Origin of the sequence: Chryseobacterium lacus (genome assembly GCF_003336205.1) — a bacterium.
Taxonomy (GTDB): domain Bacteria; phylum Bacteroidota; class Bacteroidia; order Flavobacteriales; family Weeksellaceae; genus Chryseobacterium_A; species Chryseobacterium_A lacus.
The window spans coordinates 1-115,343 of sequence record NZ_QPIE01000007.1 but is presented as its reverse complement, the minus strand read 5'-3'; the positions used below and the strand labels follow the sequence as shown (position 1 = coordinate 115,343).

Below are 115,343 nucleotides of genomic sequence, written 5' to 3'. Positions count from 1 at the left end.
GTATTGCGATTATTTCTGAAGAAAAAGTGATTTCCGATCCCTTATTTACTGACGAAATTAATAGTGTTATTCCAAAGAAATTTCAAAGAGAAAAGAAAGATCATTACATTCAAAAACTTCAGGAAGTCATTGCTTTTATCAAACAAAACCAACTTTCCAAACTCGTTATTTCACGAAGGAAAACAGTGGATTATTCTGTAATTTCTAGTGCTAAAAAACTGGATCTGTCATGTTCATTTCTGCAACTTTGCCAAAATTATCCTAACGCTTTTGTTTATCTTTTTCATCAGAACGGCATTTGTTGGATGGGTGCATTTTCAGAACTTCTGGGAAAATTCAACAAGAAAACTTCGGAATTTGAAACCATGAGCCTGGCCGGAACTTTACCAGTAAATGAAAACTGGACGTCCAAAGAAATTGAGGAACAATGGCCGGTGACAGACTATATCAGTACTATTCTGAAGAAATTTTCGGCAAACGTTCAGCAATCAGGAACGTACGATCACCATTCCGGTAATATTAAACATTTGCGAACGGATTTTAAAATGAAAACCGAGGCTCAATATCTTAATGAAATTATTTCCGAACTTCATCCTACGCCAGCTGTTTGTGGCATTCCAAAAGAGTTTTGTAAGAAAGCCATCTTAGGTTTTGAAGCCGTTCCACGTGAATTGTATTCCGGCTATATCCGCATCGAAACGGAAACGGAAATTCAGTTTTTTGTCAACTTGAGGTGTGCACAGTTTTTCAGAAATGGTGCTATTCTTTACGTTGGAGGTGGCATCACGGCCAAAAGTAATCCGGATGACGAATGGAGAGAAACGGAATTAAAATCGGAAGCTATTCTGAAAAATCTGGTTACTGCTTAACTTTCAATTTGCTCCAGATGTGCAGAATATACGTGCACAAAAGCCCGAATACTGAAGCGACAATAGAGAATATATAGATGGAGTTTTCTTCGCTCATCCAGTTTTCATTATAATTTATAGCGAAAATATTAAACCCTAAGAAGACAATGAAAATAACAAGAAATACTTTATAAATCGTTTGCATAACCGGTCTGTTTTTTTTTAAAAATGAATAGAGTTCTGAAACAGTTGCGCAAAGTTACTGGTAAATAATTTAATAGCGATGGCTAAAAGGATAATTCCGAAAACTTTTTCCACCACTTTCAGGGTTCCCTCTCCTATTTTCTTTTCCAGCCAATTCGACGATTTTAAAACAATATATACCAGAACAGTATTCAGAATGATGCCGACAATAATGTTAATATCATGATACTGAGCTTTTAACGAAAGTGTAGTGGTAAGCGTTCCTGCTCCTGCAATCAGAGGAAAAGCAATAGGAACAATAGACGCTGCTTTGGCTTCCGTATGACGCTGGATCTGAACACCCAAAATCATTTCCAAAGCAATAATGAAGATGACAAATGCACCAGCAATGGCGAAGGAGTTTACATCTACCCCGATGAAATTCAGAATTTTATTTCCCACGAACAGAAAAATTATCATCAAAATTCCCGCTACAACTGATGCTTTTTCTGCTTCAATTTGACCGAACTTCTGTTTCAAACTAACAATAATAGGAATAGAGCCAATAATATCAATCACAGCAAAAAGAACCATAAAACAGGTTAATACTTCTTTCCAGGAAAAATGTTCGAAAATCATATCAATTAATAATTCCGCAAAATTATGAATTATTTTTGATTATTTACTAATCTTAGAATACAATTTAATTAGGGCTTCCATGAGGGCATCCATTCCTTCCTCATCATGTAACGGAGCAAACTTTTCTATCTGAATCTGCTGCTTCAATTTTCTATATTCATCGGCGGTCTGCGGTCCCTGATGCTTTTCCAGAAAAATTTTGAAATCCTGCTCAGAGTTCTGAAAGTACTGATTTCTGACTTCCTGATCCATTTCTTCCACCGTTTGGAAAAAAAGATCATATTCCTGTTCATGATGTAATTTTTTTAAATAATAAAAATAATCGTTGATGTCTGCTTTCAGATTGGATTTTATTTCCTGCTCTTTCTCCTGCACCGTAGTTACCGGAGGAAGTGGTGAAGTATTTTTATTTTTTTTATTTGTTTTTTGAAAATATCGTAACAGAAAAAACAACACGATTACAGTTAAGAAAATGAGTGTATTAAGCAGTACTGTGCTCCATTTAATGGAATTATGTTCCTTCACTTTGAGCACTTCTGTATTCACCACAGGACTTGCTACTGTTTCCAAAACCGTATTGGAATATTCATTCATGCGCTCCAAAGGAGTTCTGGAAGATAAAATTTCACTGTGTGTAAAAACCTCTAATGAAACCATTTGTTTTCCTGCGTCCACATACCTCTGCTTAGAAGGATCAAAAAATGAAAACGGTTCCGCCTGGATATCTAATTTGCCCGTTTTCTTAGGAATGACCACATAACTGGCGATAATTTCCCCTTTTATTCCAGTTTCATTTACGGTGGTATTTTTCGTAATCTTTGGTGGAAAAAAAGTATAATCGGCAGACTTCGAGATTTCCGGTATTTCAAGATTTTCAAAATTTCCAACGCCAGAAATTTTTACATCTACCAAAATTGGCTTCTCTAATTCTGCTTTTCCTTTAGCGTTATGCGAAAGCTGAACCTTGAATTTTCCAACCGCATTTTTGAAATGATCGGGCGCATCTTCCGGAAGTTCCTTCACCCGAAGATTCACTTTGTTGGAAACAATCGTATTTTTTTTGGAAGAGATATTCGCAGAAACTGGGGAAAGTTGCAGTCTTCCGGCTTCTTTAGGATAAATTAAATAAATAGCCAACACTTGTGAAGCCGCATTATCTAAGGAAGGTTCAATATCCGATTTCGCAAAACTTACCGGAAGTATATTGGCGTTGTCATGCTGTGGAAGACGGATATTTCTTACTTTTCTAAAATTATGAATATTCCTGCTAAAAGCTTTCAAAACGGCAACTGTAGGCTGATTTTCATAGACCTCGGCTTCCTTCAATTCCACATTCAGGAAAACATCATTGGCATCATTATCAGCCATTTTTTTTTCTGATGGTGCTACGAAAATATCGAAAGGTTCGGTGTAATATAATTTTTCGTTCACCACAACAGAAGCGGAACCAATTTTGATACGTCCGGGTTTTTTTGGTCTAAGAACAAACTGATAAAATTTATGGTCAACAAAAACTCCGGTTTTCTGATCGATAAAAGTATTTCGGTTCGAGCCGTTGGTTATCACATCAAATTTTGACAAGTCGAACATCTTTAAAGAAGTTTCCTGCACCAGATCTCTTCCGCTGATTTCCAAGGAAATAGTGACAGTAATATCGTCATTTTCAGTGTAATCTTTTTTGGCTGTTTTCACCTCCAGCATTACCTGAGCTTGTCCGGCAGCGAAAAAAATCAGAAATAATATGTAGAAAAATTTCTTCATTTACCAGTCCTTCTCATTGCTTTCGGGAATGGAATAGGAATCTTTGTTCAGAATACGCCGTGCCGTTTCCCTTTCTTTTTCTGCTATTTTTTTCAGTATAGCATCCTCCATACCTTTGGGAAGTGTACCGTCATTGTTTTTTCCATCGGCACTGCTGTTATCACTTTTTCCCTGCCCTTGCTGTCCTTCATTTTGGTTTTTTCCATCGCCTTGTTGTCCTTGGTCCTGCTCATCGCCGTTTTTACCTTCACTTTCATGCTGGTTCTGCTGATTTTGCTTTTCCTTCAATTTTGCGATTTCATAATTCTTTCGGGTTGCCTCGTTGTGAGGTTCCTGTTTCAGGGATTGTTTGTAATATTCTGCGGCTTTTTCAGGCTGATTCAGTTTCATGTAAGTATTTCCAAGATTGTGTAAAGCAGATGCTTTGTCCGACAACGTTTGAGCTATTTGCCCGGCTTTTTCAAATTCAGCTTTGGCTTCTTCGTATTTTTTGCTTTTATACAATGAGTTTCCTAAATTATAATGTGCTGCAAAATCCTTTTCGTCACTTCTGGCCACTTCCATAAATTTAGATGTAGCAGCTTCAAACTTATTGCTCTTAAAAGCTTGATTTCCTTCATACATCAAAATATTATAACGACTTTGAGCAGAGGAAAATCCACCCAGAAAAAAAAGTACAAAAAAGACAAAAATGCCTGTATTCCTCATTGCTGCAAAATTATTTCTTTAAATGTTAATAAAAAAGACAGGATGGCGTTAAAGTTTGGTTAAAAACAGCTTCAAATCCCTGATAATAAGGGGAAAACTTAAACATTGAGATCTCTTTTCGGATTAAGGAAATAGATGAGGAGAAAAAACAGCAGCGAAACCGCCAGAAAATATTGATAATAATGAATAGAATTATGAGACTGAACCAAGCTTTCGGTTGTACTGTTTTTATTGTTCAGGGCATCGTGGATTTGTTGAATCGCCTGTTCCAGATTATTGCCATCTATATACGTTCCGCCTGTGGATCGAGCAGTTTTTTCCAAAGCAACCGTTTGTCTCTGCGAAAGTATTGTTTGTCCGCTTCTGTCAGTTTTATATCCCATCAGTTGTCCGAAAACATACACCGGAACCGGCGCACCTTCATCCGAACCAACTCCAACAGAAATCACGCTCATTCCTTCATTTTTAGCAAGGCGAATGGCGCGATCTTCATTTCCTTCATTGTCTTCGCCATCACTGATCAGAACAACTTTTCGGGAACCTTTGGCAATGTTTTTAAATTTTCTGGCGGTTTCTTCCATCGCTTTCAGAAAATCTGTTCCCTGAATTTTCATAATATTGGTTTCAATACCGGAAATGTAGGTTTCCGCAGCTGAATAATCTGTTGTTAATGGCATAATGGAAGAAGCTTCGCCGGCAAAAACCACAATCCCTACTCTGTCATTAGTCATTTTCTGCATCGTATTAATGATCAGGTTTTTGGCTAATGTCAATCGGTTAGGTTCCACATCTTCTGCATTCATGGAATTGGAAACATCCAAAACAAAAATGACATTGTTCATCTTTTGGGAAGATTTTATTTCTTCTTTTCCGCCCAATAAATCGATAATTGAAAAGATCAGAAAAACGAGGGCAATAAAATACAGCAAAGGAAAAACTCCATAAAACGGTGATTTATCTTCAAAAAGTTCATCCTGAAATCGGGTTTCTGCAAATGTATTTCTTCTGTTTTTCTTCCACTTCCGGTAATTTACAAGAACTACTGCCAGCAGCGGAACAAGCAGTAGCAGAAAAAGATACCAGTAATTACCTAAGCTCCAGTTCATCTTTTTTTAATTAATAAATTTAAACATCCACCAGCGCAACGCCGCATCCAAAAGCAATATACCGAGTGCTATCCAAAGAAAATATCTGAAATATTCCTGATAATCATACAATCGGGAGGTGGCGATATCCGATTTTTCAAGTAAATTAATTTCATTATACACTTCTTCTAGGCTTTCGTTCGAGGTGGCTCTAAAGTATTTTCCTCCAGTTGTTTCTGCAATATCACGTAACGTTGCTTCATCAATATGAACCTGAGTTTCGGTAAAAACTAAATCTCCAAAAATATCCTGATGAGTCGGCATTAATGCGTATCCGTTCGTTCCAATTCCTATTGAATACACCTTGATATCGTTGGATTTAGCGAGTTCAGCAGCGACTTGTGGATCCATCGCATTCTGTATCGTGTTGACGCCATCGGTCATCAAAATAATAATTTTACTTTTCGCTTTGCTGTCTTTCAAATGAGAAACCGCAACCGAAAGCCCTTCTCCTATTGCTGTGCCCTGTTCCAATTCCAGCGTTCTGATGTCGGAAATTTCATCAATAATAACCTGATGATCAGATGTTATCGGAACTTTTGTAAAAGCTTCCCCTGAATAGATGACCAATCCCAGTCTGTCATTTGATCTTTTCGCAATAAAACGGCGGGCAATATCCTGCAGTGCCGTCAGCCGGTCAGGCTCTAAATCCCGGGCAAGCATACTGAGGGAAACGTCTACAGAAAGCATAATATCAATGCCTTTGGTTTCATCACGATCTTCAGATATGGTAAAAGTCCGCGGTCTGGCCATAGCAATAATAAGTGCTGAAAGAATGAAATATTTTGACAACATCAGAAGCGTCATCACAATGCGGATGTTGGTGTTTTCTTGCATTCCACTAACTGAAGGAACAGTGACCGCTTTGGTTTCCTTTTTTTTAAAATCCTTGTACAACAACGGAATAAAAAGCAAAAAAAGCAATAGAAACCAAGGGTTGTGCAGCTCAAAGTTTAAAAATTCAAACATTAATTTTCATCTTTTATACACCGGTTCGTAATTGTTCCAACTCCAGATCTTTGGTAGACCTCTTTACAAAATTCCGAATGGCATTGAAATCCTCTTCCATCATACTGCTTGTGGGGAAAATCTTAGCAAATTTCACCATATCTCCCCGTAGAAATGCCTCTTCAATTACTTTTTCGTTTTCCTTAGAAATCCGGTTTGTATTTCGTAATACTTCAATGAGATCGTCCGTCAGCAAAACATCTGCAGGAATACGGTATTGTGTGGTAATAAAATTCCGTGAAATATCCATTAATTCAACATAGAACGAGCGATAATCCTCATTTTCTATGTATTTTTTCTTTCTTAACAAGTCGAGTTCTTTAAGTGTTTTATTGGTGTTTACAACAGGTGAAGTTTTTACTTTTCTACCATATTTTCTGAACATAATAATAAGAAAAATAATTGCGATCACGGCCAATGCTGCCAGAATATACCATTTGTACATTTCCCAATAATCCAGAATTTGCAGCGGAATCTCTTTATTTTCTCTGATGTCGTTAATTTCATCCTCTTTTGTAGCGGTATTCACGACTTCTACTTCATAAGGAATCGTTTTTTGTATTTCGCCTCCGATGTTGAATTCCAGAACAGGAATAGAGAATGTTCCTTCTTCAAAAATGGCAAACTCAATCACGCGGGTATACTTTCCGTTGGCAATGTTGGTGCTGTCTTTTATTTCTTCGAAATGAAAAGGTAGCAGCTCATTCACCGGTGCTGCATGCACCGTTTTATCCTGAAGTCCGGAAATAACAACCGTATAAGTTCCTATTTCGCCGAGCGCAAGCGTGGTTTTATCCAGATTGGAACCTAAAGTCTGCGAAAAAACAGCAAGGCTGATAAACAAAAAAACGACTGATGATATTTTTTTGAAACTTCTCATTTTTTCCGAAAATACTGATATAAATATTTGGAATAATCTTCGCCGGTAGAGATATTCATCAACGCTGCTGAAGCTGCTTCGAAATCTTCAGTCACTTGTCTTACTTTTTGTTTTTTAGCTTCCGCGAAATCGTAACGCCATCTTTTGTTTGAAGTATTTGCCCAGACCTGTTGTCCCGATTCTGCATCCTGAAATAGTGCATATCCAACATCCGGAATTTCATTGTCTTTTTCATCAGAAACTCGCATTCCTAAAATTTGATGTTTGCGGGCAGCTACTTTCAATGTCCGGAGATCATAATTATCTTCAAAATCAGAAAACAAAAAAACCAGCGATTTCTTTTTGAAAATACCCATCATATATTCCAAAGCGAGATCCGTTTTTGCCGGTGCAGCAATATAATCTGCGGTGAGAATATTGCTGATAATTGCCAGAATGTGCTTTCTTCCTTTCTGTGGAGGAACAACTTTATACACTTTATCCGCAAACAGAATCAGTCCTACTTTATCATTGTTTCCCGCAGCAGAAAACCCAAGACTTGCAGCAATTTCTGCCACAAATTCTCTTTTCAGTTGCGTTTTGGTTCCGTAGTCCATTGAAGCTGAAATATCCACAAGAAGCATCATGGTCAGTTCCCGTTCTTCTTCCATAATCTTTACGAAAGGCTCACGAAAACGCGCTGTTTTATTCCAGTCGATTCGGCGGATTTCGTCACCTGACTGGTACGGGCGAACTTCGGAAAAAGTCATTCCCTGTCCTTTGAAAGCACTGTGGTACTGTCCCATGAGAATAGCTTCCGACCTTCTTCTGCTTCGGATTTCTATCTGCTTTACTTTTTTAACGATGTCTTTTATTTCCATAATTCAAAGTCATCCCTGGAAAATTCTTTCAAAATAATAATGGTTGATTTGTTATGGGGCTTGAATTTTTCCCAGAATTTTATCAACAATATTTTCTGGTGTCATTTCTTCTGCTTCGGCTTCAAAGCTTAAACCAATACGGTGGCGAAGTACATCTTTTGCAATTTCCTTCACATCTTCAGGGATAACGAAAGCTCTGTTTCTCAGGAAAGCCAATGCTCTGGAAGCAATAGCCAGATTGATAGAAGCTCGTGGCGAAGCACCGAAAGCGATATAATTTGTCAGTTCGGAGAGTCCGTATTTTCCGGGATAACGGGTTGCGAAAACCATATCCAGAATGTATTTTTCTATTTTTTCGTCTAAGTAAATTTGATTTATCAGAGACTTGGCTTCCGTGATATAATCGAGGCTTATGACCGGCATAATCTGTGGCTGATGCGATGAAGACATCATTCTCATCACTTTTCTTTCGTCTTCAAAATCCGGATAATCAATTCTGCATTTCAGCATGAAGCGGTCACTTTGCGCTTCGGGCAATTGATAAGTTCCCTCTTGATCGATCGGGTTTTGAGTTGCCAAGACCAGAAACGGTGTAGGAAGCGACAATGTTTCATCGCCAATGGTGACCTGTTTCTCCTGCATCGCCTCGAGCAGTGCCGACTGTACCTTGGAAGGTGCTCTGTTGATTTCGTCTGCCAAAACAAAATTGGCAAAAACCGGCCCCTTTTTAATAGAAAAATCGTTGTCTTTTATATTGTAAATCTGAGTTCCGATCACATCTGCAGGAAGAAGATCGGGTGTAAACTGAATTCTGGAAAACTCACCACGAACAGCTTCTGCAAGAGTTTTTATCGCCAAGGTTTTTGCAAGTCCCGGAACTCCTTCCAATAGAACGTGTCCGTTTCCCAGCAACCCGATCAGCAGGCGGTCGACCATATATTCCTGACCGATAATGGCTTTATTAATTTCTTTTTTAAGTATTGAAAAAGATAAATTGAGTTCTTTTACTTTTTCTGTTAAATTCCGGATATCCTCAGCCTGATGTAATTCTGACATAATTAATTTCGTTATGAAGCGTAAATTTGCGATAAATCCACGCAATGACAAAACATAATCGATGCCAATACAGCGTTAAACTTTTGTTAAATGACTTTGACCAAAAACAAGATGTCATTCAATTGTTTTAAAAATCAACTTATCAACAATTTTCTGTGGATAACGTGTGAATTTTAACATTTGGTTCATGTTTTGCACCGTATTTTTCAGTACATTTGAATACTTTCAATAATGAAAAATACATTTACATATATCACTCAAATTAATTTTAAACTTGAATAAAATTTAAGAGAAGCACCGTCGGCTTCTCTTTTTGTTGTTGTCTAACTAAAAAATGAGATGTTTTTATCTACTGAACCCGCTTCTAAAGAGTGGGTTCTTTTTGTAGCTCCACCAGGAATCGAACCTGGATCTAAAGTTTAGGAAACTTCTATTCTATCCGTTGAACTATGGAGCCGGAGTGCAAATGTAATAAATAAATTTTCCTGTTTCGAGAGCAGAAACAGGAAATATTCATTGATCTGTTTTATAAACTACTGGCTGCTTTTCACGTCAACTACAATGCGTTCTTCTCTATTTGCAAGTTCCCAAGCGGTGGCGAAAACAAGCTGCGTTCTTTTCTTCAGCAATTCATAATCGATTTTATCCGGAGTATCCGTCGGGCGATGATAATCTTCGTGAATGCCATTAAAATAAAACGCTGCGGGAACGTTATTTTTAGCAAAGTTATAATGATCTGATCGGTAATACAACATTTCAGGATCATTAGGATCATCATATTTATAATTCAGTTCAAGATTAACTGTTGCGGCATTAGAAACTTCATTAATTTTCTTCAGAGAAGTAGAAAGTTTGTCTGAACCGATAACGTACACATAATTTTTACCTTTATTTTCGGGATCACTTCTTCCAATCATATCGATGTTCAAGTTGGCCACCGTATTTGCTAAAGGAAAAACCGGATTTTCCACATAATATTTAGAGCCAACCAAGCCTATTTCTTCCGCCGTAACATGAAGGAAAAGAACAGATCTTTTGGGCGCTTTTCCCGCTTTTTTCGCCAACTGAAAAGCTTCTGCAATTTCCATTAAAGCCACAGTGCCACTTCCGTCATCATCTGCACCATTGAAAATTTCTCCGGCTTTATTTTTTCCGACATGATCATAATGTGCGGAAAGAACAATGATTTCATGGGGTTTTTCTGTTCCTTCGATGAAAGCGAGAATGTTTTCACTTTCAGGATATGTTTTCCCACGTCGTGCTCCAAGATATTCTTGAGGTACGGTCTGAAAAAAACTTTCCATCGCTTTGGGATGCGAAACGCCCATTTTTTGGTATTCGGAAACCATGTATTTTCCGGCTCTTTTTTGTCCTTCCGAACCGGTTTCTCTGCCTTCCATTTCATCTGAAGCAATGATGTAAAGATGTTTCTTCAGATCCGTAGAACTAATGCTTTCTATAGATTTTTTAAAAAGAGCGCCTTCATGAGTTAAGTTTATTGTGGTACATGAAGATAGTGCAAACGCTGCCAAAGCCGGAAGAAGGAAAGATTTCATGATTTTCAAATTTCTCTAAAGATAAAAATTTATTTTAATTCTGCTTATTTCCATCCCCGATGAAATTAAGTTTGACATATATTTCATTATTCGAGACTTCTATAAATAATAATGTTTATTTTTAACAAAATTATTATATGATATAAAACTATTGGTTCATGATCCTTGAAAATCTTCAAATTGAAAACGGCCTGAATATTTTTTCAGAAATAGCTGAACTGGCTGCGCAATATGATGCGTTAAATCTCGCACAAGGTTCTCCGGATTCTCCTTTAGATCAGCGTTTGAAAAAATTCCTGATTGATGCAGCCAGTCATGATATGAATCCGTATGCCGCGGCATTTATGTTACCAGTTCTAAAAGAAAGTATCATTCAGTTTAATGCACGCAGAAAATTTCCGCTGAAGCTTCACGAAAGCGAAATCATGGTAGTTCCGGGAGCTACTTACGGGATATATGTCGCTTTTGCATCATTCCTCAAACCCGGAGATGAAGTGATCATCCTGGAACCCTGTTATGATACCTATCGCCATGCGGTAGAAATCAGAAATGCAAAACCTGTTTTTATAGATTTAAAACAGAATAATGAACCGGATTGGGAGAAAATAAAATCATCTGTTAGCAAGAAAACCAAGGCTATTATCATCAATTCTCCGCAAAATCCTACCGGGAAAATATGGTCTGCGGCAGATTGGGATTTGTTATGGGAAATTATAGAAAATACGCAAATTGTGGTGATTTCAGATGAAGTATATGATGTTCTTCATTATGGCAGACAGGAGTTTATCAGTGCGTATCATCATCCGGAAATCCGGCATCGCTGTTTTTGTGTTTTTTCATTTGAGAAAATGTTTCATATTTCGGGTTGGAAGGCGGGTTACGTGATCGCTTCGCCGGAAAATATCAGTGCTTTTTCCAGAATTCACCAATGTCTTACTTTCACCGTAAATGCTCATGCACAATATGCTTTATCGAAATATTTGGATGTATTCGATGCTGAAAAACAAAAATTGCTCTTTCTGGAAAAGAGAAATTTATTCAATAATCTAATGCGGGATTTACCTTTTGAATTAGCAGAACCTTGCGAGGGCGGTTATTTTCAGACCGTCAATTTCTTAAATTATAATTCATATTTATCTGATAAGGAGTTTTCTGAGCTGCTCGTCAGAAAAGCACAAGTAGCCGCTGTTCCGTATTCAGCTTTTTATCATGACAAGAAAAATACAGGAAAACTCAGGTTTTGTTTTGCTAAAAAAGATGAAACGCTTTTTCAGGCTGCAGAGAATTTAAAAAGAATGCTCTGAAAAAAATGCGCCACCAAAAGGCAGCGCATGATTCAATAAATATAAAATTTGTTTTATAGAGAAAGGATTCTCACACCTATTCTTCTGTTCATTGCTTTACATTCGTCTGTATCATTGGCTTCACACAGCGGGTTAGCAGAACCGTAACCTTCCACTTCCATTCTGTCGGCTGCTATTCCCAATTCCATCAGCTGAAGTTTCACCGTTTCGGCACGGAGTTTAGAAAGTTTCATGTTGGTACTTTCATTTCCGGTATTATCTGTATAGCCTCCAATTTTAATTCTCATCGTAGGATAAGCGTTAAGAAGTTGGTAAAGTTGTTGAATCGCCGCTTCAGATTCCGGTTTCAAGTCGCTGCTTTCAGAACTAAAAAAGATATTCTCAACAAGAAACCATTTTTCTCCTGTGAGAAGATCAGGATTTCCCGTATTCAGTTCGCGGCTCAGATAAGCGATTTGGCTCATTTCACCGACAGTCATTACTTCACCGTTAGGAAGTTGAATATTGGTTTGGTTTCCTGTAAAATAAACGAAATCTCCATTTTCGTTCATTGCTCCGGAAGGCGATGCTAAATCCAAAGCAGGTACTGTGGTCAGCGTAGTTTGGGTTCCATGAGCTGTATTTCCCATTGCGGCTAACTGTAATGCTTCCAATTTATTGTTTCTGTTTTCCAAAATGCTGTCCGCATGCATTACCGCTAAAGTAGGTGCAATAACAAGAGAAACGATGGACATCAGCTTAATCAAAATATTCATTGACGGGCCTGAGGTATCCTTGAACGGATCTCCCACAGTATCTCCGGTAACAGAAGCTTTGTGAGGCTCAGAACCTTTGTAAAATACTGTTCCGTTAATATCAACACCTTTTTCGAAAGATTTTTTAGCATTATCCCACGCACCTCCGGCATTATTCTGGAACATTCCCATCAGTACCCCTGAAACTGTTGCACCGGCTAAAAATCCTCCCAGAACTTCGGGACCAAAAATAAATCCTACCAGAATTGGCGAAATCAATGCGATAGCTCCCGGAAGCATCATTTTTCTAATCGAAGCTTCAGTAGAAATCGCCACACATTTCTCGTATTCAGGTTCTGCTTTTCCTTCCAGAATTCCGGGAATTTCTCGAAACTGACGGCGAACTTCTTCCACCATCGCCATTGCAGCTTCACCCACAGCTTTAATAGCCAATGAAGAAAAGATAAACGGAATCATTGCGCCAACGAATAAACCGGCCAATACATCAGCTCTGTAAATATCAATTCCGTCAATACCTGCAATTCCTACAAAAGCTGCAAATAATGCCAATGCTGTTAACGCTGCAGAAGCAATAGCAAAACCTTTTCCTGTTGCTGCAGTAGTATTTCCTACGGCATCTAAAATATCCGTTTTTTCCCGAACTTCTTTCGGCAGTTCACTCATTTCTGCAATTCCACCTGCGTTATCTGCAATTGGCCCGAAAGCGTCAATTGCTAACTGCATCGCAGTAGTGGCCATCATTCCGGCTGCAGCAATTGCTACACCGTATAATCCTGCGCAAAGATAAGATCCGTAAATACCACCAGCCAGAACTAAAATCGGTAAAAGTGTAGATTCCATTCCCACAGACAACCCGCCAATAATGTTAGTTGCATGCCCTGTGGAAGACTGGCGTACAATACTGTTCACAGGCCTTTTGCCCATTGCTGTATAATATTCTGTGATGATACTCATTAAAGTTCCGACTACCAAGCCTACGATAATGGCTCCGAAAACTCCCATTTTGGTAAATTCGTGACCTCTTAAAGTCATGGTTTCAGGCAATAAATAATTGACAAGGAAATAAGAGCCAATAGCTGTGAGCACAATACTTCCCCAATTGCCCATGTTTAAAGCGTTCTGTACAGGAGCGGTATTGAGTTCTGCTGCTTCTCCAATCTTCACAAAAAAAGCACCCACAATGGAAAATAAAATTCCGATTCCGGCGATCATCATCGGCAGAAGTATCGGTGCAAATCCTCCGAAGGCATCCTGAGAAAAAGTTTCTCTTCCCAATACCATGGTCGCCAAAACTGTAGCCACATAAGATCCGAATAAGTCGGCTCCCATTCCGGCAACATCACCCACATTGTCTCCAACGTTATCTGCAATTGTAGCTGGATTTCTAGGATCATCTTCCGGAATTCCGGCTTCTACTTTTCCTACAAGATCCGCTCCTACGTCCGCTGCTTTGGTATAAATACCGCCACCTACTCTGGCAAAAAGTGCGATAGATTCAGCACCTAAAGAAAACCCTGTAAGGATCTCAATAGTGCGTTCCATTTCGATGGTATCTACTCCTGCTCCCGGAGCAAAGATTTCTCTAATAATGATAAACAAGGCTCCTAGCCCTAATACAGCAAGTCCGGCAACGCCCATTCCCATCACCGATCCCCCGGTAAAAGAAACTTTGAGTGCTTTCGAAAGGCTGGTTCTGGCTGCTTCCGCAGTCCGTACATTGGATTGGGTGGCGATTTTCATTCCTATATATCCTGCAGCAGCACTGAAAATAGCTCCCACTACAAAGGACAGACCAATCGACCAATGAGATGCTTCATGAGAAGACCCTAGCAGCGCAAGTAATATGGCCACGATAACCACAAAATACATCAGCACTTTGTATTCAGCCTTCAAAAAAGCCATCGCTCCGTCAGCAATATGCCCACTAATGGTGCGCATTTTCTCATTTCCGGCATCCTGTTTTTTCACCCAGTTGCTTTGTATAAAAGTATACAGCAAAGCAATAACCCCAAATACGGGTATCAAATAGAACAAATCCATCATAGTTTAGAATTTTTAATAATGTTAATAAAGATTAAAGATAATAAAATCTGTTTAACATTTACATTCCCATTGAATTTTTTCCTTATGAAATCTTAAATCCATAAAAAAAGACGAGTAAAATTTACCCGCCTTTGATGTTGAAATCTATTTTTTTTATCCGCCGAATTTGTTGGCGTAATCATTTTGTGACGCAGCGATAACCTCTTTAGCGTGTTCTGCTCCGTACACTTCCTGAATTCTGCATTTGGCAGGTTCATCGGGAAGATTTTTATACGTCAGAAAATAATGCATCAGCCTTTTCACTTCCGCTTGTGGAAGTTCAGAAATATCGCGGAAATGCCCGAAAGCATGATCTCCCTTCATCACGGCTACAATTTTATCGTCCGCTTCGCCTTTGTCAATCATTTTAAAACCACCAATCGGAAGGGCTTCCATCAGCATACCACCCGCATGAATGTTGTGGGAACTCAGCACGCAAATATCCAAAGGATCATGATCGCCCATCGAAACGTCTTCTGCGCCGCTCTGAATGGCGAGATTCATGACTTCATCATGACAGTAAGTTCTAGGAATAAATCCGTAAAGTGCAGGAATAATATTGGAAAATTGTTGTGGGCGATCCACTTTCAGGTAACCGCTGGCTTTATCTACTTCATATTTAATAGTATCGCTGGGTACTATTTCCACAAAAACATTCACCACATCGGGAGCTTCTTCCCCTGCGGAAATTCCATGCCATGGATGCGCTTTAAAATTGGGTATCATTTGTTATAATAAAATTTTGTTATGTTACTAAAAGGACTTCTCTTCTCAGCATATCTATGGTATTACCGATAAAATCTTCGCCGTTCATATAATTCATTAGCAAGATGGTTTTGAATTCCTCCAAACCGGCATCGTCACTCAGGCTTTCATAGGTATCGTGCAGCATTTTGAGCATTGCGTTTTTCGACTGTACAATCTGTGTCCAAGAGTTTTTGGTCATATACAGTTGTTGCGAAGCGTTATAATCAAATTCTTCGGTGATGGCTTTTTCTGTCAGGAAAAGAAATTCATGTTTTTCCAATCCTTTATCAAACCGGCTGACCAGATTTGCGGGCTTCAGTCTTTCCATGAACAAGGTCATTCTCTCGTACGCCTGGCTCTTATTTTCAGCATTTCCTTTAACGGAGAGCATTTTAAGCTCCTGATTTTTCATCTTAATATACTCGAACACAAACCTTCGCAATAACACGATAAACGGAATGGCCAAAAGTACCGCGAAAAAGTACGGGAAAAAAGACGAAGTGAAAAAACTACTGATGCCAGACATGCTATATTTTGAGAGTGCGAATTTACTTAAAATAAGTGAAAGCAATGTTGGGAAGTCTTTACCACTTTATAAATAATTTCTCTTTTGCCATCGCCTAATGACATTTTTTGCCGTTCCTGCTCAGTGAAATTAATTCTGTAATCAATTTTTTCAATTCTAATTTCAGATGTGCTGATTCTTTCAGAAAAATCTGCGCCATACAACCGTTCGAGATCTCTTTCTCCATATTTGTGAAGTTTTTGCAAAGGAGTAATCGCATCAGGATCTTCCAGCGTTTCGTGCATAGTGGGATCCAGCAGTGATAAAATAAATAAATTACCATCCGATTTCAACACGCGAAACAACTCATTCAAAGCTTTTCTTTCATTGGGAATATGCCCTAAAACATGTGAACAAATGATATAATCAAAATAATTATCCGGAAATTGAATATCCGTAATATCCATTTTCAATGTGGCAAAGTTCGGGTTGATGTCCACATCTTTATAATTCGGATTTTTGATTAATTTCTTTTTCAAAATATGTTCCGGTGCAAAATGCAAGATGCGAGATGAACCATTGAAGATTTCGGTTTCATTTTTGAGATAAAGATAGAGAAGCCGGGTGCGTTCCAAAGACCCGCAATTAGGGCAAACAGCATTTTCACGATAGTCCAGTCCATTCCCTTTTCTTAAAAATTTCGAAGAACCTTTTCCGCAACACGGACAGAAATAACGGTTGCCGCGAAGGAATAAGGCTTTTAATTTCATCAGTATGATATGAAATTGAAGCCGTATTTTTTCAGAAAAAACTGTCCGGTATATTTTTCTGATCATCTCCTTATTTTATTTTTGTTTAAAACCGATTTCAACATGAAATATAAATATTCTGATCTGATGATTTCCTCTGCCGAAAAATTTTCATGTTCCATTAAAATACGATGATGATGTCGGGGAAATCCGTCTTCTTTAAGTCCTGAAATACCAAAAGATTTTTCAATTCCGCCTTCCTGATACATCCAGTGGAACAGTTCATTTTTAATTTTATAATCGCCGTAAGGAAAGCAGAAAAACAAATCATCCACGCCCCATTGTTTCAAAAAAGAATTGACGGTTTCTATTTCATTTTTTTGTTCTTCAAAAGTCAATGTATTGAAATTCCTATGGCTTTTTCCATGATTTCCAATCGTGAAACCCGCGTTTTTCAGCGTTATAATTTGTTTTGTGGTGAGATAAGGCTGGTGTTGTTTTAAATATTCTGTAAAATCAAGGTGAATCAGTTTGGCAATTTCATCCGCTTTTTCAGAATTAATTCTATTCAGATAAGAATGAATAGCTCCGGTTTCACATTCAAGATAACCCGAAATGCGCTGTCTATTCTGTGAAGATTTTTTTAATTCATGCTGTAAAAGACTGATTTTATGCGAAATAAACATGGATTTATTGTCAACAAAATCTGTATTAATGAAAAATGTGGCATCCAACTTTTTTTCCTGCAGAATGGGAAATACTACAGAATACATTTCCGCCATGCCATCATCAAAAGAAAGGTGAAAGGATTTCTTTTCCTTTCCCACTTCAGCCATCGAAATATTTTCAAAATGGGAAGTGAAAAAATCCAGATCATCAAGAAATCTATTTTTGCTTCGAAAATATTTTAATTCCGAGAAATGAGGCAAAGGATGATCTGACACGGTATGATAAAAAGGTAAAACCTGTAGCTTTTTTGTCCAACGCCAATAGAAGTCCAAAGGAAAAATTCCGGAAAAAGTTTTAATAATATGATTTAATTTTGAAGGCAACATTTACACTTTTATAATTTTCCTGAACAGTTGTAATTTAGAATTTTCTATTCGATGATAAGGATGAGCTTTTGCGCCAAAACTCTCGTAAAAATCGGCGATTCCGGGAACGGTTGATCCTTCAAAATCCAACATTAAATCCTGATTAGCATGATTCTGAAGAAAGTGGTCAATCAAAAAACTGTTGGCACCGCGGTGTTCCGGCTTTTCATTTCTGGTAGAAAAAAGCAGAATCATCCTCTTTTTGTTGTGAGCAAAGAAAACAGATGAAACTGTTTCTACACCATCTAAAAGCTGATAATAAGTAAATTGTTTTCTGGAAATAATTTCGTTCAACAGATTACTGAACCATGGCTGTTCATAATGTGATGTAAAATAAGGATATTTATTTGACAGTTCCTGAATAAGAAGTGGAAGCTGAAGTTCAGAAGAAATTCTCAGTGATCTTCTTTTCATACTATTTATATCGCTTTTTCTACCCTTGCGATAGCGTTTTCGCAACTGCTCGTAGGAATCATTCAAAGGTAAAAGATGGTTTTTTTTCACCTTTGTGTCAGCAAAATTCAAATCTGCATTTTCTTCATTCAGCTGATAAAAATAAACCGGAAGCTGCCCGAATTTCTTAGAAAACTGTTGGAGTTTATTTTTGTCAAAATTCGGGTGATGAAACACGCCTAATTGCTGGCAATAAATAGGCTGATAAATTATTTTCAGTCCAAATTTTCTAAGATAAGGCAGCGGCATTACCGCTTCGTAATCGTTATAAACCAGACAATCCCATTTTGAATCTGTATGTGCATCTAAATACCAATCTTCTGCATACACCCGATAATTCACGGCATTTTGTAAGCAATTTCTGTATTTTTCGCGGTCAATATCTTGGTGTAAAACTTTTTTTATCATAGCAGCCCTTCATCCGCAAAACTGTAATAACTCGTCTGATTCAGGATCAGATGATCGAGCAATTTGATGTTGAGAAAATTCCCTCCTTCGGCAATCTGTTTGGTAATCCTGATATCCTCTTGGCTGGGTTTTAAATTTCCGGAAGGATGATTGTGTGCAACAAAAACAGCAGTAGCAAAATGTTCCAGCGCAGTTTTAAACAAAATACGAACATCCACAATCGAACTGCTGATTCCGCCGGTGGTGAGTTGTGAAAAATGCAGAATACGATTGTTCTGATTCACAAGAACTGCCCAGAATTCCTCTGTTTGCAAGTCCCCGAGATAGGGTTTCAGAAACTCAAAAACATCTTTACTGCAGGTAATCTTTTTTCTTTCAGGAACTTCCTGTGCAGCTCTTCGCCTTCCGATTTCCAAAGCTGATGCAATTGAAATCGCCTTCGCTTCGCCTACTCCGTTGAATTTCATCAGGTCTTTTACAGAAAGTTTGCTGAGCTGATGCCAGTTGTTTTCAACGGTATTTAAAACTCTTCGTGCCAAATCCACCGCACTTTCTTGCCGGTTTCCGCTTCCCATGATGATGGCCAAAAGTTCGGCATCCGAAAGCGCATTTTTTCCTTTCATCAGGAATTTTTCTCTCGGCCGGTCGTCTTCTGCAAGGAATTTTATGGACATGGTTATTTGGTTTTAAGAAATTTAAATGATCATTCCGTCTTTCATCACCAGTTTTCTGTCGGTAATTTCTGCGAGGTTCGGGTTATGGGTCACGATCACGAAAGTCTGGTTGTATTTGTCCCGCAAATCAAAGAAAAGCCGGTGCAAATCGTCCGCATTTTTAGAGTCGAGGTTTCCTGTCGGTTCATCGGCATAAATAATTTTCGGTTCGTTGATGAGTGCGCGCGCTACAGCAGCTCTCTGAGCTTCACCACCAGACATTTCATTGGGTTTGTGATGAATACGGTCTGCAATGTTCAGGTCTTCGAACAGACGATATGCTTTTTCCAAACTTTCTTTTTCATTTTTTCCTGCAATTCTGGTGGGCAACAACACATTTTCGAGTGCCGTAAATTCCGGCAGAAGCTGATGGTACTGAAAAACAAAACCGATGTTCTGGTTTCTGAATCTGGACAACTGCCGATCGTTCATATTTACGAAAGACTGGCCGTCCAGTGCGATTTCAGTGCCGAAATGTTTGGGTTGTGTAGGCATATCCAGGGTTCCTAAAATCTGCAAAAGCGTAGATTTCCCTGCACCAGACTCTCCTACGATAGACACCACTTCGCCTTCTTTGATGTGGAGATCTACCCCTTTCAGCACTTCCAGATCGCCGTATGATTTATGAATTTTTTTTGCTCTGATCATAGCTTCAAAAATAAGGAAATAAACGGAATTAAGATCAAATGAAAATTTAGAGCGTTTCAGTTTTAATTGAGATCATTAATTTTTGCTATATTTTGAATGTGATAATTCGTAAAATAGATACCTATAATATGAGTTAAATTTTAAGAAGCTGAAAGAAGAAATTAATGATATTCGGAATTTGAAGAAAATTCTGTAAAAGAGTAATACAATAATTATCATGAAAAAAAATCCTCTCAAGCTGTGTTTTGAGAGGATTTTTTGATTATTTCTTAATTGGTTACAACAGCAAGGTCAGCGGTTGTTCCAGATACGTTCTTAACGTCTGCAGGAATTCCGCACCAGTAGCACCGTCCACAACTCTATGGTCACAAGCCATGGAAAGTTTCATGGTATTGCCCACCACAATTTGTCCGTCTTTCACGATGGGTTTTTCAACAATCGCTCCGACAGATAAAATGGCAGAATTCGGCTGATTGATAATGGAAGTAAATGTGTCGATTCCGAACATTCCCAAATTGGAAACCGAGAATGTGGAGCCTTCCATTTCATTGGCTTTCAGACCTTTATATTTTGCACGGCCAGCCATATCTTTCACGGCAGCAGAAATTTGCGTATAATTCATTTGATCCGTGTTTTTCAGTACCGGAACTACCAATCCGTCCGGAACGGCAACTGCCACACCTACATTAATATTTCCATGATGAACAATTCGGTCTTCTTTCCACGATGAATTTACCTGCGGATGCTTTCTGAGCGCCATCGCTGTAGCTTTGATAATCATATCGTTGAAAGAAATGCGGGTATCGGGAAGTGAATTAATTTCTTTTCTGGCCTGAATGGCTTTGTCCATATTCACCTCAATAATGAGATAATAATGCGGTGCCGTAAACTTGGATTCAGACAAACGTTTGGCGATAATGGTTCTGATTTGTGAATTTGGTGTCTCGCTGTCTTCTCCCTGTACAAAATTCATAGCGGGTTGCGCTGCTTTAGGCGAAGATGCTGCAGTCTCCGAAAAGGCAGATTTTGTTGAAGGCTGATAATTTTCAATATCTTTTCTTACAATACGCCCGTTTTCTCCCGAACCCTGAATCGAACTAATGTCGATTCCCTTTTCTTTAGCCATTTTTTTAGCCAACGGAGAAATAGCGATTCTATCTCCCGGAAGCGTCGAATCCTGTTGCTGAACAGTTTCTGATTTTTCAGTTTCTTCGGCTTTTTTTTGTGGTTCTTTTTTCGTTTCCTCTTTTTTCTTTCCGCCGGAAAGTACTCCGGAAACATCGGTTCCTTCGGGACCAATGATGGCTAAAACAGAATCTACAGGTGCAGCTTCTCCTTCAGCAACACCCTGATGTAACAAGGTACCGGTGGTTTCTGCCTCGAAATCCTGAACCGCTTTATCAGTTTCTATTTCAGCCAGAATATCGCCTTCTTTCACCGTATCTCCTACATTTTTATGCCATTTTGCTACCTTACCTTCGGTCATCGTATCGGAAAGTCGGGGCATCGTTACTACTTCTACACCTTCGGGAATTTCAGTAGCGGAAGTTTCTTCGTGATCTGTTTCTTTTTCCACAGGTTCAGAGGTTTCTACAGCGGTATTTTCTTTTTCAGTTTTGAAATCTTCAGGAATCTCATTATCCTTCTTGTCGTCGGAATTATCACCTTCTTTAAGCGCAGAAATATCTTCTCCCTGTTCTCCGATAATGGCCAGAACGGAATCTACCGGCGCACCGTTTCCTTCTTCCACACCGATATATAAAAGCGTTCCTTTTATTTCAGATTCAAAATCCTGCACGGCTTTGTCGGTTTCTATTTCCGCCAGAATATCCCCTTCATTCACAGTATCTCCTACTTTTTTGTGCCATTTGGCCACTTTTCCTTCCGTCATAGTATCTGATAGACGGGGCATTGTAATTACTTCAGCCATAATTCTAATTTGAAAAATTGAAAAAAATTGAAATTTGAAAGTTAGATTCCTCTCAAAATCTCAAATGTATATTTTTTTATAGTAAAATAAATTCATCTGAAAAAAGCTTTTCAAATTCATTCATTCTCAATTCGATTTAGTTTTCTAATTTATCTAAGAACGGATAATCTTCCTGTGCGTACACGTAATCGTAGATTTTTTCCGGATCGGGATATGGTGAGTTTTCCATAAATTCTATACATTCCTCCACAAATGAGCGCGATTTGTTATCCATTTCTTCCAGTTCTGTTTCTGTAGCCCAATTGTTGGCCAGAATTCTTTCTTTTACCAGCAGAATCGGATCATCCTGTTTGTGAAGTTCCACCTCATCTTTGGATCTGTACGCTTCTGCATCCGACATGGAATGTCCACGGTAACGGTACGTTCTGGCTTCAATGAAAGTTGGCCCGTCTCCTCTTCTTGCTCTTTCAATTGCTTCATAAGCGGCTTCTGCCACTTTTTCAGGATCCATCGCATCTATAGGAAGACAAGGCATTTCATAACCTAATCCCAATTTATAAATATCTTCATGATTGGCAGTTCTTTTTACTGAAGTTCCCATCGCATACTGGTTATTTTCAACTACAAAAACCACGGGAAGCTTCCAGTTCATGGCCATATTGAAGGTTTCATGAAGCGAACCCTGTCTGGCTGCACCGTCTCCGAAGAAACAGATGTTCACCGCTTTTCTATCAAAATATTGATCTGCAAATGCAATTCCTGCGCCTAAAGGAATTTGTCCGCCTACAATTCCGTGTCCGCCATAGAAACGGTGTTCTTTGCTGAAAATATGCATAGAACCACCCATTCCTCCTGAAGTTCCTGTAGCTTTACCACAAAGTTCGGCCATGATTCTTTTGGGATCAACGCCCATCGCCATCGGATGAATATGACAACGATATGCCGTAATCATACTGTCTTTAGACATATCCATAGCATGAACAAAACCTGCGGGAATGGCTTCCTGACCGTTGTACAAATGCAGAAAACCTCTAATTTTTTGTTTCAGGTAAAGAGAACGGCATTTGTCTTCAAACCTTCTCCACATTGTCATGTCAGCATACCACTGCAGGTAAACTTCTTTTGAAAATTCCTTCATTTCAAATAAAAATTAATACGCAAAAATAGGAAATTCTTTTGTTTTTATGGGCAGTTTTGTTGGAAAGGGTTATTTTTGGGAACTGAATTGTTTTTATGCAGAACACCAGCTATTCTATCAGGCTTTCAAAATTTATTTCCAATTTTTTTAATCCCATCAATTCGCTTTTTCTGTACTTCGTGTATTTCAGCATTGTGAATTATGATTTGGAACAAGCAGTTACAGAGTTTTTGCCAATTTTGTTGATCCTTATTATTCCTGTGATTTCATGGATTGTGTGGAATGTAAGGAAAGGAAACTACAGCAATATGGACGTATCCAACAGGATTCAGCGGAAAAGCCTTTATACTGTTATTATCGTTTTGATTCTGTGTTATCTCGTGTTTAATTTTTTGATTGATAAGCAGATAGATTACACCATGCTTTTCTTATTTCTTTTGATCATGATGATGCATTTCAGTAATTTTCTCATTAAAACCTCAATGCATACTGCACTGAACGTATTTGCCGCCGCACTTTTCTTCACAGAAAATAGGATTCTCGGATGGATGTGGTTGGGCATTGCCATCATAGTCGGAATCACCAGAGTTATTTTAAAAAGACACACTCCGCCCGAAGTATTTGTTGGTTTCCTGCTGGCTCTCATCATGTCTTTTGCCTATCTTTATACCCACAACGTGCTGAATGGATAAAAACTTATGAAAATCAATTCTCTTACCCATGCTGAAGAACAACTGATGATGGTTCTCTGGAATCTGCACACCTTTTATATGAAAGATGTTATGGAGCAACACCCGGATCCTAAACCTCATCAGAATACCGTTTCCACTTATTTGAAAATTCTTCTGGAAAAAGGCTATTTATCTGCCGAAAAAGAAGGCCGGATTAACCGATATACCGTTTCTGTAACAGCTGATGTGTATAAAAAATTTATGATGAAAGAACTGTTTGGGAAATTTTATAAAAATTCCGGAACAGAAATTCTTCAGTTTTTATTGGATGAAAAAATGATAACCCAACAGGATCTGCTGACATTTTTTGATCTGAAAATAGAGCTTAAACCAATAGAAGAAGAAATACCGATCCATCCTATTGCTGACATAATTCTAAACCCAATTTCTGATAAAACGAAAAAGAAGAAAGGCAAGAAAAAGAAGAAAGGCAAGAAACAGAAGGGATAAAAACCGACTTAATCTGCCAATGGGTTGTTTCAGTTAATTTTTTTAATTTTCAGACTACTTTACAAAAAACATTTGATATGAATTATCACACCAGAAAATGGATCAAACCGGAAGATCTGAATCCCAACCATACGCTTTTCGGAGGTCGGCTTTTGCAATGGATCGATGAAGAAGCCGCTTTGTACGCCATTGTTCAACTGGAAACACCAAGGTGCGTTACCAAATTTATTTCCGAAATTAATTTTGTGAGTTCAGCAAAACAGGGCGATATTATCGAAATCGGAATTGAAGCGGTAGAGTTCGGCAACACCTCTATTACATTGTATTGCGAAGTACGAAATATGATGACCAGACAAACCATCATTACCATTGAAAAAATAGTGTTTGTGGGAGTAGACGAAGCCGGAAAACCTACAAGACATGGCAAAACCCAAATTGAATTTATTGAAAACAGGCTGAAAGACAGATCGTGAAAATATTCATTAAAAATATGGTGTGTACCCGCTGTATTATGGCGGTGCAAACAATTCTGGAGCAATCCGAAATTAAATTCAATGAAATACACTTGGGCGAAGTGGAAACAGATAAGGAACTTTCAGAAATTGAACTGAAAAACCTCTCTAAGAAACTGAACGCTGTGGGTTTTGAAATTCTGGAAGATCAGTCCCAGAAACTGATTGAAAATATTAAAATATTGATCGTCAACAAAGTCTCGACACTCGATATTTCTGAAGATTTTCTTTTCTCAGAATATCTCAGCACCCAACTTCACCGCGATTACAGTGCTATATCGAAGTTATTTTCCAGACATCAAAGCATGACGCTGGAACATTATTTTATTCTTCAAAAAATTGAAAAAGTGAAAGAACTGCTTTTCTATCAGGAATATTCGCTGAAGGAAATTGCAGCAATGTTGGGATATAAAAGTGTTCAGCATTTATCATCACAATTCCGAAACATCACAGGATTTACTCCTACTCTTTTCAAGAACATGAAAGTCAAAAGCCGAAAATCTCTGGACGCTTTCTGAAAATTATAACTCTTTTCCTTATATTTATAATTCATTACGGTTGAATTTCAGGAAATTCGCTGAATAAAGAAAGGTAAATATGAACAAACGATATAAGGTAATTGGGATGACCTGTACAGGTTGTCAGGAAAAAGTTTTAAAATCCCTGAATGCGCTTACCGGCGTTACTGCGAAGCTGGATAAAGAATATGTAGATATTTCGTCTGAAAATCCGGTTACACTGGACCAACTGAACTCCGCACTTCAATCAGCAGGAAATTATCAGCTTCAGGAAATGAATTCTGAAGAGAAACCGGCCGTTATTCCGCCTCAGCAAAGGGTTTCCCCAAGTTCTGTTTATTATTGTCCGATGGAATGCGAGGGCGAAAAAGTCTATTTTCAGCAAGGCGAGCGTTGTCCGGTTTGTAAAATGTATTTGGTTCCGATAGAGGAAAAAGAAGAATACCAAAATAAAACACAGGCGTTTTCCAAAACGAATCTTCCTGAAAGTTTTCAGCAGAAGTTGGGTAAATTTTATTGCCCTATGTTTTGCGAAGGCGATAAGGTGTACGACAGTGATACAGGTTGTCCAGTCTGTCACATGCATTTGGAAGAAATTACCGAAGACCTTCTGGCTGGAAGCAAAGACAAACAACATCATCTTCATACAACTTCAGAAACACCCGGATTTTCTAAAAACTTTATGGCTGAAAATGCCGGAAAATATTATTGTCCAATGCTTTGCGAAGGCGATAAGGTGTACGACAGCAATGTTGGCTGTCCTGTGTGCGGTATGGATTTGGTAAAAATTCCCGGAAAACCGGGAGCGTCTTCTGAGGACGACACGGTAAAAATTCTCTCCAGAAAATTCTGGGCAGCCACAGCATTCACCATTCCTGTATTTATTCTATCAATGGGCGGCATGTTCATTAATTTTCCTTTTTCTCATCATATTCAGGGAATTATTGAGTTGGTATTGACGCTTCCCGTGTTGTTTTACGCAGGCTGGTTTTTAATGATTCGCGGTTACCGCTCGTTTGTGAGATGGAATCTTAATATGTTCTCCCTTATCGCGTTAGGAGTAGGTGCAGCCTTTATTTTCAGTATCATGGCGTTGTTTTTCCCTGGAATATTTCCTGCAGAAATGATGCAGGAAGATCAACTCCCGTTGTATTTTGAAGCAGTTTGTGTCATCCTTACTTTGGTTATTTTGGGACAGTTTATGGAAGCGAAAGCGCATCAGAGAACCGGAAAAGCCATTGAAGAACTGATGAATTTATCACCCGATGAAGCCAATCTTATCATTAACGGAGAAGAAAAAAAAGTGCCGCTTTCGGAAGTGAAAATCGGAGATATTCTGAGGGTAAAACCGGGAGAAAAAATTCCGGTAGATGGGAAAATTACCGAGGGAAATTCCGCTGTGGATGAAAGCATGATTACAGGCGAACCAATTCCGGTGGAAAAAGAAATCGATGATAAAATAACGTCAGGAACCATCAACGGAAACGGAACTTTTCTCATGATTGCTGAAAAAGTGGGTGATGAAACTTTGCTTTCCAAAATCATTGAAATGGTGAATACTGCAAGCCGAAGCCGTGCTCCTATTCAGAATTTAGCGGATAAAGTTTCCAAAATATTTGTTCCTGCTGTCATTGTTGTCGCTATTCTCACTTTTATTATCTGGTGGATTTTTGGTGGTGAAAACCGGATGATCCTTGCGTTGGTCAATGCTGTGGCAGTATTGATTGTCGCCTGTCCATGCGCATTAGGTCTGGCAACTCCAATGAGTTTGATGGTCGGAATTGGAAAAGGGGCGAAAAACGGAATTCTGATTAAAAATGCCGAAGCTTTGGAACTGATGCATAAAGTAGACGTGCTGATTACCGATAAAACCGGAACGCTGACGGAAGGAAAACCCAGTCTGGAGGAAATAGTAACTCACGATAATGGTGATAAAAGTAAAATCCTGAAACTGGCGGCATCGCTCAATCAGAATTCTGAACATCCGTTATCGAGTGCTGTTTTACAGGAATTTAAAAAATCAGGAATGAACTTTGATAAAACATCCGGTTTTGAAAATATTTCAGGAAAAGGAGTAAAAGCAGACATCAACAGTCAAATTGTTCTTCTTGGAAATGAATCGCTTCTTCAACAGTTTAATATTCAGGTTCCAGAATCGTTAAAAAGCGCAGCAGCGGAAAAGCAAAGTGCCGCCAAAACAGTTTCTTATCTGTCTGAAGGCAATGTCGTTCTGGGATTTCTTGCTTTTTCAGACAAGATAAAATCCAGTTCAAAACGCGCCATCGAATATCTTCAGAAAAATGGGATTGAAATCATCATGATGACGGGTGATAATGAACATACCGCAGAAGCCGTTGCCCGGGAATTGGGAATTGATAAGTTTGAAGCCCAATGTTTGCCTCAGGATAAAATGGAAGCCGTGAAAAAGCTACAGAAAGCTGGGAAAATCGTCGCGATGACGGGTGACGGCATAAATGATGCACCGGCATTGGCACAGTCCGAGGTCGGAATTGCGATGGGAACCGGAAGCGATGTAGCCATAGAAAGTGCTGAAATCACTCTGGTGAAAGGCGATATTTTGGGCGTGGCCAAATCCTGGATTCTAAGCGAAAAACTGCTTAAAAATATCAAACAAAATCTTTTCTTCGCTTTTATCTATAATATTCTGGGAATTCCGGTTGCGGCAGGACTCCTCTATCCTATTTTCGGAATTCTGATGAGCCCGATGATTGCGGCGGCTGCAATGAGTTTCAGTTCTGTTTCGGTGATCCTGAATTCTCTACGGCTGAACAGTGCATCACTGGATGAAAACCTGAAACAGTAAAGAAAAAATGAGCAGCGAGAAAGTATTTATCGGATGTTCGGGATTTTCAGAAAGAAGCTGGAAAGGTTATTTTTATCCTGAAGACCTTCCGTCTAAAGAATATCTGAATTTCTACGCTGAAAAACTGAATGCGGTCGAAATTAATTCTACATTCTACCGACGACCAACGCAGAAAACCCTCGAAAACTGGCGGCGTTCCACTGGAAATGATTTTAAGTTCTTTACTAAGATTCCCAAAACGGTAACGCACATCAAAAGACTGAACGTCACTTCGCAAGAAACCACAGACTTTTGCCATCATATTGCACAAGGCCTGGAAGAAAAACTGGGTGGTTTTCTTTTTCAGCTTCCGCCGTCGTTTCAATATACTGAGGAAAATATGCAGAAAGTTCTAGAGAGCGTGGATCCGAATTATTTAAACGTTGTGGAATTCCGACATACAAGCTGGTGGAACAATGAAGTATATCATCAAATGAAAAACGAAGGAGTGGTTTTTTCAGGCGTTTCGATTCCGAAAGAGATTCCCGATGAGGTCATCATAAATCATGATAAGTTTTTGTATTACCGTCTTCACGGTGTTCCGCAAATGTTCAAATCAGAATACAGTGACAGTGAATTAGAAAAGCTTTCGGAAAAAATCAACTCTTTTAAAGGAACATCTTTCATTTTCTTTAATAATACTTTTGGAATTTCCGGAATTAAAAACGCCTTAACTTTGAAGAAATTATCAGAATAATATGGACAGGAAAAAGCTTGTGGTACTTTCAGGAGCGGGAATTTCCGCAGAAAGTGGCATCAAAACGTTCAGAGACAGTAATGGCCTTTGGGAAAATCATAAAGTAGAAGAAGTGGCGAGCCCGGAAGGTTTCCGGAAAAATCCAAAGTTGGTGCTGGATTTTTATAATGCACGACGAAGACAATTGAAGGAAGTCCATCCTAACGAAGCGCATCTTATTCTCGCAGAACTTCAGGAGTTTTTTGATGTTCATATTATTACCCAAAATGTGGATGATTTGCATGAAAGAGCAGGTTCACGGAAGGTCCTTCATCTTCATGGCGAACTTCTGAAAGCCAGGCCGATAGATTCTGACGAAGTAATTCCTTGGGAAAAGGACCTGAATTTTGGTGATCTTCATGAAAACGGCAGCCAACTTCGTCCTCATATTGTGTGGTTCGGCGAAATGGTTCCCGCTATGGAAGAAGCTGCAGATATTGTTGAAGAAGCGGATATTTTTCTGGTTATCGGAACTTCTATGCAGGTGTATCCAGCGGCCGGACTTATTCACTCAACCCCGGACCATTGTGAAATTTTCATTATTGATCCGCATCTTCCCAATGATTTTACGCGTTCGGAAAACTGTTTTCAATGTGGCGCATCGGAAGGAATGAAAAGATTGAAAAATAAACTTCTCGCGTAAGATTTAAACCATCTGATTCTTCAGTGCGAACATGGCGATTCCTATTCTGCTTTTTACGCCCAGTTTGATAAAAAGTGAATCCCGATACCCGTCAACAGTTTTTGGACTTACGAGCATCCTATCAGCGATTTCTTTATATGTCAATTCGGTACAGCATAGTTTGAGGAGTTGTATTTCTTTGTCTTTTAAATCGGCAAGAATAGCCTGAATCGAATCTTCTTCCATTTTCGCTTTTGCGAGGTTCTGGTGCAGAAAATCCGGATCGAAAGTTCCTGATGTATGAACTTCTTCAATGGCTTTAAACAAAATTTCCGGTGACATATCTTTCAGCAGATACCCTACAGCTCCTGCTTTGATCATTTTGATAATAGTATGTTCACTGTCGTCTACGCTCAGTGCCAATATTTTGATTCCAGGATATTTTTCTGTTGCTGCTTTTGTTGTTTCAATACCGTTCCGAAAAGGCATATTAATATCCATCAGAACCACATCGGGTCGGAAAGTGCTTATTTCCATTTGTTCCAAAAACTCATCGCCGTTTCCGCAATTACACACTACTGAAAACTGCGGCTGGTTCGTCAACATTTCCTCAATAGCTTTTGAAACCAGCTGATGATCATCTACAATCGCAATTTTTATTTTCTTCATCAGGCTCTTTTTGCAGTATATTGTATTATTATTTCAGTACCATTATTTTTTTCAGAAAGGATTTTAAAATCTGCATTGATCATTTCTGCCCTTTTCTTCATACTTCGTATTCCAACACCGTCGTATTCGAGTTTCTGCACCATTCCAATACCGTCATCTTTAATGGCAATATACAAAATTTCCGGACTGCTATTCACGGAAATGCTGATGCTTTTAGCTTTCGAATGTTTTAAAGCATTATTAAGGCATTCCTGCAAAATACGGAACAGGATTACGGCATGTTTGGAATCCATTTCAACACAACAAACATTGGTCTGTAGCTCCACTTTTACAAAACCTAATTTTTTTATTCTCTTCACTTCCCTTTCCAGGGAATCCAGCAATCCAAAATGCGCGACTTGATCCGTAATAAACATTTTGGAAAGATTCCGAATATCATTGATGCATTCTCCAATCAGAAGGTTCATTTCTTTGGCGATATCTGTACTTTGTGGTTGTTCCGCAGTGAAGAATTTGTTATTCATCATTTTCGCTACAGAAAGTTTTTGCCCAAGATCATCATGAAGTTCCCGCCCGATATAACTGAGTGTCTGTTCTTTAATTTCCACCTGTGACAAGGCAAGTTCCTGTTCAAATTTCAGTTCTTTTTCCCTTTCTTTCAGCAACAGATCGGTTCTTTTTCTAAGAAATGTAGAATAAAGCAATGCCATGATGACCACCATGGTTAAAATAATAATGGTAGAAAAAACCATCAGCAATTCCATTCCTTCAAATTTCATACGCCGTATTTATTTTCTTGGCATAAAATGTTCCCGCAATCAGTAAAATATATCCAATCCAGTTCACGACCAGCATTAAAATTTGAAAAACATAAGCCTCTGACGGTTGTGTCACCATTTTACCAAAAAAAAGAAGCGGAATAAGACCTGTATAAATCAGCACCAGACTAAGGGCCACATAAAAGGGATAATATGAGCGAAGCCTCAGGACATGTTCAGAGTTTAAGGTGTCAATCATAAAAACAGCTACGGAAACCAATAACAAAAAAATGCCGGTGAAATTGGTAGTTTCGGAAAATACCGTGATGAAATCTTTGGTTATAAATGCGGAAACAATGAAATTGATGACGTGAACAACACATATTCCCAGCTGTAATTTCTTTAGATTTTGATTTTCAGTAAGCTTGAAAAAATAAAAAAGGAAAAGAAAGTACGTTATCCCAATAATGCTAATATTATAAAGAATGGTTGGATTTTTATCAAGATATTGCCTACAAATAAGAGCGGAAGTTTCTGTAAAAAAAATAGTGAAAATCGCCATGGTAAAAAACTCAATGTGCTTTCCCAGTATTTTTTTCTTCAAAACCAACCGGCAGAACAGTATAAGATACAAGCCCAATAAAGTGAATATAAAAAACGATCGCAGGGTCATGATGATTTTAAATGAGGTGGATATAAAACGCCAAAATTCAGAGCATCAATGCCGTTTACAGGAATGTCATCTCCCGCTTGTTCGTCGGGAAAAAACTGATCTGCTCGGAGGAATACTGTTTGGTAGCCGTGATATTCAGGATTGAGCCTGTCATCAAAATTATCTGTTGGATATTGTCCCATACAGATTTTAATCTTTACATTTTCAATTCCCATTGCTTCGGTTTCCGAACGCACATAATCCAGATACTGCTGAAGAACAGTGAGGTCAAATCCATATTGGAAAGATTCCGGGAGCCCTTCTTCACGGTGAAAGTTGATAAAAAGATGATTTTTTTTCTGATACGTTTCAGAGAGGGTTTCCTGAGCTGCCGCATTCAGCAGATGATTCTCGAGTGTTTTCATGATAAATGTTAGTTTAAATTTATTAATTATCTCACAAATTTAACATATATTTGGATGTTAAAATCAGGAACTACCTAATTTCTTTTATGAAATCTGAAATTCTTTTAGAAAATTACAAAAAAATTCTTTCTCAGTTGCCAGAAAATGTTGAACTCGTTGCAGTTTCTAAAAATCATTCTGTTGAAAAAATAAAAATCCTCTATGAAGCCGGACATCGGATATTCGGAGAAAACAAAGTACAGGAACTCACCGCAAAGCAACCTTTGCTTCCCGAGGATATTCAGTGGCATCTCATTGGGCATCTTCAAACCAATAAAGTAAAATATATTGCAGAGTTTGTAGATACAGTTCAAAGTGTTGACAGTGAGAAAATTCTGCATGAAATAAACCGACAGGCTGAAAGACACTCGCGAAATGTTAAAGTTCTTCTTCAGGTAAAAATTGCAGAAGAGGACACTAAATATGGATTAGAAATTTCTGAATGCAAGGAACTCTTCCTGAAATGGAAACAGCAACAATTTCCAAATGTTACCATCACAGGACTCATGGGAATGGCCACTTTTACCGAAGATGAAAACCAAATTAAAAGAGAATTCACCGTCTTGAAAACTCTTTATGACCAGCTTTCAGCACAACATCCGCTCAGCACACTTTCCATGGGAATGAGTGGTGATTTTGAGTTGGCAATCGCTTGTGGAGCCAATTCAGTAAGAATCGGATCTTCCATTTTTGGTGACAGAGAATAACAAATTAGTACCGGAGCAAAAGTAGGAATGATTATTGCTGCTGGTGAGGCAGTCTATTCAACATAATAAAAAATCAGTTAACATGCAAAAAATCCTCATTGTAGAAGATGAAAAAGCGATTTCGGGAGTTCTGCAAAGTATTCTTTCGGATGAAATAAAAGACTATGAATTTATCATTGCAGAAGATGGCCTGGAAGGATATAAAAATATCGAAAAAGAAGATTTTGCACTCGTGATTTCAGATATAAAAATGCCCAAACTTTCCGGAACTGAACTTTTGAAACAAGCATTACAACTGAAACCTGACACTACTTTTGTCATGATCTCCGGACATGCGGATATCGATATGGCCGTAGATTGCCTGAAAGAAGGTGCTTACGATTTTATTTCAAAACCAATTGACATCAACCGACTGATTACCAGTGTTAAAAATGCTTTGAACAAAGAAAAATTAGCCTCGGAAAACAAACACCTTCAGACAGAAAATAAAACGCTCAAGAAAAAAGTCAATAAAAAATACCAAATGGTGGGTGAAAGCCCTGCTTTGAAAAAAATTCAGGACATGATCGATAAAGTGGCAAGTTCTGATGCAAGGGTTTTAATTACTGGACCGAACGGTGCCGGAAAAGAATTGGTAGCCCATGCAATACACGCGCAAAGTGACCGGAGCAAAGGCCCGATGATTGAGGTAAACTGCGCTGCAATTCCTTCAGAATTAATTGAGAGTGAACTGTTTGGACACGTGAAAGGATCTTTCACCGGAGCTATAAAAGACAAACAGGGAAAATTTGAATTGGCGAACAACGGTACTATTTTTCTGGACGAAATCGGGGATATGAGCCTTGTCGCACAGGCAAAAGTACTTCGCGCATTACAAGAAAGCAAGGTTTCACCCGTGGGGAGCGATAAAGAAATAAAAGTGGATGTGAGAGTTTTAGCCGCCACCAACAAGAACATGCAGGCTGAAATAGAAGCCGGACGCTTTCGGGAAGACCTCTATCACAGACTTTCCGTTATTGAAATATACGTTCCGCCTTTGGAGGAAAGAAAAGAGGACATTCAAATGCTGGTGGAACATTTTGCTAAAATTATTGCAGACGAACAAGGAAATGCGACCAAGGTATTTGATCCTGAAGCCATTAAAAGCTTGCAAAATTTCAACTGGACAGGAAACATCCGGGAACTCAGGAATATTGTGGAACGGCTCATCATCTTAGGAGGAAACCCAGTTTCGGCAGAAGATGTAGCCGCGTTTGTCAGAAAATAAGTTTACACAATAACTCATATCATAAAGAAGTTTGCAGTATTTTTGCTGCAAACTTTTTTGTTTAAATTCATGAGTTTTCTGCATAAAAAATATACCCAAGAAACCCTTGTTCTGGCGGTTCCGGTAATGCTGACCCAATTGGGCCAGGTTTCAGTACAACTTTTTGATAACATCATTGTCGGAAATTTATTAGGAGCGAATGCACTAGCAGCCGTTTCTTTGGGAAATGCACTGTTTATCTCAGTTTTTATATTCGGATTGGGCATTTCGTTTGCTATTCCGCCTTTGGTTTCTCAGGCCCATTCGAGGATGAAACACCACCGTATCATGTCGGTTTTCCAGCATGGACTGGTGCTGAATATGGTTGTTGGATTCCTCCTCATGCTTTTGCTATTAGGATTTATTCCTCTTCTTGAACATCTCAATCAGCCACCGGAAATCATTCCTGATACTCAGGATTTTATCATGATAATGGCGTTCAGTATTCTTCCCTTTATGGCTTTTCAGACTTTGCGTGAAGTTTCTGAAGGTTTGGGATATACCATTGGTGTTACCAAAGCGACAATCATCGCCAATGTTATTAATATTGCACTTAATTATGTTTTCATTAAAGGAATGTTCGGTTTTCCAGAAATGGGTGTGAAAGGTTCTGCATTAGCTACGCTGATTGCGAGAATTTTCATGTTGGTTTTTCTGTATGCTGTAATGGTAAATCACGAAAAAACAAAAAGATACGTGAGAAATTTCACCCTCAAAGTGAATGATCTTCGCAAAGAAATGTTCGCTAAGATGTTGAAAATTGGCCTTCCAACTGCACTACAAATGTTCTTTGAAATAACAGCTTTTGCTGGTGCAGCTTTCATCTGCGGACTGGTTTCCGCGAAGGATATTGCGTCGCATCAGATCGCTCTCAGCATGGCGTCTTTCACTTTTAATCTTTGTATCGGCTTCAGTGTGGCATCTACTGTGATGATTGGCAGAAAATTCGGACAACAAGACTTTCAGGAACTCCGCAAAATTGGCATCAATAACCTGAAAATCACTTTTGTTTATATGGGAATCTGCGGTATTTTCTTTATTGCCGCGCGGGAAATTTTACCCACTTTTTTCACAAAAAAAGAAGATGTAGAAGTAATTGCACTGGCTTCCAAACTCCTCATTATCGCAGCGCTCTTCCAGCTGTCTGACGGAATTCAAGTAACCGCATTAGGAATTCTAAGAGGAATTCAGGATGTGAAAATTCCGAGTTATTTAACGTTTTTTTCCTATTGGATTATTGCCATTCCTTTGGGTTACTTTTTGTGTGTTACATTAAAAATGGGCGCTTTCGGAATGTGGATTGCATTAGGTCTCGGGTTGACCGTTTCAGCACTGCTTCTCGTTTCAAGGGTTTTAAAACTGACCAAAAACAGGATCGTTCATTCAAAATAATAAATCATTATGCAAGTTGATATCAGAAGACTGACCTTAGATGACTATCAGAATTTAATAGAAGTCATGAAAAAATCATATCCCGAAATGCGGGACGATGTTTGGGACAAAAGGAATATTCAGAAACTGACTTCCATATTTCCGGACGGGCAAATCTGTGTCACTGTGGATGGTAAAGTGGCGGCCGCGTCTTTGGCCATTATCGTTCAGTATGAATTGTATGGTGATGATCATACGTATGCAGAAATTACCGGAAACGGCAGTTTCAATACGCATTATAATTCTGGAAATGTTCTTTATGGAATCGAAATGTTCGTAGATCCTGAATTCCGTTCTTTGCGTCTTGGAAGAAGATTGTATGATGCACGGAAAGAACTCTGCGAACAGTTGAACCTGAAAGCCATCGTTATCGGAGGAAGAATTCCGAATTATCATGAATACATGCATGAGCTCACTCCGCGACAGTATATTCAAAAAGTGAGAAAAAAAGAAATTTACGATCCGGTTCTTACTTTTCAGCTTTCCAACAGCTTTCAGCCGATCAGAATTTTAAAAAATTATCTTCCCGGCGATACTTCTTCCCAAGAAAACGCAGTTCTGTTGGAATGGAGCAATATCTACTACAGCGCTAGGCCCAACACGATGCAGGACACCGTAGTAAGGCTCGGGTTGGTACAATGGCAAATGCGGCATTTCAAAAGTCTGGATGAGTTTTTTGAACAGGTGGAGTTTTTTGTGGATGTAATGTCGGATTACAAATCCGATTTTGTGATGTTTCCGGAACTTTTCAATACGCCTTTATTGGCACCATATAATCACCTTTCGGAAAGGGAAAGTATGCTTGAATTAGCCAAACTGACAGAAAAAATAAAACAGAAAATCTCCGAATTTGCCATCAGTTACAATGTGAATATTATTTCAGGAAGTATGCCTCTGGAAGAAGACGGAGAACTGTACAATATCAGCTATTTGCTTCACAGAGATGGAAAAACCGATGAATACCGAAAAATCCATATTACGCCCAACGAAAAAAAACACTACGGAATGAAAGGCGGAAGCGAAATAAAGGTGTTCGATACCGACTGCGGAAAAGTGGGCCTTGTGATATGTTATGATGTAGAATTTCCGGAATTGCCAAGAATTTTGGCGGATGAAGGAATGAAAATCCTTTTTGTACCTTATCTTACGGATACTCAAAACGCTTATATGAGAGTACGCAATTGTGCCGCAGCAAGAGCGATTGAAAATGAATGCTATGTCGCTATCGCAGGTTGTGTAGGCAATTTGCCGGGTGTTAATAATATGGATATCCAATACGGACAGGCAGCAGTTTTCACCCCTTCAGATTTTGCATTTCCTTCCAATGCCATCAAAGGAGAAGCGACTCCCAATACAGAAATGACCCTGATTGTAGATGTAGATCTTAATCTGCTGAAAGAACTTCACCACAACGGCGATGTTCAGATTATGAACGACCGCCGGAAGGATCTTTATTATATTGGACTCAACAAATAAAACAAACGGTCTCAGGAAATCCTAAGACCGTTTTATTTTTATTTTTTGATGAATTTATGTGATTCTTTATCTGTTTTCAACATATACACTCCGGGTTGAAGATGCTCAACATCTATAGAATTTGAATGTTTGAAAGGCTGTTTTTTATGCAGTACTACCCTGCCGTTCATGTCGATAATTGTCGCTTCCGAAATGGTATGTAACCGATTTCCTTTGAGATAAAGAAAATGCTGGACAGGATTGGGATAAACCGAAGAAGTTTTAGAATGGATTTCCGCAGTTTCTGTCGCTGCTAAACTTCCTAAATTCTGACAATAATTGCTCGGATGTTGTTGCCATTCTGCAAAATCAAAAATATCTGTGGGATTATTTATGGTGTTCAGCCGGTACAGTGACATATTTCCGGTGCTGTTCACGCTTCCTTTTGTACCAATAGCATCCACGGTTCCGAAACCCTGATATGCCAATTCTATATACTGACTTCCCGTGAACGTAAGCGGCGTGGAAGCCGTCACGAATTTTGCCTGCTCATTTGTATAACAGGTGAAATTTGAATTGGGATTGAGAATGACGAAAACTTCACCGTGCGCCACAGTTCCTTCCAGTTGAAACCGGTCTGAAAAATAATAACTTCCTGTGGAAGAATTCTGAAATTGAATATTCAGATTGTAGTTGTTCAGATTCACTTCGTGGCCGGTGTTATTGGTAATTTCAATCGCTTTGTTATTTCCACTTCCTTCCAGATATTTGGTAATCATGAGATCTTTGGCATACTGATCTGAAGCCGCTGTCGTAACCGTAACTGTATTGCTTTCAGGTGATTCCAGATAACCTTTATCAAAAGATTTTATTGTAAAAGTGTAGGTGGAAGAAGGCGAAAGCCGGTCAATAGAAATGTTCGTTTTTTTGGTGGTAGCAATCGGTGTGGAAGCTCCATTCATATAAATCCGATATCCTAAAATGTCAGTATCCGCACTTGGTGTCCAACTCAAATTTACAAAATGGGCGTTCTGTTGTGTAGAAACAAGGCTGGAAGGTGCTGCCGGAGCAATTCCGTCTGGAGTTTCGGACCAAATAAGATTGACCCAATTCGGATGATCCACAAAAGGATTTCTGTTTTTCTGAATACTGAATACGGCGTTATTACGGTCTATTTCCCGCTGTGAAACCGGATCTAGAATATGCCATTGTTTCAGCATTTCAAGGTAAGCCGGATCGAAAGCGCGTTCTTCAGTTCCATCCAACGGCGATTGGTCGTTGGTTGGTGTAATCGTTCCGCTACCCAGCAGATGATTGAAAGAACTTAATTTCCCTTCGTAACGTACTGCAAAATATAATAAAGCTCTGGCCACATCTCCTTTAAATTCATCGATCGGTTCATATACCCTTCCTGTGTAGGCATAATTCGGAATCGCGCTATTTCCAATTTTGGAAGTATTGGTGAAACTCCAGTACGTGGTCGTTCCAGCAATTCCGTAAGGATAATTGCTCCTCAGCTGATTGATTCTCGCATCCACAGGAATCACAAAAAACAAATCGGAATACATGGGATAATTGCTGATGCTTCCTGTACTGAAAGTACTTTGCGGAATCATGTGTTCCCTGTTGTAGCCCAATCCTTCGCTGGATCCACTCCCGATCATTTGGCCGGTGTGGTATTCGTAAGCATCCGGACCGGTCGGAATTTCAGAGTAAATATCCAGCATGATATACTCCATCGTATTGGTGGTAGTATTAAAAAAAGGATTGGTAGCCGGTGTGTGGTCATAATACACATCCAGATCGGTCTGTTTATAATAATTCTGAAGATCGCCGTAATGCCAGTTGTAATTTCGTGAAATAATTTCCTGAACCTTTGTTTTCAAGGCATATCCGCTCAGGTTTTCGGTTCCGGAATAATACCCGGCCGGAGCCTGTGCAGAAAACAACGCAGGCAACAAATAAATAAAATAAAACAGTTTTTTCATCTTTGCTTTTAGAGCTACAAAATTACTCATTTTTAAATGAACCGTTTCGGAGGGAAGATGAATATTTTGTTATGTTTGGAAACAATATTAGCTGAAACTTGACAAAAGAGAATGCGCATTTAGTATGTTTAAATTTCTTAATATTTTGTCAGATATATGTTGTCATTTCGTATTTGAAATCAAAATCAGTTAGAATTGGTTTAGATCAAATGATTTGTGTTGAGTTGCAACCAAAAATAAAGGACAACTTCCGTCACCCCTTATTTTGTTTATTTGTTCAAAAGTTCTGATTTAATTTAAAAGAAACCTTGCTTATTTTTATCGAAAGAGATTAAAATATTCTTCAACTGACGGTAATGATCCAGCATCATCTTGTGATTTTACCGGCCAAAACCTGACTGTTTGTAACCGCTAAACGGTGCATGCTCACGATACGTATGATACTGATTCACCCACACTCGGCCAGCTTGAATTGCGCGCGGAACCTGGTACATTTCATGTGCATCACTCGTCCAAAATCCGGCTCCTAAACCGTAAATCGTATCGTTTGCAATTTTAATCGCTTCTTCAGTATCTTTGAAAGTCGTGAGCGAAACAACAGACCCGAAAATTTCCTCCTGGAAAACGCGCATACTGTTTTCGCCTTGCTGACCTTAAAAATGATTAAGGAAAACTACAACTGGCTTGTTGGCGGTTGTGGAATTGTCAATATTCCCAATGAAAAACGCATGGCGAGATAGAAAAAACACCCAACTTTCAAAATGAATACATATGTTTTTATTGTTTTTTTTTCACTAACAGAAATTACCAATTTTGAGCTCGCAATAGGTATAGGTTATCCTAAAAGACATTTAGAATGAAAATAAGTCACATCAGCAAAAAAGAAATTCCTAAGGGTGAAGAAGTTAAAGGTTTCGACATCAGAGAAGGAATTTACAACTTAATAAAATCCGAATTTCCTGCCTTCAACCAGAACGATTTTATAACCATTGACGAACTGAATCAATACAGAAGGCATTACCTGACTTCTCTGATTATTCAGGAGAAAGGAGAAGTGGCCATGATTGACAGAAATGTGATGGAGGCTATTAAAAATAATTCCATCCTTTCAGAAAATATTCAAGACGAAATAGAAGCTGAACTGACTTTTGGACAAAAACTTGCCGATCGGGTTGCTGCATTTGGCGGTAGCTGGACTTTTATCGTTGCTTTTTTTACGTTCATTTTATTGTGGATGGGGGTTAATATTTGGTTTTTAACAACACAGCCTTTTGATCCATTTCCTTTTATTTTGCTCAATCTTATTCTCTCCTGTTTGGCGGCCATTCAAGCTCCTATTATTATGATGAGCCAAAACAGACAGGAACAAAAAGACCGGCAGCGAGCCGAACACGATTATAAAATTAATTTAAAAGCCGAACTTGAAATTAAGTTGCTGAGCGAAAAAATAGACCATCTTTTAGTCCACCAAAATAAAAATCTTTTAGAGATTCAAGAAGTTCAAACCGACTATCTTGAAGATTTAATGAAGGAAAGGAAAAAGAAAGGTTAATAAACCCAGGTTCTTTTAGAAAAAAGACCAAAATATCCATTAATTTTTTGATTTATGGCCTGCATTATATTGAACCATCTCCCTGAGATTTCACATTTCCAATCTTCAGCTTTTTTCCAATATTATTATGTTAAACAATGTTAATGCCTGTTTATCTGGCATCTTAATTGAATTTTAATGTCACAGAAAATCACAATTATTAACATTAAATTTTATTATTATGGAAAGTCAAACGTACAAACCACCATTTAGAAGCGATTATGTTTCAAGAGTATTTAAAAACAGAGATGAAGCCGAAAGAGCTTATCAGGATTTACATTCCAAAGGTTACACCACAGATGATGTCAACCTTTTGATGACCGACAAAACCCGCGATACTCATTTTACCAACACCGATCGCGATACAGATTTGGGCAATAAAGTTGCTGAAAATGCCGGAACAGGTTCTCTAATCGGAGGTGGAATAGGTGCTGTGATAGGTGCTGTAGCTGCTATCGGAACCAATGTATTACTTCCAGGATTAGGTCTGGTAGTTGCAGGACCCCTTGCCGCCGGACTCGCCGGTGCTGGTGCTGGTGCTGCAACAGGCGGATTGGTAGGCGCGCTTACTGGAACAGGAGTTCCTGAGGATGAAGCGAAAAGATATGAAGATGAAATCAAAGAAGGTGGAATTTATATGGGATACAGACCACGAAACGAAGAAGATGCAAGGTATACATATGACAGATGGTATAACGACGATACCGAAGCTAGATTATAAAATCTGCACAATCATTAAAATCCGTCCAGAAATGGGCGGATCTTTTGTTTAGTAACCGAAAAAGTATAAAACGCTACCTTTGACAAAATTCCTTCAATTAAAAAAGGGTGAATTTTGAGCAGCTTATGTTTATTCCCAGTTAAAAGTATAAGTAAATGGAGGAATTCCGCTTTGGTTTACAACGGCCGTGATCGGATAATTGTATGCGTAATTGAGATATAAAAAATATAAAAAATATCAAAAACCTCCAATATCTGATCACTCTTTCATAACCGAAGAAAATTATCATTTTATTCGCTGCACAACATCATCCTTATCACTCTTTCATAAAAGTGAAGAGGTTATAAGATTATGGCTTGATTTTTGCGAAAACTGACGCATAAAAGGTTTCAGCTGATGCTGTTTTCAACATTAAACTTAGACCACAAATTAGAAAATAAGCATTTTTTTTTGTAATTTTGCCAAGGTTTTTTTTGAGAAATAGATTAAATAAATGAACAACGTTTACGATAATATTCTCGGTTTAATTGGCAATACGCCAATGGTAAAACTTAATAAAGTTACCAATTCGATTCCCGCAAAAGTTTTTGCAAAACTTGAATCATGTAATCCCGGGCATTCTACCAAAGACAGAATTGCGCTTCATATCATTGAAGACGCAGAACAAAAAGGCTTGCTACAGCCAGGTTCCGTAATTGTAGAAACCACTTCAGGAAACACCGGTTTTTCTGTAGCTATGGTTTCCATTGTAAAAGGTTACGACTGCGTTCTTGCCGTCAGCGATAAAACGAAGCCCGAAAAAATAGCTTATTTAAAAGCGTTAGGTGCGAAAGTTTACATCTGTCCTGCCAATGTTCCTGCAGACGATCCCAGATCTTATTACGAAGTCGCCAAAAGAATTGCACGCGAAACCCCGAACTCCATTTACATCAATCAGTATTTCAACGAATTGAATATTGATGCTCATTATTTGACTACCGGCCCAGAAATCTGGGAACAAACCGAAGGCAGAATCACGCATCTTTTCGGCTGTACCGGAACCGGAGGAACGCTTTCCGGCTCTGCCAAATTTTTGAAAGAAAAAAATCCAAATATTAAGATCATCGGTGTAGATGCAGACGGCTCTATTCTGAAAGGGTTCCATGAAACCGGAACTATCAATCCTTTGGATATTAAACCATATCAAATAGAAGGAATGGGGAAAAATCTGATTCCTGCTGCCCTACTCTTTGATCAGGTAGATGAATTTGTTCGCGTGAACGATGAAATGTCTGCCTACAGAACCCGCGAAATTGCATTGAAGGAAGCCATTATGGGCGGATACACGAGTGGTGCCGTTACGCAAGGTTTACTTCAATATGCCAACTCGCATCCTATTTCCGAAGATGATGTTATTGTGCTGATATATCCGGACCACGGCTCCCGGTATATCACAAAAGTTTACAGCGATCAATGGATGGCTGAACAAGGTTTTGTTAATAACTGTGTCCACAATTATGATGAGGTTTTCGGAACCGAATATATCGATTAAAATACACAGCGTTCGCTTATAAAAGCCTTTTGTTCACAGCAAAAGGCTTTTTAGTTCGTTCAAAAATAGTTAACTTTGTTTTTTATTTCAACCCTTAATACTTACTAATTAATGTTAGACATATTTGACAGGATCAAAGAAAATCCGGGGCCTCTCGGACAGTTTGCAGATTATGCTGAAGGTTATTTTATATTTCCCAGACTGGAAGGGCCCATCGGACCCAGAATGACATTTCAGGGACGGGAAGTTATTTTCTGGAGTGCTAATGATTATTTGGGATTCTGTAACCATCCGGAAGTAAAAAAAGCCGATGCAGAAGCAGCAGCCGAATACGGAATGTTCTATCCTATGGGAGCCAGAGCAATGTCCGGAGAAACCGATCAGCATCTGGAACTGGAAAGGCAACTTGCAGATTTTGTGCAAAAAGAATCCTGTTATCTTCTCAATTTCGGTTATCAAGGAATGGTTTCAACCATTGACGCACTTGTTTCCAGACATGATGTCATCGTTTACGATTCCGATTCCCATGCCTGTATTGTGGATGGTGTACGATTGCATGTAGGAAAAAGTTTTACCTTCAAGCACAATGATATTGCCAGCCTGAAGAAAAATCTGGAAAGAGCCACGAAAGTGGCCGAAGAAAACGGCGGCGGTGTTCTGGTAATTACTGAAGGAGTTTTCGGGATGCGCGGTATGCAGGGAAAACTGAAAGAAATTTGCGAGCTGAAAAAAGATTTCAAATTCCGCCTGTTGGTAGATGATGCTCACGGTTTCGGAACCTTAGGAAAAACCGGTGCGGGCGCAGGCGAAGAGCAGGGATGTCAAGATGAAATTGATATTTATTTTTCCACTTTCGCCAAATCTATGGCTGGTTTCGGAGCGTTCATTGCCGGAGATAAAGAAGTTATCAGGTATTTAAAATTCAACCTTCGTTCTCAGATTTTTGCCAAGTCGCTTACCATGCCTATGGTAATTGGTGGATTAAAGCGCCTTGAACTTCTCAGAAGTAAGCCAGAAATAAAAGCCAAGCTTTGGGAAAATGTAAATAAATTGCAAAACGGACTAAAGGAAAGAGGATTTAATCTTGGAAATACCAATACCTGCGTAACTCCTGTCATGATGCAGGGATCGCCAGTAGAAGCTACCCTTCTGGTAAAAGATCTGAGAGAAAATTACGGAGTTTTCACCTCTGTTGTGGTATATCCTGTAATTCCAAAAGGAATGATCCTTTTACGTCTCATTCCTACAGCTTCGCATTCCGACGCTGAAATCAACGAAACACTGGAAGCTTTTGGCGCCATTCACGACAAATTGGTGAACGGACATTACAAAGCGGAAGCAGAGAAATTGCTTGAAGAACAGCATCTGAGTTTTAAACCTATTTAATTTATATAAAATATAAATTTAAGCCGTTTGAAACTGAGTTTCAAACGGTTTTTTTAACACCAAAATTTAAAAAATATGAGTCAATTAATTATTAACAAAAACGATTACAGCCGCATTCATCAATGTATTACGACGGCTAGGCAAAATAACACCATTAAAAAAGAAGAGGCTGAAAAACTGGCTTCCGAATTGAAAAATGCCAAACTTGTAGAACCGAAAGAGATTCCGGGCGATGTAGTGACCATGAATTCTGTGGTGAAGATCCATTTTCAAAACAGCAAACAACAGATGGAATTCACACTCGTTTATCCGAAAGATGCCAATGTAAAAGAAAGGAAAATTTCCATCTTCTCCGCCGTTGCCTGTGCTCTGATCGGATATCGTGTTGGCGATGAAATCGAATGGCAACTTCCTTCAGGAATGACCAAAATTGTGATCGACGAAATCATATATCAACCTGAAGCAGCAGGCGATCTTGACGCATAATCCAAACTGAGGCAGCCCCAAAAAAGGCTGTCTTTTTTTATCAAAGCAATACAGTTTTCCTATATTTGTAAATATTTGATCCGATATATGAGAACACCCGACAGCCTGAATCAGGTCGCTTTATTTCATCAAAATTTTAATGTTCCCATTTTAGAAACGCCGCAGATTCCTTCAAAAAAGCGCTGCGAACTTCGAGTTTCGCTTCTTCAGGAGGAACTGAACGAACTGAAACAGGCGATTGAAGATAACGACCTCACTGCGGCAGCCGATGCTCTCTGTGATTTACAGTATGTGCTGAGCGGTGCCGTTCTGGAATTCGGTTTAGGCAAAAAATTTGCTACACTCTTTGATGAAATTCAGCGTTCCAATATGTCGAAAGCATGTACAGACGAGAAACAAGCTCAGGAAACCGCTGAATTTTATAAAATAAAAGGTGAAGACTGTTTTTATAAAAAATCAGGAACTCAGTATCATGTATATCGTGTTGCAGATGATAAAGTACTAAAAAATAAATATTATTCACCGGCAGATTTACAAACGATTATCGAACAAAAAGATGAAGAATAAATTAACAAAAATAGTGATCGTAGCGGGAGTAATTGCGATACAACCTGCTCTGGCACAGGAAACACCCAATAAAGAAACCACTCAACAAAAAAACAATATGCTTATAGGAATTCACACTTCAGACGAATTTGAAAAAGCGCCTTACAGCGACTGGTATCAGAAGGAATATGCAGAATACACCCCGGATAAAGCTTCCATAGAAGCCCTGAAAGGAACACAACTAAACCAATCCCGACTGACGGTTTTTCTCGGAACCTGGTGCGGAGACAGCCATCGCGAATTTCCCAGATTTATGAAAATACTTCATGCTCTGGATTTTCCGGAAGATCAGCTCACGATCTATGCTTTGGACCGCAATAAACAGTCGCCGGATGGTGATGAAAAGAAATTCAATATCCTGAGAGTTCCTACTTTTATCATTCATCAGGACGGAAATGAGACCGGCAGAATTATTGAATACCCACAATCCGGATGGCTGGAGAAAGATCTTTTGGAAATCCTGAACCGCACTCCTTAATTTGAAATGATATTGAAAAACAGAAATACGATAGCGGGCCTCATCATTGGTATTGTGCTGATGTTGCTGCTTTTTTGGGCCTTTAAAAAATGCAGTTCGCCTGATGAACCTTCGGTAAGAAATGACTATTATATTCTGAAAAATCAGATTACCAGGATGAATAAAATGGTCGTCGTAGAACAGGATTTTTCTACGCTTCAGAAAACCAAACTTGCATATGAAATTTTCGGCAAACAGGTATCTGAAAATGAGATTCTTACTTTAACACAAACAAATGCTCAGGTTACCTACGATCTCAATAAAATGGTACTGGAAGTAGATTCTGTCAACCGGAAACTTATTATTCAGGAACTTCCTTCGCCGGAAATCCGGATAATGCCATCGGTTGAAATACAGTCGATGGATGATTCATTTTTGAACAGAATTAAAGAAGATCAAATCAAAAAAGTGACCGCTTCTGCCAAAGCCGATGCACAAAAAAGAGTGAACAGGGCGCAGCTTCAGCAGCAAGGCCGCGAACAGCTGATGCAAAACCTCAATACCATATTTGTACTCGCCAAAGCACTGGATTATACTATTGAGGACAATACAAAAATGATCGATGTATCAAAATTATAAATCAAAAAAAATCCCGGAAATTGAAATCCGGGATTTTGATTTATGAAGAATCTGGCTTATTAATTAGCCGCACTTCGAGCTTCCACAACTTTTACAGGTCAGGCAACCTTCCTGATACATCACTTGCTCTGAACCACAGTTGGAGCATTTTCCTGCTGCATTGGTACCGTCGGGAATATAGCGTTTCAAAGCGCGAGCAACTCCGGCTTTCCAGTTGTTGATGGATTCCAGATTCAATTCCATACGATTCACAAGCTCCACTACATTTTCCAAAGGCATTCCGTGTCTTAAAGTCCCGGAAATCAGTTTTGCGTAATTCCAGAATTCAGGATCGAATTTGTGCGACAGACCTTCAATCGTGGTTTTATATCCTCTTAAATTCTTGAATTGGAAATCATAACGCGAATTGCCTTTTTCATCGCGGTTTTTGATAATCAATCCGTTGTTCACCCATCTTGGCAACATAATCCCTTCCTCATCATCTGCCAAACCAGTGAAAATTTCATACGGACGTCCATCAATCAGACCTACAAAAGCAATCCATTTTTCTTTGTTATTTTGAAATCTGACGACTTCGGCTTCCAGAACATGCGGCCTTTTGGTAGGGAATGTGCTGTGCAGTTTCACTCCTTCTTTATCTTCTTTCTTGTCTTCACTTGCCACCAGAACTCCGGAGCGCGAACCATCACGGTAAACGGTAACGCCTTTGCACCCCACTTCCCAGGCTTTTAAATAAAGTTCGTTGACCAGTTCTTCTGTCGCATCATTGGGAATATTGATCGTTACAGAGATAGAATGATCCACCCATTTCTGGATCGCACCCTGCATTTCCACTTTACTCAGCCAGTCTACGTCGTTGGAAGTTGCTTTGTAGTAAGGAGATTTCTCGATAAGTCCATTAATTTCTTCCTGAGAATAATTTTTATCTGTATCAAAACCATTAGCAGCCATCCAGGTTTTAAAATGGTGATGGAAAACGATGTATTCTTCCCATGAATCGCCGACTTCATCCACGAAATCCACCCGTACGTCTTTGTCATTCGGATTTACTTTTCTTCTTCTTTTATAAACCGGAAGAAACACCGGCTCAATTCCGGAGGTCGTTTGTGACATGAGCGAAGTACTTCCTGTAGGAGCAATCGTAAGCAAGGCTATATTTCTTCGGCCGTGTTGTTGCATCAATTTATACAGTTCCGGATCTTCATTTTTCAAACGGAGAATAAACGGGTTTTCTGCTTCTTTTTTACTATCATACACTTCGAAAGCACCTCTTTCCATCGCCAATTTCACGGAGGAACGGTATGCTTCCAAAGCCAAAGTTTTATGAACTTCCACGGAAAAATCAACGGCTTCCTTGCTTCCGTATCTTAAACCGAGTGCGGCCAACATATCGCCTTCAGCCGTGATGCCTACTCCTGTTCTTCTGCCCTGAAGTGTTTTTTTGCGGATTTTAAGCCAAAGATGATATTCAGTTCCTTTTATTTCATCACTCTCCGGGTCGGATTCAATTTTGCGAAGAATAGTATCAATTTTCTCCACCTCTAAATCAATAATATCATCCATCATCCGCTGTGCGTAAGCCACATGTTGTTTGAAAAGATCAAAATTGAATTTAGCTTTTTTCGTAAACGGATTTTCAACATACGAGTACAGATTTATCGCCAGCAAACGACAGGAATCGTAAGGGCAAAGTGGAATTTCACCACACGGATTCGTAGAAACGGTTTCAAAACCCAGGTCTGCATAGCAATCCGGAACAGATTCCTTGATAATCGTGTCCCAGAAAAGAATTCCGGGTTCTGCAGATTTCCAGGCGTTATGAACGATTTTATTCCAGATATTTTTGGCCTCAACAGTTTTTGAAAACCTTGGTGTTTCGCTGTGAATCGGATATTTCTGAGTGTATTCGGTATTGTTTTTCACCGCATTCATAAATTCATCGTCGATCCTCACTGAAATATTGGCTCCGGTAATTTTTCCCTGCTCCAGTTTGGCATTGATGAAATCCTCAGCATCGGGATGATTGATGGAAACTGATAGCATCAGTGCTCCGCGTCGCCCGTCCTGAGCAACTTCGCGCGTAGAATTGGAGTAACGTTCCATAAACGGAACCAAACCCGTGGAAGTGAGAGCGGAGTTTTTGACTGCGGAACCCTTCGGACGAATATGTGACAAATCATGGCCAACACCGCCACGTCTTTTCATCAGCTGAACCTGCTCTTCATCTACTTTCATAATGCTTCCGTAAGAATCGCTGTCAGTGCCGTTTCCAATAACAAAACAATTGGACAGTGATGCAATCTGAAAATTATTTCCAATACCCGTCATCGGGCTTCCTTGCGGAATAATGTATTTGAAATCTTTTATCAAGTCAAAAATTTCCTGCGCTGAAAGCGGGTTTTTATACTTTGCTTCTATTCTCGCAATTTCGTTGGCAATTCTCCAGTGCATATCATCGGGAGTAGCTTCATACAGATTTCCGTCCGAATCTTTAAGAGCATATTTATTTACCCATACCCGGGTGGCGAGATCATCGCCATTAAAGTATTTTAAAGTTGCTGCGTTTGCTGTTTCCATTGAAACAGTAGCATTTTTTTTTGTCAACACTGAGCTTTCCATTGTATATATTTTAGAAAAATAAAGATACACTATTTTAATGTGCGAGCAAAAAAGTTTACAAATATAAATCAATACTTAATTGATAATCAGTATAATAAAACTTATCCACAATTGAAAAGTTTGCAAATTTTGAATTAATTGAACTTTATCTCACGATAATAATTGTCAATATTGGATAATATGGATTTAAGTGTAGTGAGCTTGAATTCGTTTCCCTTTCATTTACTTAAAAGGTTATTTTCATTATAAATTTAATTTGTCTTGTTGCAAGATTACCACAGAAATGGGGAACTGGTGAAAGTTTTGTTATCAAATAAAAAAATTAACATTATGAGAAAGATTTCATTATTCAGCCTCTTGATTTTATCAGCAATGCTGCTAACCAGCTGTGATGCTATCGCTACCATTTTTGAAGCAGGAATGTGGTGGGGAATTATTTTGGTTGTTGCCGTAATAGGACTTATTCTTTGGTTGCTTACCCGCGGACGAAAAGGTTAAAGTTAGAACGATATGCAGAAGAAAGAATCTAAAAAAGTACGACCACCTCAGGAGCAAAATAAACCCGGAACCGAGAGCCAACTGAGACCGACTCCGAAACGCAGTCCCAAACCACAAGTACAGAAACTCGACAGTAAGGTCGCCATTATTACCGGTGGAGACAGCGGAATCGGCAAAGCAACGGCATTATTATTTGCACAGGAAGGTGCAGATCTTGTAATTCCTTACCTCAGTGAAACAAATGATGCGAAGGAAACTAAAAAAGAAGTAGAAAAATTAGGAAGAAAATGCATCCTGATAAAAGGTGATTTAAGTAACGAATCCCACTGTGAAAAGGTCATTGAAACCACCATTTCCACTTTCGGAAAGTTGGATATTCTGATCAACAATGCTGCTACACACTGGGAATCTGAGCGTTTGGAAAACATTACTACAAAGCAACTCACCAAGACTTTTGAAACCAATGTATTTTCTGTTTTCTGGCTTACAAAATACGCACTTCCCCATCTGAAAAAAAACAGCAGTATTATTAACACCATTTCCGTAACTGCTTACCGGGGCAGTGATCATCTCATGGATTATGCCGCTACCAAAGGCGCAGTACTTTCTTTTACTCGAAGCCTGGCTGCAAATTTAGCGGAAAAAGGAATTCGGGTAAATGCGGTAGCACCGGGACCTATATGGACACCTTTGATAGCTTCTACGTTTTCCAAGAAAAAAGTAGCTGAATTTGGCAGTGATACTCCCATGAAACGAGCCGGACAACCCAACGAAGTAGCACCATGCTATCTTTTTCTGGCTTCCGAAGACGCGTCTTATATTACAGGCCAGGTGTTGCATCCGAACGGTGGCGAAATCATTAATGGTTAGATTAACACTATCATCCTGTTTTATTAAATTTGCTGTAAAATCTCCGCTATGAATGTAACAGCCAAAGAAAAAGAGGAACTACTCAGCGTTCTTCAAAAAAGATTTAACGAAAACAATCATCGACATGCAGAGTTGCAATGGGCCACCATCGAAGAGCAACTATTAGCACAACCCACAAAACTAAAAGCAGTTTTTGAAATGGAGAAAACGGGAGGGGAACCCGATGTTGTTGTTTTTAATAATAATCAGAAACAAATTATTTTCTGCGACTGCTCAACAGAAAGCCCAAAAGGCAGACGAAGTACCTGTTACGATCAAGAAGCACGAATATCCCGAAAAGCGCATCAACCACTCAACAGTGCTGTAGAAATGGCAGAAAATATGGGAGTTAAACTGCTCAATGAAACGCAATACAGAGAATTACAGTCTCTTGATATCTTCGATGTAAAAACCTCCAGCTGGATTAAAACTCCCGCAGAAATCAGGAAACTTGGCGGAGCCCTTTTTTGTGACCGCAGGTATAATACTGTGTTTACCTATCACAACGGTGCATCTTCCTATTATGCTGCGAGAGGTTTTCGAGGTTGTATTGAAATTTGATTGAATCATATTTTCCACTTAAAACTTATAATAATGCTGAAGAACTTCTCTTTTTTATTCCTGACTATTGTTTTGTTTACTGCTTGCAACTCCCAAAATATCAATTCATTAAAACCTTTGGATGCTGAACTTACTACTGTTACGTATCCCTTTCCTGTTTCCTACAAAACTGTTCAGAATCAGGAGCAGCAACTGAAAATGGCGTACATGGACATATCTCCAGAGAATGGAAAAGAGAATGGCCAAACTATTGTGTTGCTTCACGGAAAAAATTTTAACGGTTATTATTTTGAGGAAACCGCCCGCGCACTCGTTCAGGAAGGTTTTCGGGTGGTGATTCCAGATCAGATCGGTTTCGGAAAATCTTCAAAACCGAAACATTATCAGTTCAGCTTTCATCAACTCGCTGCTAATACAATGTCCTTGGTAGAAGGATTAGGGATTCATAAATTCACAGTTTTAGGACATTCGATGGGCGGAATGCTGGCTTCAAGGATGGCGGTGATGTATCCGAAAAATGTTAACCACCTCGTTCTGGTGAATCCCATCGGCTTGGAAAATTACCAAAAATTCTCGCCTTACCAAAGCATTGATCAATTATATTCCAGTGAACTTAAAAACAATTATGAGAGTTACAAATCATATCAACTGCAATATTATTATGATGGCAAATGGAAACCCGAATACGATCTCTGGTTGAATCTTTTGGCAGGCTGGACAATACATAAGGATTATCCAATCATCGCTTGGAATGCAGCATTGACTACCGATATGATTTACACCCAACCCGTCGTGGATGATTTTGATAAAATTAAATCTCCAACACTTCTTATTATTGGAACCAGAGACAGAACGGCGATTGGGAAAGCCGCTGCTCCAAAAGATTTGCAGCCTTTGATGGGACAGTATCAACATCTGGGAAAAGAAACTCAGAAACGAATTCCGGGTTCCGAATTGGTAGAATTGGAAAACATTGGGCATTCACCTCATATTGAATCCTTTGATCGTTTTATTCAACCACTTTTAAAATTTTTAAAAAAACAGGACTAACTGAGAAAGAGGGCGTATAAAGGATTTGATAATTACATGAAAGTTGATTTTTTCATCATTTTAATTACAAAATCAAAAAAATAAGTCCGAATATCATCATTCAATATAGTTTTTTTATATATTTGTGTAATCATAATTTTTTAATAATGAGAAAAATACTTTACACTTTTTTACTAGTTGCATCTGCAATGACCTATGCACAAAGCAAGAACCAGCCTGTAGTGCTGGTTGACGGAATGTTAGCTTCCAATTCGCTGATCGCCAGCGACAAAAAGAACGTCCAATCTACTAAAGTTTTCAAAACCGCTGCCAACCTTCCCCAGAACCTGAAAAGCTTCGAAGGGTTAGCTTCTAACGGAATTATTTCCGCAAGCGTAAAAGAAAACTATTATGACAGGATTTCTTTGGAAGGACTGAACCAACAGTTCAAACTGAATGCTCAGAATACGGTATATTTTGACGGCCAGCCGATCAAGGATACCACAATTCAGGTTCTTGGCAACGTATTGGAACATATGGAAGTGAGAGAGAAGGACGGTCAAAAATTCCTTTATATCTTCACTACACCTCAGGTAAGTTCTGAGAATGCACTGAAATAATTAATTCCCGAAGAAAAGAATTGAAACCGTCTCATTTGAGGCGGTTTTTTATATACAACAGAACCGGTTTATTTCCTTTTCTGATATTTATTGTTCCATTTTTTTTGCTGTTCTTCACGTATTTTCCGTTCCGTTGCGTTATTTCCCGGATCATATAATACGGTTCCTGAAAGCTCTTCAGGCATAAATTCAGAGTCGACAAAATGACGTTCGTAAGCATGTGCATACTGATAATCTTTTCCGTAATCCAGATCTTTCATTAATTTTGTAGGTGCATTCCGCAAATGCAGAGGAACAGGAAGGTTGCCTGTCTTTCTCACCAAAGCCATCGCTTCGTTAATAGCAGAATACGTGGTATTGGATTTCGGGGATACGGCCAGATAAACGGCAGTTTCGCTCAGAATAATTCTTGCTTCCGGATTTCCGATAATTTGTACTGCCTGAAAGCATGAATTGGCCATTACCAGCGCATTAGGATTGGCTAATCCAATATCTTCAGATGCCAGAATCAACATTCTTCTGGCAATAAACTTGATATCTTCGCCACCTTGCAGCATTCTGGCCAACCAATACACTGCAGCATTGGGATCTGAACCGCGCATCGATTTGATGAAAGCAGAAATAATGTCATAATGCTGTTCGCCGTTTTTATCATACCGAACCATATTTTCCTGCAATACAGAACGGATGTCTTCGGAAGAAATATCGGAAACATCAGAATTTTTAAACCTATTCAGCACCCATTCCACAGCATTAATCAGTTTTCGAGCGTCACCTCCGGAATATTGAATCAGCACTGTTTTATCTTCTATTTTAAAATCAGAATTCTCATTTTCATTAAACTGATGCAGTGCAAGATCAGCGAGAGTTTCGAGTTTTTCATATTCCAGCGGTTTCAAAACAAAAACCTGAGAGCGCGAAAGCAAAGCGGAAACTACCTCAAAACTTGGATTTTCTGTAGTTGCTCCTATAAGAACTACCCAGCCTTTTTCCACAGCGTGTAACAAACTGTCCTGCTGTGATTTACTGAAGCGGTGAATCTCATCAATAAAAAGGACTGGTGGTTTTCCTGAGAAAAGATTCTGTTTTTTTGCTTCTTCAATAACTTCCCTCACCTCTTTCACTCCGCTGGATACGGCAGAAAGTTTGTGGAATTTTCTACCCGACTGCTCTGAAATCATTTCAGCTAATGTTGTTTTTCCGGTTCCGGGTGGCCCCCAAAAAATAAGAGAATTCAGGGTGTCATTTTCAAGCATTTTTCTTACAGGACTATTGTAACCCGTAAGATGTTCTTGGCCGAGAACCTGATCCAGAGTTTTAGGCCTCAACTGTTCGGCTAAAGGGATATGTTGTTTTTTCACAATAATTTTAATTTCTGATACGAGGCAACAAGCATTGTGGCTTTAATTAACAAATTTACGGCATATTTTCAAAATTTTGAGTTACTTTTGCATTGCTTTGAAGAGAAAAATCAATACTGTGTTGACATTTCCATTGGTCGTTCTTATACGGTTTTACCAGTGGTTCATCTCTCCTTTGCTGCCCAAAAACTGCCGTTATGAACCTACGTGTTCCCATTATATGGCGGAAGCTCTGCAAATACACGGTCCGCTGAAGGGACTCTGGCTAGGTATCAAACGCATTGCCCGCTGTCATCCATTGGGCGGCGAGGGCTATGATCCTGTTCCTCCGAAATGCAAACATTAATCTATGAACATTTTTATAAATATTGATTTTTAATATGAATACGATCCATACTTTTTCAACCATTATCTGGGATCCATCCACTGGAATAAATCTGGGACCTTTTACGCTTCATTACTATAGTCTAATGTTTGTCCTCGCCTTTGGATTGGGATATATTCTCATGTCTAAAATGTTCAAAATCGATCATGTACACATCAAATATCTGGAACCTCTTTTTATATGGACTCTGGTGGGAACTATTTTAGGTGCCCGACTCGGACATGTTATTTTTTATGAACCTGAGCTTTTCAAGAAGGATTTCTGGTCTGTTTTTCTGCCAATTCAAACGCAGCCGGAATTCAGATTTACAGGGTTTTCCGGTTTAGCAAGTCATGGAGCTACTATTGCTTTAATTTTTACCACGCTTTATTATTCATATAAAATTATCAAAAAAAATCCATTTTGGGTATATGACAGAATTGGAATCGTAGTCGCTTTGGGCGGTGCTTTTGTACGAATCGGAAATTTCTTCAACTCAGAAATTATCGGAAAACCAGCTCCTGAAAACTCTCCTTTTGCTATTCTTTTCCCCCAGCAAAGTCCGGAATACGGGCCTATTGTCCCCCGCTACCCTACACAACTTTTTGAAGCTGCAGGGTATTTTCTTCTGTTTCTGATCTTGTGGTATTTTTACAGAAAGACACAAAAGAAATATCAGCAAGGATGGCTTTTCGGGTTGTTTTTCATCGTTTTATGGGCAGTTCGTTTCTTTGTAGAATTCTTAAAAGAACCTCAGGGCGACGAGTTCATCACTTTTGCGGGCCTTAATACCGGGCAAGTTCTTTCGATACCTTTCATGCTGGCAGGTTTCGTGATCATGTGGTATTCTAAGAACAATAAAATTACGGAAGCAGAAAACGGAAAACCTGAATAAAGCCGTTTTTATAACATTACTAAAGCCGTTCAATGGAGCGGCTTTTACATTTTAATTATTTTGTGGTTTTTTTATAGTGGGAATTCTTCAATTCATTAAAAACTCGACCTAAAGATTCGGGAAGATCACCGGCAATCAAAGCCTCTTCAGAATTCATTTTTGCAGCATCATCACCGGCTTTCCCGTGAAGCCAAACCCCCAATATTGCGGCCTCTTCGGAAGAATATTTTTGCGCCAACAATGCAGTGATAATGCCTGTAAGAACATCTCCACTACCCCCTGTTGCCATTCCGGGATTTCCTGTAATATTATAATAAACCGTTTTTTTCGGGGTAATAATTTGAGTATACCGGTCTTTCAGCACGATAAAAATCCCGAATTTTTCAGCATTTTCTTTTGCTATTTCCAATCTTTTAAAAGAATTTGCACTCGTGCCGAAAAGCCTTTCAAATTCTTTAGGATGCGGAGTCAGAAGGGAATTTTTTGGAATAAGTTCAAGATGCGCATTATCTAAAGCAATGATATTCAAAGCATCTGCATCCAGCACGATAGGCTTATTTATCTTCTTCAGAAATTCCAGAAAAGCATTTTGCGTTTCAGATTCTGTTCCTAAACCAGGGCCTATTCCATAGGTTATCCCCTCTTCATAATGTAAATTTTCTGAAAAAATATTTCCTGTAGACAACATCATCGCTTCAGGACAGGCGGTCTGCAAGATACTGAATCCACATTCAGGAGCCTGAACGGTGACCAATCCGGCTCCGGTGCGAACAGCTGCTCTGGCTGCTAATATTGCCGCTCCTATTTTGCCATAACTTCCGGCAATAAGATGAACTTTTCCATAGGTTCCCTTGTGCGAAAATTGTTCGCGCGGACGATAGATTTTCTGAACAGTTGAATCGGAAATAATATATTGCGAAGTGTCGGTTTTCTGAATAAATTCCGGCGACAAACCGATGTCTAGAATATGTACTTTCCCGCAAAAATTCCCTGTTTCCGGGTGTAAGAAACTTTTTTTCCAAAACTGTAAACTCAGTGTGTGATCGGCAATAAAAACAGATTCCGAATCTGAAAGCCCGTCTGCAGAAAGGCCTGTTGGAATATCAATGCTCACCTTATTTGCCTGAATGCTGTTCAGAAAAGCGATCAATTTTTGATAGTCAAGACTCAGACTTCCGTGAAAACCTGACCCGAAAATCGCATCTACAATTGAGGTATCCTGCTTAAATTTCATTTCAGAGACCTGCCGGAAATCATGGATATCCACACCTGATATTTCTTTTAATTTTTGCAGATTTATTCGTGCATCTTCGGAATATTCAGGGTTTTTAAAATCAATAAAAACGTCAATATCAAATCCTTTCCTGTACAACATTCTTGCGATCGCAAAACCATCGCCTCCGTTATTTCCATTACCACAAAAAATCCAGAATCTTTCACTTTTTATTTGTGAAGCGAACCAGTCTGCACACCTTCCAGCAGCCTTTTCCATCAGCATCAACGAAGAAACCTGTTCATGCTGAACAGTCCATTGATCACACGCACGGATTTGCTCTGCAGTGAAAATTTTCATGTGTTTTATTTTACCCAAAGATAATGAAATATGAAGTGTAAAGGCCAGAATTATACAAGACTCAAAAGGCAATATAAATGAAAAGCGTATCAAATTATAGAAAATCCTGACGAAAGATTATAAAAGAAACTGTCGCGTTTTACTCATATTTGGTTTAAAGTTTAACATTATGAAACCTCCAAAAAAGAAACAAAAAACCGAAAAGGCCGAAGTTAAAAAACAAAATCAGGATTATCCGAATATTCCGGCATCTTCAGAACGAATTGTTTCTCAGGAAGAAACTGATCAAGAGATTAAGAAAACTTCAAAACTTAATAAAGACGGGAAAACCGATAACATTGATCATTCCTAAAAAAACTGCACCCATTTTCCATTATTACCCACTAAAAAAGTTATGTATCATTAATTTTTTCATTATTTTTGCAGCTCATCATTTTTAATTCCTAAAATGTTAAAAATCACTCTTCCCGACGGAAGCATCAGAGAATTTGAAGGCACAGTTACGCCAATGGATGTAGCCAAATCTATCAGTGAAGGATTGGCGAGAAACACCATTTCAGCCATCGTAAACGGTAAACAAGTAGAAGTTACCACCCCGATTACGGAAGATTCTAAGGTGCAACTCCTGACGTGGAATGATGATATGGGAAAGAAAGCGTTCTGGCATTCTTCCGCTCACCTTTTGGCACAGGCCATTATAGAGTTTTATCCCAATGCAAAATTAACCATAGGCCCAGCCATTGAGAATGGGTTTTATTACGACGTGGATTTCGGTGATGCAACACTCAGTGAAAAAGATTTCGAGAAAATCGAAAAGAAAATGCTGGAAAACGCCAAAAAGGATTCCATATTTGAACTTTTCGTTGTTACCAAATCCGATGCTTTAAAAGAATACGCAGACAATCCTTATAAAACGGAACTGATTTCCAATCTTGAAGACGGCGAAATTACGTTCTGTACACACGATAACTTCAGCGATTTGTGTCGTGGCGGCCATATTCCGTCCACGGGAATTGTAAAAGCAGTAAAAATCCTGAATGCTGCCGGAGCTTATTGGCGAGGCGACGAGAAAAATCCGCAACTCACCAGAGTGTATGGAATTTCTTTTCCCAAGCAGAAAGAACTGACGGAATATCTGGAAAAACTGGAAGAAGCAAAACGCCGTGATCACCGGAAATTAGGAAAAGAACTCGGGATTTTTGCTTTTTCTGAAAAAGTCGGTGCCGGTTTACCACTTTGGTTACCCAAAGGAGCTGCGCTGAGAAAAAAACTGGAGAATTTCCTTTCTGAAGCCCAGAAGAAAGCCGGTTATGAATTTGTTATGTCGCCACACATCGGTGCTAAGGAACTTTATGTCACTTCCGGGCATTGGGATAAATATGGTGCTGACAGTTTTCAACCAATTAAAACACCCAACGAAGGTGAAGAATTCATGCTGAAACCCATGAACTGTCCTCACCATTGCGAGATTTATAAAGTCGGGCAATGGTCGTATCGCGATTTGCCAAAACGGTTTGCAGAATTCGGAACGGTTTATCGGTACGAACAATCGGGGGAATTACATGGGCTCACCAGAGTACGTGGGTTCACGCAGGATGATGCACACTTATTTTGTACTCCAGATCAATTAATGGAGGAATTTGAAGGGGTGATTGATTTAGTAATGTACGTTTTCAAAAACCTAGGGTTTGACGATTTTGTCACCCAAATTTCCCTTCGCGATCCTGAAAATAATGAAAAATATATCGGTACCGATGAGAACTGGGCTAAAGCAGAAAAAGCCATCATTCAGGCTGCAGAAAATAAAGGTCTGAAAACTGTAATAGAATATGGTGAAGCTGCTTTCTATGGTCCAAAACTGGATTTCATGGTGAAAGATGCTTTAGGCAGAAAATGGCAGTTGGGAACCATACAGGTCGATTATAATTTACCTGAACGATTTGATCTCACTTATATAGGAAGCGACGGCGAAAAACACCGTCCAGTGATGATTCACAGAGCTCCGTTCGGCTCTATGGAACGTTTCATCGCCATACTTTTGGAGAATACCGCGGGTGATTTTCCGCTTTGGCTGGCTCCGGATCAATTCATCATATTACCGATTTCTGAAAAATATGTGGATTACGCTAAAAAAGTTTCTCAATTATTAGAAAATCACGATATTAGCGGCCTGATTGATGACCGGAACGAGAAGACGGGAAAGAAAATTAGGGATGCGGAAATCAATAAATATCCCTTTATGCTGATTGTTGGAGAAAATGAAGAAAATGCAGGAACAATTTCTGTAAGAAGGCGAGGTGAAGGCGATTTAGGAACGATGAGTATTGATGATTTCATCGCTTACTTCCAGAAAGCATCCACATTTAATGCAAGTTTTGGAGAATAATTTATACTCCAAAATAATACAAAGAAAAACGCCGGAAGCGTGAAGCAATAAAAAGAAATTAACTTAAAAATTTAATACAATAGCACAGAAATTTCATTACAGAGGTAGAGGCCCGCAGCGTCGTCCACAACAGGAGGATGCGCATCAAATTAACGAAAAAATCCGCGCGAAGGAAGTTCGTTTAGTGGGCGATAACGTAGAACCCGGAGTATATCCATTGGCGAAAGCATTGGAAATTGCCAAAGAACAGGAACTGGATCTGGTGGTGATTTCAGACAAGGCAGAGCCTTATATAGCCCGAGTTCTTGAATACAAAAAATTCCTTTACGAGCAAAAGAAAAAGCAAAAGGAACTGAAAGCCAAACAAGTAAAAGTAACAGTGAAGGAAGTCCGTTTTGGTCCGCAAACGGATGATCACGATTACGAATTTAAAAAGAAGCATGCTGAAAAGTTCCTGGAAGAAGGATCAAAACTTAAAACCTATGTATTCTTCAAAGGGCGTTCAATTGTTTTCAAAGATCAGGGAGAAATTTTGCTCCTGCGTCTTGCTCAGGATCTGGAGCACGTAGGAAAAGTGGATCAGATGCCCAAGTTGGAAGGCAAGCGAATGATCATGATGATGAGTCCAAAAAAGCCAGCTAAATAATTCAATTTTGATTTGAAGAAAAGGTAATTTCTTAAACTGCCTTCTAAATAATCTTAAAAAAGAGGTTTCTACCTGAAATCTCTTTCTATGATGACGTGCATAGTTGAAGAATTTTTTGTAATTTTGCAGCCTTAAATATTGATAACAAAACAAAAAAGCAGAACAATGCCAAAATTAAAAACTAAATCAGGTGCTAAAAAGCGTTTTGCTCTTACCGGAACAGGAAAGATCAAAAGAAAAAATGCTTATAAAAGCCACATCTTGACGAAGAAGGAAACCAAGCAGAAGAGAAATCTGACCCAAACTTCTTATGTTGCTACTGTGGACGAAAAAAGTGTGAAACGCCAATTAGCCATTAAGTAGTTTTTTATAAATCCTAAATCGGTTTATAAGAATTAAAAATTCAGAATTTCTAACCCTGAATCACAGCCCCAAAGTTTGATGAAACAAGCAACGCTGTATTCAAAAAAAACAATTTAAATTATGCCAAGATCAGTAAACGCCGTTGCTTCCAGAGCACGCAGAAAAAAAGTGATGAAACTGGCTAAAGGTTATTTCGGAAGAAGAAAGAACGTTTGGACAGTTGCCAAAAACGCCGTAGAAAAAGCGATGCAATACGCTTATCGCGGAAGAAAAGAGAAGAAAAGAAATTTCAGGTCTCTTTGGATTACCAGAATCAACGCTGGTGCCAGAGAACACGGAATGTCTTATTCCCAATTTATGGGCGCTCTTAAAAAGAACAACATCGAGCTGAACAGAAAAGTTCTCGCAGACCTTGCAATGAACCATCCGGAAGCTTTCAAAGCTGTTGTAGATCAGATAAAATAATGTAAACCTTTTGTTATCAATAGAGAAATCCCGAATCTTTGATCCGGGATTTTTTGTATTTTTACAACTCAGAAAATCCAATGAAGAAAATCGTTTTCCTTTTAGCTGTTTGTATTTCTTTTTTTGTATCATCACAAACTTTTATTCAGGCATACCAAAATAGGGTGAACCAAGTTTCCCAAGTTAATATTAATTCAGGATTACAGGAATTTGTAAGCCTCGGAACCAAAACGACAGGAAGTACTGCGAACAACAACGCCTTCAATTGGTTGAAGAACAAATATTTATCTTTCGGGTACAGCATTTCTCAGATTTCCGAAAATCCTTTCAGCGCGGGATCACTGAGTTCCAAAAATCTTATCATTACCAAAACAGGAACCGTATATCCGAATACTTTCGTCATTGTCTGCGCTCATTATGATACCGTGAATGGTGTTGGTGCCAATGACAACGGGAGCGGGACCATCGCACTGCTGGAAATGGCAAGAATTATGAAAGACATCCCGACCGAATATTCGATAAAATTTATTCATTTCTCCGGAGAAGAACAAGGGCTTTACGGAAGTCAGCATTATGTGAATCAGGTGGTGAACGCTACGGTTCCTAAAATGGACATCAGACTCGTTTTCAACATCGATCAGGTAGGGGGAAGAGCCGGACAAACCCACAATACTATCGTTTGTGAAAGAGATACCAATAATTTTCCGTCCACTAATAATGCTGCTTCTCATCAGGCAACTTCAGAGCTGATGAGTTGTGTTGCACTCTATTCGCCGCTTCAGACTACCCTGTCCAATGCCTATTCATCGGATTATATGCCGTTTCAGAACAACAATGAAGTGATTACTGGTTTTTACGAATATCAGGGCGAACTGAATCCGGCTCCACATACTTCTGCAGATATTGTAGCCAACATGGATCCTGTGTATCTTTTTAATGTCACAAAAGCAGCTCTTGGTGCGTTGCAACATTTTGCAAAAGCCTCATCTTCACTATCCCTTTCCGAAACTCAAATCGAAGAACTGTCCGTTTCTTTTTATCCCAATCCTGCAAAAGATCAATTCGAAATTCTGTTTGGAAAAAAAAAACCGGGAAACTTTCGGCTTACACTCACTGATCTCAGTGGAAGGCAAATTCTGAATATTGAGAATGAAGAAATAATTGATGTTTCTTATCTGCAAAACGGCGTTTACCTCGCAACAGTGACAGCCGATCAAAAAAAATTGGTGAACAAAATAATCGTTCAGAAATAATTTGTTTAACTTTTCAGCACATCTTTGTAAACACTGTTCATTTCTTTTGCAATGATTTCGTCAGAAAACTTCTGAACATATTTAAATCCAATCTCAGCAAGCCTTTTTCTTTCCGTTTCATGATTCCAAAGAAACTTGATTTTTGCGGAAAGGTCTTTTGGATTTTCAGGATCAATGTATAATGCGCCATTTCCTCCCGCTTCAGGAAGTGAACTTTTTCCGCTGGTAATCACTGGTGTTTGGGAGAATAAAGCTTCGATTACCGGAATTCCAAATCCTTCAAAAAAACTGGGATACACGAAAATATCTGCCATTTTATACAACAAAGCGAGTTCTTCCATCGTGAAACCTTCCAGAAAAACAACTTGACTTTCCATCTTATTTCTTTTAAGAAACCGTTTGATTTTTTCCGAATATGCCGTCTTTCTTCCCACAATAACCAATGGAATTTCGGTATTCTGAATCGCCTGAACAATGCTGAACGCATTTTTGCGGGGTTCCACGGTCCCGACATTCAGAAGGAAACGGTCAGGTAAATTGTACTTTTCTTTTAATATTGAAGCTTTATCTTCATTAAAATCTTGTTTAAAAGCCTGATGACAACCTTGATACACCACAGTGATTTTACTTTCAGGAACGTTCAGAAACTGAATAATATCGAGTTTAGTCTGCTCTGAGATGGCAATAATCCGGTCGGCACTTTGCGCAGCTTTTTTAAATTTCCAAAGATGAATTTTCCGGTCAAACCATGAATAATACTGAGGATACCGTTCAAAAATAAGATCGTGAATGGTCACTATTTTTTTAATGGGTTGGGCGTTCCATTTCAAGGGCAGTTCGCCGGACAATCCGTGAAAAATATCTGCCTGCAGATTTTGGGCATCTTTTCCCATTTGATATTGTCTTGCGAGTTTTCCCGAAGTTGTTTTTTCAAAAAATACATGAGGCAGTTCCAGGATTTCTTTTCCTCTTTCGGAAAGATTTTTGTTGAGAAGAATGTATTCATTATCAGGATAATACGTAGCGAGAATCCGAACTAAATCCCTTGAATAATTTCCCAAACCGGAAGTATTGTTGAAAAATCTTTTAGCATCGAAAGCGATTTTCATGAGCGAATGCGTTTTTGAAATTCCTGAAATGTTGTAAATGGGATGTTCTTTTTTTTCAACCAATATAAAAAATCGTCCATTCGCTGAACCATTTGTTCACCTGTATTTTTTGTGGTAATTGCTGAGAGTTTATACTCTTCTTTTTTAATGTCGGAAAATTCCCAGGGATGAAAATAGATGTTCAGGTACTGATCTTTTTTCAGAACATCACGAGTCAGTTTTTTATAAATCCACATCGGAAAGTTATGGAAACTGAGCCAGAATAAAGGAATTCTGAAATTCGGGGAAACAGAAGCCGGAATCTGTAAAACGTTCTCATCAAAGAAAAAAGTGCGGGAAATTTTTAAATTATTGTACCGTCCGGGCAAATACGTTGGATTGACAGAGGAATTATATTCATATCCCGCTGCAGCAACAGCTTTCGGATCGACGGTTCTCATTCTGGGCATGCGAAGTCCTGTCACTTTGACATCAAATAATTCTTCCAGTCGATTTCTGGATTGTAACAGATGTTCTTCTTTAAAATTGGAATGAAACCAGGTATGCGAAGCGAGTTCGTGTCCTTCTTTTAACAGTCTTTCAATCAAAGTTTTACTTTGTTCAGCGAAAATTACTGTTGAAAAAAAAGTAGCTTTTACATTATGTTTTTTGAGCAAATCCAGAATTTTATTTAAACCATCCTGAGAAACTGAAATCTGTTCTTCAAATGGAATATTTCCTTTGTATTCAAAAGGCATATCAAATTCTTCGATATCAAAAGAAAGGAGGATCATTTAAAAATTTTTTGAACGGATGATATAATTGGGACGTTCTTTCACCTGTTTAAAGATTTTCCCCAGATAAATTCCGATGATTCCAAGAATAATCAGCTGTACACCTCCGAAAAATACGACAGTCATAATAAGCGAGGCCCAACCGGAAATTTCAGTATTAGTCGCAAAAGAATGAATTACATAAATTCCGTAACCGAAAATAGCGATGGCAGAAAAAATAAATCCCAAATACACCGCAAAATAAAGTGGTTTTACACTGAAAGCCGTAATTCCTGTGAAAGCGAATTTCATCATTTTCTTCAGATTATAACTGCTTTCTCCGGCATTCCGTTCTCCTGCGGTGAAGTTGATGGTCGTTTGTTTATAGCCAATCCAGCTCGTTAAACCCCGAAGAAAAAGGTCGTCTTCGGTAAAATTTCTGAATTCCTGAACGACGGCAGCATCCAGTAAACGAAAATCCGAACCGCCACCTTTTCTCAGATCTACATCTGAAATTGTAGATAGAAATTTATAAAACAGATGTGAAGTTCTTTTTTTAAAATAAGAAATTTCTTTCGGATAAAACCGGTTGGTCAGCACCACATCAAAACCTTCTTCCCATTTTCTTATCAAATCAGGAATCAGTTCAGGCGGATGTTGCAGATCGCCGTCCATTGAAATAACGGCATTTCCATTGGCGAAATCCATTCCGGCTTTTACGGCTGGCTGATGCCCGAAGTTTCTCGAAAATTCCAGATACTTTATTTCGGAATATTTGCGTGAGAGTTGTTCTAATTTTTCCTGAGTTCGATCTCTGCTGCCGTCATTAATAAAAATAATTTCAAAAGTATACTCCTGCAGCGTTTCAAAAACACCATTAATTTTCTGATACATCAACAATAGATTATCTGCCTCATTAAATACAGGAATGACAATTGAAATCTTTTTCATCAGGTTAATTTATAATCTTTTTCAAAATCTTTGGCCAGCAGTTCATATATGATGCGAAACCAAACAACAGCACATGGTAAGGCTTTCAGAGAGTATTTCATGATGTAATTTTCCTTAATGAATTTCGGGAACAAGTCTGAAAATCCAAAACACGTCAGCACGATTACAAAAATCAGCATTCCGTAAACAATAGCCGATCTCCTTTTCTGGATCAAAAACCAAAGCATAACTCCGGCTACAGCAATAATGAAAGTTGGCGATTCGGAACCTGAGCTGAAAAGCACTACAAAAAGCAATGTAGAAGCCAGAATCATTAGTTGAAACGGCAGATGTTTATACTGTTTAATTCTGAGATAAGGCAGTGCAAAAAGGGCTAATCCGGGAATCAGAAATACCAAATTGGAAATTTCAGCATTGCCCAAAACCCTTCTTACGATTCCCATAATGGAGTAATCCTGGCGGTTTCCCAGAGCCGTATTGGTGCCATTTTTCCTTGCCAAAGCTTCGAACCAGTCTGCATAGGACTGTATGCCAAACTGAGGGCTAGATAGCAACATTGGGAGCAGGAGAAATACACTTCCATACAATAAAAATGATAGAATAAATCTGAATTTATTTTTGATAAAGAAAAATGATGAAAGCCCGACAATTCCGTAGAGTTTTACAAAAAACCCGATCAGCATCGCGATGGCCGACTGCGTTTCTTTTCGTTCGTAAATGTAAATGGCAGAAAGCATCAAAAGGCCTGTGAGCGCAATATTAAACTGCAAACTTACCGATGCTGTAATAAATTCCTGAAGACAAAGCCAGGCAAAAAAAGCTTTTTTTGGCTCTGATAAAGGTAATTTACTGATGGCAAAAATAAATATTAATGTATTGGCCACATTCCAGAGCGGCATCCCAAGCCAATCCGGTAAAAGAGCAAAAGGAGCAATCAGTACACTAAAAAAAACTCCGTAATGATTGGAATCAAAATGAACTTCAGGATATTGCAGGTAAATATTTCTTTCTGCTATTGTATTGGTAAAAACATTTCTGAAAATCAGATAGTTGTTATAGGCACCTTCGCCGCGGAAAAATTTGGACACCGCTGACAGTAAACTTACAACTATGTAAATCCCAAAAATAAATTTGGGATTTGATACGAAGTTCAGAAATCTGGATTTAATCATACACGGTGAAGATTACACTGCCACATTATTTTCTCTCAAAGCATCATTCAGAGAGGTTTTCTTATCAGTAGATTCTTTTCTTTTTCCGATAATTAAAGCACATGGAACCTGATATTCGCCGGCCGGATAATGTTTGGTATAACTTCCGGGAATAACCACAGATCTTGCCGGCACTCTTCCTTTTATTTCAACTGGTTCGTCTCCCGTTACATCTATAATTTTTGTAGACGCCGTCAGCACAACATTGGCACCCAAAACAGCTTCTTTTTCTACATGCACCCCTTCCACTACGATACATCTGGATCCGATGAAACAATCATCTTCTATAATCACGGGAGCTGCCTGAAGCGGTTCCAAAACACCACCAATTCCCACACCACCGCTCAGGTGAACATTTTTTCCGATTTGTGCACAGCTTCCTACAGTTGCCCAGGTATCTACCATAGTTCCGGAATCTACATACGCACCGATATTCACATACGAAGGCATCATAATAACGCCTGAAGCCACGAAACTTCCGTGTCGTGCGATGGCATGCGGAACGACACGAACTCCTTTTTCAGCATAATTTTTCTTCAACGGAATTTTATCATGAAATTCAAACGGGCCCACTTCAATGGTTTCCATAGTTTGAATTGGGAAATACATCACTACCGCTTTTTTCACCCATTCATTTACTTTCCAGCCTTTATCTAAAGGTTCGGCGACCCGAAGTTTTCCCAAATCCAGTTGATGGATGACTTCACGGATAGCAGTTTTGCTTTCTTCATTCTGCAACAGTTCTCTGTTGTCCCAAATCTTTTCAATGGTTTGTTGTAGCGACATATTTTTATTTTAATAACCCTGCAAAAATACAAATAGAAATCTGCAAAAAGTGTATTTGGTTGTGTGAAAAATCAGAACATTCTTCGGGCAAAAAGATAGGCATTATTCCAATATTTTTCATTTAATGAAGAAATAATGACTCCTTTGGAAGTGGAAGAATGAATAAAAGTAATTTCCCCATCTGGATTGATGGTATGTACAATTCCCACATGCGACACTTTTTGACTGGATGAAGTAGCGAAAAATAAGAGATCACCCGGTTTCACTTTTTTTATTTCAACTTCTTCTCCCGATTTACTCTGATCTTCCGAGCGGCGCGGGAGTTTCATTTTATTTTCATCGAAAACCTTGCAAACCAGACCTGAACAGTCAAATCCTGCGGACGTATTTCCGGCATATTTATAAGGAGCACCCAAATATTTCTCTGCATCTTTCAGTAATTCTGTTACCTGATTTGAGTTTTTACCCGAAAAATGAGAAACCAGATTTCTGAGCTCTGCAGTTCTTTCTACTCTTTTTTTATAAGGATCCGGCCTTTTCACTGGTTTTTTTGCAGTGCCGCAAGAAACGACAAGGAATGCTAAAATAAAAATGAGAAATACCTGCTTCATAGGAAAAGTTTAATTCCAAAAATATAAAAATGTTTCGAAATCTGTCAGCTTTTCTTTCTGTTAATGAACCAATAGACCGGCAATGCAATCAAAATCAGTAGGAATCCCGGCCATGTATATTGAGGTTTATACATCATCAGCAGAATACAAAATGCAGAACCGATGAATAAATACAACAACGGAGTGACGGGATACAGCCAGGTTTTGTAAGGCCTTTCAAGTTCAGGTTTTTTGAAGCGAAGATAGATGACGCCAAAAACGGTAATCATATAAAACAGAACAATGACAAAAGAAATCATATCCAACAAATCGCCGTACTGCCCGGAAAGAGCCAGAACAGAAGCCCATATTCCCTGCATCCAGAGTGATTTTTCGGGGACATCATGACGATTATTTTCCATTGCTGATTTAAAAAACAATCCGTCCTTGGCCATGGTTTGATACACTCTGGAACCCGCTAAAACCAACCCGTTAATACATCCAAAAGTGGAAATCATTACCAGAACAGCCATGATAACGGTTCCTATATTACCGAAAATAACTTCTGAAGCGGCTACAGCAGGACGGTTTTTATCTGCAAAAGCGATTCCGTCCCGGTCCAGTGCATTCAGATAAACTAAATTCACCAGGAGGTAAAGCACCATCACTGCTGAAGTTCCCAGAACCATCGATTTCACCACATTTTTCTCGGGATTTTTAATTTCTCCCGAAACAAAAGTGACATTTTCCCAAGCTACTGAACTGAAGACCGAACCCACCATCGCAGCGGCCAATCCGCCAAGAAGTGCAATTCCACTGATAGACTTCCAATTTGTGGGCAAAAGATTATTTCCTACTTCGTTTCCGAAATCCTGAAACGCATTCCATCCAAAACTCATGTTAGAAGCCCATTGCGAATCTTTAATCAGCAAAAATCCAAACAAAATAATTCCGAGAAGTGCCAGAATTTTGGAAGCTGTAAACACATTCTGTAAAAATTTTCCGTTTTTTACTCCCTTAGTATTGATAAAGGTGAGCAGTAAAATAACAATAATGGCCAATATTTGTACCCATGTAATTTTAAAACCACCATTTTGAAAGATCGGTTCAGAATCGTTGAGCGCCGGAACCAGATAAGCGGTAAATTTTCCAAACGCCATGGCAACGGCTGCAATGGTTCCGGTTTGTATCACAGCAAAGAGACCCCAGCCGTAGAGAAAACCCGTCATTCGTCCGAAAATTTCAGTGATGTAAGTAAACTGTCCACCGGCTTTTGGAAACATAGAGGAAAGTTCGCCATAAGAAATGGCTGCCGCCACCGTCATGATTCCCGTAATCACCCAAACTGCTATGAGCCAATATCCTGAACCCAGATTTCTCATCATATCGGAACTGACGATAAAAATTCCGCTTCCGATCATGGATCCCATGACCAGCATTACTGCATCCCAAAGTTTGAGTTGTCTTTTCATATTAATTGAGTAATTATTATCAGAAAGTAAATATAAAATAATTTATATCGAATTTGTATTAGAAAAGTTTTACTAATTTTGGAAAAAATTTTTAAAAAATGAAAAGATTATTATTTTTAATCGCATTAGTATGTGCAACAACAGCATTTGCACAGGAAAAAGAAGCAAAAAAAATCGCTCCGCCTGCCGGAAAAGCCCTCGTAGGAGACTTTTATGGAAGTGAGGTGAAGAACAAAACATTAAAAAAAGCAGTTTCTGTTGCTCAGTTGAATAAAGAACTGGATAAATCTACCAAAGTAGAAAACGCTGTATTAACAGGAAAAGTAACCTCTGTCTGTCCAAAAAAAGGATGTTGGCTGACTGTAGAAAATGATAAAAATGAAACTTTTTTCGTGAAAATGAAGGATTATGCATTCTTTGTTCCGGTCGCTTTGGAAGGTAAAAATGTAGTGCTGGAAGGTGTTGCTGAAAGAAAAATGCTTTCTGTGGAAGAAGCCAGACATTATGCTGAAGATACCAAGAAATCTCAGGAAGAAATTGATGCCATCACCGAACCTCAGGAGCAGAACAGGTTTATGGCATCCGGAATTAAAGTGGTAAAATAATTCTTTTTATATTTCTCAAAATTCTCATACATCAGCTCTATTTCAGTGCTGATTTTTTTATTTCTATTCTCAAATGATCTTAAAATCTACCGCAGCATCCAGTTTGGGATAGGTTTTTTTGGATATAAATTGCTTTTCTGTACAGTCTATTTCTTTCCAGCCTTTTTTCTTTCCACAATCTCCAACTTCCCTCACAATTGGGACAAAAGAGATTTCATCTTTTCCGTTTCTCAGCACTTCCTGATACTGCACTGCAATATCCAGCACACATTCAAAATCTGTGTTCAGCCTTACATTTCTGTAGATAATGTCATAATGTGTTTCTTTATTTTCAGGAATTTCAAAGTATAATTTATAATCATCCGCAGTGCCTTTTAAAGTACTGATGGCATCTAAAGCATGATACAAAGCCAAAGTATAAAACTTACGGGTGCGTTCCCTTTTATAGTCTTCCGGAAAATGTCCTCCTTCAAAAAGAATGGTAGCCATTTTGAGTCTGGTAAAATTATCACCGACAGAAGTGGGATAAAATTCATCTGTATAACGTCCGATTCTGTGAGGAAGTAGTGGTTTCATTTCTCTATAAATCTGAGAGATTACCGCCATTGCTTTCTTACGGGTTGCAGTGAGAGTCCGTTCTGCATTTTCGGAAGGTGCTAAAAAAGAAAGAGTAGCTGGATGTTCGCCGTCTGTGGTAAAAATAGTTCTCTGTTCATGAAGGTTCAACCCGTACTGATAATCTCCCTGATCAAAAATTCTCTTTAAAATTCTGAATTCCTGACTTGCCTGCTGGTGAAAATCACGGTTCAAATCAATTTCTAAAGCATTTCTTCTCGTCCATTTTTCAGCACCGTCCGGATTCAGCATCACGATAAAATCCAACGAAATATTCTGAAAAATACTTTCTTTAAGTTCGGGATGCGCTGAAAATGTTTCCAAAAGATCCAGCAATGCATGAGTTCCGTTGCTTTCATTTCCGTGCATTTGAGACCATGCCATTACTTTCGTTTTCCCTTTGCCCAAAGACAACATATAGACAGGTTTACCCAAAGAAGAAGTTCCTATCTGAGAAAGATAATCGCTGAGATTGTTCTGTAAATAATTTTCCAGAATTGCGGGCGATATATAGCGATTTGGGAAATGGGGATTTCGAGTATAGTATTTTTCCATTGAGATGAGTGGCGTTTTACAATTCTCAAAAATAATTTTTTTTCATCTTGAAAACAAGAATAACATTTGTAAATTCAACAAACATGTTAAAATGACAGTTTGTCTGTGGATAATTTTGTGGATTAACATATGCTTAATTAAATATTGTAATAAATTGTAAATGAGTTAAATAATATTTTTAATTATAGTAAGGATTCATATTTACTTTAAGGGCTAGAAACTGCATTTTATAGAAAATTTAGTTATTTCATTAAACATATTATAAGTTTCTAAAAAGCCGCCTGCAAAAGTATTTACATTTGTTAATAAAGAGGATTTAGTTTTTTTAAATATCTTTGCGTTTTAAATTTTTATGAGCAGCGAAATATTATTTTTAACAGGATTTCTCATTTTTATCCTTATTATTTTAGCCATAGACCTGAATATGGGTAAGAAATCTGGTGGTGTAGTTTCAATGAAGAAGGCCGGTCTTATGAGCTTTTTTGTGGTTGCCCTTTCGATGGGGTTTTATGTTGTTCTTCTCACTTACGGACATCATCTCCACGGAATCGACAGTATTGAAAAACTTCAGTCGGTCATTACAAAGCATCAGCATCCTGTTCATATTATTCCGTCTGATTTGGAACATTCCATTAAACTGTACAATCAAAACCTTGGGTTAGAATATCTCACCGGTTATATTGTTGAGTACGCTCTTTCGGTGGATAATATATTTGTAATGATACTGGTATTTTCTGCTTTCGGTGTTGCAGAAAGAAATTATCATCGGGTGTTGTTCTGGGGGATTTTGGGTGCTATTGTCATGCGTTTCATCTTCATCTTCGTAGGCGCAGCACTGATCGCAAAGTTCGGCTGGATAATGTATGTTTTTGGAGCTTTCCTCGTCATCACTGGAGTAAGAATGTTTCTGAACCGTAATGAAAACGAAGAAATCGATACGAAAAATCACCCCGTAGTCAGGTTTGCCAATAAATATTTCAAGGTACATCATGAGTTCGTAGGCCAGAAATTCTGGGTCACAGTTGACGGTATAAAGAAAATGACTCCATTATTTCTCGTTTTGCTCATCATAGAAGCGACCGATTTGATCTTCGCTGTAGACAGTATTCCTGCAATCTTTTCGGTGACCAAGGATCCGTATATTGTATTTTTCTCTAACATCTTTGCGATTATCGGGCTCCGTTCTATGTTCTTCTTATTAGCCGGAATTATTGATAAATTCAGGTTTCTTAAAATCGGACTTGCAGCACTGCTCACCTTTATCGGTCTCAAAATGATACTGCATCATCAACTTGCAGATATTGGTTTTGAAACCTCTCATTCCCTTATTATTATTGTATCCATTCTCGCGATAAGCATTATTACATCGCTGCTTTTTCCTCAGAAAAAGAAAGAACGCAAATTGAAATATGATCAGGATAATGACGATCATATCAGACATTAATTTACAATATTAAAATTTGTTTAAATTTGAAAGCCAGTACTTTGAGTGCTGGCTTTTACTTTTGTAAAATACTACTTACGTGAATTAATTACATTTGTATTTTAATAATGTAAATTATAGTTTTACATTTGTATTTATAAATAATTTGAACGGATGAGCCTGAATGAAAGAATTGCAGAAATAATTGAGTACTCTAAGCTGAGCGCTTCAGAATTTGCTGATGCTGTAGAAGTACAGCGGTCGTCCATTTCGCATATTACTTCCGGAAGAAACAAGCCTTCCCTAGACTTCATAATAAAAGTCAAAAATTATTTGCCTCAACTGGAATGGGACTGGCTGATAAAAGGAGAAGGAGACATGTTGACTTCAGACAAAACTGCTGAAGAAGAAACGGAAGCCAAAGCAAAACCCACTTCCCTCCCCGATCTGTTTTCACTGATTGATGATGATGAATTTGGAAATACAGAATCCGAAGACCGAACACGAAGAAAATTTCCTCAAGATGAAGTGCAGCGAGATTTTCCTAAACCAAAACCAGAGGGCGTTCAGGGTAATTTAAACGATTCTCAGAGATTAGCAACGAAAGAAAATGCAGAACTGAATCACAACACTGATAATCAAACAGATAAAATAAAAAGAATTGTGATGTTCTTTGAAAGCGGAAAGTTTGAAAGCTACGAACCTTAATTCCCAATATTGATTTGAATTTGATATTTCTGGAATTTTAGTTTTGGTGAATAATTTGTAATTTTACAAAAATCAAATACTGCAATGAGATATATACAATCTGGAAAAATTCCACCGAAAAGACATACTGTTTTCAAATCTGAAGAAGGTGCTTATTATTATGAACAACTTTTCGGCACCGAAGGTTTTCACGGAATCTCTTCTCTTCTGTATCACATTCATCGTCCTACGCAGATAAAAAGCATCGGGAAGCCCAAAGATGTTACGCCAAAAATTGCAGTTCCCAAAAACGTGACACCCAGAATGTTCAAAGGAATGAATGTTTCCGCTGAAGACGATTTTCTTGACAGCCGGAAGATTCTGATGCTGAATAATGATCTGAAAATGGGACTCGCAAAGCCAAGAAAATCAACAGATTATTTCTATAAAAATGCTGAGTGTGATGAATTACTGTATATTCATCAGGGATCCGGGACTTTAAAAACTTTCGTGGGAAATCTTGATTTTTCGTTTGGCGATTACCTGATTATTCCGCGCGGTACTATTTATCAGATTCATTTTAGCGATGAAAATAATGTTCTTTTTGTATTGGAAAGCCATTCTCCCATTTATACTCCGAAAAGATATAGAAATGAATTCGGTCAGCTATTGGAACACTCCCCTTTCTGTGAAAGAGATGTGGTAGCACCCGAATTTTTCGAACCAAAAGATGAAAAAGGTGAATTTCTCATCAAAGTAAAAAAAGAAAATCAGATTTGGGATTTCGTTTATGCTACGCACCCGTTTGATGTTGTAGGTTGGGATGGTTATTTCTATCCTTATAAATTTAATATTAAAAATTTTGAACCGATCACGGGCAGAATACATCTTCCGCCGCCGATTCATCAGAATTTCGAAGCCCATAATTTTGTAGTTTGTTCTTTTGTGGCGCGTATGTACGACTATCATCCGCTTGCCGTACCCGCACCGTACAATCATTCCAATATTGACAGTGATGAAGTTTTATTTTATACTGAAGGAGATTTTATGAGCCGAAATCATATTGATTTGATGGATTTTACCCTTCATCCCGGCGGCATTGTTCACGGCCCGCATCCTGGAGCTATGGAACGCAGTATCGGGAAAAAATTTACAGAAGAATATGCTGTGATGGTAGATCCTTTCCGCCCTTTGCAACTTACGGAAGAAGCGATGAAAGTGGAAGATCCGTCCTACGCATTCAGCTGGCTCGAAAATGAAGAAAATTATCTGCACGACCGGTCTCAGGAATAATAATTTATAAAACAAACGGTTCAGGATTTCTGAACCTTTTTTATGATAAATTTCACCAAAATATTACGCCTTCCTTGATAAATCTCAGGTGAGGCTCCTCGGCAAATCATTAACTTTGAACAGTAATCCTAATAAGAAAACTATGTATAATTATGTAAGTGCGGCAGAAGCCATTTCACTAATCAACAGCGGAGACCGGATTTTTTTTCACGGAAGTGCGTGTACTCCAAACTATCTCATCGAAGAGCTTGCGCAACATGCACACAGATTAAGAGATGTAGAGATTGTTTCCATTACTGTGCAGGGAAATGTACCCATCGCCCAACCGGAATATAAGGACAGTTTTTACATTAATTCTCTTTTTGTTTCCACACCGGTGCGTGAGGCCGTAAACAGCGAAAGAGGAGATTTTGTTCCGGTTTTTCTGAGTGAAATCCCGAATTTGTTCAGAAGAGGTTATCTTCCGCTGGACGTTGCCCTCATCACGGTTTCGCCGCCGGACAAACATGGTTACTGTTCTTTGGGCACTTCAGTAGATGTGGCTAGAAGTGCTGTAGACTCGGCAAAAATCATTATTGCACAGGTAAATCCAAAAATGCCCAGAACGCATGGAGATGCGATGGTTCATGTTCAGAGAATTCACAAAATGGTTTGGCATGAATCGGAATTGCTTACCGTAGATTACGGATCCAAAGTTGGGCCGGAAGAACTGAAAATAGGGGGAATTATTGCCGGAATGATTGACGACAGATCCACGCTGCAAATGGGAATCGGCACTATTCCGGATGCCGTTCTTAGCTGTCTTCACAATCATAAAGACTTGGGAGTACATACTGAAATGCTCAGCGATGGAATTGTAGATTTGGTAGATAAAGATATTATCACCAATAAATATAAAGGAACCCATCTGAACAGAACCATCACGAGTTTTGCTTTCGGTACGAAGAAATTGTATGATTATATCGATGATAATCCCTCTTTCTCTTTTATGGATGTAGCGCACGTCAACAATCCTACCGTGATCAAGAAAAATAAAAAACTGGTTGCGATCAATTCTGCCATAGAAGTAGATCTCACCGGACAGGTTTGTGCTGACAGTATCGGAACTTTACAGTTCAGCGGAATTGGTGGGCAGATGGATTTCATTAGAGGTGCTTCATTAAGTGAAGACGGGAAACCGATTATTGCCATTACTTCCCGTACTAAAAAAGGACTGCCGAGAATCGTCCCTTATCTGAAACAGGGTGCCGGAGTAGTGACTACCAGAGGTCATATTCATTGGGTAGTAACGGAATATGGTGCTGTAAATCTTTACGGACAGAATATGAGGCAACGTGCCAAATCGCTCATCGAAATTGCACATCCGGATGATCGGGAAATGCTGGATAAATTTTGTTTTGAAAGATTTAAGGATCATGCGATATAAGAAAATCCCCGTCTCAGGTGAAACGGGGATCTCTTTTACTAAAAATAGATGCAGTTCAAGAACCGCAGCCCTTCATAGTTTAAAACTTTTACTTTTTTACTTGATACAAATATAGACTTTATTTTATATCAAACAACTATATATTGAAACATAAATCAAACTTATTTACATTATTTAATTTTCAGAGAAATTCGTAACTTGCGGTATATAAATTTAAACAAAATTTCAAGATGTCAACACTTACATTTGCTGAAAAAATAGCCAAAGCAGAGAATTTTTTGCCCATTAATGGAACAGATTATATTGAATTTTATGTAGGCAATGCGAAACAGGCGGCGCATTTTTACAAAACCGCTTTCGGATTTCAGAGCTTGGCTTATGCAGGCCCTGAAACAGGAGTCCGGGATCGTGCTTCTTATGTTTTGCAACAGGGAAAAATCAAACTTGTTCTTACGACAGGACTGAAATCTGACTCACCTATTAATGAACACGTAAAAAAACACGGTGACGGTGTGAAAGTTCTTGCCCTGTGGGTAGATGACGCATATAGTGCTTTTGAAGAAACTACAAAACGCGGTGGAAAACCTTACCTGGAACCTGTTACCATTACTGATGAACATGGCGAAATTCGCATGTCGGGAATATATACTTACGGCGAAACAGTTCACATGTTTGTGGAAAGAAAAAATTATAAAGGTGCGTTTATGCCCGGCTACGAAAAATGGGAAAGTGATTACAATCCTTCTGATGTAGGATTATTATATGTAGATCATTGTGTCGGAAATGTAGATTGGAACAGAATGTTGCCCGTTGTAAAATGGTATGAAGAAGTAATGGGATTTGTGAATATTTTAAGTTTCGATGATAAGCAAATTAATACTGAATATTCTGCGCTCATGTCCAAAGTGATGTCCAATGGAAACGGTTATGCCAAATTCCCGATCAACGAACCTGCAGAAGGAAAGAGAAAATCACAGGTAGAGGAATATCTGGATTTTTATGAAGGAGAAGGAGTTCAACATATCGCCGTGGCCACCAAAGATATCATCAAAACGGTTACTGAACTGAAATCCAGAGGGGTAGAATTTCTCTCTGCTCCTCCGGAAGCGTATTATGAAATGGTTCCTGAGCGTGTTGGGGAAATAGATGAAGACATCAAAAAACTTCAGGATCTGGGAATTCTGATCGACTGTGATGAAGAAGGATACCTGCTTCAGATCTTCACCAAACCCGTGGAAGACCGCCCTACTCTTTTTTATGAAATTATCGAAAGACACGGAGCCCAAAGTTTCGGTGCCGGAAATTTCAAGGCATTATTTGAAGCGTTGGAAAGAGAACAGGAAAGAAGAGGAAATCTTTAATAAACCTCTCCAAAAGAACTATTTTATTTGTCAAAAAAGATGGACTGGTATTTGTACATACTAGTCCATCTTTATTTTACACCTTATGAAAAAAAACCTGCTCCTCCTCAGCTTCGTATTACTTTTTGGCATTACTTCAGCCCAGTTGAATGTTGTTAATTATTCATTAGATCAATTGGAACAGAATAAACGCGTCAACAGCAATCTCGAAAACGAATCTCTGGATAATAAAAAATTTGTTCTCATCAAAGATTTTGAGGATCATACAGAACGCCATTTCATCATTCTTAAAGGAAACAAAGCAACATTTATTGAAATATTTGACGACAAAACCACAGGAGAATCGCATTCCAATGTTTTTTCTGGAGATGTTTTGCGTACACGACATAATATGATTTCATTGAGATTTGATACGCTGGAACGCGAAAAACTTTCCGTTCCCGTTGTAAAATCTTTGTTGTTGAAAAAACAGCAAACTCATCTTTATCTTACCGATATCAACACCCAGGAACGCTGGATGGATGAGAATTCGCTGGTAATGAAATAGTTTATCATCATAAAAATAACCCTGAGTTTAGAGCCGGTCTCTGAACTTTTTTTAGTATTTTTAGGGTTCAAAACCTGATGTGAAAAATGTTGGGAATTCAGTCATTTAATCAAAAAATATATCAATGAAATCTTTCGTAAACTATCCTGAAAATTCCGATTTTTCTATTTATAATATTCCCTTCGGAGTAGCTGTTTTTAATAAAGAATATATTGCCTGCGCAACACGGATCGGCGATATTGTTATCGACCTCGCTACGCTGTACGACTTTGGTTATTTTAATGATGTGGAAGGCATCAACGACAATGTTTTTGAAGCTTATACGCTCAATGAATTTATTGAACTAGGGAAACCTGTCACCACTGCAGTGCGCAAAAAAATACAGGAATTATTGCTGGAAGGCTCGCTGCTTTCCAAAGATGAAAAATCTATAGAAGAATGTTTCTACAATCTGGATCAGGTGAAGATGATGATGCCGGTTCATGTGCCTAATTACACGGATTTCTACAGCAGTATCGAACATGCTACCAATGTTGGAAAAATGTTCCGGAATCCTGCCAATGCACTATTGCCCAACTGGAAACATTTGCCGGTAGGATATCATGGAAGAGCCTCTTCCATTGTTATTTCAGGAACCGATATTCACAGGCCGAAAGGGCAAATGAAACCTGCCGATGCGGATTCCCCAGTTTTCGGACCTTGCAAACAACTGGATTTTGAATTGGAAATGGCTTTTATTGTCAATAAAAATACAGAAATGGGAGAAAGTATTTCCACTTCTCAGGCTGAAGATGCCATTTTTGGAATGGTGATTTTCAATGACTGGTCCGCACGCGACATTCAAAGCTGGGAATATGTTCCTTTAGGCCCGTTTTTAGGGAAGAATTTTGGTAGTTCTGTTTCTCCTTGGGTTGTTACATTAGAAGCTTTGGAACCGTTCCGAACGGCTTCTCCACAACAGGAACCCGAAGTTCTGGATTATCTGAAATTCAGTGGCGACAAGAATTTTGACATTCAGCTGGAAGTGTATCTTCAGCCGGCAAAAGGAACCGAAGCCCTCATTTCTAAAAGCAATTACAAATTTATGTACTGGAATATGTGTCAGCAATTGGCGCATCACACCGTCAACGGATGTAATGTGGAAGTTGGCGATATGTACGCTTCGGGGACGATTTCCGGCACGGACAGCAATTCTTTCGGATCGATGTTGGAACTTACCTGGCGCGGACAGAATCCATTGAAGTTAAATGACGGACAGGAGCGGAAATTTATTGAGGATCACGATACCGTCATCATGAGAGGATGGGCACAGAAAGGTGATATTCGCGTCGGATTCGGTGGAGTTACAGGAACTATTTTGCCTGCGATTTTATAAATTTTCTCCATCAGATTAAACTTTAAAAATGAAGACAATCATCCCTTCTGAAGTTTCGGCGCCGGAACTTCAGATGATCATGCAAACTGCGATCGCACCGCGTCCTATCGCCTTGGCTTCTACCCTAGATCAAGAAGGAAATATCAACCTTTCGCCTTTCAGTTTTTTCAATATGTTCAGTACGGTACCGCCGGTCATTATTTTTTCACCGGCAAGAAGAGTTCGGGACAATACCACCAAACATACACTGCAGAATATTCTGGAAGTTCCGGAAGTGGTGATTGGAACAGTGAATTATCCTATCGTTCAACAGATTTCATTGGCCTCTACAGAGTATGATAAAGAGGAAAATGAGTTCATTAAATCCGGGCTCACGATGAAAGATGCGGATCTGATAAAGCCAAAATTAATTTCCGAATGTCCGGTAAATTTTGAATGCAAAGTACAGGAAGTAAAACCTTTGGGAACTGAAGGCGGAGCCGGAAATCTTATTATCTGTGAAGTCGTGAAAATTCATATCCGTGAGGAATATCTGAATGAACACGGACTTTTGGATCAGAAAAAACTGGATATTGTAGCCAGGCTTGGTGCCAACTGGTATTCAAGAAATAACGAAGACAACCTTTTTGAAGTTCCGAAACCATTGGTCACAAAAGGAATCGGTTTCGACCAATTGCCCGATGCCATAAAGCTCAGCACCATTTTTACGGGCAATGATCTGGGAATGTTGGCCAACGTGGAAAAACTTCCGGAAGGAAATTATTCTGATAATCAGCAGATTCATCTTAAAGCGCAGAAACTGCTTTCAGAAAAGAAAATCGACGAAGCGTGGAAATTGATAACAGGTCAATGATAACAAAAAGGCTGCTCCCAATCAGGAAACAGCCTTTTTTTGTAGCTTTTCTAAAGATCCTGATGTTCATCTATTTCCAGACTGTTTTTCAGATCAGGATTCAATTTTCGTACTCTTGATGCTTTGCTTCTTATCCGGATATTTATAAATTCCACCGCCAGACTGAAGGCAAGACAGGAATAAATGATATTTTTACTTACATGCTGATGGATACCTTCTGCCACTAGCATCACACCGATGACGACTAAAAATGCCAACGCTAAAATCTGCAGACTCGGATGTTTATTGATCACTCTAGATATAGGACCGGCAAACACCATCATGATGCCTATAGAAACAACAACGGCGATAATCATCAGCATCACATTATCCACCAGTCCGATTGCGGTAAGAATACTGTCAAGAGAAAATACCATATCAATCAGAATAATCTGGAAAATAACCATAAACATCAGGCTTGATGCTGCAGACGGTTTTTTGGTTTTCTCCACTTGATCTACCTGCATTTTATGATGAATTTCCAGTGTACTTTTTCCAATCAGAAATATACCTCCGGCCAGAAGAATAATATCTTTCCAGCTCAGTTGCAAAGGCAAATCGCTTCCCGGTTCCTCCAGCCAATCCAGAGTGAGGACCGGTTCTTTCAAACCGATAATCCAGCTGATCATCAATAAAAGAATGATTCTGAAAATCATGGCGAATGCCAACCCCAGATTTCGGGCAAACCTTTGTTTTTCTTTAGGAAGTTTGTCCGAAATAATCGAAATAAAAATAATATTGTCTACTCCCAGAACGATTTCCAGAAACGTAAGCGTAAGAAGTGACACCCAGATTTGCGGATTGGCAAAATTAGGCCAGTCGAGAGCGGTCAAAAAATCCATAGTTTATTTTTTTGAAACGCAAATATAAAAGGTTCTGCACTTCCACTTTTACAATTTTTTTTTCAAAAATTCAATAATTTCGGCAACGGCTGCTTCCAGATGCTCCGGAAGAAAATCCTCATCCCACGGTTCGCTGCTGCCAAAACTGTGGTTAGCGTCGGGAATCATTTTGAGTTCAGAAGCTTTGCACCATTCGTGCAGCAGAAAAGCTTCTTTTTCTTTCACTGTCTCATCTTCGGCAGGATGTACAATCAGAAATGGTTTTTCAAGATGTTGTGCCGCATACTGAATATTCAGCCGTTCTTCATTTTCCTTGTAATTCTGATACAGCTGAAAATCATGAGGCATCTGCTGGCCTGTCCGGGCATTTTCAGAATACATGACGCCTTTATCTTCCCATTCTTTCAGTCTGTCGCCAGTCGGAAATCGATAACCAAAATTACAAACCCCCGCCATCGTGACGAGAACCTTCACCCGCTCGTCTTCAAATGCTTGAAGCACTGTAATTCCGCCGCCACGACTGTGTCCGGTAATGGCAATCCGCTCAGAATTCACTTCTTTTCTTTCAGTAAAATGTGAAATAACAGCATGATAATCTGACAATTCTTTCGTAAAATTATTCAAGCCGAAAGCTTCCAGATTAGCAAATTCGGAAGGTCTCTCCAGAGTCGTTCCGTTGTGGGAAAAATTAAATTTAACAAAGAAATAACCGGCTTTTGCGAATTCAAGCGCCATAAGATCCCACGCTCCCCAATCTTTATATCCTTTGTAACCGTGCACGAAAAACACGATGGGAAGCGGTTCAGTAGATTCTATATAAAATGAGTCTGCCAAAAAATCTCTGGTTTCGGGATTTGAAATAACGATATTTCTTTCGATCATCAACTTCATATTAAAATATCATGTTAAAATTAAATCGAGTTCCTGACACTTCATCTAAGATTTCTTGGAAAGCAGTTTCGCCGGGTCTTGGCATATCGGCATTGTAAATTTTTCCTTCAGGATCAATCATCATAAACCTCGGAATACTCTGTACGCCGATAGAATTGAGAGCCTTGTTATCCTTGAGCCACCATTGGGTCACATCCGATTTATTATTTTTGATGCCCAGTTTCCATTTATTTTTATCTTCATCTATACTGGCCGCCAAGAAGACAATATTATTATAAAAGGCGTATTCTTTTGCCCTGTATTCAAAAACAGGCGAGGTTTCCTTGCACGGTGCGCACCATGTTGCCCAAAAATCAATGACGACATATTTGCCTTTGAATTCTTCAAGATTTACTGTTTTTCCATCTTCATTTTCAAACTGAAATACTGGAAATGGCTTCCCTTTTTGCTGATTATTAATGACAACCAATTGTCGGTTGACATGGTCTCTGTATCGGGAATCCATGAACTGGCCGGACTTTTCTTCGTATAAGCTGTTTCGTTTTTCTTCGTCGTTAGTGATTTTTAATATTTTAAGCAACTGAAAAGACAGCAATCGGTCTTTCTCGATACTTCTTGGTAAAGCAGAAAGTTTTGCGAAAATAATACTGTCCGGATTTTTTGTTCCTTCCTTTGGAAGCAATGATTTCAGTCGGAAAGCTTTATATTCATCGGTCGTCATCAGAAGTTCTGCAGGTTTTTTGATGGAGGTTTCCAATTCTTTTTTAAAGTCTGCAGGAATCTGAAATTCTTTGTCTGTGAAAGAAGTCATCATCTGATAATCATGCAGCGCACCGAGCATTTTCACCGCACCTTGCTGCATTTTGAAATTCTTAAAATCTTCCCCGAAATGAATATTTTCTTTTGTTCTGAATTTTGAAAGATCTTTTTTCAGGGTCTCCCATTCTTTTTTTGCTTCCCGGTAAAACGCCTTCGGTTCATCGGCTAACTCTTTATTTTGCACTGTCCTGTTATAAAAAGAGGAATACGTATTGGAATTGGTGTCCAGATATTCCATTTCTGCTTTTCTGGTTCCTTTTCGTAAAACATCAAAATTCCGGTCATCTTTCTTAATTTCAAACTGCAGATGATCACCTTTAGACAAAACGATAGGGATAAATCTTTTTTCAACATCAATAATATAATTGGAAAAAGGAACAGATTCTTTGGTTTCCCAGCGAAAGGTATTGTTCACCACGGGAATCACTGCAATATTATTTTGGAGTTCCTGATCCATCAGGTAAATTTCCTTCACCGGTTTATCTGTTTGCAAAGTACCTTCGATAATGGTAATATTCTCCAGTTTCTGTGGATACATCGGTTTCGTCAGGAAAAAATAAATCAACACAAAAACAGCTAAAACGCCAACCGTTTTGGCGATGGTGGCTGCATTTTTAAAAAAAGCGTTTTTCAGTCCGCGATTTCTATAATACTGATAACCAATGATAAAAAAGAACACCGCCCAAAATATACTCAGCAGATCAGAATAATTGAAGAAACGGTTCAGTACCGCAGAGTTGGTAAAATGCAAACTGGTATCCAGATTATTATACACCAGAAAATCGTATGTTTCCTGTCGGATTCTTGCAACAACATTCACCACAAAGCCCACGAAACCAATGACAAACGGCCAGATAAAACCCGGGATCATCACGGAAAGCATCAGCTGAAACGAAATGATTCCCAACACCATCACAAAAACCCTGATGAAAGTTCTGAGAATGAATAAAATATCGATATCGAAATGTAATTTTTCGCGTGGGAAAATCGCAAGATCAATATAAGAAATCAAAATGCTGAACAGAAAAAAAAGAACAATAGAAATGAAACTGAGCAGCACTACTGCCAGAAATTTCGCACCATAAATACTGAATTTACTCAGCGGTTGGGTTTCCATAAAAACCCAACCGTTGTTTTTATGATCCGTTTGTGTCACCCTGGCTGCAACAATAATAATGAAAAGAAGCAGGAAGAAACCAACATACGAACTGAGTCCGTTTTCGATAAAAAGCCTTGGATAGGAATTCGCAGCACCTTCGAAATCTCTGGATTCTTCAAGAAAGATATGGGTAACGAACATTAAAAGTGGCAAAATTGCCGCAATGGCAATTCCGAAGGTGAGCAGTCCCAATCCTTTTATTTTAAGCCATTCTGCACGAAAAGCTGTCGCTAAAAACTGTAATTCTTTTTTCATGTTAGTTTTGTTTTGTAAGTTCCATAAACCATTCTTCTAGGCCGCCGCCTGCACTGATCTGATAAACACCGGCACCTTTTTCTGTAAGTATTTTGTTGATCCTGGCAACCTCTTCAGTAGATTGTGTCACCACCGAAATTTCGGTTGTAGATTTCAGTTCTGCATCATAATCAGCGTTCAAAAATTCAATAAATTCCGCAGCATTATTCATGAAAAATTTCGTTTTTTGAAACTTGTATAATTCTTTCAATTCTTCTTTGCTGCCTTGAAATTTAATTTCCCCATCAGCAATTACGGCCAGATGCGTCACCATTTTATCAATTTCCTGCAGAAGATGGCTGGAAATAAAAATCGTAACCCCGTGCTGTTGATTCAGCTGAATGAGCAGCTCTCTTATTTCCACCATACCGCCAGGATCCAGACCGTTGACAGGTTCGTCCAGAACCAATAATTCGGGATTGCTGATGAGCGCCAAAGCAATGGCCAACCGCTGTTTCATTCCCAGAGAATACCGCCTCATTTTCATTTTTGCCGCTTTTGAAAGTCCCACCAGCGACAGCACTTCTTCGATTTTACTCTCGTCCAGTCCGCGAATGGTGCATACAATTTTCAGGTTGTCATAACCCGATAAGTGATCATAAAATGCCGGATAATCGATCAGCGAACCTATCCGGTGAAGGCCTTCAGGATAGATGTTAGAAACCGTTTCTCCAAATACTTTTACGGAGTTCTCGGGATCGTTAAATAATCCCATCACCAGACGCATCGTGGTGGATTTACCGGCTCCGTTGGCTCCGAGAAATCCATAGATGGATCCTTTGGGAATGTTCATATTCACATTTTTCAGAATCGGTTTCCCCGGCTGGAAACCAAAATTAAGATTCCGTATTTCAATTGTATTTTCCATGATTATTAATTTTAAAATAAATAAAAACCCCGTTCATAGATTATGAAAGGGGTTTAGATGATGTTTTTTCTACCAGATGGAAATTCTTTCCTCAGGTTTTTTGTACATCGCATCGCCGGGTTGGGTATTAAAAGCATCGTGGAAAGCATCAATATTTAACAGCGGCGCGAAAGCCCTGTAATAACCGGGAGAATGAGGATCAGTTTTCACTTGATTTTGAACATACTGATCCGTAGATTTCGTTCTCCAGACCGTTGCCCAACTCATAAAGAAACGCTGGTCTTGAGAAAACCCACTGATCCGGCCCGGATTGCCATGATCTTTCAGGTACATTTGTAAGGCTTCGTACGCCACGGCAACACCGCCTAAGTCGCCGATATTTTCACCGCTCGTAAATTTACCGTTAACAAAAGAACCTTTCACAGGCTCATACTGATCGTATTGTGCCGCTAGTTGCGATACTTTTGCATCGAAATTCTTGCGGTCAGCATCCGTCCACCAGTTTTGCAGATTGCCGTCGCCGTCAAATCTGGAACCGCCATCGTCGAAACCATGCGAAATTTCGTGGCCAATTACCGCTCCTATTCCACCGAAATTAACGGCAGGATCTGCTTTAAAATTGAAAAAAGGCGGCTGAAGAATGGCGGCAGGAAATACAATTTCATTGTTTGAAGAACTGTAATACGCATTGACGGTTTGAGGCGACATGGCCCATTCTTTTTTATCTACAGGCTGTCCTATCTTTGCGAGATTCCGCTGATAATGCCAGGCCGTTAAGTTCTCCATATTCTGATATAATGTTCCACCGCTTTTTGGCGATTCCATCACCAGCTTGGAATAATCCCTCCACTGATCCGGATAGGCAATTTTCACATTAAATTTAGACAGTTTTTCCTGAGCTTTTACTTTAGTTTCGGGCGACATCCAGTCAAGCTGATCAATTCTTGCTGAAAATGCTTTTCTGAGATAGTTGATGTACGTTTCCATCTGAGCTTTCGCTTCGGGTGAGAAATTTTCCTCTACATACAACTTCCCGAATGCTTCTCCCAAAACACTGTTGATCATTTGCAGGCCTCGTTTGTCCATCGGCCGCTGCTCTTGTTGTCCTTGTAAGTATTTGGAATAAAAATCAAACTGCAGGTCGTCCATCTTTTTATCCAGATTGCCCAGATTTCCTCTCAGCAGATGAAACTTCATATAGTCTTTCAGCAAAGGAAGATTTTTGGAATTGATGAACGAATCCATATTCTGATAATATTTCAGTTCACCAATAATCACGCGGTCTGTAGCAACTCCTGCGGATTTTAAGTAGGCCGGAAGGTTGATGTTTTTCACAAGAGCCGGAAGTTCGCTCACATTTTTAGGGTTATACCGAAGATTGGCATCCCTTCCCTGCTCGTTGGTAAGAAGGTAATTGGCGAGTTCTTTTTCAAATTTCACCAACTGCGAGGCGGTGTTTCCGGCATTTTTATAACCTAAAGCCTGATATAATTTCGTAGCGAATCCGGTATATTCTGCCAGGGTTTTGGTATTGGCTTCATTAACTTTCTGATAATAATCTTTCCCTAATCCTAAGGAAGGTCCGTTCAGGTAAACCGCATTCATCACGGAGTTTTTCAGGTCTGCACCCACTCTCCATGAATAGAAAGGATTGTTGCCTTTTCGGGTGGCTCCGTTCAAATAATTTTGCAAATCAGAAATTGATTTAATGGCGTCTATTTTAGCCAAATCGGCCTTAACTGGGGAGAGTCCTTCAGCATTTCGTTTGTTCCAATCCATGAAAGTACCGTACAAGTTCTGGATTTTCTGTCCTTCTGTTCCTTCGTCATAGTTTTTGGAAAGAATGGCATTGAGAATATTGAGCGATGCATTGTCGGTATCTTCCCGAAGTTTGTTGAAGGAACCCCACGAAGCGCGGTCCGAAGGAATGTTGGTGGTTTTGTACCAGTTGCCATTTACATAACTGAAAAAATCATCTTGCGGACGAACAGTAGTGTCCATATACTCAAGGTTCAGTCCATGTTCAGGCATTGTGGAGTTAATTTCCTGTTTCACGATTTTTTCAGGTTTTTCTGCAGGCGTTTCTGCAACTTTATTTTTCACGGTGCACGAATGGAAAAACACGATGCCGGAAAGTGCGAGAATGCTGATGATACTTTTTTTCATTTCTAAATAATTGTTGAATATCTATATTGGTTGCTTATCAAGTCTTAAAGTTACAAAAATATTGAATTACTCTTCCCTTTTTTCAGGATGAACAAGCAGTTCGGCCAGTTTCTGAAGAACTCGCTGGGAAACGAAATTCATGAAATCGTTCCGGTCCAGATGCGGAAGAAAAAGTTTTAGGGTATATTCTTTTTCATCAATCCGAATAGAATAAAATACCATTCCCACTTCATTTCCAAATTCATCCGACGACGGACCCGCTACACCGGTAGTGGCGACTGCAATATTGGTTTTGAAGAGCTTTTGGCAACCCAGACTCATTTCCTGCGCTATTTCTTGGGAAACCGTTGTTTTTTGCCGGATGGTATTTTCGGACACACCTAAAATTTCAATTTTTTTCCTGGCATCATAAGCAATAATTCCTCCTGAAAAATAGCCGGAACTTCCGCTGCAGGAAGTCAGTAACCGTGCGATTCCGCCGCCTGTACAGCTTTCTGCAGAAGATATGGTAAGGTTCTTAGTTAAGAGTATTTCTTTTACAATATCTTGAATTTCATTTCCATTAAATGAAAGAATATGCCCTGTAATGTAAGGTTTCAACTTCTGAACCTGTTCTTCCAGTTCATTTTCCAATTGTATTCTATCATCGCTGCTGCCGCTGATTCTCAGCTTAATACGGTTTCCAATGGGAAGATAAGAAAGACTGAGATGATCCGGAAGTTCGCTTTCCCATTGCTGAATGGTGTCTGAGAGCAGACTTTCCGGAATTCCTACAACGGAAACGACACGCGTAAGAAGATGCCCCAATTGGAAATTTCGCATGAGCCAAGGAATTACTTTATGACTGAACAGCGGTTTCATTTCATAAGGAACCCCGGGAAGGAAAATAGCTGTTTTCCCATTTTCTGAAACCATTTGGCCTGGAGCTGTTCCGTTATCGTTCTGGAAAATAACCGCTTTGGACAACACTTCAGCCTGACTTCGGTTGAGATCCAGCAATCGGGTTCGTTTTCTTTTTATAAAAAGTCTTTCCAGATGGTCGTAGGTTTCCTGATGAAAAATAATCTCGTCATTGAAAAATTCTTTAAAGGCTTTTTTGGTTACATCATCATTTGTAGGCCCCAATCCGCCGGTACTGATCACCAGATTTCCCATTTCAAAACCCAGCTTCAGTGCCGATTTGATGGACTCTACCTCATCCGATACTGTCAAAATCTGTTTCACCGGAATACCGATTTCCTTCAGTTGGGCAGCCATAAAATTCGAGTTGGTATCAATCGTATTTCCGGACAGGATTTCATCGCCGATGATGATGAGTACTGCTTGCATGCTATCTTTTTTTCTTTGGAAAGGTACATCTTTGCACGTCAATTGCAAGCAGAATTCCTTGAAAAATTATATAATACAAGTGACGGAATCGTATAATGAGAAAAAGGTCTCATGCTGTATTTTTGTAAAAACAACTTTGAAATGATAACAGTAATTCCCGATACTCCCGATCATGTGGCAGCTTTCAAAGCGTCAGGAGAAGTAACAAAAGAAGATTTTGAAAACCTCGTTCTGCCTCATGTGGAAGCTAAAGCGAATGCTTTTGATGAACTGAATTATCTTTTGCTTCTAAACACCGATGTGGATAATTTCACTTTCGGAGCATGGATTCAGGATCTGCTTTTAGGCCTGAAAAATCTCACCAAATGGAATCGTATCGCTATTGTGACGGATCAAAAAGGAGTTCAGAATTTTACGGATATTTTCAGTGTCCTGATGCCGGGTGAAGTAAAATCATATCCTTGCAGCGACCTTGCCAATGCCTTATTTTGGTGCGCCAACGGAAATGAAAAAGATGATTAACCAAAAAAAATAGAAATATGTCTACAGAAAATTTAACCGATACGGAAGCGGTCAAGAAACTAAAGGAACTTTCCGAAAGAGCTGGCGTGTGTATGTTCTGCACGGAACTTACTTCCCTGCCCAACAATGCGCGGCCGATGGCACTTCAGGAATGTGATGCACAGGGAAATCTTTGGTTTTTGAGCAGCGAGAGCAGCAACAAGAATTTTGAAATACGGGAAGATCGCCGTGTACAATTGTATTTCATCAACAAAGGAGATTCCGAATTTTTATCCATTTACGGGAAAGCGTATATTTATGGAGACCGCGATACCATTGAAGAGCAATGGACTCCGATGGCGAATGCATGGTTCGACGGAAAAGATGATCCTCTAATTTCCATCATACGTGTAGCGCCGGAAAACGCCTATTATTGGGATACAAAAGCCGGAAAATTGGTTTCCCTCATTAGTTTTGTGACGGCAGCCATTACCGGAAATAAAACCGATAACAGCGATGGCGTGGAAGGCAACCTGAAAGTATAAATTTTTTTTTCACTTTTCGGTTTTAAAACCATTTCTTAATAAAAAAACCCCGAATTTTTCATTGAAATTCGGGGTTTTGTTTTCTCTATTTTGTTACGGTTTATTTGAAGATCTCCTCCAGGAATTTTTTCATTTCATTCCAGGATTTTTCGTCAGCTTCTTTATTGTAGGCAATATCCAGACCGTGTTTTTTGCCGATTTCTGTAGCTTTCGGGTTGGTGAACGCATGTTTGGCATCAGGATAATCGATGAACGTATATTTGATTTTTGCGCTATCCATTTCTTTTTTAAATGAAGCAATCTCTTCCTGAGATACCATTTCATCGGCAGCGCCATTCAACACAAGATATTGTACCGATTTATTCTTGGCGCGAATTCCGGTGCTCAAGTTTCCGTGAAAACTCACCACGCCTTTGAAATCATCGGAAATACGACCCATATTCAGAGCCTGGGCTCCGCCGAAACAATAACCGATAATGGCCATTTTATTGTAATCTGCCTTATCTACCAGACTCACCTGATGTTTTGCGGCATCAAACATCCTTCGGGCATCAATCGGAATTTCGTAAAAATGTGAAGCCAGTTTTTTAGCTTCTTCAGGTGTATCCACCACTTTCTGATCACCGTAATAATCTACACCTACTGCATAATATCCTAATTCCGCTAGCTGATGAACTCTGTTTTTCACATAATCATTCAGTCCCCACCATTCGGGAAGCACGAAAACCACGGGAAGCGGCCCTTCCAGATCCGGATTATACGCAGCGTAAGAGCGATGGGTAATGCCATTAATTTCTGTTTTCAATTCATCCGTTGTGAGGTTTCCGCTTTTGGTTTGCGTAACGGCACTGTTTTCCTGATCTGAAACTGTTTTTTCTTTACAGCTTACGACTCCCAAAGAAAGCAACGCCAATAATGCGAGGGTTTTGAATTTCATATTTTATTCGTTTTTATAATGAAAGGATAAAGATAAATTATTTTCTGAATTGGAGAACTCCGCTTCCCTGCGTCATCAGTGAATATGTTTTTCAGCATGATAAGAACTTCTCACCAAAGGCGAACTTTCCACATGACGGAAACCAAGACTTCTGGCAAAAGCACCGTATTCATCAAATTCTTCCGGGGTAACGAATCTTTTTACAGGCAGGTGTTTTTTGGTAGGCTGCAGATACTGGCCTAAAGTAATCACGTCCACATTAGCATTCCTCACATCTTCGATGGCCTGGAAAACTTCCGATTTCTCTTCACCCAGTCCCAACATAATTCCGGTTTTGGTGCGGTTTTGTCCCGCTTCTTTGAGATAACGCAACACCTCCAGGCTCCGTTCGTATTTGGCCTGAATGCGCACTTCACGCGTCAGCCTTTTTACGGTTTCCATATTGTGAGAAATCACTTCCGGTGCTACTTCCAGAATTCTGTCCAGATGTTTGTGAATTCCCTGAAAATCGGGAATCAGTGTTTCCATCGTCGTTCCCGGAGAAATTCTGCGCACGGCATTCACAGTTTCCGCCCACAGGATTGATCCCATATCTTTCAAATCGTCCCGATCCACAGAAGTGAGTACCGCATGTTTTATTTTCATTAATTTAATGGAACGTGCCACTTTTTCAGGCTCATCCCAATTCACTTCCAGAGGTTTTCCCGTTTTCACTCCACAAAATCCGCAGCTTCGGGTGCAGATATTTCCCAGAATCATAAACGTGGCTGTACCTTCACCCCAACATTCTCCCATATTCGGGCAACTTCCGCTCTGGCAAATGGTGTTGAGTTTATATTTATCTACCAAAGTGCGGAGTTCGCGGTAATTCTTTCCGGTAGGAAGTTTTACGCGGATCCATTTGGGTTTCTGTACGGCAGTATCGGTACTTAAGGTTGGGTTTTCCATATGATAAACTGTCAGCAGACAGCGGTTTTTATTCTTTTAAAAGTTCTGCAAGTAATTTTTTGGCGCGCATAATGCGCACTTTGGTATTGGAAACCGACAGCTGCATTTCTTCTGCGATCTCTTTAATGCTTTTTTCCTCAAAAAAACGAAGACGGATAATCTCTTGATTTTTGGTGTCCATACTTTCGATGATTTTAAGGATTTTCTCCTGTTCTTCTTCCGAAATCATCAACTCTTCCGGCGATTGTGCGAACTGATTTCTGAAATGGTGAATTTCATCTGTCGGATCTTCGTTATCGCGGCTTTTCTTTCTCCAAAAATCAATTACTGTATTCTGTGCAATGGTGAGCATCCAGGTTTTAAACTGAAAAGCCGGATCATACAAATCCAGTTTATTGAGGATTTTCGAGAAAACACTGACGGTAATTTCATCTGCATCATTCTCATCCCTCACCTTATGAAGCACAAAAGTGAACACATCCACCCAGAACAGGTTGATCAGTTGCGTTTGTGCTTTCTGGTTTTTTTCCTTGGCCAGCTGGATCAACGATAAGAGGGATTCGTCTTTCATTTTCTTCCACAAAATTAAGAAATTATCAAGCGATAAAAAAATAATGCTCAGATACAGCCTTTAAGGTGGATAATCCAGCATTGAACTAAAAAAAACTTCAGTTATGGTTTGCCGTTTCCGCTGATTTCCTATATTTGCAACTCTAAATTTCAACCTCACAATGCCCGGATGGTGAAATTGGTAGACACGCTCGTTTCAGGTGCGAGTGCTGAAAGGCTTGCAGGTTCGAGTCCTGTTCCGGGCACTATTTTGAAAACCGTTTCGTTGGGAACGGTTTTTTTATGTGTAATGGAATTATTTGTTGAGAATTTATCTGAAAAATCATTTTTTAACTGGTCAGTTCTTTAATTTTTAATTTATTTCATCAGATCTTCAGTAGTCTAATTGAACTTCCTAAATTTCCAACAGTTTTTGCTTTGATAATTTGTGAATCCACTCTCATGCAATATCTTAATCATTAGATACTGATTATCAATTTAATAAAAAAAACAATTTTGATATGTTACAAAATTAACAACACAATTATTGACTCTCTGTAAAACACTCCATTCTAATTACGGATGAAAATCAGTTGATTATCAAGGAAAGTGAAAGATAAATCACATTTTTATGGTTTGAAAATGTTAATAACCTATTAAATTTTATATTTTTGGAAATTAATAAAAAGATAAGCTATGTCAAATCTATGGAAAACGAAATCTTATGAAAGACTGATTGCCGAAGCAAGCGATGATGAGAAAGGATTAAAAAGAACCTTGTCAGCAGGAGCATTGATTGCATTAGGTATCGGGGCGATTATTGGAGCTGGATTATTTTCTCTCACCGGAATTGCAGCGGCAGAACATGCAGGACCTGCTGTTACAATTTCCTTCGTTGTCGCTGCTATAGGTTGCGCTTTCGCTGGATTATGTTATGCTGAATTTGCCTCCATGATTCCCGTTGCCGGAAGTGCCTACACCTATTCTTATGCAACAATGGGAGAATTTATGGCATGGATTATCGGCTGGGATTTGGTGTTGGAATACGCCCTTGGTGCAGCAACAGTAGGCGTTTCGTGGTCGAGATATTTTCTGGAATTATTAAATAAATTTGGAATTCATCTTCCTCCGGAGCTGATTTGTTCTCCGTGGGAAACCCTGAGATTGGGCGACGGAACGGTGATTGAAGGAGGAATTATCAACCTTCCTGCAGTGTTTATCGTTTCGCTGCTTTCTTTGGTTTTGATCCGCGGAATGAGAGAATCTTCCGGTATTAACAATATTTTGGTTATTTTGAAAGTAGCAGTAGTCATTGTTTTTATCGCGTTAGGTTGGGCTTACATGAATCCTGATAACCATATTCCTTATATCCCTGAAAATCAAGGTGAATTTGGAAAATTCGGATGGAGTGGAATTGCGATGGGTGCAGCGACGGTGTTCTTTGCGTTCATTGGTTTTGATGCAGTTTCTACTGCAGCACAGGAAACGAAAAATCCTCAAAAAGGAATGCCGATTGGGATTTTGGGATCACTCGTCATTTGTACTATTTTATATGTTCTTTTCTCCCACGTGATGACGGGCCTTTTGCCGTATCAGGAGTTTGCCAATGATGCGAAACCTGCTGCCACGGCCTTTGCACAAACACCGTATGGTTTCCTTCAAACCGCTCTTATTGTCGCTATTCTGGCAGGATATACATCGGTAATTCTCGTCATGTTGATGGGACAAAGCCGGGTTTTTTATTCAATGAGCCGCGACGGATTGCTTCCAAAATTCTTTGGTGAAGTTCATCCGAAATTCCGGACACCTTGGAAAACCAATATCTTTTTTCTGTTTTTTGTAAGTCTTTTTGCCGGTTTTGTGCCGATTTCAGATTTAGGCCACATGGTTTCCATCGGAACATTATTAGCCTTCGTTTTGGTAAGTATTGGCGTTTTGGTGATGAGGAAAACCCAGCCTAATGCACCGAGAGGTTTCCGTACACCTTGGGTTCCTTTTGTTCCCATTATGGGAGTTTTGGTCTGTGTTGGTTTAATGCTATCATTGCCGGGAGAAAGCTGGCTGCGACTATTGGCGTGGATGGCATTGGGCGTTTTGATTTATTTTGTCTACAGCAAGAAAAACAGCAAGTTAAATTCTTAAATTAAACGAAAAACTTCTTATTGAGAGATTTGTTTCAAAAATACAATCCGCTTCAGCAGAGGCGGATTTTTCATGATATATCGCATTCAGCAGGTAACGATTTACAGGAAAATAATTTCGTAATTTTGTAAAATGAATTCATCACTTGTAAACAAGTACAATATACCCGGCCCGCGATATACTTCTTATCCAACGGTGCCGTTTTGGGACGAATCCGGATTTTCTGCAGAAAAGTGGAAGCATTCCGTCATCAGATCATTTCAAGAAAGTAATGATGAAGAAGGCATCTCCCTTTATATTCACCTGCCTTTTTGTGAACAGCTCTGCACTTTTTGTGCCTGCCATAAACGCATAACCAAACAACATTCCGTAGAAACGCCCTATCTGGAAACTGTCCTGAAAGAATGGGATCTTTATCTGAAACTTTTTGAAAAAAAACCTAAAATAAAGGAATTGCATTTGGGTGGCGGAACACCGACTTTCTTCTCTCCAGCCAATCTTAAAATTCTTCTGGAAGGCATTTTTTCCAAATCAGAAATTGCTGAATATCCTGAATTTTCTTTTGAAGGACATCCCAACAACACGACGAAGGAACATCTTCAGACTCTTTACGATTTGGGATTCAGAAGATGCAGTTTTGGCGTTCAGGATTACGATCCTCAGGTTCAGAAAGCCATCAACAGAATTCAGCCTTTTGAAAATGTGGAACAAGTCACACGATGGGCTCGTGAAATAGGTTATACCAGTGTTTCACATGATCTCGTTTTTGGGTTGCCTTTCCATACCTGGGAGAAAATGGAATTTACAATCCGTAAAACATTGGAATTGAGGCCGGATCGTTTGGCTTTTTATTCCTACGCTCACGTTCCGTGGATAAAAGGAGTTGGGCAGCGCGGTTTTGATGAAAATGACCTTCCGAGTGGAGACGAAAAACGCAAACTTTACGAAAACGGCAAGGTTCTTCTGGAGCAATTGGGATATAAGGAAGTTGGGATGGATCATTTCGCGCTGGAACATGACGATCTTTATCAATCCATGATCAACGGAAAAATTCACCGTAATTTCATGGGATACACTTCCAGCAAAACTCAGCTGATGGTGGGATTGGGAATGAGTGCAATTTCCGATTCTTGGTATGCTTTTGCCCAAAATGAAAAAACGGTGGAAGCGTATCAAAAACGTGTAGAACAAGGAGAAATTCCCGTTATCAAAGGACATATTTTGAATAATGAAGATTTGATTATCCGGAAACATATTCTTAATCTGATGTGCCGATTAAGGACGACCTGGAACTCCGAAACCGTTTTTCCTGAACTTCCGCTTGCTTTGGGCGCTTTGAAGGAAATGGAAAATGACGGATTGGTAGAACTATCAGAAAACTCCATTACGATTACCGAACAAGGAAGGGCGTTCACGCGGAATGTGGCCATGACGTTCGACTTGAGAATGATGCGAAATCAGCCGGAAACCCGGATATTTTCAATGACAATTTAATAAAAAAGGCAAACCATAATTTTCATTTTAACATAAAAATAACAAAATAAGTCACTAAAAAGATGACAAATATCTTATTTTTACCCAAGAATTTAGTTTAATAAAAGACTTGTATTCATTAACTTAGATGTTTAGAATAAACTAAAACAATGAAAAAACTGTGGGCAATATTCTTCCTTCTCACTTTTCTGAATGCGCATACCGCTTTCGGAGAGGTGTTGAAATTGCCAATTCTTATTCATCATTATATTGAACATTCCGAACAGGATCAGGATGCTTCTATCATCCATTTTCTCGTAAAACATTATCAGGGAAATGCAGATCATCAGCATAAAAACAGCCATAGTGATCATGATAAACTGCCTTTTAAAACCATAGACGGACATCTCTATTCGGTGGTTTCTATTATTCCTCAAAATTACATAGAAATTTCCCGCCAAACTAAAATCATTTCCACTTTAAAAATTCCAGCCTGTCCTCAGGAAAATTACGCAAACGCTTCCTTAAAAAACATTTGGCAACCGCCGCGTTTTAGCTAATCATTTTTAAGCATTTATCTTCAAAAAAGGTAAATGACATATCACCGTGTGTATGTATCGCTTTGCTTACAACACCTATCTCTAATGATTAATTAAAATAAAAATGCTGAATAAAATCATTGAGTTTTCTATTAAAAATAAACTCATTATCGGGTTATTCGTGCTTGGTTTAATAGGATATGGCAGCTATGAGCTCAACCGCCTTCCCATTGATGCTGTCCCAGATATTACCAACAATCAGGTTCAAGTGATAACTGTTGCTCCCGCTTTGGGTGCACCCGATGTAGAACGGCTCATCACTTTTCCCATTGAACAGGTGAATAACAACATTCCCGGACTTTTAGAACTTCGAAGTTTTTCACGCTTCGGCTTATCGGTGGTGACAATTGTTTTCGAAGACAATATCGATATTTACTGGGCGAGACAACAGGTTACCGAACGTTTACAACAAGCGCAGAATCAGATTCCCAAAGGCTTTGGAACGCCTGTATTAGCTCCCGTTACCACCGGTTTAGGCGAAATTTATCAATATACCGTCCGTCCTAAGAAAGGTTACGAAGGAAAATTCGACGCCATGGAACTTAGGACTATTCAGGATTGGATCGTCCGAAGACAATTGTTGGATGTGAAAGGCGTTGCCGAAGTCAGCAGTTTTGGCGGTTTGCTGAAACAATATGAAATCGCTGTGGTTCCCGAAAAACTGTTAGCGTATAATCTCACCATCGGTGATGTCTTCAGTGCTCTGGAAAAAAACAATCAGAATACTGGTGGTTCCTATATCGAAAAAGGGCCTACCATTTTGTTTATCCGCAGCGAAGGCTTGGTGGGCAGTATGGAAGATATCGAAAATATCGTGGTCAAAAATTTACCCAACGGATTGCCGCTTCTGATTCGCGATGTGAGTGAGGTTCGTTTGGGAAGTGCACCCCGTTTTGGTGCAATGACTTACAATGGCGAACAGGAAGTTTCCGGTGCTGTGGTAATGATGTTGAAAGGTGCAAACAGCAATGAAGTTATTAAAAACATCAAAGAAAGAATTTCACAAATCGAAAAAACTTTGCCTGAAGGCGTAATGATTGACGCCTTTCTGGACCGTACCAAAATGGTCAATAATTCCATTGATACCGTGACTACTAATCTCATGGAAGGTGCTTTAATCGTCATTTTTGTATTGGTGCTTTTCCTCGGAAACCTGAGAGCCGGTTTACTGGTGGCTTCGGTAATTCCGCTTTCTATGCTTTTCGCCATTATCCTGATGAACACCTTTGGCGTAAGCGGAAATCTGATGAGTTTAGGCGCACTGGATTTTGGATTGATTGTGGATGGAGCCGTCATTATAGTCGAATCTATTTTACACAAACTTTCGCACAGCAAGACCTTTAGAAACGTCACTAAACTTTCCCAATCCGAGATGGATCGGGAAGTGAAAACTTCAGCATCAGGAATGATGAACAGTGCGGTTTTCGGGCAGATTATTATTTTAATTGTTTACCTGCCCATTTTCACATTACGGGGAATTGAAGGAAAAATGTTTATGCCAATGGCACAGACCGTTGTCTTTGCTCTTTTGGGTGCATTCATCCTTTCATTGACTTATATCCCGATGATGAGCACTTTGGTCTTAAGCAAAAAAATCTCCCATAAACCAACATTTTCAGACAAAATGATGGTTCGTTTAGAGCGCTTTTATCAGAAATATTTAACAAAAGTACTGCGCTCTCAAAAAGCGGTTCTGCTATCAGTTTTAGCGGTGTTTGTAGCGGCAATTTTTGTACTGACAAGGTTAGGCGGCGAATTTATTCCGGCATTGCCCGAAGGCGATTTCGCAGTAGATACGCGGGTTTTGCCGGGGAGCAATCTGAATACTTCTGTAGAAGCCGTTTCCAAAGCGTCAAAAATTATCCTTGAAAAATTCCCCGAAGTAGAAAAAGTTGTTGGTAAAACCGGAAGCAGTGAAGTGCCAACCGATCCGATGGCAGTAGATGCTTCTGATATGATGATTATTCTGAAACACCGAAAGGAATGGACTTCTGCTAAAACCTATGCCGAACTGGAAGCTAAAATTGCTAAAGAACTGGAAGTTTTACCGGGAGTTTCTTTTGGTTTTCAATATCCGGTTGCAATGCGTTTTAACGAACTGATTTCAGGAGCAAGACAGGATGTAGTGCTAAAAATCTTCGGGGATGATTTGGATACACTGGCAACGTATGCCGCTCAATTAGGAAAAATCAGCAATTCCGTGGAAGGAAGTGAAGCAGTGTATGTAGAATCCGTCACCGGAATGCCGCAAATTGTGATAGAATACAATCGTCCAGCGATAGCACAATACGGGTTGAATATCAGCGATGTCAATCGGGTGGTGAATACCGCTTTTGCCGGAGAAAGCAGCGGAATGGTGTACGAAGGCGAAAGACGTTTTGATTTGGTGGTTCGCTTGGCAGGTGACAAACGAAAAAATTTAGAAGATGTACAACACCTTTTGATTGCCACGCCTCAAGGTACCCAAATTCCGTTGAGCACTGTGGCCAAAGTCGAAATTGTAGAAGGTCCGAATCAGATTCAACGGGAAAATTCAAGGCGCAGAATTATCGTTGGGCTGAATGTTCGGGGAAGGGATATCCAAAGTACAGTAAACGAATTACAACAAAAAGTAGAAGAACAAATTAAACTACCACCTGGCTACTATATCACATACGGCGGCGCTTTTGAGAACCTGGAAGCCGCAAAAGAACGCTTGTATATTGCCGTTCCTTTGGCACTCTCACTTATTTTTCTGTTGCTGTATTTTGCGTTTGGTTCTGTGAAACAAGGTTTACTAATCTACACCACGATTCCTCTTTCGGCTATCGGTGGAATATTCGCCTTGTATATTCGGGATATTTCGTTCAGTGTGAGTGCGGGAATTGGTTTTATTGCGCTGTTTGGTGTGGCAGTTTTGAACGGAATAGTTCTTTTGGCCGAATTTAACCGACTGAATAAATCCGGCTATACGAGCTTGAAACGCATCGTGATTATGGGAACAAAAACCCGTTTACGGCCGGTGTTGATGACTGCTTTCGTAGCTTCTCTCGGATTTTTGCCAATGGCACTCAGCCAGGGAGAAGGTGCTGAAGTTCAAAGGCCGCTGGCGACAGTGGTGATTGGCGGATTGTTGGTAGCAACTTTCTTAACCCTTTTTGTGTTACCTATTTTATACATGCTTACACACAGAACGAAAATAATAAAGGAAGAAAAAATGAACAGTGAGCAATTGTGAGATTTTTAATTATTAACCTAAAAAATAAAAAAATGATTTCCTATAATTTTAGAGAAACACCATATAAAGAGAGACAAGTAACAACGTTCAACATTCAATTCAAATTTTTTATTTCCAGTTGCTTATTCTTTATTTTCTTTTCTGTAAACGCGCAAACCCCTATTTCGCTGCAGGAAGCTATCGATACTGCTTTGTTGAATAATCGCACAGTAAAAAATGAAAGGTTGCGAAGTGAATACCAACAGCAACTCATCAAAAGCGGAAAAATGATTCCTGCCACTGAACTTTTGGGTGAATACGGGCAGATCAACAGCGTTTATAACGACACCCGAATCGGAATGTCACAAACCATAAGTTTTCCGAAAGTTTATACCCGACAAAAAGAACTCTTGAATGAAGAATGGAAAAGCAGTGTTTTGAATGTCAACGTGCAGGAAGCTCAGCTTGTAAAACAGGTTTCTCAGGTTTTTTATAAACTGGTTTATTTCCATCAAAAAAAGGAATTATTACAAAAAACCGACGCATTGTTTTCGGAATTTTTACAGAAAGCTACCCTTCGTTTTAAAGCCGGAGAAAGCAATATTTTGGAAAAAACGACAGCCGAGAATCAACGTGGGCAAATTGCTTTGCAACTTCAGCAGCTGGAACAGGACATCGCAATACTGCATTTGCATTTTCAATTATTGTTAAATACCGATACCGAATTTTCGCCTGCTGCTGAGGCGTTTCATGATGTAATTCTGAATCCGGACACGAATGTGCTCATTTCGCATCCTGAAATGAAATGGTGGTTCCACCGAAAGGAAATTGCCGAAGCCAACACCCGTTTGGAAAAATCAAAATTATTACCGGACATTTCTCTGGCCTACAATATTATGGGAATGCGGGGCGTGAATGCCAATGATAAAATGTACGATGCGACCCCGCAATTTCATTCGGTTCAGGTAGGTTTGGGAATACCGATTTTCACAGGCGGCCAAAAAGCCAAAATCAATGCTTCAAAAATCAATGAAAGTCTTGCGATGAATGAATATGAAGCGAAGTTACAGCAATTTGAAAAAGAATACCGATCTGCTTTTTTAACGTATCAGAAATATTCGGATGCGGTCTATTTCTATGAAAATACCGCTTTACAAAATGCTGAAAAAATTACGAAAACGGCCAATATTCAGTTTCTGAACGGCGAGATTAATTATTTGGAATGGGTGCTTCTCATCAATCAGGTGATTGTCATTCAAAGTGATTATATTCAGGCGGTTAGCGATAGAAATCAAGCAGTTACAGAGCTCAATTTTTACAATAATAAAAAATAATACGATGAAAATTATAGTTTTAATCATAAACATAGCCCTATTGCTTCTTTCGTGTGGCAACAAAAACGAGGAAAAGAAAGTAGAAACGGTAAAGCAATTACCGGAGAACAACCTGATTCTCACTAATGAACAGTATAAAAATGCTGGTATAGAAATCGGAAAGTTGACTACCCAAATGATCTCGCCTGTTTTGAAATTGAACGGTAAAATAGAGGTTCCGCCGCAAGGCATGGTTACTGTCAGCATTCCTATGGGTGGTTATTTGAAATCAACCAGATTGATTCCCGGAATGCAGGTCAACAGAGGACAGGTGATTGCCGTGATAGAAGATATACAATACATTCAGCTGCAACAGGATTACCTGACTTCAAAGGCAAATTTAACATTAGCCCAGAGTGAATATAACCGTCAAAGAGAGCTGAACCAAAGCAAAGCCACCAGCGATAAATTGTTTGAACAGGCAAGAGCAAATTATCAAACGCAGCAAGTTCTGAAAAGGTCTTTGGAAGAAAAACTGAAACTGATTGGCCTTAATCCCGATAATATCAGCACCAGAAATATTACCAAAAGTATTTCCGTTTTTTCGCCTATTTCAGGCTATGTTTCGGCGGTGCATGTGAATGTCGGGAAATATGTCAATCCGAGTGATGTTCTTTTTGAGCTGATAAATCCGGCCAATATTCATTTAGCATTGACGGTGTTTGAAAAGGACGTTAACAAGCTGGCAATCGGACAAAAAGTTTTTGCCTACACCAACGCCAATCCGGAGAAAAAGCATCTTTTGGAAATTGTACTTATCAATCAAAATATCTCTGGACAAAATTCGGCGGAAGTCCATTGCCGTTTTAAAGAACCCGACAGAACTTTATTACCCGGAATGTTTATGAATGCTGATATAGAACTCTCTACGAACCAGACAAATGCATTGCCCAGCGATGCCATTGTTCGCTTTGAAAACAAACAGTATGTATTTGTAGAAAAAGGCGACAGACATTTCGAAAAAATGGAAGTGCAAATCGGCGATTCAGAAAACGGATATACCGAAATCCTCAATTCCGACGCATTGAAAAATAAAAATTTTGTTATCAAAGGCGCTTATGTCCTGTTGATGGCTTTAAAGAACGAATCAGAAGAATAATATGAAAACAAATGACAAAACGAAGTTCACCGTAACCCATCGTATTTTACACGCATTGGTTGCTGTTTTGATGACTGTCCTGTTTATCACCGGGTTTTTACGAGCCTTTTGGATGAGCAAAAAAGCGCTTTTAACTGCAGTGGAGACCACATTAAATAAGCAAAATGTAACCATTGAAAGAGAACAGCTGATTCCTATTGCAAGAAGCATACAGGCACCGATGTGGCAATGGCATGAATACGCTGCTTTTGCGTTGCTTTTCGCATTTTTGGCAAGAATTACCTATATGCTGGCAAGAGGAATTAAATTTCCTTCCCCTTTCAAACAGAGTCAATCCATAAAAGAAAGGCTTCAAGGAATGTTGTATGTAATATTTTATCTGTTCATCGCGATTTCCATCATTACAGGGTTCTATTTGAAATTCGGCGACGGCACTTATAAAGAAACTGCGGAAGCAGTTCACAAATGGGCGGTTTATTGGTTCCCCATTTTCATTTTATTACACTTAGGTGGAATTTTATGGGCCGAATTGAGTGCCAAAAAAGGAATTTCCTCCAAAATGATCGGTGGAGAATAATCTTTATTAAGAGGAATGAAAGAAAAGTTGGGTACTATCCTAGTAGAATGTACTTGTACCTGCTTAATTACCGTTCTGCTTTCCTTTTATTAATTTGGTTTACAGAATATTTATATTTTTGGAATCAATAAAAAATGTCGATAACATTAGAGCAAATGAATGTTGGAGAAAATCAATAACAAAGAAATCGCTAAAATCTTTCTTAAGTTAGGTTTCACAGCGTTTGGCGGACCAGCTGCGCACACGGCAATGATGCGGGAAGAATTTGTTGTAAAAAGAAACTGGCTTTCCGAACAGCAATTTCTCGATCTGATGGGAGCTACCAACCTGATTCCTGGCCCCAACAGTACTGAACTGGCGATACACATCGGCAAAGAAAAAGGAGGCTGGAAAGGGATGTTGATTGCCGGAAGCTGTTTTATTCTGCCCGCAGTATTCATCACGGGAATTCTCGCTTATTTATACAAACTCTACGGACAGCTTCCTCAGGTCGGGCCTTTTGTTTATGGGATAAAACCTGCGATTATTGCAATTATTTTGGCGGCCGTTTATCCGTTGGGCAAAAAATCTTTGAAATCTAAAGAACTGGCTTTTGTCGGAATGTCGGTGCTGATACTTTCCTTTTTTGTGCTGAATGAAATCCTGCTCATGTTTGGTGCCGGATTGCTCTTCATGTTGTATGTCACCATTCGGGAAAGGAAAACACTGAACAGTATTTTTCCGTTGGCCATGATATCGGTTCCGCTTGCCACAACAGCTACCGTTACCAACATGAATTTGTTTTGGATTTTCTTGAAAATAGGTGCTGTACTCTACGGAAGCGGGTATGTTTTGTTTGCTTTTCTGGATACAGAACTTGTTGCCACAGGAATTTTAAGCCATCAACAACTGATTGATGCCATTGCGGTTGGACAATTCACGCCCGGCCCGGTTACGTCTTCGGTCACATTTATCGGCTATCAAATCAACGGATTTTGGGGTGCAGTGATTTCTACTTTTGCGGTTTTTCTGCCGTCTTTTGTGTTTGTCGCTCTCTTAAATCCTCTTCTTAAATTCATGCGAAACTCAAAATTGTTTTCCAGTTTTTTAGATGCGGTCAATATCGCTTCAGTGGCACTCATCTTTTCGGTTTGTATTATAATGGGACAAGAAGTAATTACCGATTGGCGAACAGTGGTTATCGCAATAGTAAGTCTCATTTTGACTTTTGGTTTTAGAAAAGTGAATTCTATCCTCATCATCTTGATGGGTTCAGTATTGGGATATTGCTTAACTTTGATGTAATACGACAATTAACAATGGCTTCTCACAACATTCCCGAACATCTTACTGGACTTTCAGAACAGGAATTGAAAAATTCACGAGAGAAATATGGCTATAATCAGGCAGGAAATAATAAAAAAAACGCATGGTATCTGATGCTTTTGGACATCTTGAAAGAACCTATGTTGCTTTTACTCATTGCGGTTTCTGTTATTTATGTCATCGTTGGAAATTATTCCGAAGCGATGTTTATGTTAGGAGCCATCATCGCCGTTTCCGGAATTTCCTTTTATCAGGATAATCGGAGTAAAATGGCTTTGGAAGCATTAGAAAAACTGAACGAACCGTTAAGTACCGTCATCAGGAATTCTAAAGTTATTCAAATTCCTACCCACGAAATAGCCGTTGGGGATTTATGCATTATCGAAGAAGGCAAAATGATCAATGCTGATGGGAAAATCGTACACAGCAACGATTTTTCGGTGAATGAAGCTTCGCTTACCGGAGAAAGTTTTTCAGTTTTTAAAAGTCTGGAGTCAGACGACCGAAATGTGTACAGTGGAACTTTGGTGGTTTCCGGTTTGGCAGTTTTTGAAGTTGAAAAAATTGGAAACGAAACTCAGTTGGGAAAGATAGGAGCATCTATTCAAAACATTCGGGAAGAGCGCTCCCCTTTACAAACACAGATCACCAAGTTCGTCAAATGGATGGCAGTGATAGGAATTGCGGTTTTCCTTTTGGTTTGGAGTTATAGTTATTGGCAATCCGGCGATCTCATTGAAAGTCTATTGGTGGGATTAACCCTGGCAATGTCTATTTTACCTGAAGAAATTCCCGTTGCATTCACCACTTTTATGGCATTAGGCGCGTGGAAACTGATGCGCGAAGGCATCATCGTGAAACGAAGCAGCGTAGTGGAAACTTTGGGGAGCACCACCGTGATTTGCACTGATAAAACCGGAACGATTACTGAAAATTCCATGCAACTGAAGTCACTTTATGATTATCGGACAAATAAATTTTATGAAAGCCATCAGTTTGATGATCATGCACTTTCGGAACTGATTCAGTTTGCAATGTGGAGCAGCGAACCGGTTCCTTTTGATCCGATGGAAACCACATTGCACCGCATATATCAACAAACGCAAACCAAAGATTTACGTAAAGATTTCCAGATGTTTCATGAATATCCACTGGAAGGAAAACCACCTATGATGACGCATCTTTTTGAAAATTCCTCCGGCCAAAGAATTATTGCTGCCAAAGGAGCACCAGAAGCGATTCTTACAGTTTCTAATATTTCAAAAAAGGAGAAAGATAAATTGCATCAACACATAAAAGAAGTCGGAAAGCAGGGTTATCGCGTGTTAGGCGTTGCTAAAGCTGATTTTAAAGGGAATAATTTCCCTGAAAAACAACAGGATTTCAGTTTTGAATTTTTAGGATTTACCGTGTTTTATGATCCGCCAAAAAAAGGAATTCAGGAGGTGTTTCAACATCTTTATGATGCCGGAATTAAGGTCAAAATCATTACCGGAGATAATGCGGATACGACGAAGGCAATAGCACAACAAGCGGGAATTATCAATGAAAGTCCAGCAGTAAACGGCGCAGAAATTGTCCATCACACTGAACAGGAATTAATAGAACTTTCAAGAAAAACGACCTTGTTTACGCGGATGTTCCCCGAAGCAAAATTAAGAATGGTCAACGCATTCAAAAAAGATGAAGAAGTGGTCGCCATGCTGGGTGATGGCGTCAACGATGCACCTGCGCTGAAAGCCGCTCATATTGGTGTCGCAATGGGACACAAAGGAACGGAAATCGCTAAAGCAGCCGCTTCACTAGTGATTACCGATGACGATTTAGGAAAATTGGTGGTCGGAATTGCGGCAGGACGAAGAATTTATGCCAACATCAAGAAAGCCATACAATACATTATTTCCATTCATATTCCGATTATTCTCACCGTTTCATTGCCTTTATTTTTGGGGTGGATTTATCCGCATGTTTTCACGCCTGTTCATGTGATTTTCCTGGAATTAATCATGGGGCCAACCTGTTCGATTGTCTATGAAAATGAGCCGATGGAAAAAAATACAATGCAGAGAAATCCACGAAAGATGACCGAAACATTCCTGAACTGGAAAGAATTGAGCATCAGCATCGTTCAGGGACTTCTGATCACTTTGGGTGTTTTAGTAGCTTATCAATTGACCGTCCAAAACGGAGGCGATGAAGGGACCACCAGAGCAATGGTTTTCACCACTTTGGTTTTTGCCAATATCTTGCTAAGTTTGGTGAACCGTTCTTTTGTTTATAGTATTTTTGAAAGTTTCAAATATAAAAACAACCTGTTTCCCATCATTATTGGGACGACTTTAGTACTGCTTTTCGCCATTCTGTATATTCCGCTTTTTGCAGATTTCTTTCAAGTTACCGGACTGAATTTTCAGGAATTAAGCTTTGCATTTTTAATTGCTGCGATCTCCGTTTTATGGTTTGAAGGATACAAATGGATAAAAAGGAAAAACTTAAAAAGTAAGTAGACAACAATTAAATAGAAACAGATTCTTAAAAATAAAATGTTTTAAAATGGAAAAAACAGTAATCCCAACCGTGACTGAACTTGCTATAGGAACGAAATATGCAGCGAAACAAATGGCGGCGAAAGCAGGAGAATGGATGCCGAGTCATCATGCAAATTTAGAATCGGTTCTTTTTATTTTTGAAGGCAAATGTTTAATGAAAATGGATGGTGAGGAAATTATCCTGAAACCCGGCCAAGCCATTGTAATTCCGCCAATGGTGAAACATCAGATAAAAGCGGTAACCGATTATAAAGGCATTCATTTTATGTCGAAAGATATAAAATTTGAGTTCTTTAAATAAATTAAACAAATCATAAACAAAATAATATGGCAACATTTGACAAAAAAACCGCTTTCTCCCTCGAAGATGCAATTGATTACGCAGGCGGAGGCGTCGTCAGCAAGCAGGTAACAAAAAACAAAGGTGGAAATATTACCCTTTTTTCATTCGATAAAGGACAGGGACTTTCTGAACACACTACCCCATTCGATGCTTTTGCTCAAATTCTGGACGGTGAAACCGAAATTAATATCGGTGGAGAAATATTTCACCTTACAAGGGGACAATCCATTATTATGCCCGCTAATATTCCGCATTCATTGAAAGCAACAGAGCGTTTTAAAATGCTCTTAACCATGATAAAAGGAGAATAAAGAATCAACTTTGCCAGAGCGATCAACTCTGGTAAAGTTGATTTAATTTGAAACTGGTTAGAAAATAATAGATTTTATTGGCCTAATAACTGACGTACATTCTGCAGTCCGCCGGCATTGGTTACAGACGTAATTCCGTTCTGTTCCAGAATCCTTTTGGCTAGTCCGCTGCGTCCGCCACTCTGGCAGAAAACCACAATGTTTTCTTTTCCGGCAAATTTTTTCAGATTCTGATTGATGGTATTCAGAGGAATATTGACTGCATTTTTCACCGATCCGGAAGAGAATTCTCCCGGTGTACGCACATCTACAAGAAAGCTCCCGTTTTTCACGATTTCAGCGAGTTCATTGTTACTCCCGGATACAAAAAGATTTTTAAAAAGATTGAAGATCATTTTTTTAATTTTTAAAATTTAACGGGACAAAATTGAAACTATTCTACAGCATAAACTGCTACTTTGGTTACATAACTGCGAATATTACTGATAGCGCTGATGTTCTTTTTTTCGGGAAAATCTTTGAGTGATGGGCTTTATCAAAGCTTTATAACGTTCTGCATCAAACAGTTGTGAATCGGTTAGCGCTTTATACGTCATCCAGATTCCGAACGGTGTCAGAATGATATTGGGAAGCCACGCTGCCAGAAACGGATTTAATGTTCCGTCCCAGGCCAAATTTTCCATGGAAAGATTCAGTACATAAAATACAATAAAAATGACAATCGCAATCACGACAGGAAGGCCAAGGCCACCTTTCCTGATAATAGAGCCCAGACTGGCACCAATGAGGAAAAAAATAATACAGGTAACGGAGTATGCGATAATTCTCTGTTGATACATCGCCATTCGGCTGAAGTTTTTGATAGCAGGATTTATTTCGGCTTCCCGGTTCTGAATAGTAGTTTTCAATGTTTCTATTTTACTGTAAGCTCCATACAATTGTTCCAATTTCTTCTCTTTCGTTAAACTGTCTGGTTCTGGTTCAGCAGGTTTTACAGGCATTCTTTCAATGGAAATATTTAATACTTTCTCCGAACTGTTCAGGTAAGGATTTACCTGGCTCATTAAATCATTATTGATGTATTCAAAAGTTTTGGTGTTGGATTTCCTAGTTTCTACAAGCGATTTTGAAAGTTGGCCGTAAGTTTGAAAACGATAATCGTCGGTAATTCTTTCCTCTTCAATAGCTTTGTTAATGATTTCACTGATGTCAAAATGCGAAACGAGGGTATCGAATTTTATAGCTTGATCCGGTTGTTTATGCCTTTCTATGAATCCCTTTCCATAAATATTTTCTTCAAACACATATCCGTTAAAAAGGACCAGCCGAAGATAATTTCTGTTTTCCGGAGAAGGCATCAGTTTTCCTTTTTCTGCGCGAATGGATTGCTGATCCTGATAAGAATTGGCTTTTCTGTGAATGTACACTCCTTCGAGATTCTCTCCGTTTTCACCCGATATTTTATCAAATTTCACTAAATATCCCGGAATCTGATCAATAAATTGTCCTTCTGTAAAATTCAGCGCAGGCCTAGTTTGCGCGATATTATACATCATGTTTTTAGCTTTCCGCTGGAAATCGGGCATAATGTTGTTCTGAAAAAGAAATAAAATAACAGAAAGAATGACAGAAACGACAAAAAGTGGCGCCATAACGCGGGTGAGCGAAACACCGGCAGCTTTCAACGCAGCCAATTCGTAGCGTTCGCCAAACTCGCCGAAAGTCATAATGGAGGATAAAAGAATGGTAAGTGGCATCACCAGACTGATGACACTGACCCCAAAATAAAATAGCAGTTTAATTATTTCCCAGTACGTAAGCCCTTTTCCCATAAACTGGCCCAGCTGTATCCATACAATATTCACAATGAAGATGAAAAACAGCACACTGAAAATAAAAAGGAACGGGCCAAAAAAGGTTTTTATAATATACCGGTCGATAATTTTTATCATGGCCCAAAATTAAGAAAAAGCCACAAAGTAAACAGCTTCGTGGCTTTTTGTTTTATAAGTTATTTTCTTTAAAAGAATTAATCAAAATCGGATGAAAACCTTACAGTTCTGTAACGATATAATCCCTAAAATTCGCTTTGTTGAAGGTAAACATATCAGGATTCAGCTTTTGGTTTTCCCGATATTCCCTGATGGCAATGACAGAAATATCTTTATTATTGCCGTGTTGTTCCAGTTTTACCATTTGCTTTTTGGCAGAATCTACAAAAAGATAAACATGTTTCAGGCCATTGTTTTTCACTGGAGTTAGTTTTATAAAGTCCGTATTCACACCATTTACATGTCTTTTGCCTTCATAACTCACATGATAATCTTTACGGTAAGAAGTGAGATAATTGATGGGAGAAAACATGGCGTCCGTAGCATTCGGTTTGGCGATGGTTACTTCCATATCTTCCGTATTGATATTGTATATTTTATTTCCGTCAAAAATCTGTTCAGTTTCCATTATTTTCAATTTATAACGGTCACCTGCAGCGTAATAAATTCCTGTTTCAGTTTTCGTCACTTTTCCATTCGGGCCGGACCCGAAAGTAAATTTGAAATACGTATTCTGTTTGGATTTGTAATTATTGGTGACAGCATCTAAAATCTGTTTGGATTTCGCATCAATTTTTTGTGCAAAACTAAAACTCGCTGCACCTGCAATCATAGTAACAACCACCAGTCTCGATAACATTTTCTTCATTTTCAATATTTTGTTGATTAGATAGATCAGAACCTTTGATGTTAAAGCACCCTTCCGTTTTCTATCGCCACATTCTTTTCAAAAAGTGTTCCGTTTTCCTGAAAAAACAGTGTATGCCGGAGATTTTAGGGTGATTATTTATTCCGAAGATTCTCCAGAAACTGCTCTAATGAACTGAGGTCTGAAATCTGAACTTCTCGGGCTTTGGCTCCGTTGAAACTTCCCACAATTCCGCTGGCTTCCAGTTGATCCATAATTCTTCCCGCTCTGTTATAACCCAATTTCAACTGTCGCTGAAGCATGGAAGTGGAGCCTTGCTGCGTGGAAACCACAATGCGTGCTGCGTCTTCAAAAAGAGCATCTTTTTCATTCGGATCAAAACCTCCGGTGGAAACGGACATTTCTTCAGTAGAAACCTCAGGAAGAATCATTGCCGTTGAATATCCGCGCTGAGCACCGATATAATCTACAATTCTCTCCACTTCTGGCGTATCTACAAAAGCGCACTGAAGCCTCAGAATTTCATTTCCGTTGAAATAAAGCATATCTCCTTTCCCGATCAGCTGATCTGCTCCCGGCGAATCTAAAATCGTTCTGGAATCAATTCCCGAAATCACGCGGAACGCTGCACGCGCTGGAAAATTAGCTTTAATCATTCCGGTAATAACGTTCACAGAAGGTCTTTGCGTAGCAACAATAAGGTGAATTCCAACCGCTCTGGCCAGTTGTGCAAGCCGGGCAATAGGATGTTCAATTTCTTTTCCTGCGGTCATGATCAAATCAGCAAATTCGTCCACTACCAATACGATATAAGGAAGATAGCGGTGCCCGTTTTCAGGATTTAATTTTCTTTCGCTGAACTTCTTGTTATATTCTTTGATGGTTCGGCAGAAAGCATTTTTCAGAAGTTCGTAGCGCATATCCATCTCCACACACAGCGAGTTGAGCGTGGTGATTACTTTATGGGTATCGGTAATAATCGCGTCTTCGGTATCGGGAAGTTTGGCCAGATAATGCCTTTCAATTTTGGAATATAAAGTGAGTTCCACTTTTTTCGGATCCACCATCACGAATTTCAGTTCGCTGGGATGTTTTTTATAAAGCAGAGAGGTCAGAATCGCATTAATTCCTACCGATTTTCCCTGTCCGGTAGCTCCGGCCATCAGAAGGTGCGGCATTTTGGCAAGATCGGCCATGAAGATTTCATTCGAAATGGTTTTCCCGAATACGACAGGAAGATCCATGTCAGAATTCTGAAATTTCTGAGAAGCAATCACACTTTTCATGGAAACCATTGTAGGGTTTTTTCTGGGAACTTCAATTCCAATCGTCCCTTTCCCTGGCATCGGAGCAATAATTCTGATGCCTAATGCGGAAAGATTCAAAGCGATATCGTCCTGCAGTTTTTTAATCGCCGCAACACGGATTCCGGCTTCGGGTACAATTTCGTACAGCGTTACCGTCGGGCCAATGGTGGCTTTTATTTCGGCAATTCCGACATTGAAATTTTTCAGAAGGCCGACAATTTTATTTTTATTTTCCTCCAATTCTTCTTTGTTGATATGGATTTCTTCATTTCCGTAATCTTTCAACAAATCGACGGTAGGCATTTGAAATCCGGCAAGTTCCAATGTATGGTCGTACCGGCCGTAAGCTTTCACCAATTCGGCAGATTTCCTTTCGGTATCATCCAGCTCATCCACTTCCTGAGCAATTTCAACTTTGAAATCGAAGTCATCTTCTGCAGTTTTTGAACTACTCTCCGGCGTTGTTTCAGGAGTCAGCGTCACGGTTGTTTTTTCTTCGGATTTATCATCAAAAGAAGTCAGATTGGGAGTGACAATAGGCTGAATGTCAGAGTTCCCTTCAGGTTCGGAAAAGCTTTCAGTACTTTTTTCTTTTGAAATAATAGGTGTAGTTGCTTTTACGGAAATTTCAGAATCGTTGTTCGGATCACTCAGTTCTTCATCTGCTTCAAAGATTTCCCTTGAATCGGGCATCATTCCTTTCACCCTTCCTACGGTATTCTCATTGAGCTGATGAAGGCCGGAACGAATGGAGGAAGGCCTCAAATTGAATTCCAGAATGAAATACAAAGCAATTCCTACCACAATGACTGTCCACAATCCTAAAGGCCCGATGACGGAATTCAGAAAATCAACAATCTGGAAACCATAAACACCGCTTAATGTTCCGCTGCCTTGGGTTACGGCTCCTAAAAAAACAGGCAGCCAGCAAATGAAAAACAGAGAATGACCGATGGTTTTCCAGGGTTTGAAATATTTTTTTTTGAGAATCAGCAGTCCGAAAACGAAAATAAGAAACGCCACGAGAAAAGCTGCTACACCAATGCTGTCGAAAATAAAAATTTTCCCCAGCCAGTCACCCACTTTCCCAAAAATATTGGACGATTTTACTGTTTTGTCCAACATGGTTCCGGCCTGGCTCTGATCGGCTTTCCAGTTCTTGAGATAGGAAGCGAAAGACAGTGCCATCACCACAGCGGTGACGATAAATAAAATTCCGAAAAAAATACGCGGCTTCGAAAGTATTCTGCTTTGTTCAGGCACTTGAACGGCAGTGTTTCTCTTAGTGTTCTTCATAATATCAGCTATGGCAAATGTAATAAAAATTGATTAACTGGCATCCTGGTGAATAAACTTTTCAGATGCTACTAGGGACTTTTTGTGACTAATTAAATTTCTTTTTAATTTGAAGTTTTTTCCTTCAATTCCATTTATTATATCATATTCAATTAGGTATTCCTCATCTCTACTTTTTAGAAGAATTTTATCATTTTGCAGTTCTATGTCACTTGCAATAATATTAGTTTTATTGGTTCAAATCAGGATTTGAATATAATTTTGGCAAATAATAATAACGAACCAAATCCAAAATATAATTATTTCTAAAATTACAACAAGAGAAAATACACACTTTCCTCAAAACTCTTTTTAACGACTTTAAAAACACTTTTTTAAGCCATCCCAATTTTAGGATTTTGAGATTCACTTAAAAAATGAACCTCCCGAAAATCGTTTCCAAAGAGGTCGTTTTTTATCTTTGATTCTTGAAAATGGAGGTTGCGCAACGGTTACCCATGTTGAACTAAACCTTCGCTAAAAAGCCTTTTGGGAGCCCGAAATCTGTGGTGGAATATTTGGGGCGATACACGCACAGAATCGCGATCAGTAACCGGAGAATCAGGAAATTGATGCTGAAAATGTAACGTTCGATTACAAAGATTACCGCCAGAAAGGCATCAAAAAGCAGATGGTTTTGAGCCATGAGGAGTTTATCCGCCGTTTTGCGATGCATATTTTGCCGAAAAGATTTGTAAAAATCCGTCATTATGGTTTTCTCAGCAGCACGTGGAAACGAAATCTGCAACAGAATTTAGGCATTCAGCCCATGGTAAACTTGCACCCAAAGCTTTTCAGCCGAAATGTAGTTGTTGCAGAGTTGGGAATTTGGTAACGGTTGCAACGTTCGATTTGCGCGGTCCGCCCCTTTGGTTTTTGGAGATGAGCCAAAACTTCGAAAAGCCAAAAATCTAGCATTTTGGTAAGGGATTTTATGCCCGAAAGTGAAGGAAAACACGATAAAACCAATAAAAAATACCAATATTGCCCACAAAAAAAGAGACCTTTCTGAAAGTCTCCTGTAAATCTCTAAAATCCTTCGTCGATAAACCCATAATGCTGAAAAAGCCCCCGAAGCTGCAGCCTGTCCTGAGCGAAGCCGAAGGGTTCAACGGGCTTTCATTGTTGGCTTTTCAAGCCCAACGAAAGCTTAGTTATTATCTGCAGTTTTTTTATTCAATTTTATTTAAGGTTAAAGTTTGTTCGTAATTTTCGTCATTCATTGTTTCAGGTCTTTTTCCTTCAAAATTCAACAGCATCAAAAATCTAGTATGGTGTACAGGAATTATTATTCCAAGAATTCTCCCTTTTTCAACATTGTCTTTTAAAGCAATTATGTCAATTTGTATTGGATTAGTTTTAGTGTTAATTAGATATTTCATTTCTGCTTTCTGCCCATCATTTGGACCGCCATGAATAATGAAATTTCTTCCGTCAATTTGTTCTCCATTTATTGTCATTGAGATATAGCCATCTTTTGAGAAAGTTGTCTTACTTTCATTACTCCAAAAATCAGAAGATATCCAATTTCCAATTATATTATATTCAGTTTCTTGTGAATAAATATTTAAACTAAAAATCGCAAAAAATAAAAATATCGTTCTAGTTATTATTTGCTTTGTTAATTTACTAATATTCATTGTTTTACGGTTTATTGGCAAAAATGCAGATAACGTTTCGGCGCTTGGCGAAGGTGGCGACTTTTATCGCTAAACTTCAAGCGAAGCACGAAATTCAAACTTACGAAAAAGTTTCATACGAAGTACGAAACCGCCAGTTTTGCCAAACGCTTGTTAGCGGTTCGGGCTTTGCTTTTCGTTTAGTAATTTCAACTCATTTTCTTTTTTCCATCTTCCGAGAATAATTATCCATATAAAAATTGAAACGCCTAAAATAATTAGTTTTTGTGTTCCATCTAGTCCATCTTTGATTAATGAATTAAACATCATTATTTGGATTATTAAATGAAAACAGGAACTTGCCAAAATAGATTTAGTCGATTCTGCAACTTGTCCAATTCCCCAACTTCCAAATAACAAGATACCGAGAAAAAATAGATTTTCAGATAAAGTCGCTTTTGTCAGAAAAGACAAATGCCAAAAGTACCATATGAAGCCTATTAGCAAATATCGTTTTATAGGCTTAATGTCTTTAAGTTCTTCTTGTAAATATCCACGCCAGCCAAACTCTTCCATAATGCAATAAATCAAACTTCCCAAGACAACAATTAAGCCGTACAAATTTACATTTACACCGTATTCATTCTTTACTCCGATAATTGCCAATAATATTATTGGAATAAAGGACATTAACAGACCTTTTCTTTTTGATGTTCCAAAAAATGAAATTTCAGTTTTCTGTTTTTTACGAAGTAAGTAAATGGCGATTAAAGCTCCTATAAAAACCCCACTTCCTTCAAGCAATATAACAGAAAGTAAATAAATCCAAGTTGGTAATATTTCCAAAATTTCTTTTGTTCCAAAAATGTCAAATCTAAATATATTGGAAAGTGAAATAGCTATTACTAAAAAAATAAATATTCGTTTAAAATTAATTGTATTATCTTTCATAGATTTATTTTCATTGCCTTTAATAGCCTGACCGCTAACGGTTGGGTATTTCTGTTGGCGGGGATTATGAAAACTGGTTTTTGTAAATATAACAAAAAGAACAACTAGCGAAAATCTTCATGATGTAAACTTCAACCCCGCTAATAGAAATAGCATGTTGTACGCAGTTCTTATTTAAGCCATTCCGTGCGTTCTAAAATAGGAAATCTTATTTTGGGTTATATTAATTTCAGCTCTCAGATAGCAATCGCCACCATCAAAAACACTCATCCGGTATTTTCTCCAACCATCATCACTATAATTACAAAAGCAAAAAACCTTTACGATTTTGTCTCCGTTTTTCTCATTTACTACAAAATATTGTCGATAATAATATCTCAAATCTATTTTTTCATCTTCGTAATTCCAAGTAATTGTTTTATCATCGTTATTCAATTCATTCAGCTTTGTTTTTAGGTCGTTATTATATTTTTCAACTCCAATAATAAGATTACGGTCAACAATTTCTAATTCTTCCTTTGTCAATTTTGTATTCTTCTCTGAAACATCGTCGAAAACTGTGATGTAATTTCTTTCTTTTAAAGTATCGGCTGCGTGTAGTTCAATGTATGGAATTTGAACGTTTTCTTTTTCTTTATCGGACTCCTTTTTAGAGCAAAAAATAAAAAATAGAAAAATAAAAAGTGTGGGAATATGTTTCATTTCTTTATCGCGAAACTTTGGTTAGAATTGCGCACAACGGGCCGCGTATTGGCGATGGGCGGGATTTTTAGCACTGAACTTTAATCGAAGAACAGAAGTTGAATTTTGCACTTCCGTTGATACGAAGCCGTTCAGCCCGCCTATTGCCAATACGATGTTGAACTAAACCTCCGGTAGCTTTTCCCATTCACCGTTTTAGTAATTTTGTTTTTATTAAACCCTAAAAAACATATAAAATGGCTACAAAAAAAAATCTCCGGAGGAGTTAAGGAC

106 protein-coding genes, 2 tRNA genes and 3 pseudogenes (1 of these 111 running past the window's edge) are annotated in these 115,343 nt (G+C 39.0%); 57 read left to right on the top strand and 54 right to left on the bottom strand.

Going from position 1 to position 115,343, the window contains the following annotated elements:
* Positions 1–869: the 3' portion of a chorismate-binding protein gene (locus DQ356_RS10135; RefSeq protein ID WP_114304379.1), read on the top strand. It extends 118 nt beyond the left edge of the window; the window shows 869 of its 987 coding nt (coding positions 119–987); its start codon lies off the left edge, out of view; the stop codon is at positions 867–869.
* Here DQ356_RS10135 and DQ356_RS10130 read toward each other — a convergent pair.
* The 11 genes from DQ356_RS10130 to DQ356_RS10080 all read right to left on the bottom strand — a co-directional run bounded on the left by DQ356_RS10130 (position 859) and on the right by DQ356_RS10080 (position 10,644).
* Entirely contained in the window at positions 859–1,053 is a 195-nt protein-coding gene (locus tag DQ356_RS10130) for a hypothetical protein (protein WP_114304378.1), read from the bottom strand. The two genes, DQ356_RS10135 and DQ356_RS10130, sit on opposite strands and share 11 nt — an antisense overlap.
* A gap of 17 nt (positions 1,054–1,070) precedes the next feature.
* Positions 1,071–1,670 carry a MarC family protein gene (locus DQ356_RS10125; protein WP_114304377.1) on the bottom strand — a complete coding sequence of 200 codons (600 nt, stop codon included), beginning with the start codon at positions 1,668–1,670 and terminating at the stop codon, positions 1,071–1,073.
* Between the two features lie 39 nt (positions 1,671–1,709).
* Positions 1,710–3,431, bottom strand: a complete 1,722-nt coding sequence (locus tag DQ356_RS10120) for a BatD family protein (RefSeq protein ID WP_114304376.1) — start codon at positions 3,429–3,431, stop codon at positions 1,710–1,712.
* A complete protein-coding gene (locus DQ356_RS10115) occupies positions 3,432–4,139 on the bottom strand; it encodes a tetratricopeptide repeat protein (RefSeq protein WP_114304375.1) in 708 nt (235 codons plus the stop codon).
* A gap of 98 nt (positions 4,140–4,237) precedes the next feature.
* Positions 4,238–5,245, bottom strand: a complete 1,008-nt coding sequence (locus DQ356_RS10110; RefSeq protein WP_114304374.1) for a vWA domain-containing protein — start codon at positions 5,243–5,245, stop codon at positions 4,238–4,240.
* A gap of 6 nt (positions 5,246–5,251) precedes the next feature.
* Entirely contained in the window at positions 5,252–6,253 is a 1,002-nt protein-coding gene (locus DQ356_RS10105; protein WP_114304373.1) for a VWA domain-containing protein, read from the bottom strand.
* A 13-nt stretch (positions 6,254–6,266) separates the two neighbouring features.
* Positions 6,267–7,172: a BatD family protein gene (locus DQ356_RS10100; RefSeq protein WP_114304372.1), complete on the bottom strand. Its 906-nt coding sequence runs from the start codon at positions 7,170–7,172 to the stop codon at positions 6,267–6,269.
* On the bottom strand, positions 7,169–8,032 hold the full coding sequence (locus tag DQ356_RS10095) for a DUF58 domain-containing protein (protein WP_114304371.1): 864 nt from the start codon (positions 8,030–8,032) through the stop codon (positions 7,169–7,171). Before DQ356_RS10095 ends, DQ356_RS10100 begins: the two co-directional genes overlap by 4 nt.
* A gap of 51 nt (positions 8,033–8,083) precedes the next feature.
* The gene (locus DQ356_RS10090; RefSeq protein WP_114304370.1) at positions 8,084–9,088 is read right to left on the bottom strand and encodes an AAA family ATPase; all 1,005 of its coding nucleotides are present in this window, start codon (positions 9,086–9,088) and stop codon (positions 8,084–8,086) included.
* Positions 9,089–9,473: 385 nt separating this feature from the next.
* Positions 9,474–9,545: transfer RNA gene (locus DQ356_RS10085), tRNA-Arg, on the bottom strand.
* Between the two features lie 76 nt (positions 9,546–9,621).
* On the bottom strand, positions 9,622–10,644 hold the full coding sequence (locus DQ356_RS10080; protein ID WP_114304369.1) for a M28 family metallopeptidase: 1,023 nt from the start codon (positions 10,642–10,644) through the stop codon (positions 9,622–9,624).
* Between the two features lie 158 nt (positions 10,645–10,802).
* Here DQ356_RS10080 and DQ356_RS10075 point away from each other — a divergent pair, with 158 nt between their 5' ends.
* The gene (locus tag DQ356_RS10075; protein WP_114304368.1) at positions 10,803–11,948 is read left to right on the top strand and encodes an aminotransferase class I/II-fold pyridoxal phosphate-dependent enzyme; all 1,146 of its coding nucleotides are present in this window, start codon (positions 10,803–10,805) and stop codon (positions 11,946–11,948) included.
* 53 nt (positions 11,949–12,001) lie between these two features.
* On the opposite strand, the gene DQ356_RS10070 is transcribed toward DQ356_RS10075, so the two are convergent.
* The 10 genes from DQ356_RS10070 to pdhA form a co-directional block, all read right to left on the bottom strand.
* Entirely contained in the window at positions 12,002–14,743 is a 2,742-nt protein-coding gene (locus DQ356_RS10070) for a sodium-translocating pyrophosphatase (protein WP_114304472.1), read from the bottom strand.
* A gap of 156 nt (positions 14,744–14,899) precedes the next feature.
* Positions 14,900–15,511: an inorganic pyrophosphatase gene (locus DQ356_RS10065; RefSeq protein WP_114304367.1), complete on the bottom strand. Its 612-nt coding sequence runs from the start codon at positions 15,509–15,511 to the stop codon at positions 14,900–14,902.
* A gap of 19 nt (positions 15,512–15,530) precedes the next feature.
* Positions 15,531–16,058, bottom strand: a complete 528-nt coding sequence (locus tag DQ356_RS10060) for a DUF7935 family protein (protein WP_114304366.1) — start codon at positions 16,056–16,058, stop codon at positions 15,531–15,533.
* Between the two features lie 26 nt (positions 16,059–16,084).
* Positions 16,085–16,807 carry a class I SAM-dependent methyltransferase gene (locus tag DQ356_RS10055; RefSeq protein ID WP_166413100.1) on the bottom strand — a complete coding sequence of 241 codons (723 nt, stop codon included), beginning with the start codon at positions 16,805–16,807 and terminating at the stop codon, positions 16,085–16,087.
* 62 nt (positions 16,808–16,869) lie between these two features.
* Positions 16,870–17,841 carry a polysaccharide deacetylase family protein gene (locus DQ356_RS10050; protein WP_114304364.1) on the bottom strand — a complete coding sequence of 324 codons (972 nt, stop codon included), beginning with the start codon at positions 17,839–17,841 and terminating at the stop codon, positions 16,870–16,872.
* The gene (locus tag DQ356_RS10045; protein WP_114304363.1) at positions 17,842–18,741 is read right to left on the bottom strand and encodes a hypothetical protein; all 900 of its coding nucleotides are present in this window, start codon (positions 18,739–18,741) and stop codon (positions 17,842–17,844) included.
* Positions 18,738–19,415 (bottom strand): RadC family protein, encoded by a 678-nt coding sequence (gene radC, locus DQ356_RS10040; RefSeq protein ID WP_114304362.1) that lies wholly within the window; start codon positions 19,413–19,415, stop codon positions 18,738–18,740. The genes DQ356_RS10045 and radC overlap by 4 nt, the downstream gene beginning before the upstream one ends.
* Positions 19,416–19,436: 21 nt before the next feature.
* Positions 19,437–20,102 (bottom strand): ABC transporter ATP-binding protein, encoded by a 666-nt coding sequence (locus DQ356_RS10035; protein WP_114304361.1) that lies wholly within the window; start codon positions 20,100–20,102, stop codon positions 19,437–19,439.
* Between the two features lie 277 nt (positions 20,103–20,379).
* Complete coding sequence (locus DQ356_RS10030) at positions 20,380–22,032, bottom strand: pyruvate dehydrogenase complex dihydrolipoamide acetyltransferase (protein WP_114304360.1); 1,653 nt, start codon at positions 22,030–22,032, stop codon at positions 20,380–20,382.
* Between the two features lie 136 nt (positions 22,033–22,168).
* Positions 22,169–23,170 (bottom strand): pyruvate dehydrogenase (acetyl-transferring) E1 component subunit alpha, encoded by a 1,002-nt coding sequence (gene pdhA / locus DQ356_RS10025; RefSeq protein WP_114304359.1) that lies wholly within the window; start codon positions 23,168–23,170, stop codon positions 22,169–22,171.
* A 95-nt stretch (positions 23,171–23,265) separates the two neighbouring features.
* Here pdhA and DQ356_RS10020 point away from each other — a divergent pair, with 95 nt between their 5' ends.
* From DQ356_RS10020 to DQ356_RS09990, 7 genes are all read left to right on the top strand, one after another.
* Entirely contained in the window at positions 23,266–23,862 is a 597-nt protein-coding gene (locus DQ356_RS10020; RefSeq protein WP_114304358.1) for a phosphatase PAP2 family protein, read from the top strand.
* 6 nt (positions 23,863–23,868) lie between these two features.
* Complete coding sequence (locus DQ356_RS10015) at positions 23,869–24,351, top strand: BlaI/MecI/CopY family transcriptional regulator (protein WP_114304357.1); 483 nt, start codon at positions 23,869–23,871, stop codon at positions 24,349–24,351.
* A gap of 77 nt (positions 24,352–24,428) precedes the next feature.
* Complete coding sequence (locus DQ356_RS10010) at positions 24,429–24,824, top strand: acyl-CoA thioesterase (RefSeq protein WP_114304356.1); 396 nt, start codon at positions 24,429–24,431, stop codon at positions 24,822–24,824.
* A complete protein-coding gene (locus DQ356_RS10005) occupies positions 24,821–25,381 on the top strand; it encodes a helix-turn-helix domain-containing protein (protein ID WP_114304355.1) in 561 nt (186 codons plus the stop codon). The genes DQ356_RS10010 and DQ356_RS10005 overlap by 4 nt, the downstream gene beginning before the upstream one ends.
* A 79-nt stretch (positions 25,382–25,460) precedes the next feature.
* The gene (locus DQ356_RS10000; protein ID WP_114304354.1) at positions 25,461–28,205 is read left to right on the top strand and encodes a heavy metal translocating P-type ATPase; all 2,745 of its coding nucleotides are present in this window, start codon (positions 25,461–25,463) and stop codon (positions 28,203–28,205) included.
* A 7-nt stretch (positions 28,206–28,212) separates the two neighbouring features.
* The gene (locus DQ356_RS09995) at positions 28,213–28,941 is read left to right on the top strand and encodes a DUF72 domain-containing protein (RefSeq protein WP_114304353.1); all 729 of its coding nucleotides are present in this window, start codon (positions 28,213–28,215) and stop codon (positions 28,939–28,941) included.
* A gap of 1 nt (position 28,942) precedes the next feature.
* A complete protein-coding gene (locus DQ356_RS09990) occupies positions 28,943–29,623 on the top strand; it encodes an SIR2 family NAD-dependent protein deacylase (RefSeq protein ID WP_114304352.1) in 681 nt (226 codons plus the stop codon).
* Between the two features lie 3 nt (positions 29,624–29,626).
* On the opposite strand, the gene DQ356_RS09985 is transcribed toward DQ356_RS09990, so the two are convergent.
* From DQ356_RS09985 to DQ356_RS09970, 4 genes are all read right to left on the bottom strand, one after another.
* Positions 29,627–30,271: a response regulator transcription factor gene (locus DQ356_RS09985; protein WP_114304351.1), complete on the bottom strand. Its 645-nt coding sequence runs from the start codon at positions 30,269–30,271 to the stop codon at positions 29,627–29,629.
* Complete coding sequence (locus DQ356_RS09980) at positions 30,271–31,050, bottom strand: sensor histidine kinase (RefSeq protein ID WP_114304350.1); 780 nt, start codon at positions 31,048–31,050, stop codon at positions 30,271–30,273. The genes DQ356_RS09985 and DQ356_RS09980 overlap by 1 nt, the downstream gene beginning before the upstream one ends.
* Positions 31,040–31,633, bottom strand: a complete 594-nt coding sequence (locus tag DQ356_RS09975; protein WP_147267617.1) for a hypothetical protein — start codon at positions 31,631–31,633, stop codon at positions 31,040–31,042. The genes DQ356_RS09980 and DQ356_RS09975 overlap by 11 nt, the downstream gene beginning before the upstream one ends.
* Positions 31,634–31,698: 65 nt before the next feature.
* Entirely contained in the window at positions 31,699–32,106 is a 408-nt protein-coding gene (locus DQ356_RS09970) for a hypothetical protein (RefSeq protein ID WP_114304348.1), read from the bottom strand.
* A gap of 86 nt (positions 32,107–32,192) precedes the next feature.
* Here DQ356_RS09970 and DQ356_RS09965 point away from each other — a divergent pair, with 86 nt between their 5' ends.
* The 4 genes from DQ356_RS09965 (at position 32,193) to DQ356_RS09950 (ending at position 37,065) form a co-directional block, all read left to right on the top strand.
* Positions 32,193–32,852, top strand: a complete 660-nt coding sequence (locus DQ356_RS09965) for a YggS family pyridoxal phosphate-dependent enzyme (protein WP_114304347.1) — start codon at positions 32,193–32,195, stop codon at positions 32,850–32,852.
* Positions 32,853–32,934: 82 nt separating this feature from the next.
* The gene (locus DQ356_RS09960) at positions 32,935–34,119 is read left to right on the top strand and encodes a sigma-54-dependent transcriptional regulator (protein ID WP_114304346.1); all 1,185 of its coding nucleotides are present in this window, start codon (positions 32,935–32,937) and stop codon (positions 34,117–34,119) included.
* Between the two features lie 69 nt (positions 34,120–34,188).
* A complete protein-coding gene (locus tag DQ356_RS09955; protein ID WP_114304345.1) occupies positions 34,189–35,550 on the top strand; it encodes an MATE family efflux transporter in 1,362 nt (453 codons plus the stop codon).
* 9 nt (positions 35,551–35,559) lie between these two features.
* Positions 35,560–37,065, top strand: coding sequence for a bifunctional GNAT family N-acetyltransferase/carbon-nitrogen hydrolase family protein (locus DQ356_RS09950; RefSeq protein WP_114304344.1), 1,506 nt, complete (start codon positions 35,560–35,562; stop codon positions 37,063–37,065).
* 38 nt (positions 37,066–37,103) lie between these two features.
* On the opposite strand, the gene DQ356_RS09945 is transcribed toward DQ356_RS09950, so the two are convergent.
* Together DQ356_RS09945 and DQ356_RS09940 are read right to left on the bottom strand one after the other, a co-directional pair.
* Positions 37,104–39,032 carry an endonuclease gene (locus DQ356_RS09945; RefSeq protein ID WP_114304343.1) on the bottom strand — a complete coding sequence of 643 codons (1,929 nt, stop codon included), beginning with the start codon at positions 39,030–39,032 and terminating at the stop codon, positions 37,104–37,106.
* A 296-nt stretch (positions 39,033–39,328) separates the two neighbouring features.
* Positions 39,329–39,679: pseudogene (locus DQ356_RS09940) on the bottom strand (aldehyde dehydrogenase family protein); the annotation flags it as partial.
* Between the two features lie 209 nt (positions 39,680–39,888).
* Here DQ356_RS09940 and DQ356_RS09935 point away from each other — a divergent pair.
* The 8 genes from DQ356_RS09935 (at position 39,889) to DQ356_RS09900 (ending at position 46,449) form a co-directional block, all read left to right on the top strand.
* Entirely contained in the window at positions 39,889–40,584 is a 696-nt protein-coding gene (locus tag DQ356_RS09935) for a DUF1003 domain-containing protein (RefSeq protein WP_114304342.1), read from the top strand.
* A gap of 220 nt (positions 40,585–40,804) precedes the next feature.
* Positions 40,805–41,344, top strand: coding sequence for a hypothetical protein (locus tag DQ356_RS09930; protein ID WP_114304341.1), 540 nt, complete (start codon positions 40,805–40,807; stop codon positions 41,342–41,344).
* A 493-nt stretch (positions 41,345–41,837) separates the two neighbouring features.
* Entirely contained in the window at positions 41,838–42,875 is a 1,038-nt protein-coding gene (locus DQ356_RS09925; RefSeq protein ID WP_114304340.1) for a PLP-dependent cysteine synthase family protein, read from the top strand.
* A gap of 111 nt (positions 42,876–42,986) precedes the next feature.
* Positions 42,987–44,261, top strand: coding sequence for an aminotransferase class I/II-fold pyridoxal phosphate-dependent enzyme (locus DQ356_RS09920; protein WP_114304339.1), 1,275 nt, complete (start codon positions 42,987–42,989; stop codon positions 44,259–44,261).
* 75 nt (positions 44,262–44,336) lie between these two features.
* Positions 44,337–44,747 carry a nucleoside diphosphate kinase regulator gene (gene rnk / locus DQ356_RS09915; RefSeq protein WP_114304338.1) on the top strand — a complete coding sequence of 137 codons (411 nt, stop codon included), beginning with the start codon at positions 44,337–44,339 and terminating at the stop codon, positions 44,745–44,747.
* A gap of 87 nt (positions 44,748–44,834) precedes the next feature.
* Positions 44,835–45,314, top strand: coding sequence for a pyrophosphohydrolase domain-containing protein (locus DQ356_RS09910; protein ID WP_114304337.1), 480 nt, complete (start codon positions 44,835–44,837; stop codon positions 45,312–45,314).
* Positions 45,304–45,831 carry a thioredoxin family protein gene (locus tag DQ356_RS09905; RefSeq protein ID WP_114304336.1) on the top strand — a complete coding sequence of 176 codons (528 nt, stop codon included), beginning with the start codon at positions 45,304–45,306 and terminating at the stop codon, positions 45,829–45,831. The genes DQ356_RS09910 and DQ356_RS09905 overlap by 11 nt, the downstream gene beginning before the upstream one ends.
* A 6-nt stretch (positions 45,832–45,837) precedes the next feature.
* The gene (locus DQ356_RS09900) at positions 45,838–46,449 is read left to right on the top strand and encodes a DUF4230 domain-containing protein (RefSeq protein ID WP_228420712.1); all 612 of its coding nucleotides are present in this window, start codon (positions 45,838–45,840) and stop codon (positions 46,447–46,449) included.
* Positions 46,450–46,512: 63 nt separating this feature from the next.
* Here DQ356_RS09900 and DQ356_RS09895 read toward each other — a convergent pair whose 3' ends face one another.
* Complete coding sequence (locus DQ356_RS09895; protein ID WP_394337264.1) at positions 46,513–49,026, bottom strand: adenosylcobalamin-dependent ribonucleoside-diphosphate reductase; 2,514 nt, start codon at positions 49,024–49,026, stop codon at positions 46,513–46,515.
* A 372-nt stretch (positions 49,027–49,398) separates the two neighbouring features.
* Here DQ356_RS09895 and DQ356_RS09890 point away from each other — a divergent pair, with 372 nt between their 5' ends.
* From DQ356_RS09890 to DQ356_RS09870, 5 genes are all read left to right on the top strand, one after another.
* The gene (locus DQ356_RS09890) at positions 49,399–49,566 is read left to right on the top strand and encodes a phosphatidate cytidylyltransferase (protein WP_185123781.1); all 168 of its coding nucleotides are present in this window, start codon (positions 49,399–49,401) and stop codon (positions 49,564–49,566) included.
* A gap of 12 nt (positions 49,567–49,578) precedes the next feature.
* Entirely contained in the window at positions 49,579–50,436 is an 858-nt protein-coding gene (locus tag DQ356_RS09885; protein ID WP_114304334.1) for an SDR family oxidoreductase, read from the top strand.
* Between the two features lie 48 nt (positions 50,437–50,484).
* Positions 50,485–51,036 carry a DUF4256 domain-containing protein gene (locus DQ356_RS09880; protein WP_114304333.1) on the top strand — a complete coding sequence of 184 codons (552 nt, stop codon included), beginning with the start codon at positions 50,485–50,487 and terminating at the stop codon, positions 51,034–51,036.
* 33 nt (positions 51,037–51,069) lie between these two features.
* Positions 51,070–52,086, top strand: a complete 1,017-nt coding sequence (locus tag DQ356_RS09875) for an alpha/beta fold hydrolase (protein ID WP_114304332.1) — start codon at positions 51,070–51,072, stop codon at positions 52,084–52,086.
* A 146-nt stretch (positions 52,087–52,232) separates the two neighbouring features.
* The gene (locus DQ356_RS09870; RefSeq protein ID WP_114304331.1) at positions 52,233–52,685 is read left to right on the top strand and encodes a hypothetical protein; all 453 of its coding nucleotides are present in this window, start codon (positions 52,233–52,235) and stop codon (positions 52,683–52,685) included.
* A 68-nt stretch (positions 52,686–52,753) separates the two neighbouring features.
* On the opposite strand, the gene DQ356_RS09865 is transcribed toward DQ356_RS09870, so the two are convergent.
* Positions 52,754–54,046, bottom strand: a complete 1,293-nt coding sequence (locus tag DQ356_RS09865) for a replication-associated recombination protein A (RefSeq protein ID WP_114304330.1) — start codon at positions 54,044–54,046, stop codon at positions 52,754–52,756.
* A gap of 121 nt (positions 54,047–54,167) precedes the next feature.
* Here DQ356_RS09865 and yidD point away from each other — a divergent pair, with 121 nt between their 5' ends.
* Together yidD and lgt are read left to right on the top strand one after the other, a co-directional pair.
* Entirely contained in the window at positions 54,168–54,392 is a 225-nt protein-coding gene (yidD, locus tag DQ356_RS09860) for a membrane protein insertion efficiency factor YidD (RefSeq protein WP_394337265.1), read from the top strand.
* A gap of 34 nt (positions 54,393–54,426) precedes the next feature.
* On the top strand, positions 54,427–55,305 hold the full coding sequence (gene lgt / locus DQ356_RS09855) for a prolipoprotein diacylglyceryl transferase (protein ID WP_114304328.1): 879 nt from the start codon (positions 54,427–54,429) through the stop codon (positions 55,303–55,305).
* A gap of 55 nt (positions 55,306–55,360) precedes the next feature.
* Here the strand turns inward: lgt and DQ356_RS09850 are convergent, their stop codons facing one another.
* Positions 55,361–56,878: an NAD(P)H-hydrate dehydratase gene (locus DQ356_RS09850; protein WP_114304327.1), complete on the bottom strand. Its 1,518-nt coding sequence runs from the start codon at positions 56,876–56,878 to the stop codon at positions 55,361–55,363.
* 169 nt (positions 56,879–57,047) lie between these two features.
* Here DQ356_RS09850 and DQ356_RS09845 point away from each other — a divergent pair, with 169 nt between their 5' ends.
* From DQ356_RS09845 to DQ356_RS09820, 6 genes are all read left to right on the top strand, one after another.
* Positions 57,048–57,230: a hypothetical protein gene (locus DQ356_RS09845; protein ID WP_114304326.1), complete on the top strand. Its 183-nt coding sequence runs from the start codon at positions 57,048–57,050 to the stop codon at positions 57,228–57,230.
* A gap of 96 nt (positions 57,231–57,326) precedes the next feature.
* Positions 57,327–59,264 (top strand): threonine--tRNA ligase, encoded by a 1,938-nt coding sequence (gene thrS, locus DQ356_RS09840; protein ID WP_114304325.1) that lies wholly within the window; start codon positions 57,327–57,329, stop codon positions 59,262–59,264.
* Positions 59,265–59,343: 79 nt separating this feature from the next.
* A complete protein-coding gene (gene infC / locus DQ356_RS09835; protein WP_262510897.1) occupies positions 59,344–59,910 on the top strand; it encodes a translation initiation factor IF-3 in 567 nt (188 codons plus the stop codon).
* A 165-nt stretch (positions 59,911–60,075) separates the two neighbouring features.
* Positions 60,076–60,273, top strand: coding sequence for a 50S ribosomal protein L35 (rpmI, locus tag DQ356_RS09830; protein ID WP_114304469.1), 198 nt, complete (start codon positions 60,076–60,078; stop codon positions 60,271–60,273).
* Positions 60,274–60,393: 120 nt separating this feature from the next.
* On the top strand, positions 60,394–60,738 hold the full coding sequence (gene rplT / locus DQ356_RS09825) for a 50S ribosomal protein L20 (RefSeq protein ID WP_114304323.1): 345 nt from the start codon (positions 60,394–60,396) through the stop codon (positions 60,736–60,738).
* 80 nt (positions 60,739–60,818) lie between these two features.
* The gene (locus DQ356_RS09820; protein WP_114304468.1) at positions 60,819–61,991 is read left to right on the top strand and encodes a M28 family peptidase; all 1,173 of its coding nucleotides are present in this window, start codon (positions 60,819–60,821) and stop codon (positions 61,989–61,991) included.
* 5 nt (positions 61,992–61,996) lie between these two features.
* Here DQ356_RS09820 and DQ356_RS09815 read toward each other — a convergent pair whose 3' ends face one another.
* The 7 genes from DQ356_RS09815 to DQ356_RS09785 all read right to left on the bottom strand — a co-directional run bounded on the left by DQ356_RS09815 (position 61,997) and on the right by DQ356_RS09785 (position 68,862).
* Complete coding sequence (locus tag DQ356_RS09815) at positions 61,997–63,100, bottom strand: glycosyltransferase family 4 protein (protein ID WP_114304467.1); 1,104 nt, start codon at positions 63,098–63,100, stop codon at positions 61,997–61,999.
* Entirely contained in the window at positions 63,097–63,873 is a 777-nt protein-coding gene (locus tag DQ356_RS09810) for a polysaccharide deacetylase family protein (protein WP_114304322.1), read from the bottom strand. Before DQ356_RS09810 ends, DQ356_RS09815 begins: the two co-directional genes overlap by 4 nt.
* Positions 63,874–64,803 (bottom strand): glycosyltransferase family 2 protein, encoded by a 930-nt coding sequence (locus DQ356_RS09805; RefSeq protein WP_114304321.1) that lies wholly within the window; start codon positions 64,801–64,803, stop codon positions 63,874–63,876.
* Entirely contained in the window at positions 64,803–65,975 is a 1,173-nt protein-coding gene (locus DQ356_RS09800; RefSeq protein WP_114304320.1) for a glycosyltransferase family 87 protein, read from the bottom strand. Before DQ356_RS09800 ends, DQ356_RS09805 begins: the two co-directional genes overlap by 1 nt.
* Before the next feature lie 12 nt (positions 65,976–65,987).
* Positions 65,988–66,800 (bottom strand): 2,3,4,5-tetrahydropyridine-2,6-dicarboxylate N-succinyltransferase, encoded by an 813-nt coding sequence (locus tag DQ356_RS09795; RefSeq protein ID WP_114304319.1) that lies wholly within the window; start codon positions 66,798–66,800, stop codon positions 65,988–65,990.
* 71 nt (positions 66,801–66,871) lie between these two features.
* Positions 66,872–67,411, bottom strand: coding sequence for a C40 family peptidase (locus DQ356_RS09790; protein ID WP_114304318.1), 540 nt, complete (start codon positions 67,409–67,411; stop codon positions 66,872–66,874).
* 44 nt (positions 67,412–67,455) lie between these two features.
* On the bottom strand, positions 67,456–68,862 hold the full coding sequence (locus tag DQ356_RS09785; RefSeq protein ID WP_114304317.1) for an APC family permease: 1,407 nt from the start codon (positions 68,860–68,862) through the stop codon (positions 67,456–67,458).
* 98 nt (positions 68,863–68,960) lie between these two features.
* On the opposite strand from DQ356_RS09785, the gene DQ356_RS09780 reads away from it, so the two are divergent.
* On the top strand, positions 68,961–69,467 hold the full coding sequence (locus tag DQ356_RS09780) for a DUF4920 domain-containing protein (protein ID WP_114304316.1): 507 nt from the start codon (positions 68,961–68,963) through the stop codon (positions 69,465–69,467).
* Between the two features lie 69 nt (positions 69,468–69,536).
* Here the strand turns inward: DQ356_RS09780 and DQ356_RS09775 are convergent, their stop codons facing one another.
* Positions 69,537–70,637 carry a M14 family zinc carboxypeptidase gene (locus tag DQ356_RS09775; protein ID WP_114304315.1) on the bottom strand — a complete coding sequence of 367 codons (1,101 nt, stop codon included), beginning with the start codon at positions 70,635–70,637 and terminating at the stop codon, positions 69,537–69,539.
* Between the two features lie 352 nt (positions 70,638–70,989).
* On the opposite strand from DQ356_RS09775, the gene DQ356_RS09770 reads away from it, so the two are divergent.
* The 8 genes from DQ356_RS09770 to DQ356_RS09735 all read left to right on the top strand — a co-directional run bounded on the left by DQ356_RS09770 (position 70,990) and on the right by DQ356_RS09735 (position 79,602).
* Positions 70,990–72,081 carry a TerC/Alx family metal homeostasis membrane protein gene (locus DQ356_RS09770; protein ID WP_114304314.1) on the top strand — a complete coding sequence of 364 codons (1,092 nt, stop codon included), beginning with the start codon at positions 70,990–70,992 and terminating at the stop codon, positions 72,079–72,081.
* A 153-nt stretch (positions 72,082–72,234) separates the two neighbouring features.
* On the top strand, positions 72,235–72,768 hold the full coding sequence (locus DQ356_RS09765; protein WP_114304313.1) for a helix-turn-helix domain-containing protein: 534 nt from the start codon (positions 72,235–72,237) through the stop codon (positions 72,766–72,768).
* 84 nt (positions 72,769–72,852) lie between these two features.
* Positions 72,853–74,040 (top strand): homogentisate 1,2-dioxygenase, encoded by a 1,188-nt coding sequence (locus tag DQ356_RS09760; RefSeq protein ID WP_114304312.1) that lies wholly within the window; start codon positions 72,853–72,855, stop codon positions 74,038–74,040.
* A 142-nt stretch (positions 74,041–74,182) separates the two neighbouring features.
* A complete protein-coding gene (locus tag DQ356_RS09755) occupies positions 74,183–75,466 on the top strand; it encodes an acetyl-CoA hydrolase/transferase family protein (RefSeq protein WP_114304311.1) in 1,284 nt (427 codons plus the stop codon).
* Positions 75,467–75,696: 230 nt separating this feature from the next.
* A complete protein-coding gene (gene hppD, locus DQ356_RS09750; RefSeq protein ID WP_114304310.1) occupies positions 75,697–76,827 on the top strand; it encodes a 4-hydroxyphenylpyruvate dioxygenase in 1,131 nt (376 codons plus the stop codon).
* An 85-nt stretch (positions 76,828–76,912) separates the two neighbouring features.
* A complete protein-coding gene (locus DQ356_RS09745; RefSeq protein WP_114304309.1) occupies positions 76,913–77,374 on the top strand; it encodes a hypothetical protein in 462 nt (153 codons plus the stop codon).
* 124 nt (positions 77,375–77,498) lie between these two features.
* On the top strand, positions 77,499–78,749 hold the full coding sequence (gene fahA, locus DQ356_RS09740; RefSeq protein ID WP_114304308.1) for a fumarylacetoacetase: 1,251 nt from the start codon (positions 77,499–77,501) through the stop codon (positions 78,747–78,749).
* A gap of 28 nt (positions 78,750–78,777) precedes the next feature.
* Entirely contained in the window at positions 78,778–79,602 is an 825-nt protein-coding gene (locus DQ356_RS09735; protein ID WP_114304307.1) for a flavin reductase family protein, read from the top strand.
* Positions 79,603–79,652: 50 nt separating this feature from the next.
* Here DQ356_RS09735 and DQ356_RS09730 read toward each other — a convergent pair whose 3' ends face one another.
* The 6 genes from DQ356_RS09730 to DQ356_RS09705 form a co-directional block, all read right to left on the bottom strand.
* A complete protein-coding gene (locus DQ356_RS09730) occupies positions 79,653–80,483 on the bottom strand; it encodes a TerC family protein (RefSeq protein WP_114304306.1) in 831 nt (276 codons plus the stop codon).
* Positions 80,484–80,531: 48 nt separating this feature from the next.
* Positions 80,532–81,374, bottom strand: a complete 843-nt coding sequence (locus DQ356_RS09725; protein ID WP_114304305.1) for an alpha/beta hydrolase family protein — start codon at positions 81,372–81,374, stop codon at positions 80,532–80,534.
* A gap of 1 nt (position 81,375) precedes the next feature.
* A complete protein-coding gene (locus DQ356_RS09720; RefSeq protein WP_114304304.1) occupies positions 81,376–83,607 on the bottom strand; it encodes a redoxin domain-containing protein in 2,232 nt (743 codons plus the stop codon).
* 1 nt (position 83,608) lies between these two features.
* Positions 83,609–84,514, bottom strand: coding sequence for an ABC transporter ATP-binding protein (locus DQ356_RS09715; protein WP_114304303.1), 906 nt, complete (start codon positions 84,512–84,514; stop codon positions 83,609–83,611).
* Positions 84,515–84,583: 69 nt separating this feature from the next.
* Positions 84,584–86,680, bottom strand: a complete 2,097-nt coding sequence (locus DQ356_RS09710; RefSeq protein WP_114304302.1) for a M13 family metallopeptidase — start codon at positions 86,678–86,680, stop codon at positions 84,584–84,586.
* Positions 86,681–86,746: 66 nt separating this feature from the next.
* On the bottom strand, positions 86,747–88,009 hold the full coding sequence (locus DQ356_RS09705; RefSeq protein WP_114304301.1) for a CinA family nicotinamide mononucleotide deamidase-related protein: 1,263 nt from the start codon (positions 88,007–88,009) through the stop codon (positions 86,747–86,749).
* A 141-nt stretch (positions 88,010–88,150) separates the two neighbouring features.
* Between DQ356_RS09705 and DQ356_RS09700 the strand changes: the two genes are divergently transcribed.
* Positions 88,151–88,531, top strand: coding sequence for a SpoIIAA family protein (locus DQ356_RS09700; protein WP_114304300.1), 381 nt, complete (start codon positions 88,151–88,153; stop codon positions 88,529–88,531).
* A 17-nt stretch (positions 88,532–88,548) separates the two neighbouring features.
* A complete protein-coding gene (locus DQ356_RS09695; RefSeq protein WP_114304299.1) occupies positions 88,549–89,055 on the top strand; it encodes a pyridoxamine 5'-phosphate oxidase family protein in 507 nt (168 codons plus the stop codon).
* Between the two features lie 100 nt (positions 89,056–89,155).
* On the opposite strand, the gene DQ356_RS09690 is transcribed toward DQ356_RS09695, so the two are convergent.
* From DQ356_RS09690 to DQ356_RS09680, 3 genes are all read right to left on the bottom strand, one after another.
* Positions 89,156–89,992 carry a dienelactone hydrolase family protein gene (locus tag DQ356_RS09690; protein ID WP_114304298.1) on the bottom strand — a complete coding sequence of 279 codons (837 nt, stop codon included), beginning with the start codon at positions 89,990–89,992 and terminating at the stop codon, positions 89,156–89,158.
* Positions 89,993–90,067: 75 nt separating this feature from the next.
* Positions 90,068–90,940, bottom strand: coding sequence for a lipoyl synthase (lipA, locus tag DQ356_RS09685; protein WP_114304297.1), 873 nt, complete (start codon positions 90,938–90,940; stop codon positions 90,068–90,070).
* A gap of 28 nt (positions 90,941–90,968) precedes the next feature.
* Positions 90,969–91,511, bottom strand: coding sequence for an RNA polymerase sigma factor (locus DQ356_RS09680; protein ID WP_114304296.1), 543 nt, complete (start codon positions 91,509–91,511; stop codon positions 90,969–90,971).
* A 162-nt stretch (positions 91,512–91,673) separates the two neighbouring features.
* Between DQ356_RS09680 and DQ356_RS09675 the strand changes: the two genes are divergently transcribed.
* From DQ356_RS09675 to DQ356_RS09620, 11 genes and pseudogenes are all read left to right on the top strand, one after another.
* A tRNA-Leu gene (locus DQ356_RS09675) sits at positions 91,674–91,755 on the top strand.
* Positions 91,756–92,185: 430 nt separating this feature from the next.
* Positions 92,186–93,631, top strand: a complete 1,446-nt coding sequence (locus DQ356_RS09670; protein WP_114304295.1) for an amino acid permease — start codon at positions 92,186–92,188, stop codon at positions 93,629–93,631.
* Between the two features lie 132 nt (positions 93,632–93,763).
* Complete coding sequence (gene hemN, locus DQ356_RS09665; protein WP_114304294.1) at positions 93,764–95,125, top strand: oxygen-independent coproporphyrinogen III oxidase; 1,362 nt, start codon at positions 93,764–93,766, stop codon at positions 95,123–95,125.
* A gap of 149 nt (positions 95,126–95,274) precedes the next feature.
* The gene (locus DQ356_RS09660) at positions 95,275–95,664 is read left to right on the top strand and encodes a hypothetical protein (protein WP_114304293.1); all 390 of its coding nucleotides are present in this window, start codon (positions 95,275–95,277) and stop codon (positions 95,662–95,664) included.
* Between the two features lie 103 nt (positions 95,665–95,767).
* Positions 95,768–100,233: pseudogene (locus DQ356_RS09655) on the top strand (CusA/CzcA family heavy metal efflux RND transporter).
* Between the two features lie 4 nt (positions 100,234–100,237).
* A complete protein-coding gene (locus tag DQ356_RS09645; protein WP_114304290.1) occupies positions 100,238–101,371 on the top strand; it encodes an efflux RND transporter periplasmic adaptor subunit in 1,134 nt (377 codons plus the stop codon).
* 1 nt (position 101,372) lies between these two features.
* The gene (locus DQ356_RS09640; RefSeq protein ID WP_114304289.1) at positions 101,373–101,948 is read left to right on the top strand and encodes a cytochrome b/b6 domain-containing protein; all 576 of its coding nucleotides are present in this window, start codon (positions 101,373–101,375) and stop codon (positions 101,946–101,948) included.
* Positions 101,949–102,107: 159 nt separating this feature from the next.
* Positions 102,108–103,232 (top strand): chromate efflux transporter, encoded by a 1,125-nt coding sequence (gene chrA / locus DQ356_RS09635; RefSeq protein WP_114304288.1) that lies wholly within the window; start codon positions 102,108–102,110, stop codon positions 103,230–103,232.
* A gap of 14 nt (positions 103,233–103,246) precedes the next feature.
* Entirely contained in the window at positions 103,247–105,760 is a 2,514-nt protein-coding gene (locus DQ356_RS09630) for a cation-translocating P-type ATPase (protein WP_114304287.1), read from the top strand.
* Between the two features lie 46 nt (positions 105,761–105,806).
* Positions 105,807–106,103 carry a cupin domain-containing protein gene (locus tag DQ356_RS09625; protein ID WP_114304286.1) on the top strand — a complete coding sequence of 99 codons (297 nt, stop codon included), beginning with the start codon at positions 105,807–105,809 and terminating at the stop codon, positions 106,101–106,103.
* Between the two features lie 26 nt (positions 106,104–106,129).
* A complete protein-coding gene (locus DQ356_RS09620) occupies positions 106,130–106,456 on the top strand; it encodes a cupin domain-containing protein (RefSeq protein WP_114304285.1) in 327 nt (108 codons plus the stop codon).
* Between the two features lie 74 nt (positions 106,457–106,530).
* Here the strand turns inward: DQ356_RS09620 and DQ356_RS09615 are convergent, their stop codons facing one another.
* The 4 genes from DQ356_RS09615 to DQ356_RS09600 all read right to left on the bottom strand — a co-directional run bounded on the left by DQ356_RS09615 (position 106,531) and on the right by DQ356_RS09600 (position 111,759).
* Positions 106,531–106,851 (bottom strand): rhodanese-like domain-containing protein, encoded by a 321-nt coding sequence (locus DQ356_RS09615; RefSeq protein ID WP_228420711.1) that lies wholly within the window; start codon positions 106,849–106,851, stop codon positions 106,531–106,533.
* Between the two features lie 84 nt (positions 106,852–106,935).
* Positions 106,936–108,408, bottom strand: a complete 1,473-nt coding sequence (locus tag DQ356_RS09610; protein ID WP_114304284.1) for an LptF/LptG family permease — start codon at positions 108,406–108,408, stop codon at positions 106,936–106,938.
* 100 nt (positions 108,409–108,508) lie between these two features.
* Positions 108,509–109,156 (bottom strand): LolA family protein, encoded by a 648-nt coding sequence (locus tag DQ356_RS09605; protein WP_114304283.1) that lies wholly within the window; start codon positions 109,154–109,156, stop codon positions 108,509–108,511.
* Positions 109,157–109,290: 134 nt separating this feature from the next.
* The gene (locus DQ356_RS09600) at positions 109,291–111,759 is read right to left on the bottom strand and encodes an FtsK/SpoIIIE family DNA translocase (RefSeq protein WP_114304282.1); all 2,469 of its coding nucleotides are present in this window, start codon (positions 111,757–111,759) and stop codon (positions 109,291–109,293) included.
* Positions 111,760–112,271: 512 nt separating this feature from the next.
* Between DQ356_RS09600 and DQ356_RS09595 the strand changes: the two are divergent.
* A pseudogene (locus DQ356_RS09595) lies at positions 112,272–112,713 on the top strand (IS91 family transposase); the annotation flags it as partial.
* 257 nt (positions 112,714–112,970) lie between these two features.
* Here DQ356_RS09595 and DQ356_RS09590 read toward each other — a convergent pair.
* The 3 genes from DQ356_RS09590 to DQ356_RS09580 form a co-directional block, all read right to left on the bottom strand.
* Entirely contained in the window at positions 112,971–113,438 is a 468-nt protein-coding gene (locus tag DQ356_RS09590) for a hypothetical protein (RefSeq protein ID WP_114304281.1), read from the bottom strand.
* Positions 113,439–113,591: 153 nt separating this feature from the next.
* Complete coding sequence (locus DQ356_RS09585; RefSeq protein ID WP_114304280.1) at positions 113,592–114,368, bottom strand: CPBP family intramembrane glutamic endopeptidase; 777 nt, start codon at positions 114,366–114,368, stop codon at positions 113,592–113,594.
* Between the two features lie 174 nt (positions 114,369–114,542).
* Positions 114,543–115,070: a hypothetical protein gene (locus DQ356_RS09580; RefSeq protein WP_114304279.1), complete on the bottom strand. Its 528-nt coding sequence runs from the start codon at positions 115,068–115,070 to the stop codon at positions 114,543–114,545.
* Between the last annotated feature and the right edge of the window lie 273 nt (positions 115,071–115,343).

What these genes read in the sequence shown, in the direction of transcription:
- rpmI (WP_114304469.1), top strand. Translation starts at nt 60,076, where the DNA reads ATGCCAAAATTAAAAACTAAATCAGGTGCTAAAAAGCGTTTTGCTCTT.
- DQ356_RS09790 (WP_114304318.1), bottom strand. Translation starts at nt 67,411, where the DNA reads ATGAAGCAGGTATTTCTCATTTTTATTTTAGCATTCCTTGTCGTTTCT.
- DQ356_RS09605 (WP_114304283.1), bottom strand. Translation starts at nt 109,156, where the DNA reads ATGAAGAAAATGTTATCGAGACTGGTGGTTGTTACTATGATTGCAGGT.
- DQ356_RS09625 (WP_114304286.1), top strand. Translation starts at nt 105,807, where the DNA reads ATGGAAAAAACAGTAATCCCAACCGTGACTGAACTTGCTATAGGAACG.
- DQ356_RS09820 (WP_114304468.1), top strand. Translation starts at nt 60,819, where the DNA reads ATGAAGAAAATCGTTTTCCTTTTAGCTGTTTGTATTTCTTTTTTTGTA.
- DQ356_RS10070 (WP_114304472.1), bottom strand. Translation starts at nt 14,743, where the DNA reads ATGGATTTGTTCTATTTGATACCCGTATTTGGGGTTATTGCTTTGCTG.
- DQ356_RS09875 (WP_114304332.1), top strand. Translation starts at nt 51,070, where the DNA reads ATGCTGAAGAACTTCTCTTTTTTATTCCTGACTATTGTTTTGTTTACT.
- DQ356_RS10035 (WP_114304361.1), bottom strand. Translation starts at nt 20,102, where the DNA reads ATGATCAGAGCAAAAAAAATTCATAAATCATACGGCGATCTGGAAGTG.
- DQ356_RS09850 (WP_114304327.1), bottom strand. Translation starts at nt 56,878, where the DNA reads ATGAAAATTTTCACTGCAGAGCAAATCCGTGCGTGTGATCAATGGACT.
- DQ356_RS10050 (WP_114304364.1), bottom strand. Translation starts at nt 17,841, where the DNA reads ATGTTGCCTTCAAAATTAAATCATATTATTAAAACTTTTTCCGGAATT.
- hemN (WP_114304294.1), top strand. Translation starts at nt 93,764, where the DNA reads ATGAATTCATCACTTGTAAACAAGTACAATATACCCGGCCCGCGATAT.
- DQ356_RS09995 (WP_114304353.1), top strand. Translation starts at nt 28,213, where the DNA reads ATGAGCAGCGAGAAAGTATTTATCGGATGTTCGGGATTTTCAGAAAGA.
- DQ356_RS10130 (WP_114304378.1), bottom strand. Translation starts at nt 1,053, where the DNA reads ATGCAAACGATTTATAAAGTATTTCTTGTTATTTTCATTGTCTTCTTA.
- DQ356_RS09695 (WP_114304299.1), top strand. Translation starts at nt 88,549, where the DNA reads ATGTCTACAGAAAATTTAACCGATACGGAAGCGGTCAAGAAACTAAAG.
- DQ356_RS09585 (WP_114304280.1), bottom strand. Translation starts at nt 114,368, where the DNA reads ATGAAAGATAATACAATTAATTTTAAACGAATATTTATTTTTTTAGTA.
- DQ356_RS09715 (WP_114304303.1), bottom strand. Translation starts at nt 84,514, where the DNA reads ATGGAAAATACAATTGAAATACGGAATCTTAATTTTGGTTTCCAGCCG.
- DQ356_RS09640 (WP_114304289.1), top strand. Translation starts at nt 101,373, where the DNA reads ATGAAAACAAATGACAAAACGAAGTTCACCGTAACCCATCGTATTTTA.
- DQ356_RS09720 (WP_114304304.1), bottom strand. Translation starts at nt 83,607, where the DNA reads ATGAAAAAAGAATTACAGTTTTTAGCGACAGCTTTTCGTGCAGAATGG.
- DQ356_RS09765 (WP_114304313.1), top strand. Translation starts at nt 72,235, where the DNA reads ATGAGCCTGAATGAAAGAATTGCAGAAATAATTGAGTACTCTAAGCTG.
- DQ356_RS09580 (WP_114304279.1), bottom strand. Translation starts at nt 115,070, where the DNA reads ATGAAACATATTCCCACACTTTTTATTTTTCTATTTTTTATTTTTTGC.
- DQ356_RS09810 (WP_114304322.1), bottom strand. Translation starts at nt 63,873, where the DNA reads ATGATCCTCCTTTCTTTTGATATCGAAGAATTTGATATGCCTTTTGAA.
- DQ356_RS10100 (WP_114304372.1), bottom strand. Translation starts at nt 7,172, where the DNA reads ATGAGAAGTTTCAAAAAAATATCATCAGTCGTTTTTTTGTTTATCAGC.
- DQ356_RS10030 (WP_114304360.1), bottom strand. Translation starts at nt 22,032, where the DNA reads ATGGCTGAAGTAATTACAATGCCCCGTCTATCAGATACTATGACGGAA.
- fahA (WP_114304308.1), top strand. Translation starts at nt 77,499, where the DNA reads ATGAAATCTTTCGTAAACTATCCTGAAAATTCCGATTTTTCTATTTAT.
- DQ356_RS09630 (WP_114304287.1), top strand. Translation starts at nt 103,247, where the DNA reads ATGGCTTCTCACAACATTCCCGAACATCTTACTGGACTTTCAGAACAG.
- DQ356_RS09710 (WP_114304302.1), bottom strand. Translation starts at nt 86,680, where the DNA reads ATGAAAAAAAGTATCATCAGCATTCTCGCACTTTCCGGCATCGTGTTT.
- DQ356_RS09885 (WP_114304334.1), top strand. Translation starts at nt 49,579, where the DNA reads ATGCAGAAGAAAGAATCTAAAAAAGTACGACCACCTCAGGAGCAAAAT.
- DQ356_RS09645 (WP_114304290.1), top strand. Translation starts at nt 100,238, where the DNA reads ATGAAAATTATAGTTTTAATCATAAACATAGCCCTATTGCTTCTTTCG.
- DQ356_RS09700 (WP_114304300.1), top strand. Translation starts at nt 88,151, where the DNA reads ATGATAACAGTAATTCCCGATACTCCCGATCATGTGGCAGCTTTCAAA.
- DQ356_RS09925 (WP_114304340.1), top strand. Translation starts at nt 41,838, where the DNA reads ATGAACAACGTTTACGATAATATTCTCGGTTTAATTGGCAATACGCCA.
- DQ356_RS10080 (WP_114304369.1), bottom strand. Translation starts at nt 10,644, where the DNA reads ATGAAATCTTTCCTTCTTCCGGCTTTGGCAGCGTTTGCACTATCTTCA.
- radC (WP_114304362.1), bottom strand. Translation starts at nt 19,415, where the DNA reads ATGTCCATAAAATTCCTTGCAGAAGACGACCGGCCGAGAGAAAAATTC.
- DQ356_RS10105 (WP_114304373.1), bottom strand. Translation starts at nt 6,253, where the DNA reads ATGTTTGAATTTTTAAACTTTGAGCTGCACAACCCTTGGTTTCTATTG.
- DQ356_RS09680 (WP_114304296.1), bottom strand. Translation starts at nt 91,511, where the DNA reads ATGAAAGACGAATCCCTCTTATCGTTGATCCAGCTGGCCAAGGAAAAA.
- lipA (WP_114304297.1), bottom strand. Translation starts at nt 90,940, where the DNA reads ATGGAAAACCCAACCTTAAGTACCGATACTGCCGTACAGAAACCCAAA.
- DQ356_RS09905 (WP_114304336.1), top strand. Translation starts at nt 45,304, where the DNA reads ATGAAGAATAAATTAACAAAAATAGTGATCGTAGCGGGAGTAATTGCG.
- DQ356_RS09800 (WP_114304320.1), bottom strand. Translation starts at nt 65,975, where the DNA reads ATGATTAAATCCAGATTTCTGAACTTCGTATCAAATCCCAAATTTATT.
- DQ356_RS09945 (WP_114304343.1), bottom strand. Translation starts at nt 39,032, where the DNA reads ATGAAAAAACTGTTTTATTTTATTTATTTGTTGCCTGCGTTGTTTTCT.
- DQ356_RS09980 (WP_114304350.1), bottom strand. Translation starts at nt 31,050, where the DNA reads ATGAAATTTGAAGGAATGGAATTGCTGATGGTTTTTTCTACCATTATT.
- DQ356_RS10075 (WP_114304368.1), top strand. Translation starts at nt 10,803, where the DNA reads ATGATCCTTGAAAATCTTCAAATTGAAAACGGCCTGAATATTTTTTCA.
- DQ356_RS09620 (WP_114304285.1), top strand. Translation starts at nt 106,130, where the DNA reads ATGGCAACATTTGACAAAAAAACCGCTTTCTCCCTCGAAGATGCAATT.
- DQ356_RS09970 (WP_114304348.1), bottom strand. Translation starts at nt 32,106, where the DNA reads ATGAAAACACTCGAGAATCATCTGCTGAATGCGGCAGCTCAGGAAACC.
- DQ356_RS09670 (WP_114304295.1), top strand. Translation starts at nt 92,186, where the DNA reads ATGTCAAATCTATGGAAAACGAAATCTTATGAAAGACTGATTGCCGAA.
- DQ356_RS10115 (WP_114304375.1), bottom strand. Translation starts at nt 4,139, where the DNA reads ATGAGGAATACAGGCATTTTTGTCTTTTTTGTACTTTTTTTTCTGGGT.
- DQ356_RS09845 (WP_114304326.1), top strand. Translation starts at nt 57,048, where the DNA reads ATGAAACCTCCAAAAAAGAAACAAAAAACCGAAAAGGCCGAAGTTAAA.
- DQ356_RS09985 (WP_114304351.1), bottom strand. Translation starts at nt 30,271, where the DNA reads ATGAAGAAAATAAAAATTGCGATTGTAGATGATCATCAGCTGGTTTCA.
- DQ356_RS09890 (WP_185123781.1), top strand. Translation starts at nt 49,399, where the DNA reads ATGAGAAAGATTTCATTATTCAGCCTCTTGATTTTATCAGCAATGCTG.
- DQ356_RS09615 (WP_228420711.1), bottom strand. Translation starts at nt 106,851, where the DNA reads ATGATCTTCAATCTTTTTAAAAATCTTTTTGTATCCGGGAGTAACAAT.
- DQ356_RS09610 (WP_114304284.1), bottom strand. Translation starts at nt 108,408, where the DNA reads ATGATAAAAATTATCGACCGGTATATTATAAAAACCTTTTTTGGCCCG.
- rnk (WP_114304338.1), top strand. Translation starts at nt 44,337, where the DNA reads ATGAGTCAATTAATTATTAACAAAAACGATTACAGCCGCATTCATCAA.
- DQ356_RS09795 (WP_114304319.1), bottom strand. Translation starts at nt 66,800, where the DNA reads ATGTCGCTACAACAAACCATTGAAAAGATTTGGGACAACAGAGAACTG.
- DQ356_RS09780 (WP_114304316.1), top strand. Translation starts at nt 68,961, where the DNA reads ATGAAAAGATTATTATTTTTAATCGCATTAGTATGTGCAACAACAGCA.
- chrA (WP_114304288.1), top strand. Translation starts at nt 102,108, where the DNA reads ATGTTGGAGAAAATCAATAACAAAGAAATCGCTAAAATCTTTCTTAAG.
- DQ356_RS09660 (WP_114304293.1), top strand. Translation starts at nt 95,275, where the DNA reads ATGAAAAAACTGTGGGCAATATTCTTCCTTCTCACTTTTCTGAATGCG.
- DQ356_RS09870 (WP_114304331.1), top strand. Translation starts at nt 52,233, where the DNA reads ATGAGAAAAATACTTTACACTTTTTTACTAGTTGCATCTGCAATGACC.
- DQ356_RS09935 (WP_114304342.1), top strand. Translation starts at nt 39,889, where the DNA reads ATGAAAATAAGTCACATCAGCAAAAAAGAAATTCCTAAGGGTGAAGAA.
- DQ356_RS10065 (WP_114304367.1), bottom strand. Translation starts at nt 15,511, where the DNA reads ATGATACCCAATTTTAAAGCGCATCCATGGCATGGAATTTCCGCAGGG.
- DQ356_RS09600 (WP_114304282.1), bottom strand. Translation starts at nt 111,759, where the DNA reads ATGAAGAACACTAAGAGAAACACTGCCGTTCAAGTGCCTGAACAAAGC.
- DQ356_RS10120 (WP_114304376.1), bottom strand. Translation starts at nt 3,431, where the DNA reads ATGAAGAAATTTTTCTACATATTATTTCTGATTTTTTTCGCTGCCGGA.
- DQ356_RS09690 (WP_114304298.1), bottom strand. Translation starts at nt 89,992, where the DNA reads ATGAAATTCAAAACCCTCGCATTATTGGCGTTGCTTTCTTTGGGAGTC.
- DQ356_RS09745 (WP_114304309.1), top strand. Translation starts at nt 76,913, where the DNA reads ATGAAAAAAAACCTGCTCCTCCTCAGCTTCGTATTACTTTTTGGCATT.
- DQ356_RS09965 (WP_114304347.1), top strand. Translation starts at nt 32,193, where the DNA reads ATGAAATCTGAAATTCTTTTAGAAAATTACAAAAAAATTCTTTCTCAG.
- DQ356_RS09735 (WP_114304307.1), top strand. Translation starts at nt 78,778, where the DNA reads ATGAAGACAATCATCCCTTCTGAAGTTTCGGCGCCGGAACTTCAGATG.
- DQ356_RS09770 (WP_114304314.1), top strand. Translation starts at nt 70,990, where the DNA reads ATGAGCAGCGAAATATTATTTTTAACAGGATTTCTCATTTTTATCCTT.
- pdhA (WP_114304359.1), bottom strand. Translation starts at nt 23,170, where the DNA reads ATGAAGGAATTTTCAAAAGAAGTTTACCTGCAGTGGTATGCTGACATG.
- DQ356_RS09950 (WP_114304344.1), top strand. Translation starts at nt 35,560, where the DNA reads ATGCAAGTTGATATCAGAAGACTGACCTTAGATGACTATCAGAATTTA.
- DQ356_RS09990 (WP_114304352.1), top strand. Translation starts at nt 28,943, where the DNA reads ATGGACAGGAAAAAGCTTGTGGTACTTTCAGGAGCGGGAATTTCCGCA.
- DQ356_RS09900 (WP_228420712.1), top strand. Translation starts at nt 45,838, where the DNA reads ATGATATTGAAAAACAGAAATACGATAGCGGGCCTCATCATTGGTATT.
- DQ356_RS09920 (WP_114304339.1), top strand. Translation starts at nt 42,987, where the DNA reads ATGTTAGACATATTTGACAGGATCAAAGAAAATCCGGGGCCTCTCGGA.
- DQ356_RS10015 (WP_114304357.1), top strand. Translation starts at nt 23,869, where the DNA reads ATGAAAATCAATTCTCTTACCCATGCTGAAGAACAACTGATGATGGTT.
- DQ356_RS09785 (WP_114304317.1), bottom strand. Translation starts at nt 68,862, where the DNA reads ATGAAAAGACAACTCAAACTTTGGGATGCAGTAATGCTGGTCATGGGA.
- rplT (WP_114304323.1), top strand. Translation starts at nt 60,394, where the DNA reads ATGCCAAGATCAGTAAACGCCGTTGCTTCCAGAGCACGCAGAAAAAAA.
- DQ356_RS09730 (WP_114304306.1), bottom strand. Translation starts at nt 80,483, where the DNA reads ATGGATTTTTTGACCGCTCTCGACTGGCCTAATTTTGCCAATCCGCAA.
- DQ356_RS09755 (WP_114304311.1), top strand. Translation starts at nt 74,183, where the DNA reads ATGTATAATTATGTAAGTGCGGCAGAAGCCATTTCACTAATCAACAGC.
- DQ356_RS10125 (WP_114304377.1), bottom strand. Translation starts at nt 1,670, where the DNA reads ATGATTTTCGAACATTTTTCCTGGAAAGAAGTATTAACCTGTTTTATG.
- DQ356_RS10055 (WP_166413100.1), bottom strand. Translation starts at nt 16,807, where the DNA reads ATGAAATTAAAAGCCTTATTCCTTCGCGGCAACCGTTATTTCTGTCCG.
- DQ356_RS09895 (WP_394337264.1), bottom strand. Translation starts at nt 49,026, where the DNA reads ATGGAAACAGCAAACGCAGCAACTTTAAAATACTTTAATGGCGATGAT.
- lgt (WP_114304328.1), top strand. Translation starts at nt 54,427, where the DNA reads ATGAATACGATCCATACTTTTTCAACCATTATCTGGGATCCATCCACT.
- hppD (WP_114304310.1), top strand. Translation starts at nt 75,697, where the DNA reads ATGTCAACACTTACATTTGCTGAAAAAATAGCCAAAGCAGAGAATTTT.
- DQ356_RS10020 (WP_114304358.1), top strand. Translation starts at nt 23,266, where the DNA reads ATGCAGAACACCAGCTATTCTATCAGGCTTTCAAAATTTATTTCCAAT.
- DQ356_RS09725 (WP_114304305.1), bottom strand. Translation starts at nt 81,374, where the DNA reads ATGAAGTTGATGATCGAAAGAAATATCGTTATTTCAAATCCCGAAACC.
- thrS (WP_114304325.1), top strand. Translation starts at nt 57,327, where the DNA reads ATGTTAAAAATCACTCTTCCCGACGGAAGCATCAGAGAATTTGAAGGC.
- DQ356_RS09960 (WP_114304346.1), top strand. Translation starts at nt 32,935, where the DNA reads ATGCAAAAAATCCTCATTGTAGAAGATGAAAAAGCGATTTCGGGAGTT.
- DQ356_RS09760 (WP_114304312.1), top strand. Translation starts at nt 72,853, where the DNA reads ATGAGATATATACAATCTGGAAAAATTCCACCGAAAAGACATACTGTT.
- DQ356_RS09775 (WP_114304315.1), bottom strand. Translation starts at nt 70,637, where the DNA reads ATGGAAAAATACTATACTCGAAATCCCCATTTCCCAAATCGCTATATA.
- DQ356_RS09815 (WP_114304467.1), bottom strand. Translation starts at nt 63,100, where the DNA reads ATGAAAATCGCTTTCGATGCTAAAAGATTTTTCAACAATACTTCCGGT.
- DQ356_RS10060 (WP_114304366.1), bottom strand. Translation starts at nt 16,058, where the DNA reads ATGTCTGGCATCAGTAGTTTTTTCACTTCGTCTTTTTTCCCGTACTTT.
- DQ356_RS09805 (WP_114304321.1), bottom strand. Translation starts at nt 64,803, where the DNA reads ATGAAAAAGATTTCAATTGTCATTCCTGTATTTAATGAGGCAGATAAT.
- DQ356_RS09590 (WP_114304281.1), bottom strand. Translation starts at nt 113,438, where the DNA reads ATGAATATTAGTAAATTAACAAAGCAAATAATAACTAGAACGATATTT.
- DQ356_RS10000 (WP_114304354.1), top strand. Translation starts at nt 25,461, where the DNA reads ATGAACAAACGATATAAGGTAATTGGGATGACCTGTACAGGTTGTCAG.
- DQ356_RS10090 (WP_114304370.1), bottom strand. Translation starts at nt 9,088, where the DNA reads ATGTCAGAATTACATCAGGCTGAGGATATCCGGAATTTAACAGAAAAA.
- DQ356_RS10095 (WP_114304371.1), bottom strand. Translation starts at nt 8,032, where the DNA reads ATGGAAATAAAAGACATCGTTAAAAAAGTAAAGCAGATAGAAATCCGA.
- DQ356_RS09705 (WP_114304301.1), bottom strand. Translation starts at nt 88,009, where the DNA reads ATGCAAGCAGTACTCATCATCATCGGCGATGAAATCCTGTCCGGAAAT.
- DQ356_RS10010 (WP_114304356.1), top strand. Translation starts at nt 24,429, where the DNA reads ATGAATTATCACACCAGAAAATGGATCAAACCGGAAGATCTGAATCCC.
- DQ356_RS10045 (WP_114304363.1), bottom strand. Translation starts at nt 18,741, where the DNA reads ATGATAAAAAAAGTTTTACACCAAGATATTGACCGCGAAAAATACAGA.
- DQ356_RS10110 (WP_114304374.1), bottom strand. Translation starts at nt 5,245, where the DNA reads ATGAACTGGAGCTTAGGTAATTACTGGTATCTTTTTCTGCTACTGCTT.
- DQ356_RS09910 (WP_114304337.1), top strand. Translation starts at nt 44,835, where the DNA reads ATGAGAACACCCGACAGCCTGAATCAGGTCGCTTTATTTCATCAAAAT.
- DQ356_RS09955 (WP_114304345.1), top strand. Translation starts at nt 34,189, where the DNA reads ATGAGTTTTCTGCATAAAAAATATACCCAAGAAACCCTTGTTCTGGCG.
- DQ356_RS09880 (WP_114304333.1), top strand. Translation starts at nt 50,485, where the DNA reads ATGAATGTAACAGCCAAAGAAAAAGAGGAACTACTCAGCGTTCTTCAA.
- DQ356_RS09930 (WP_114304341.1), top strand. Translation starts at nt 40,805, where the DNA reads ATGGAAAGTCAAACGTACAAACCACCATTTAGAAGCGATTATGTTTCA.